Here is an 86,362-nt window from a genome sequence, read left to right as displayed (position 1 = left end):
TAACAAGGGGAAGATTACAAACTATAATAAGTCCAGAAATTAAAAAATAATTGAAAGAGCTATATCCTATTAATATAAAAAAGAAATAGGCAACTACTGAAATTAATGTGACAATTTTCCTTAGAGCACCATCTTCCATTGAAGGAATAAAATGGGTATTAAATATTATCATTATAAAAACTCGTCTTCATCATCAAAATCATCTTCCATTTCGTCGTCGTCAGGAGGATAATCTTCGATAAAAACTTTGAATAATCTTGGACAAATGATTTGCAAATTGGTTAAATTTTCGTCATCCCAATCAAACTCAGGTTTTGGAGATTTTTCGGTATAAAATTTAAAACATTCTTTGTCTACAAAGTCAATAATTTTGTGTTCGAATTTTTCATAGAAAACATTATCAGCGATTAAATGAAAATCTTCAAACTCATATAAATCATCTTCGTTGAAGCCTTCGTTAAAATAATCAGCTAAATTATCAGGATTCAAAATTGCCTTTTCAAACAATTCTTGTCCTTGCGAAATAATCCAATTTTTGAAATAATAGAAATGTGTTGGATCTGTATCATCATTCATAATACAAGCTGCACACCATATTTCAGGCGAATGTAATGAATAGGAGTAGAACTCTAATCGAAGTTGAAAACCAATAATATCCTCGGCAGTTAGATCTTCTAATTCTTGTTCCAAAGCCTTTTCTTGATCTTGCAAATTATTGGCATTGAGCAAAGAATTTTCTATAATTTGCCAAAACAAATCTTCTTCGAGCATACGCGAAATGCGCTCTGAGGGAAGGGTTGAAGAGTTAAACAAATCATCTAAAAAATCCATATTTCTACTTTTTAGTTTGTATTTAGTTGGTTTTGATTCGTAAAAAATTATCTAACGTTTTATTTCTTAAACCTTTAATTGATAAAACATTTTAATAAAATCTTTTTATAATTTATAAATAAAATATGATGAAACCTATTAATTTTTAAACTATTTACAATTTTTAAGGTAATTGTTTGATTTTGTTTAAACTAAAAAATGTCTAATTCGAAGTGGAATTAGACTTTTTGGTTTTAAATATTTTACTCAATAATATGCGGAACAAAACGACTTTTATCGGTTGTAATAAATTGGTCACTTTCGCGGAACGTAATTCCACACGATTCTTGCCCAATAATCCAACTTCCGATAATGGTATAACCTGTTTCTTCGTGATGTAAATTAGCCAAAGCTTGATAAATAAAACCTTCTTCGCCATATTCGCCAGAAGTTTGCTCCGAAATAGCTCCACTTTTTACAACTTCTACATTTGCGCCTTCACGAGATAACAATGGTTTTTTGACATAATTCTTCATCTCTTTTGGTGAATCTGTATAAGCTTCTAATAATAATGGATGATCTGGATACAATTCCCATAAAATTGGTAAAATAGCTTTGTTCGAAAGAATCATTTTCCAAGCTGGTTCTATCCAATTTGCGTTGATTTCATCATTTTTGATGTTGTATGCAAACAACTCGTTCATCATCCATTCCCACGGATAAAGTTTGAAAATATCTGTAATTGGTTCTTCTTCTAAATCAACAAAATTGACATTATTCCAACCGATTTCGTCTACATAAATTAATTTGGTATTAATTCCGGCTTGTATCGCACAATCTCTGATATATTCGATATTCGTCAAATCTTCTAACGATTCTCTCACGCAAGAAAAATGCAAGGTTTCACCTTTCAAATAAGGTTTTAACATTTTCCATGTTTCAATTAATTTATCGTGAACAGAATTGAATTGATCTTTTGTTTCTCCAAAATAATTTTCCATCCAAAACCATTGTACAACACCACATTCAAACAACGAAGTAGGTGTATCAGCATTGAATTCTAACATTTTCAATTGATCATTATCGTAAGCAAAATCAAAACGTCCATAAATACTTGGCGCATCATTTTCCCATGTATCAATCAAATAAGGTTGAATAAATTTTGGAATTTTAAATTCGTCCAAACGATTATTTTGAATCACATGTTCGACAGCATTCAAGCACATTTCCCACAATTCGTTTGTCGCTTCAAAGATTTTATCCGCTTCTTTTTCCGAAATAGAATAGTAATAATCTTCTACCCAATAGGTTTGTTTATTTTCGTCTGTATGATAGCCAAAGCCAATATTTTCTAACCTTTCTTGCCAGTTTTCGTCAGCTTTTATTCTTTTTAATTGCATAAAATTTGTTTAAGATGAAACTGAACGAGAAGAAGCAGATTTTCCGAATCCACCGCGAACAGTTTGACTTTTATACGCTTGCGCTTTTGCTGCGTTTGTTCCGACGTTAGACTGTTGATGCAAACCTTGACTTGCATAGCCCATTCCGCTGCCAGTTAAGCTACGAAAAGCCATAAACCAAAGCAACGAACTTCCCATTCCACCGTGATGCGAACCACCAGAATGAGATGCATAATTTGACGTAACATCTGTGTAAGGAGCAGTAGAATCTGCACGCATATATACCTTTTGTGCATTGTTCGTAACAGGCGCTTCTTCACGATTCATACACGAACTAAGAACCGAAGAAATTAACACTAAAGTCACGACTTTACTTGCTCTTTTTTCTCTTTTATTCATGATAGATTATTGAATGGTTACGTAAATAGGAATTTTGGTAGAATCGGTAGGTGTATATTGTTTGTGCGTAATCAAAGTATCTACTTTTTCTGCAATCATCAAATCGTTTGACCAAATTTTTTGTTTGGTAATATGTAAAACAGAGTCGCCTTTAGTTTCGGTTGTCAATACAACTTCGCGAGCCGATTTTTTATCAATTTGTTCTAAATTTTGATTTTCGTTTTGATTAGATTGACACGCAAAAAAAGTTGTCAATGGTAGTGTTACTAAAAGTATTTTTTTCATGTTTCTTAGACTTCTAACAAAGTTACATTATTTCACAAAAAAAGCATAATTCAGAATTTCTGAATTATGCTTTTTGAAAAAGTATAGTCTTATTATTTATTATTCTAATGATTCAAAACTAATAATTCTTCTTTTTTCATAGAACCTGTTTGTTTCAATCTTGTATGCCAAGAGAACGCTTCTTCTAAGATATGTGGCGTTTGACCACCTCTTTCTGCACAAGCTCTTTCGAAATAAGATAATAATTCACCTTTATAATCTGGATGAACACAGTTGTTGATGATTTCGATTGCTCTTTCGCGTGGTGCTAAACCTCTCAAATCAGCTAAACCTTGCTCTGTTACAATAATATCTACATCATGTTCTGTGTGGTCTGTGTGAGAAACCATAGGAACGATAGACGAAATATTTCCACCTTTTGCGATAGAAGCTGTAACGAAGATTGAGATAAATGCATTACGAGCAAAATCTCCAGAACCTCCAATACCGTTCATCATGTGAGTACCAGAAACGTGAGTAGAGTTTACGTTACCATAAATATCACACTCTAAAGACGTATTGATTCCGATAATTCCTAAACGACGAATAACTTCGGCAGAGTTAGAAATAGATTGTGGACGTAAAACAATTTTATCTTTATAATTGTCGATGTTTCCAATTACACGATCGTAACATTCTTGTGAAACTGTCATAGAAGATGCTGAAGCAAATTTCATTTTTCCAGAATCGATTAAATCAAATGTAGAATCTTGTAAAACTTCTGAATACATGACTAAATCTTCGAAATCTGAATGCTCTAAACCACCTAATACAGCATTCGCAACTTTACCAATACCACATTGTAATGGCATTAATGATTTTGTAAGACGACCTTCTTCAACTTCATTTTCGAAGAATTTCACAATGTTTTGAGCAATTGCAGCAGTCGCTTCATCAGCTGGTTGAATGTCTCCTGGAGCATCTTGAATGTCGTGAAAAACAATTCCAACAATTTTAGAAGGATCTACTTTTATTGTTTCTGTTCCAATTTTTGTATCACAAGCAGTGATGTTAATTGGTGTACGTTTTCCATATTCTTCTACACTATAAATATCGTGAATACCTTTTATATTTGTAGGGATAGACGTGTTAATCTCAATGATTAATTTGTCTGCATTTGCAGCAATTTCAGCATTATTACCGATAGAAGTTGTAGGTACTAAAGAACCATCTTCTAAAATTTCAGCAACTTCTAAAACACCTAAATTAATTTTAAATTGTCCATCTAAAATATGTTCAGCAGTTTCTCCTAAATGCTGATCGATAAATAAAACATTACCTGCATTTATATTTTTACGCATTACAGTGTCTACTTGGAATGGTAAACGTTTTTTTAATGCTCCACTTTCTACTAAAGCTGCGTCTGTACCATGTCCTAATGAAGCTCCTGTTACTAAAGTGATTTTTAAATTTTCAGATTTGGCACGCTCCGCAACAGCTTTTAATACAACTTTTGTATCGCCTCCTCTTGTAAAACCACTAGAACCAACAGTCATTCCATCTTCAAAAAATTTGGCAGACTCCTCTGCTGTCATTACTTTTGACTGTAAGTTAGTTAATTTTATTCTTTCCAACATAATGCAACTTTTTCTTTCTAATACTATTCAATAATTGTTCCCTTCTGAACGAAGGGAATTACAAATATTGGATTAATTAATAAAAAGTTAATATTAAAAATAGTCAAATAATTATCTATTTCGGACATTTTTATTTGTGTACATTATACATCATATCAAATAAATTATTATATTAGTTCGCAGATTAAAGAAACTATGAATATACATTTGGATAATAAGTTCGAAACACGATATTACCTAACCGAAATTGACAAATTACCAACCTCAATTTTCTGTTACCATAAGGAAATTTCGGAAGCATACGTGGTAGAACATAAACATAACAAAGCGCAATTTCTTTATTGTGAGGGAGGAATAGTTTATGTAAAAATAGGAAAAGATACTTTTTATTTACCTGCAAGACACTATATGTGGATACCGCCTCATGTGGAACATAGTATACACCCAAATACACCAGAGGTGATTATGAGAAATTTATATTTCCCTATTAATGAAAGTGATAATTCGTTTTATAAAAAAGTAGGAATCTATCCTGCTGATGGATTGTTGTTAGAGCTTTTATTATTTTCTAACCAATGGAAAGGAGATATTGTTCCAGAAAACAGAAGCGAATATGTAATTGCACAAGCTTTTAAAGAAATATTACCTAAAGTAAGCAAAAGTAGTTTACGATTAGCTCTTCCATTACCACACGACGAACGTCTGAAAAAAATCGTTCAATTCTTAGATGATAATATGGATTCTTCGATTACAATGAAGAAAATTACAGCCGAATTCGGTTTCTCTGAACGATCATTATCACGATTATTCCAAAAAGATTTGAATATGACATTTGTTCAATATTTCACTATTTTAAGAATGTTACGCGCTTTACAATTGTTAATTGATAATACGTATTCAATCAGTGAAATTTCGACAATGGTTGGTTACAATAGTTTACCAACATTTAGTAATACATTCCAAAAAGTAATTGGAGTTCGTCCAACAGATTACTCAAAGAAAAAAGATATATTATAAATTAAGGTATGAAAATTTATCAAGTAAGTGGATTAGGCGCAAACGCAAATGCTTTTCGAAATCTACGCTTGGAACAAGATTTTGAGCAAGTTTATATTCCTTGGTTAGATCCAGAGAAAGATGAAACTTTGGCTCATTATACCGAAAGATTATTAGATAAAATAAATCCCACAGAAGATTTTCTTTTGATGGGATTATCTTTTGGTGGAATAATTGTGCAGGAAATGAATCGTTTTATTAATCCAAAACATACATTTCTGATTTCGACAGTGAAGAATAGGGCAGAGCTTCCGAAGTTATTTCGATTCTCGGCTTCTATTAATGCACATAAAATAATTCCGATGAGTTTCTTAACTTCGGATCGGACATTTTCGTACATGATGATGCGAAAATTATATTATACTGATCGAGAAAAAGATAATATTGACGATATTTTTGAGTTTCGAAACAAAGAATATTTAAGTTGGTCGATTCATAAGATTGTAAACTGGGAACATTCTACAGCTTATCATGAAGAAAATATTACACATATTCATGGTACAAAAGATATTGTTTTTCCGATTGAATATATCAAAGATGCAATACAAATAGAAGGCGGAACACATATTATGGTGATGCAAAAGCCAAAATTAGTGAGCGATGAAATAAATAAAGTATTAATCACTTTATAACTAAAAAAAGCTTGAACATTTGTTCAAGCTTTTCTGATTTTATACTTCTTCTGTTGTATTTTCTTCTTCAAAATAGCTTTTTTCTAAAGCGAAATTTTCAGCATTGATGACATCAAATTCGCCAATTTTTGTACGACGAAGTGCTGTTAAATATCCACCAGAATTGACTGCTTTTCCAAAATCAAAAGCCAAAGAACGAATGTAGGTTCCTTTGCTACAATTCACTTCAAAATCGACAAAAGGTAAATCTATTTTTGTAATTTTAAAATCGTGAATCGTTATTTTACGTGCTTTACGTTCTATTTCTTGACCTTCGCGAGCTAATTCATATAAACGTTTTCCATCTACTTTTACCGCTGAATGCATTGGCGGAAATTGTTCAATTTCTCCAACAAATTGTTTTGTTGCTTCGCGAATAATTTCTTCTGTGATATGATTTGTCGGAAAAGTTTCATTTTCTTCCGATTCTAAATCATAGGTAGGCGTTGTAACACCTAATTTAATTGTACCAGTATAAGTCTTTTCTTGCGCCTGAAATTCATCAATGCGTTTTGTCCATTTCCCTGTACAAACCAATAAAAGTCCAGTAGCTTTTGGATCTAAAGTCCCAGCATGTCCAACTTTTATTTTCTTTAAGTTATATGCTTTTCTAATGTTCCAACGAATCTTATTTACAACATCAAAAGATGTCCAATCAAGTGGTTTATCAATCAAAAAAACGTGACCTTCTTGTATTTTTTCTACATTCATCTTATTTGTGCTGAATCATTGTAGTTTCTACTGAAGCGGCATTGTCTTTTTCTGCTTGTGTTGGAGAATTATATGAGAAATAAATCAATAAAATAATTCCGATGATTATTCTGTACCACCCCCAAAATTTGAAACCATATTTTGTTAAAACTGCGATAAATGTTTTCACTGCGATTAATGCTACAATAAATGCTACAACATTTCCAATTAAGAATAATATAATATGGTTTTGATCTTGTAAAATCATTTCATAACCTTTCATTGGTGTTGCAGTATCTTCTCCCCAAGTTTTAACAAAAATAGAATAAACTGTAACCGCTAACATTGTCGGAACCGCTAAAAAGAATGAAAATTCTGCAGCTGCTTTACGCGATAAACCTTGTGTCATACCACCAATAATAGAAGCGGCAGAACGAGAAGTTCCAGGCATCATCGCCAAACATTGCCAAAAACCAATGATAATTGCTTGTTTTAATGTGATGTCTTTTTCATCATTAATTTTAGGATTTTTGAACCATTTATCTACAAATAATAAAATGATTCCTCCGAAAACTAACATTCCAGAAATAGCAACTTGATTTCCTAAAACAGCCTCGATTTTATCATCGAATAGTTTTCCTAAAATAAGTGCAGGAACAACCGCACAAGCTAATTTGATATAAAAATTGAAATTGAAATTTTTGAAGTCAAAGAATTTTTTCCAATATAAAACTACGATTGATAAAATTGCTCCAAATTGTATCGAAACTTGAAACATTTTTAAGAATTCGCTTTCTGGCATTCCCATCAAAGCTGCTGTGAATCCCATGTGTGCTGTAGAAGAAATTGGTAAATATTCGGTAAGACCTTCTATTATAGCAATTATAATTGCTTGTAAAGTATTCATTATTTTTCTTTATTCGGATTGATTAAAATGGCATAAATCTCGACGATGAAACCAACGACAACTAAAAATGGCGCTAATCTAATTCTACGAAAAGAATAGATTTCGTCGTTCCAATAATTTGCATCCCACGTTCCATCTGGTCTTGTGTTGGCATCGTGTCCTGTCATTAATAAAAATCCAAGACCAATTAGTGCAACACCAATTGCCATGAAAATGTAATTTCTTTTTCCGAATAAAAAAGTAAAACCAGCATCATTTGTAGATGCTGATTTTTTTGTTGTATCGATAGAATTTGATTTCATTAATAAAGTTGATCAGTTTTTAATCTTAAATAACGCCATGCAGCAAACAATGTACTAAATACGGCAATGACAACTCCAATTCCAATTAAAATAATAATAAGTGGAGTGAAGCTTGGGTTCCAAAGTACTAAACCAACTTTTGTTGCTAAAATGTACCATAAGAAACCTAATCCTACAGCTGCAATAAATGCTGCTAAGAAACCTAAAACTGCGGCTTCTATCAAGAAAGGTTTTACAATGAAACGTCTACGCGCTCCAACTAATTGCATTGTTTTGATGCTGAAACGTTTTGCGTATATTTTCAGACGAATAGAGTTGTTGATTAATACAACAACGATTACCAAGAAGATAACAGCAAAAATCATAATCCAGAATGTAATTTTATTGATGCTGTGGTAAATCGTTACCATCGCTTCTTTGTCACTTTTTACTTCGTCTACAATCGGATTTTTAGCCAATACCTTATTAATAGAATCAATTTGTTCAACAGATTGTATTAATGCAGGATTCAATGTAATTTGAACTGATGCAGGGAAAATACTTTCTTCGAAGAAATCGCTACCATCCGTACCCAAATCTTTTTTCGCAATTTTAGCTGCATCCTCTTTGCTGATATACTGTGTAGCTTCAACAAAAGGATACTTCACTTTCAACGAATCGATATAAGATTTTTGTAAATCAAGCTCCTTATCTTTTAATTTTGGATCTTCGACATCTTTAAAATATGCCTCGATTTTTAACTCTCTTTTTAGATGTTCTGCGTAACTTTGTGCATTAATGACAATTAAGCCGAAAATACCTAATAGAAATAAAACAAGCGAAATACTAATCACAACAGTGATGTTAGAAGATCGCAGTCTTTTTTTCTCAAATTTATCGTTCGTTTTTGACATTTGGGTTAATTTTGGGGCTAAGATAAAAAAAACTTATTTCGCAAGAAAGATATTCCGTATATATTCTACGGTAAGTTGGTTAAAGAAAACTTAAAATTTAGAATTTTTGAAAGTAAAAGCTAAAAAACATTTAGGTCAGCATTTTTTGAATGATGAAAATATTGCACGAGACATCGCCGAAGGGTTAACTTGGGAAGGTTATGATCGTGTCTTAGAAATTGGTCCAGGAATGGGCGTGTTGACAAAATATATTTTACAAGCAAAGAAAAATATAGAGGTTGTGGAGATTGATACAGAATCAGTCGAATATTTAAAAGAATATTATCAACCATTTTACCCAGGATTTAAAATTCATTCCGAAGATTTCTTGAAAATGGACTTTTCATCAAAGTTTGATGAACAAATTGCTATTTTAGGAAATTTTCCGTATAATATATCTTCGCAAATTATTTTTAAAGCTTTAGAAGAGCGTTACACTGTTCCCGAAGTTTGTGGAATGTTTCAGAAAGAAGTTGCCGAACGTATTGCATCAAAAAAAGGTACAAAAGATTATGGTATACTTTCTGTTTTAGCTCAAGCGTATTATCATTGTGAATATTTGTTCACTGTTCCAGAACACGTTTTTACACCACCACCAAAGGTGAAATCGGGCGTTATTATTATGAAACGCTACCGAACAGAAATTGAAGGAGTTGAACAGAAACGATTTTTTCAAGTGGTAAAAGCTGGTTTTGGACAAAGAAGAAAAACGCTTCGTAATTCGTTGAAGGCTTTGGGTATTCCTGAGGATTTAAACGATCACGAGTTTTTGAATATGCGCGCAGAACAATTATCTGTCGAAGATTTTATTGAGTTAACGAAAAGAATGAAATAGATTATGGAGGTAAAAATTACAAAAGATTTTATTGAACATTTAAACGAAAGTATTAATCAGCAAAATGCAAAAGCAGTTAAGGAGATGTTGCAAGATTTGCACCCTGCTGATATTGCTGAATTGTTTGATGAGCTTTCGACCAAAGAACAGTCTTTTGTAATTGATTTACTCGATAATGAAATTTCTGCTGATATCCTTCTTGAATTAGAAGAAGATGATCGACGTAAATTCCTGAAAACGCTTACTGCAAAAGAAATTGCCGAAGATGTCATCAATGAGATGGATACCGATGATGCAGTTGACGTTATCAATGAACTTTCTGATGAAAAGAAAGATGAGGTAATTGCACAATTAGAAGACCAAGAACATGCCCGTGAAATTGTAGATCTTTTGCGCTATGACGAAGATACGGCTGGAGGTTTGATGGGAAAAGAGTTGATAAAAGTTAACAAAGATTGGTCGGTAATCACAGCGGTAAAACAAATGCGAAAACAAGCTGAGGATTTAGAAGAAGTTTTCTCGATTTATGTAGTTGATGAAGATGAAAAATTACTTGGAACATTGAGTTTAAAGCGTTTGTTGACAACTTCTGCGAACACTAAAGTGGCAGATGTTTACAATGAAAAGATCCAATATGTAAAGACCTATACAAAAGATATGGAGGTTGCGAAAGTAATCGAAAAATATGATTTGTACGAAGTGCCTGTAGTGGACGAGTTAACGCGTTTGGTAGGTGTAATTACGGTGGATGATGTGATTGATGTGATTCGTGAAGAAGCTGAAGAAAATTATCAATTAGCAGCCGGGATTACTCAAAATGTCGACTCTGATGATAATATATTGAAATTAACTCGCGCTCGTTTACCTTGGCTTTTATTGGCTTTGGTAGGTAGTTTTGTAGCAGTTAATGTGTCGCAAAGTTTTAGCGATGCGATGAATTTGTATCCGCAATTATTCTTTTTTACGCCGCTTGTTGCTGCCATGGCAGGAAATGTTGGTGTGCAATCTTCTGCGATTATTGTGCAAGGTTTGGCGAATAGTAATATTTCGGGTTCTATTTGGAAAAGATTAGGAAAAGAAATGTTATTAGCTTTATTGAATAGTACATTATTAGCTTTTGTACTTTTATTGGCGACACATTTCTTGATGAGCACAAGCTACGAAATTTCTTCAACCATTGTTTTAGCTTTAGTTATTGTGATGATTTTAGCAAGTTTGATTGGGACATTTATTCCAATTATGTTGCATAAATATGGTGTTGATCCTGCTATTGCAACGGGACCATTTATCACAACAAGTAATGATATCTTTGGTTTGTTGATTTACTTTTCGATTGCGAAAATGATTTTAGGATTTTAAAAACCTTAAAAATGAATAAGTTGAAAATTATAGGAATAACGACTCAAACGTCTAATAATGATAGTCAAGCGATTGATGATTTAGGAAAATTGTGGCATCAATTTTTCGATGAGAATATAATTGCTAAAATTCCAAATGCAATTAGTTCTAATATTTATTCTGTTTACACAGATTATGAAAGTGATTTTACAGGAAAGTATATGACAATTATTGGTTTAGAAGTTTCTTCATTAGATGAAATTCCAGAAGGTATGGTTGGTCGTGAATTTGAGCCACAAACATTCAAAAAATATATTGCCAAAGGAGAATTGCACGAAGCAGTTGGGAAAACTTGGACAGAAATTTGGAATGATGATGCAAATCTAAATCGCACGTATAAATATGATTACGAATTGTACACCGAAAAAGCTCAAAATCCTGCTGATGCAGAAATTGAGATTTATATTGGTGTAAAAGAATAGTAATTAATACTGATATATTAGAAAATAATATTAAAAAAATGAGCTGAAAGTAAAACTTTTCAGCTCATTTTTTATTTTGGATATTTTGTAGGATTTCTATGCGCATTAAAAACTGCATAAATAAAAAAGTTTTTTCTTCTTCATTAGTTTCAAAAAAAAACAAATAAGGAAAAGATCTAAAAGGTTTTGAACGCAAATTTCTATAGTTCACTTGATAGAAAGGATTATTTCCAAAGTTTCCAAAACTTAAGATTTTGCCGCAGATGTAGAAAAGTTTGAATAATAAGAAAGAGCTTGTTCAATATCTTGGGCAGCTTCAGAAGAAATTCTAGTCTTATAAATCATATTTTTCGTGTAATTCTTTCAATACATCTTTTGCGTTCATAATTATTAATTTTACAAAACAGTTGTCGTTCTAACAAAGTCACAAAAAGTATACCTCATTATATAATCAAGATTTTGTGTAATATTTCTGATTATTTTTTCAATAAAATCTTAAACTCAGTTCCCGTTTCTTTAGATGATTTAGCTACAAATATTTTTCCTTTGTGATAATCTTCGATAATTCGTTTTGCTAATGATAATCCCAATCCCCAACCGCGTTTTTTGGTAGTAAAGCCAGGTTGAAAAATCTTTTTCTGCAATTTGGTCGGAATTCCAGAACCTGTATCAGCAATAGAAATTTCGACAAATTTACCTTTCGTTTTTATATCGATATCCAAAACGCCTTTATTTTGCATTGCATCAGCGGCATTTTTCATCAAATTTTCGATAACCCAACTATATAAAGAAGAATTAAGATTGATGTTAAATTCATCGACATCGGTAGTAAAGTTTAATTCAATTCCTTTCGAAATGCGTTGCGAAATATAATCCACTGTTTGTTTGGAAGTTGAAATAATATCAGTTTGTTTGAGTTCAGAAGTTGAACCAATTTTCGAGAAACGTTCGGCAATATGTTTCAATCTATCCACATCTTTTTCAATTTCTATGACTGAAGTTTGATCGATTTCTTCCAATTTCAATAATTCGACCCAACCCATCAACGAAGAAAGTGGTGTACCAATTTGATGTGCCGTTTCTTTTGCCATTCCAGCCCATAAATAACTTTTTTCGGTGTCACGAACTGTTTTGAAATACCAGTACGAAAATCCAAAAAACAGTAAAATCAATAAAATAATGATGAGTGGATAATATTGTAATTGATTGAGAAGTTTTGAATTTTTGAAATAAACATAATTTTTAGTTCCGATTAATTCAACATCAATTGTTTGTTCCGACGATTTCATTTTGTTGACATATTTTTTTAATTGAACCGAATCTTTTACGATGGATTCATCAATATTTTTGGTGTCTACAATAATGCCTTTTTCGTCTACAAGTGCAACAGGGATCGATTTGTTGTCTTCAATTAATTTGAATAGAAAATCTTGCGTTTTCGGATCTAAAAATTCTGATGAGCTTATCAACTCTAACGATCGCGCATAATTCTCTACACGTTTGTGTTCTTCACGTTTTAGCTCTTGTACAATTTTATTACTCGACCATATTGTAATAGCGAAAATCACAAATATTATAAAGAAGCCAATCCAACGTTTGTTTATTTTTTTTGTTAGAAAATTTCTCATCTAAATGTAAAATCTTTCTTAAATTTATATCAAATGTAATGATTATTTGATTATAATATATTTTTATGGCGAGATAAGATAAATATGATGAAAGTAATTTTTTTTAAAGCCTTAAATAGTTTATTTTTGTAGCTAAATCTCATAGAGAGTAAAATTTATGGATCGTTTTTCGTTTTTAAATGCCGCTCATTTAGAGTTTATAGGCGACTTATATGATCAATACGTCCAATATCCGGATAGTATTGAACCAAGTTGGAAAGCTTTTTTCCAAGGGTATGACTTTGCGAATGCAACATATGATGGAGAGCCATTATTTGCACCAGCAACACAAACAGCTCCTAACAAAGCTAGTCAAACAACGCAAGCAGTAGTTAATCCTGCAGTAGTATCTCAAGTTCCAGACAACGTACAGAAAGAATTTAAAGTAATCAATTTGATTGATGCTTACCGTTCTCGTGGACATTTGTTTACTAAGACTAACCCAGTTAGAGCGCGTAGAACTTTTGAACCTTCATTAGACATCAAGAACTTCGGTTTGACAGATGCCGATTTAGGATTGACATTCAATGCTGGTGAAATTTTAGGTATTGGTGGACCAATCACTTTACGTGAAATCATTGGACACTTAGAAAACATGTACTGCGAATCTATCGGAATCGAGTATATGTATGTAAGAGAACCTCAAAGAATTAATTGGATTCAGAATTGGTTAAACCAAAACTTGAATCAACCAAAATTATCTAAGGAGGAGAAAGAACGTGTTTTAGAAAAGTTGAATGAAGCAACTGCTTTTGAAAACTTTATGCACACGAAATATGTTGGACAAAAACGTTTCTCAGTAGAAGGAAATGAATCTTTAATTCCTGCTTTGGATACATTGATTAACCGTTCTGCAGATCACGGCGTACAAGAGGTTATCGTAGGGATGGCTCACCGTGGTCGTTTGAATGTTTTGGCTAACATTTTTGGAAAATCATATTCTCAAATCTTTTCAGAATTCGAAGGAAAAGCTTTTGATACAGATTTAATGGCTGGTGATGTTAAATATCACATGGGATCATCAAATCAAATCAAAGCATTGAATGGAAAAGATATCCGAATCAATTTAGCACCAAATCCATCTCACTTAGAGACTGTAGATGCAGTTGTAGAAGGGATTACACGTGCAAAAGTTGAGGAAGATTACAAAGATGATTATTCTAAAATTATTCCAATCTTAATTCATGGTGATGCTGCTGTAGCTGGACAAGGAATCGTTTACGAGGTTGTTCAAATGGCAGGATTAGACGGATATAAAACAGGTGGTACAGTACACGTTGTGGTAAATAACCAAGTTGGGTTTACAACAAACTATTTAGATGCGCGTACATCTACATATTGTACAGATGTTGCTAAAGTAACATTGTCTCCTGTAATGCATGTAAATTCTGATGATGTAGAAGCGGTAGTTCACGCTTTCCGTTTTGCAGCAGATTATCGTGCAGAATTCGGTTCTGATGTATTCATCGATTTATTAGGATACCGTAAATATGGACATAACGAAGGTGATGAACCAAAATTCACTCAACCTAAATTATATAACTTAATCGCTAAACACCCAAATCCTCGTGAAATTTACAAGGATAAATTATTAAAAGAAGGTGTAATAGGAGAAGAAATCGTTAAACAAAAAGAAGCAGAATTTAAAGCTCTATTAGAAACGAATTTCGAAGCTTCTAAAGAAATTGAGCGTAATCACATTTTCCCTTTCATGCCAGAAGAGTGGGAAGGATTTGAAATTGCTGATGATGCAAAAGTTTTTGAACAAGCAAATACTTCTTACGACGAAGCAAAATTAAAAGAAATTGCAAAAGCTGTTTCTACAGTTCCTGAAGGTAAAAAATTAATCAAAAAAGTTTCTCGTTTAATTGAAGGACGTGGAAAAATGATTGAGGAAGATAAAATTGACTGGGGATTAGGAGAAGCTTTAGCTTTCGGTTCTATCTTAACAGACGGACGTAACGTGCGTGTTTCTGGGGAAGATGTAGAACGTGGAACTTTCTCTCACCGTCATGCGGTTGTAAAAACTGAAGACACAGAAGAAGAAATTATCTTATTAAACCATATCAATAATGAACAAGGTCAATTAAGAATCTATAATTCATTATTATCTGAGTATGCAGTTTTAGGTTTTGATTATGGATATGCAATGGCTAATCCTAAAGCGTTAACTATTTGGGAAGCTCAATTTGGAGATTTCGTGAATGGAGCGCAAATCGTAATCGACCAATATATTTCTGCAGCAGAAGATAAATGGAAATTACAAAATGGTTTAGTAATGTTATTGCCTCATGGATATGAAGGGCAAGGAGCAGAGCACTCTTCAGCACGTTTAGAGCGTTTCTTACAAATGTGTGCTGGTAACAATATGTTTGTTGCAAATATCACAACTCCAGCTAACTTCTTCCACGCATTAAGAAGACAGGTTGTAACAGATTACCGCAAACCATTGGTTGTAATGTCACCAAAATCATTATTACGTCATCCATCAGCAGTATCATCATTAGCAGATTTCGCAAATGGAGGTTTCCAAGAAATCATCGAAGATGTAACAGTAGATGCGAAAAAAGTGAAAAAAGTAGTTTTCTGTTCAGGAAAAATCTACTACGATTTAGACAAAAAACGCCAAGAATTAGGTGATAAAGAAACTGCAATTATTCGTTTAGAGCAATTATATCCTTTAAATGAAGAAAAAGTAGATGCTATCATCTCTAAATTTGGTAATGCTAAATTGGTTTGGGCACAAGAAGAACCAGAAAATATGGGAGCTTGGATGTATATCTTACGTAAGTTAAGAAAATATCCATTCGACGTAGTTTCTCCAGCAGAAAGTGCTGCAACAGCACCAGGTTCAAGTAAACGTTGGGCTGCAATTTACGAAGAGGTAATTAATAAAGTATTCAATTAAAAAATAAAGCTAATAGATATGTTAGAAATGAAAGTCCCATCACCAGGGGAATCAATCACAGAAGTAGAGATCGCTACGTGGTTAGTAAAAGACGGTGATTACGTAGAAAAAGACCAAGCAATTGCTGAGGTTGACTCAGATAAAGCAACATTAGAATTACCAGCAGAAGAAAGTGGAATTATCACTTTGAAAGCGGAAGAAGGTGATGTTGTAGAAGTAGGACAAGTTGTTTGTCTTATTGATACATCAGCTGCTAAACCAGAAGGAGGAAGCGCTCCAGCTGCAGAAGCACCAAAAGCTGAGGTTAAAGAAGAAGTAAAAGCTGCTCCAGCTCCAGTTGCTACGCCAGCACCTGCTGCTCCAGCTGCAACTTACGCTACGGGAACTCCATCTCCAGCGGCTAAAAAAGTTTTAGACGAAAAAGGTATCGATGCTTCTCAAGTAAAAGGTTCAGGACGTGACGGACGTATCACTCAAGATGATGCAGCTCGTTTTACACCAGCAATGGGAACTTCTACTCAAGGAACTCGTGCTCAATCAGAGAAAAAATTATCATCATTACGTCGTAAAATTGCACAACGTTTAGTTTCTGTTAAAAATGAAACTGCAATGTTAACTACATTCAACGAAGTTGATATGTCTGCAATTTTTGCTTTACGTAACCAATATAAAGACGAATTCAAAGCTAAACACGGTGTTGGTTTAGGATTCATGTCTTTCTTTACAAAAGCAGTTACACGCGCATTAGAGTTATACCCAGACGTAAACTCTATGATTGACGGTGACTACCAAGTAAAATTTGACTTTGCTGACGTTTCTGTTGCAGTATCAGGACCAAAAGGTTTAATGGTGCCAGTTGTACGTAATGCAGAAAACTTAACTTTCCGTGGTGTTGAGCAATCTATCAAAGATTTAGCAATCAAAGTACGTGACGGAAAAATTTCTGTTGATGAAATGACAGGAGGTACATTTACAATCACTAATGGTGGTGTATTTGGATCTATGATGTCTACACCAATCATCAACCCACCTCAATCAGGTATCTTAGGAATGCACAATATCGTTGAGCGTCCAGTTGTTAAAAACGGACAAATTGTTATCGCTCCAATGATGTATGTTGCTTTATCTTATGACCACCGTATCATCGACGGACGCGAATCTGTAGGATTCTTAGTTGCTGTTAAAGAAGCGGTAGAAGATCCATTAAACGTATTAATGGGAGGTGACGCTAAAAGAGCTTTAGAATTGTAATACATAAAACATTCTAACAATCCATAAATTGAAAGCCATTCGAAAGAATGGCTTTTTTGGTTTATAAGTTGAGATTACCTAATTCTCCCTTCCTCTTCATTTACTTTATTCTCTTTCGAGATGGTTTTATTCAATCGGCCAAAATTATATTTAACACTAACTGATAGTTCTTGATAATCGACTAAAAATAGATTTTTAGAACTTATTTTATCATAATTCAGTGTTTCGCTAAATTTCATTTGTTTGAATAAATCATTGAAACGAATAGAAAAATCAAAGTTTTTGTATGATTTTGTCAATCCAAGATTAACGATAACTTGAGAATTTCGATCATAAATTCCTTCAGTTCGTTTGCTTAACCAATATCCATCAACCATAAAGTTGAAATCTTTTCCCAATTTGAAATTGTGATTAGAGTATAAATAGATATACGGAATCGATTTTTTTAACACAGCTTTTTCATCAATTATTTTACTATAAATTATAGCTAAACTAATTTGTGTTGACCAAAATTTATATTCGAATGGAACATCCAAAGCAACAGAAATGTTTTTTTCTTTTTCGAAATTAATCGTTGTAAATGTTGAAATATTTCTCACATCATTATAAATTAATGTATAATTCATCGGATTTTTACTTTGATAATACGTCACATTCATGTTCCATTTTTTTAATGAATAATTCGCTGAAAATGTGTCGGTGTAAGTAGGTAAAATATTAAAATTTCCACTGTATTCGATATAAGGACTTCCGTACAAATTCCCAGAAGAAAGATTGCTGTAATTCGGTCTGTCAATCGTACGTTTATAGTAAATTGTTAACGCATTTTTATTATCAAAAGTGTAATTAATTTCTGCATTCGGAAACCAATCGATGTATTTTTTATCAATATCCGAAAGTTGTTTTATTTCATCAAGACCTTTAGAATTAGTCGTTTCTGTTCTTAATCCAGCTTTATAATTCCATTTTTCATAATTTTTAGTGTATTGCAAATAGGCGGAAAGATTCAGTTCTTTGAAATTATAAAGAAATTCTTCTGATGATTGTTGAGGAAAAAATGTTTCATTATTCGTCTCAGATTTAGCGTGTGTAAAACGTCCTCCAAATTCAATTTTTTGATCAGATTCAAACTTTTTCTCTACATCAAATTTTCCTGCAAAAACCTTAAGACGATATTTTTGATAGCGCGATTGATTGTATTCGACATCATTCTCATTAATCTTATTATAAAAATCATATGTTGTTCCTGTATTATAAATCGTGTATTGTAATCCTGTTAAAATACTTGCGTCAATTGATTGAATATTTTTATTGTAATTCACCAAAGTATTCACAAAATTTCGATGATTTTCATTATCATTTAACGTTAAAATAGATTGATTTTCATTGTTTTCGGTATATTCTGTTTTGGTATCAAGCAAACCTTTATCTTTTCTAAAATTTGAATTAATAGCAAACGAAAAATAATCTCCAGATTCATTTAATTCCTGAAAAAAGCTTGTGTTTACAATAAAATGTGGACGTTTAGTTTGCGATTTTATGAAATAATTGGACTGAATATTTTTGTCTTTTATGCGATAATCGAATCCATTTCCTTCCCACGGATTTAGTTGATTATAAGATGCGTTCAGTTTAAATTCGCTTTTATTTTTACGAATTTGAAAAGTCGAATTGAAATAATTATTAAACTTTCTTTTGAAAGATAATGTTTCTTGCAAAGTCAATTTTAAACCTTCTTTTTTACTTTTCTTTAGATTAATTTTTACGATAGATTTTCCATTTGCTTCATATTTAGCAGAAGGGTTTTTGATAATTTCAATCGATTTTATGTCCTCAATTGCTAAACTCGAAATGGTAGAAAAATCAACTTGTTGATCGTCCAAATACAACAAAGGATTTCCTTTTCCAATAATCGTCAATGTTTCTTGATCTGCGCCTAACATGACGCTTGGTAATTTTGAAAATAATTCTTTAGTTGTAGCAAGTTTATTAAAATTTGAATTGGCGACATCAATATTATAATTGCCATTTTCTATTTTGAAAGTTTCTTTTTTTCCATTGATTATAACTTCATCAATTTGTACAGTTTCATCAATATTTAAGTGAAATGTTTTATTTTCGTTTAAATAAAAAGGTTCTTCATCTTGAATATTATTGTCATAAATAACAGAAATTAAATAGATTTTAGGTTCTAAATTTTCAAAGTTAAATTTAGAATTTTCAGTTTCAATTGTTTGAATAACATTTTGAAATTCATCGTATAAAATAACTTTTGCGTGAATTGTTTTTGACTCTTTTTCTGATGAAATATAGCCTGTAATCGAATATTTTTCTTGTGCAAAAGCAAAAGAGCTAATCAAAATGAGAATTAATTGTAGAAACTTCATAATAAAATTGTGTTGATTATTGTTTTACTTACATTTAGAGGAAGTAAAATTTTTGTTTGAACAATTTTAATTTATATTTTTAAATGTTTTTTATCAACTTGGTGTCAAATGATAATTGTTTACAATATTATTTAAATTAAAGAAATACAATATGTTACGTTTTATGATTTCGGGAAATAGGTTTCTTAAATTTATTATAGTTATTCTATTCATATTCAGTTCAGTAAATATGTTTGGAAAAACACAAAAAGATAAAGCTGAATTTTTGCGTCAAAAAAATAATGATTTGGTTGAAGAAAATCTTCGAATTATTGATTCAACGATTTCAACAGCTTATCGATTGAATGATAAAGTTGTGTTGAGTGAAGCTTATATCGAAAAAGGAAATTATTTTTTGGAGCAACGTAATTACAATAATGCATTGAAAAATTTCACCATTTCGAAACAACTATCAACTGAAATAAAAGATGATTTTACATTTTATTCTTCGCTTGTTGGAATTGCGAAAACAAAAGAAAACTTACATGAAATCAAGGAATCTATAGTGTTATACGAAACTTCTTTATCATATTTCGAAAAGCATAAACAGCAACCAAAATCGTTCAGCATTTATCTTTCCATTCTTGGGAAATTGTCTTATTTATATAGCAAAACAAATCATCTGAACAAAAGTGATTATTACAACAAAATTGAATTATCTGAAACGGTTGATACGGTAAATTATCAATATGCTTTGAAGAATAAAGGAATTATTGATTTCTACAAAAAAGATTATAATTCGGCATTTAATACATTGAAAAAAGCACAACAAGCTTTCTGGAAGCAAAATGATATCAAATGGTATGTGATTTCGGAGCAATTTTTAGGTGAAATTTTATATCAACAAAAGCGAAATAGAGAAGCAATCCAATATTTTGAAAATGTTGTGGAATTCTCAAAACAATATAAAATTCTTGATGAAGAACTGCGACTTTCTTATGAACGAGTAGTTGAATACAACGAGAAATATGGAAATAGTCGAGATAAATTATTATCTGTAAATAATTTATTGTCTTTTGATAGTTTATTTTATGTGGCTGATCATACTGTTTTGAAACCAAATCTCGAGAAATATGAAAATACATTCCTGAAAACTGAACGAAATTTATTGAAAGAAAAGAATCAAAACTTCAAAAGATCTTCATTTTTTGGTTTAGTAGTAATTCTATTTTTTGGTGGAATTGTTTTTTATAAAATGAATCAAAAACATCAAAAAAAGAAGAATTATTTACAAAAATGTCTTGATGAAATAACAATACTTGAGTTAGATATTAAGGAAGAAAATCAATTAGAAAAAACAAAATTCGAAGTTGAAATTGATGAAGATTTCGAACAAAGTTTGCAATTATTTGAAGAACAAAAGTTATTTCTAAATCCAAAATTTTCGTTGAATGATTTGGTTCTAGAATTGAACGCCAATCGAACAATTGTGTCAAATTATATTAATCGTTCGAGATCGAAAAATTTTAACCAATATATCAATGAATTGAGAATTAATCATCTTTTGAAACGAATTGAAAATGAGCCAAATCTCAAAAAATACACAATTGATGCGTTGGCAGAAGAAACAGGTTTTAATTCGAGAAAGACTTTTTCAGATGCTTTTTTGGAACATACAGGTTTTCGTCCGTCTCAATATTTACGGAATATTCTTGAATAAAAAAAGCAATCCAATTGGATTGCTTTTTTACTATTATATGAAATTGATTAATTGACTTTACTTAATGTACGAATTCTAATTTCTTGTAAAACATCTTCTACAGACATTCCTACATATGCACCTTCTTCTACAATTGGGTATAATTGATCGTAAGACATAATACGTGTATTGTCGATACGTAAATTTACGTGATAACGATTGAAATCTCTGTGAGATTTAACACCTGTTGCAGAAATTAACTCAGATAAAATATGCATTGTTTTCTTGTGGAAATTATACATACGAGTTGCTTTATCTTCTACGTCTAAACCTTTCATTAATTCACGATCTTGCGTCGCAACACCAACAGGACATGTATTTGTATTACATTGTAATGCTTGGATACATCCTACAGCCATCATCATTGCACGAGCCGAATAAACTAAATCCGCACCAATAGCCATTGCACGAGCAATGTGGAAAGAAGAAATAATTTTTCCAGAAGCTACAACACGAATATCTTTTTTAAGACCATAACCACGTAAAGTATCAACTGCAAAAGCTAAACCATCTAACAAAGGCATACCTAAAGAGTTTGAAAACTCTACAGGAGCAGCTCCAGTTCCTCCTTCACCACCGTCAATTGCAATATAATCTGGTTTGATACCCGTTTTAATCATTGCTTCACAAATCTCGATAAACTCACGTTTAATCCCAATACACAATTTAAATCCAACTGGTTTTCCACCTGATAATTCTCTTAATTGTTTGATGAAATGTAACATTCCTTCTGCATCAGAGAAAGCTGAGTGAGATGGAGGAGAATCAACAGTTGTATATGGTTCTACAGCACGAATCTTAGCGATTTCTGGAGTATTTTTATTTGCTGGTAAAATTCCTCCGTGACCTGGTTTTGCACCTTGAGAAATTTTCAACTCAATCATTTTTACATTTGGTAAAGTAGCACGCTCTACATACTTATCTGGATCGAAACCACCATCAGCTGCACGACATCCAAAATATCCTGTACCAATTTGCCAAATCAAATCTCCACCTGGCTGTAAGTGATATGGAGAAATTCCCCCTTCACCTGTATTGTGCGCAAAGTTTCCTAATTTGGCTCCTTTGTTCATTGCTAATACAGCATTTTCACTTAACGAACCGAAAGACATTGCAGAAATGTTTAATAAACTTGCTAAATAAGGTTGTTTACATTCGCTTCCACCAACTTTTACACGTGGATCATCAGCATGTTTGATTTTTCCTGCATACATCGAGTGATTTAACCACTCATATCCTGGTTCATAAACATCTAATTGCGTCCCAAAAGGAACTGTGTCAATTACATTTTTTGCACGACGATACACCATACTACGCATCAAACGGTCAATAGGTTTCCCTTCAGTATCCGTTTCAACAAAGTATTGCATAATTTCTGGACGAATACTTTCTAACAAATAACGTCCATGTCCAATAATTGGAAAGTTTCTTCTGATAGCGTGTTTTGTTTGCGAGATATCTGCAAATCCTAAAGCAATCAAAGGAAGAATAATTATTAAAGACCATAAGATACCTGGCCAAAAATAAGAGATTACTCCAATTGCAACAAGAGTAACGATAGATCCTACTACGAAAAGTTGTCTTACTTTCATAAGTAAAAATTTAAATGATTTTGATTAAAAATTTGGTGTCAAATATATCTAAAAAAACTCGGTTTAACGCCTATATTTCTGAAATAATTTCTTTTAAATTGTTGATTTCAAACGTTAGAGAAAACCCATTATTTCAAATAAGTTAACAATTATCTAATGTCGTGAAATAAAATGAAATATTATTTAGATTTTTTTAAAAGATGTTCAAACTTTTTGAGAAATGTCAAAAGAATTATTCTTTGTAAACTCTCGTTAAATCCAATAATTTGATTGGTCCCATCGAAAAATTCTTAACTTTTTTATTCAAAAATAACGTTGTTTGATCATAAAATAATGGCAAAATTGGAGCGTTTTGCATCATCAATGCATCCATTTTTTGATAAATTTTGGCACGTTCGTCTAGATTATTGGTCAAAAATGCTTGTTCGTACATTTTATCAAATTCACCATTTTTGTAATGTGAATAATTTGGACCTTCTGGCGCAAAGTTTTTCGAATAATATAAAGACAAAAAGTTTTCGGCATCTGGATAATCTGCTCCCCAATTTGCGCGGAACAACGTAAATTTTCCCGTTGCTTTTCCATCGCGCATCGTTGGTCCAGGTACAACATTCACTTTTATTGGTAAGCCTAATTTTGCCATTTCTGCCGCAATATATTCACAAACATCTACATATTCTTGCACAGTTGTCAGCTCGATTGGTACAATTTTTTCGTTCGTTTTTTTATAGCTATTGATTAGTTCACGTGCTTTTTCGGGAGAATATTTGTAACCACTTTCTGGCGAATAACCTGGTAAACCTTTCGGAATGAAACCTCCATCTGCTTCAAAAGCTTGACCTTTCATCATATATTTGATGATTTTGTTTTTATCAACTCCATAATTTAATGCTTGACGCAATTTCAAATCAACTGCATTGGGCGCATCAAGATAAAAACATAAATAAACGGTACTTAAATAAGGAACTTTTTGAATCGTTAAAATATTTGAATATTTTGGATTCAAATCTCCGATTGGATTTAAAATTTCATCTTTATAAGAAGGATCCAAATCTGCCATCATATCCAAATTACCTTTGATTAATTCTAAAAATTCTGAATTTTTCTCTGGTAAAAATGATAAATTAACCGCTTCTAAATATGGTAAACGTTGTCCTTTTTCATCAAACTCGAAATACTTTGGATTTTTTCTAAAAACCATTTTCACATTATCTTCCCAAATCTTAAATTGAAAAGGGCCTGTACCAATTGGATGTTTCAAGAATTCATCGTTTCCATTTTTGAATAATTCTTTCGGAACAACCGAAGCATATTTCATCGAAATTAATCCCAAAAATGCAGGATAAGCCTCTTTTAATTTAATTTCAAAAAGTGTATCATTTATCGCTTTATATGAATCAATATTATTCATAATCCAACCTCCAGAACCTCCAGCTTTCGGATCTTTTAAACGATTAAAACTATACTCGAAATCTGAAGCCGTTACAATTCGAGTCGAATCTTTTCCGAAAGCTTCATGTTTATGAAAAAAAACATCATTTCTCAAAGTAAAAGAATACGTTTTTCCATCTTCAGAAATTGTCCAAGATTTTGCAATATCTGGCTGAATTTCTAGTTCGTTATCAATCTTCACTAAACTATTGTACATTAAATTGCATGCCCAATTATTGGCTTGTGTACGTGCATTGATAGGATCTAAAGAAGAAATATTATCGTAACGATTTAATTTAAATACTTTGTTTTCATCGATTTCAATTTTCTTAGAACACGAAAATATTGAAACGAATAACATAATGTAGATAAAGTATTTAGTCATTTTGAATAGCTGATTTATTTATGTTTCAAAACTATGGATAATTTCTTAAATTTGCAGCTATGAATAATCAAACTAAAACAGTTGCATTTCATACATTGGGATGTAAACTTAATTTTTCTGAAACTTCGACGATCGCAAGAAACTTGAAAGATAATGGATATCAGAAGGTTGAGTTTACAGATTCTGCGAATGTGTACGTGATAAATACATGTTCGGTAACCGCAAATGCAGACAAAGAGTGCAGAACGATTGTGAAAAATGCAATGAAAACAAATCCAGAAGGTTTTGTTGTCGTTGTAGGTTGTTATGCGCAGTTGAAACCGCAAGAAATTGCGGAAATGGAAGGTGTTGATTTGGTTTTAGGAGCTGCAGAAAAATTTAATATTGCTGAATATTTAGACGATATCAATAAAAAAGAAGAAACAATTGTACATTCTTGTGAGATTGAAGAAGCCGATTTTTACGTTGGTTCATACTCAATCGGTGATCGTACGCGTGCTTTTTTGAAAGTGCAAGATGGTTGCGACTACAAATGTACGTATTGTACAATTCCTTTGGCTCGTGGAATTTCGCGTTCAGATACAGTAGAAAATGTTATCAAAAATGCGAATGAAATTGCACAAAAAGGAATCAAAGAAATTGTATTAACGGGTGTAAATATTGGTGATTACGGTAAAGGTGAATTCGGGAATAAAAAACACGAACATACTTTCTTGGAATTGGTACAAGAATTAGATCAAGTTGATGCGATAGAACGAATCAGAATTTCTTCGATTGAACCAAATTTATTAAAAAATGAAACAATTGATTTTGTTTCAAAAAGTAATCGATTTGTTCCGCATTTCCATATTCCATTACAATCTGGTAGCGATGAGATTTTGAAGAAAATGAAACGTCGTTATTTATCTAATCTTTATTTAGATCGTGTAACAAAAATTCGCGAAGTGATGCCAAATGCGTGTATTGGTGTAGATGTAATTGTTGGTTTTCCAGGAGAAACAGAAGAATTGTTTATGGAAACATATAATTTCTTAAACGAATTACCAATTAGCTATTTACATGTATTTACTTATTCGGAGCGTGATAATACAGAAGCGATCGAATTTGAAGGAGTTGTAGATCAAGGAGAACGTAAACGTCGTAATAAAATGTTACGAATTTTATCAGAGAAAAAACGTCAAGCTTTTTATCAGTCTCAATTAAATTCTACTCAAAAAGTGCTTTGGGAACATGATAATAAAGACGGGAAAATGTTTGGTTTTACAGAAAATTATGTAAAAGTTCAGACAGATTTTAATCCTGAATTAGTCAACGAAACGCAAATTGTAGATTTGGTTAGAATCAATCACAATGGAATTGTTGAAGTGAAAATTCAAGAGTTAGAATTAGCAAAATAAAATTGTAAATATTAGTTAAAAAGAAGTTCATGTATTTTGAGCTTCTTTTTTTTTTGATTTACCTTTACATTTAGGAATAATAATTGTAGTTTTAAATAAAAAATCAAGGTCATGAAAATTATACACTTTACTTTTATAATTTTGTTGTCATTATTTGTAACAAGCTGTGGAACAGTTCAAGTAAGTACAGATTACGACAGATCAACAAATTTTGCTTCATATAAAACTTATACTTTTCACCAAAAAGGATTAGATAAGTTAAAGGTTAACGATTTGGATAAGAATCGACTAATTAAAGCAATTGATGCACAAATGGCTACAAAAGGATTTACAAAAGTAAGTTCTGATGCAGACTTAGTTATTAATTTATTGACAAGTTCTAAAGAACAAGTTTCTGTAAATAATAACAATTGGGGCTACGGTCCTTATGGTTACTATGGCGGATATTACGGCGGAAATAGCGTTTCTTCTTATCAAGCAGGAACAATTGTAATAGACATTATTGATGATAAACGTAATATATTGGTTTGGCAAGGTGTTGGTTCTGATCTTAATTTGAGTAATATCAGTGCTAAAGCGGAAAGAATCCCGAAAGCAATTGAAGAAATTCTTGCTAAATTTCCTCCTCAACCAAAAAAATAAATTTTCGAAAATAATATAGAAAGTTCTTCATTTGGAGAGCTTTTTTTATGAAATGAAGTTTGTATTAAAAAAAGCTTTAATTTTGTTAAAATTATACAATAACTTATGAAAAATTTAAAAACCAATCTATTAAGTTTATTTCTTTTAAGTTTATCTACTTTTTCTTTTGCTCAAATCGAATTTGGAGTTAAAGGAGGTGTTGGACTTAGTAACACAACTATTGTTCATGGAGTTTCTAAAGAGAGAGTTGGATTTTTAGTTGGAGGAGTTGCAAAATATCAATTAACTACTCGAAACGAAAATCATTATTTACAAGCTGAAGTTTTATATACTACTCAAGGTGAATATTCGTTATATAAAGAAGGTGGAGAGAAATACAAAGCTTTCTTAAATTATATCAATATTCCAATTATGTATAAATACTATTTTGATGATCAAGGAAAAGATTTCTTCGTTGAAGGTGGTCCTCAATTAGGTTTCAAAGTATCAGAAAAATTTGATGAAAATGAACCTGAAAGAGAAAATAATGTTCCAAAATCGTTTGATTTAGCTTTTAATATCGGTGGAGGTTATTCTATTGATAGAAAATACGAAATTAATTTACGCTATCAATATGGTTTAATAGATAATTACGACTATAAACGTTGGGATAATGGAACAAATCGTTCATCATTTTTAACTTTAGGAATTACATATTTCTTCAAATAAATTCAAAACCGCTTTATAGCGGTTTTTTTATTATCTTGTTTTAAAATTTAGTCAATGAATTTTAAACAAATTATTATTTTAGGTTTTTTCTTAATTAGTAGTAATCTATTTGCACAAAATACAATTAAAGGAAAAGTGATTGATGAAAAATCGCTTCCAATTATTAATGCTGAAATCTATGTCGATAATTCTACGATTAAATCAAAAACGAACGAAAAAGGTGAATTTGAACTAAGTCTTCCTAATGGACAATATAACTTAATTGTTCGTGCAAGTTTGTTTGAAAATTATATTTTGAATGTTAATACAAATCAAATTACATTTTATAAAGTAGTTTTAGAACCTGAAGTGGTAGCGTTGCAAGAAACAGTTGTTCAAGCAATATCTAAAGAAGATTGGTTGTATTATTATCAGACTTTTTTGAAATTGTTTTTGGGAAGTAATGAAGCTGCAAAAAAATGCAAAATAGAAAATTCGAAAGACTTAAGGTTTAAATATGATAAAAATACACGACAATTATCTGCTACTTCTAGAAATCCTTTAATCATTACAAACAATTACTTAGGTTATAAAATCGAGTATGACTTGGTTGATTTTAATGTTGATTTTAAGTCAAATTATGTCTTAACTCTTGGAACAGCACTTTTTACTGAGTTAAAATCATCAGCTTCTAAAGAAAAAAAATGGCAAGAAAATCGTCGTAAATCTTATTTAGGAAGTATTACTCATTTTATGAAAGCAGTTTATGAGAATAAAATTGAGGAAGAAGGATATGATATAAAACGATTGATTCGCAAGGATAATCCTGAATACATAAAATTTAAAGAAGAAACTTTGTTAGGAGGTAGAATTGAAGGTAAAGTTCCTCCAAAAATAATTACTTACTTAGTTAATCAAAAAGTTCCATATGATAGTTTGAAAATCGTTGATAATAATGATCAGTATCTTAATTTTAAAGGATTATATTCAGTTGAATATAAAAATGAAAAAGAGGATTTGGACTATGCAAAACAGAATGGTGCAAAATATATTTCGAACCAACTTTCTATTTTCGCTATAAAAAGCGATTTATTAAAAATTGAAGAAAATGGTACATATTACCATCCTGCTAATTTGGTTGTTGAAGGATATTGGAGCTGGGAAAAAATAGCAAACATGGTTCCTATGGATTATAAAATTGAGTAATATTTAAAACCTATTTCTTAATTCCATAATAACGATGGCTTTTCTTTATTGCCCATTTTTCTTTAAAATGAATCCATTTTAGTTGAAAAATCTTGCGCATCAATTTATCGGTATAGCGCATAATAAATACATGATAAATGGTATTCATCACTTGAAAAAACTCATTAGGAAAGGCGCGTAAAGACATTGAAAATCCTGCTTCTAAATAACGATTATAATGCCAATAACCGCGTGGGATAAATAAAGCATCGCCATGATTCATGACAAAATCAAAACCTTTTGCGTATTTCAAAGCTGGGAATTTTTCGTAATCAGGATGATCATAATCAATTTCGTAAATTGTATGTACAGAAAGTGGAACTTTATATAAAGCTTTGGATTGTTTTGGATCAAACAACAAAATTCGTTTATCACCTTGGAACTGAAAATGAATGAAATCCGTCATATCGACATCATAATGCATCAAAACTTTGGCTTCACTTCCTCCAAAAAACAATGTTGGTAAACGTTCAAAATATTTTAAACCTAGATCAGGATAAGTGAAATTTTTGAGTAATTCGGGAATTTTATCTTTGATGATAAAGAAAAAAATTCTCAAATCAGAGGGCTCTTTTTTGATCAAATCTACATATTCATTAAACTTCATATGTGTAGCAGGAGTGTCCGAACTTTTGTTAGCATCAGCAGGTTTGCTATCGTATAAAGGTACAATTTGTTCTCCAGCTTTTTCTTTGATATAATCGAGATTCCATTTGTCAAAATCTTTCCAATTCTTCGCATAACCTTTCAATAACAAAGGTTTCCTTTTTTTGAGATAATTTTTGATGAAATCTTCTTTCGAAATTGATTCAACTGTATCAATAGTCTGAAATTGCATGCGTTTTAAAGTATTGGATTACTCAAAAATAGAGAATCTATCTGAATTAAAAACAAAAAAGCCAACATATTGTTGACTTTTCATTTATTCTGTTTCTTTAACCATTCGAATCAGATACGCCATATTCCGAATTACACTATTGTGTTTTTTTACAAATGGATTTTCTTTGTTCCAAACGTATCCCGCTAAAACAGCACAAATTTTTTCTTTGACATCAGGATTTTCAGGTTGATGGAAAAATAATTCTTGCAAATTTCCTGTGTACCATTCTTGCACATAAGTGGTGAAAACATCGATACCTTCTTTCATATAATCTTCGTAATCTGTCTGCCAGTCTACTTTTTCGCCATTCATTTCTTTAATAGCAAGCTTAGCAGCTTTCAAACCACTTTCTGTTGCGAAACAAACACCAGAAGAGAAGACAGGGTCTAAAAACTCGGTACTATTTCCTGTCAAAACATAACCATCTCCAAACATTTTAGTCACCGCAGCGGAATAATTTTTTAACCAAATTGGGTTAAATTCAAATGGTAAATTACCAAAACGATTGACGTAAAAATCGGATTTTTGAATTGCATTTTGCAAAGCTTCTGTTGTATCTTGATTGGTTGATAATTGATTGATATAATCTGTTGGGCCAACGATCCCTACACTTGTTTTTCCATTCGAAAAAGGAATTACCCACAACCAAACTTTCGTTTCAATAATATCAAAAGAAATCTGCGTTCTTTCTTGACCTTCAGGGCGACGAACATCATTAATATGTGTGAAAATTGCTGAATGTGGATTTAGTTTTGATGGACTATCAATATTTAATAATCGTGGTAAAACGCGTCCATATCCACTCGCATCAATCAAAAATTTTGCATTGATTTGATACGTTTCTCCATTTTGTTTTTTTACAGTTGTAATCGATTTTTTTCCTTCAAATTGAACATCAATTACTTCTTCATTAAAACGCAAATCTGCACCTTTGTCTATAATTGCATCAGCTAAAGTCATGTCGAAATCAGCACGCGGAACTTGCCAAGTCCAATCTTGTCCTTTCCCAAACTTTTTACTGAAATCGAAAATACAAATTTGTTCGCCTCGAATAAATCTCGCACCAGGTTTTACTTCGAAATTTTGTTTCTCTAAATAAGGTAACAATCCAGCTTCTTCAAAATGATCCATAGAGCGAGGGATCAAACTTTCACCAACAACAATTCTGGGAAATTGAGTTTTTTCTAAAACAATAACTTTAATGTTTTTTTCTCTTAAATAGGCTGCTGCAACCGATCCCGAAGGTCCTGCACCAATGATTAAAACATCTGTATTTTCAATCATGACTTTTTGTATAGTTTTTTAATTATTTTTGCAACTGATTGAGGGAGTAAATAACCAAAATCGATAAATCTTTTACCTAATCAATAACATGACAAAATTAACAATTGACACTATAGAAAACATACTTTTTGAGAATAAAAAATTATTGCTTGATAAATCAACATTTGATCGTGTGGAGAATAGTTTTAAATTTTTAAAAGAATTTTCAAAAAATAAAATAATTTACGGCGTAAATACAGGTTTTGGACCAATGGCACAATATCGTATTGAAGATGAAAATACAATTCAGCTTCAATATAATCTAATCAGAAGTCATTGTACAGGAATTGGAGAACCGTTGACGTTAGACCAAACAAAAGCTGCGGTTATTGCACGTTTTAATACGCTTTCGTTGGGATATTCTGGGATTCATCCTTCAGTTTTAGTATTGATGCAAGAATTAGTAAACCGTGATATTTTACCTGTCATTTATCAACATGGAAGCGTTGGTGCTAGTGGAGATCTGGTTCAATTGGCGCATTTGGCTTTGACATTAATTGGAGAAGGAGAAGTTTTTTATAAAGGAGAAATCAAATCGACGAAAGAAGTGTTTGAACTTGAAAATCTTCAACCAATAGAAGTTCATATTCGCGAAGGTTTATCAATTATGAACGGAACTTCGGTAATGACGGGAATTGGAATGGTAAATTTGATTAAAGTTAATCAATTAATTAATCTTTCGATTACGTTAAGCTCGATGATGAATGAAATTGTACAATCTTTTGATGATCATTATTCAAAACCGTTGAACGAGGCTAAACAACATGTTGGTCAACGTTATGTGGCGAATAAAATGACCGATTTTTTGAATGATAGCAAATTAGTCAAAAAACGTGCAGACGAATTATATCAAGAACGTACTGAGAAAATTTTTGAAGAAAAAGTACAAGAATATTATTCGTTGCGTTGTGTTCCTCAGATTTTAGGACCAATTTATGATACTTGGAATGCCGCGAAAGAAGTACTAGAAAATGAAATAAATTCGGCGAGTGATAATCCAATTATCGATGTTGAAAATCAAACTGTTCATCATGGAGGAAATTTTCATGGCGATTATGTTTCATTAGAATTGGATAAATTAAAATTGGCTGTTACGCGTCTATCAATGCTAAGTGAACGTCAATTAAACTATTTAGTCAATCCAAAAATCAATAATATTTTACCACCTTTTGTCAATTTAGGAACGCTTGGTTTTAATTTCGGTTTGCAAGCTGCTCAATTTACGGCGACTTCTACAACAGCTGAAAATCAAACACTTTCTACGTCAATGTATGTGCATAGTATTCCAAACAACAATGATAATCAAGATATTGTGAGTATGGGAACAAATGCGGCTACGATTTGTGCAAAAGTGATTGATAATACGTTCGAAGTGTTGACGGTTCAGAGTATGGCTGTAACGCAAGCGATAGAATTTCTACAAATACAAGATAAATTATCTTCGAAAGGGAAAGCATTTTATGATTCGATTCGTAAAATTGTTCCTGTATTTAAAGAAGATGAGGTGATTTATCCTTATCTTAAGGAAGTTAAAAAATATTTACTAAATAATAAAGTAAACTAAAGCATGAAATGTGCAATTGTAACAGGTGGTTCTCGTGGAATTGGAAAAGCAATTTGTTTGAAAATTGCCGAAGAACATGATTATCATCTTTTGATAAATTATAATTCGAATGAAGCTGCTGCGTTAGAGACTTTGAAAGAAGTTGAAGCATTAGGAGGAACAGGAGAAATTTTAAAATTTGATGTGGCTGATGCAAATCAAACGCAACAAGTTTTAACCGAATGGACAGAGAAAAATACAGATGCAATTGTAGAAGTTATTGTAAACAATGCAGGTATTACGAAAGACAATTTGTTTATGTGGATTTCTCAAGAAGATTGGTCAAATGTGATTAATACAAGCTTGAATGGTTTTTACAACGTAACTCATTTCTTTATTAATCCATTATTGAGAAATAGATTCGGAAGAATTGTTAATATAGTTTCTGTTTCTGGTTTGAAAGGAACGCCAGGACAAACAAACTATTCTGCTGCAAAAGCTGCTGTGATAGGTGCTACGAAAGCATTGGCACAAGAAATAGCAAAACGTAATGTAACTGTGAATGCTGTTGCACCAGGTTTTATCGAAACGGATATGACAGATGAATTGGATCAACAAGAATTAAAGAAGTTGATTCCAGCAAATCGTTTTGGAAAAGCCGAAGAAGTTGCTGATTTGGTAAGCTTTTTGGTTTCTAAAAAATCGAGTTATATCACAGGAGAGGTTATTAATATAAATGGAGGAATTTATTCTTAGATAAAATGAGTCAAAGAGTAGTAATAACAGGAATGGGCATCTATTCTTGCTTAGGAACATCATTAGAAGAGGTAACAGAATCTTTGCGTCAAGGAAAATCAGGAATTATTTTTGATGAAGTACGCAAAGAATTTGGCTTTAAATCAGCTTTGACGGGAACTGTTCCAGTACCAGATTTGAAACCTTTTTTGAATCGTCGACAACGAATTACAATTGGTCAAGAAACAGAGTTCGCTTATATGGCAACTTTAGAAGCGTTGAAAAATGCTAATTTGACGGAAGAGTATATCAAGACTAACGAGGTCGGAATTATATATGGAAACGATAGTGTTTCAAAAGCAATTATTGATGCAATAGATATTGTTCGTGAGAAAAAAGATACTGAATTAATTGGTTCTGGAGCGATTTTCAAGTCAATGAATTCTACTGTAACCATGAATCTTGCAACAATTTTTGAGTTGACTGGAATTAGTTTTACGATTAGTGCAGCTTGTGCAAGTGGTTCGCATTCGATTGGATTAGGTTATATGATGATCAAAGATGGTCTGCAAGATATGATTATTTGTGGAGGAGCACAGGAGATTAATAAGTATGCAATGGCAAGTTTTGATGGTTTGGGTGTTTTTTCCGAAAATGAAGCAAATCCTACACAAGCTTGTCGTCCTTTCGATAAAAATCGTGATGGATTGGTGCCGAGTGGAGGTGGAGCAACATTGATTTTAGAAAGCTATGAATCCGCAGTAAAACGTGGTGCGCCAATTATTGCTGAGGTTTTGGGTTATGGTTTTTCGTCGAATGGTGGACATATTTCTACGCCAAATGTAGATGGGCCAGCAATTGCAATGAATAGAGCGTTGAAACAAGCAAAAATTTCTGCTGATGAAATTCAATATATCAATGCACATGCGACTTCTACGCCAGTTGGTGATGCGAACGAAGCAAAAGCGATTGACCAAGTTTTTGGAAAAACGAAACCTTTTGTAAGTTCTACAAAATCGATGACGGGACACGAATGTTGGATGGCAGGAGCAAGTGAGATTATTTATTCTAACTTAATGATGATGAATAACTTTATTGCACCAAATATTAATTTCGAAGAAGCAGACGAAGATTCAGTTAAATTAAACATTGTTAAAGAAACCTTAAATAAAGAATTTGATGTATATTTGTCGAATTCTTTTGGATTTGGTGGAACGAATTCTGCCTTAGTAATTAAAAAATTTAACTCCTAATATGGTGAAAAGTAAAATCGCTGAAAAATTAAATGCTATCTTAATTGATGAATTTGAAGTTGATCCTTCTGTGATTTCAGAGGAAAAAAATATTAAAGAATCTTTAGATTTAGATAGTTTGGACTATGTTGATTTAGTGGTAATCATTGAATCTAATTTCGGTGTGAAATTAATTAAAGAAGATTTTCAAAATATGATAACTTTTGAAGATTTCTATGCAATTGTAGAACAAAAGTTAGAGAATAAATAACAGATATGAAACAATGGGATGGTCGTTCTAAAGGAACGGTCCTGGGATACAAAATATTTGTCAACGTTATGAAAAAGCTCGGAATTAAGGCTGCTTACTCAGTCTTAATTTTTGTAGCTTTTTATTATTTTATAACGGCTTATAGCAGTAACAAATCTATTTACGAATACTTTCGTTATCGATTAAATTTTTCGGTTTTCAAATCAATTTTAAGTGTTTACAAAAGTTACTATACTTTTGGACAAGCCTTGATTGATAAAACAGCGATTAATGCAGGTTTACGTAACAAATATTCGTACGAATTTGATGGAATAGAATTATTAAGAAATCTATTGAATCAAAAACAAGGCGGAATCTTAATAAGTGCACATGTTGGTAATTTCGAAGTTGCTGAACATTTTTTTGCAGATATTGACTTTGATTGTCAAATTAATTTGGTTACAACAGATTTAGAACGAAATGTTATCAAAGAATATTTAGAAAGTATTTCGAAGAAACCTTCGGTAAAGTTTATCTTGATTCAAGAAGATTTATCTCATATTTTCGAAATAAATAATGCGCTTAGTCGAAACGAATTAATTTGTTTTACAGGAGATCGTTATTTCGAGGGAAATAAAACGATGTCTGAAGTGCTCCTTGGAAAACAAGCTAATTTTCCTGCAGGACCATTTTCTATTGCTTCTCGCTTGAAAGTGCCCGTTGCTTTTGTGTATGTAATGAAGGAAAAAAATCTACACTATCACTTATATGCGCGTCAAGCAAATTTCAAACATCGTGATGCAAATGCACTTTTGAAAGAGTTTTGCGTCAATCTAGAAACCATTGTAAAAAAATATCCTTATCAATGGTTTAATTATTTCGATTTTTGGATGTAAATTAGCCCACAATATGAATTTTCAAACCACTAAAAAACCTAAACTTTTACATGAAATGCAACGTATTAGTTGTTTATTACTCTCAGTCAGGACAGTTAAATGAGATTGTCGATCAAACAACATATGATTTAGTTCAAAATCAAGATATTAATTTAACGAAATACAAGATAGAAATGGAAGAGGAATTTCCTTTTCCGTGGGATTTTTATTCTTTTTTCAATGCTTTTCCAGATAGTTTTCTTCAAAAAGAAAAGAAGATTAAACCAATTCCGACTGAAATCTTGAATCAGAAATATGATTTAATTTTATTGTATTATCAAGTTTGGTTTTTATCACCATCTATTCAAATAAATTCTTTTTTAAAGGATAAACAAGTACAGCAAATTTTAGAAAATTCTAAAATAATTACAATTAGTGGTTCGCGAAATATGTGGTTTTTGGCACAAGAAAAAATCAAAACCATATTAAAAGAACGACAGTCTAAATTAGTCGGAAACATCGCATTGGTCGATCATACACCAAATTTAGTAAGTGCAATGACAATTGTAAATTGGATGTTTTCGGGCGTTAAAAAACGAATGTTCAATTTGTTGCCTTTGCCAGGAATTAGTGAAAAAACTATTCAAGAAAGTAGAAGATTTGGTAAAATTATTCTAAATTCAATCCAAAATAATAATTACTCTAATCTACAAGAAAACTTAATTGAATCTGGAGCCGTTGAGGTAAAACCTTTTTTAGTTTCTGTTGATACAAAAGGGAATCGAATGTTTAAAGTTTGGTCTAAAATTATTGATTCTAAACAAGGTAAACAGCGAGAAAAGTATTTGAAATTCTTTTATTATTATTTAATTTTAGCTATTTGGATAATATCTCCACTAGTAAATTTGTTATATATTATATTTTATCCGTTCAACTATTTTAAATATAAAAAACAGGTAAAATATTTTCAAGGAATAGAATAATATGCAAAATGTATATATAACGAAAACGTCGAAGTTTTTGCCAAATCAACCAATTTCTAACGAAGAAATGGAAGATTTTTTAGGAAAAATTAATCAAATTCCTTCAAAAGCTCGAAGAATCGTTTTAAGAAATAATGGAATCAAAACGCGTTATTACGCTCTCGATAAAACTGGAAATGTCACACATTCTAATGCCGAATTGACGAGTAATGCAATTACAAATTTATTTGATACACAGTTCACAAAAAATGAGGTAGAAGTGTTGTCTTGTGGGACTTCAACGCCAGATTTGTTGTTGCCTTCTCATGCCGCGATGGTACACGGTTTATTGCAAAATAGTGTTTCGGTAGAGTTAAATTCTTCTTCGGGAGTTTGTAATTCGGGGATGAATGCGCTGAAATTTGGTTATCTTTCGGTAAAGTCAGGTAATTCTAAAAATGCAGTTTGTTCAGGTTCTGAGCGAGTTTCGACATGGATGAAAGCAGAAAAATTTGAGCATGAAGTTGAGAATTTAAAAGAATTAGAAGAGCAACCAATTATAGCATTCAAAAAAGATTTTTTACGTTGGATGTTATCAGATGGGGCCGCAGCTTTTTTATTGCAAAATCAACCAAACGAAGATTCGATTTCGCTTAAAATAGAGTGGATGGAATCTTATTCTTACGCACACGAATTGGAAACATGTATGTATGCCGGAGGTGATAAATTACCGAATGGAGAAATGAAATCTTGGAGCGATTTTTCTTCGGAAGAATGGTTAAAAGAATCCGTTTTTTCTTTGAAACAAGATGTCAAAGTTCTGAATGATAATATTTTGATAAAAGGCGTAGAAAGCATGAAAGCTGCAATGGATAAACATCAATTATCTTCAAATGAAATTGATTATTTATTACCGCATGTCTCGTCAAATTATTTTGTTCAAGGTTTATATGACGAATTTTGTAAGAGAGATATTTATATTCCGTTAGAGAAATGGTTTATGAATTTAAGCAAAGTTGGAAATGTGGGTTCAGCGTCTGTTTTTTTGATGCTTGACGAACTATTTCAAGACGGAAATCTTAAAAAAGGAGATCGTATTATGCTTTGTGTACCAGAAAGTGGGCGTTTTTCGTATTCGTACGTCTATTTAACAGTCGTTTAAAAAATGAATAAAATACAATTACCCAATCATACAATAGGATTTATCAAACAATTGATTCCACAGCGTGAACCAATTATTATGGTAGATGCTATTTTTGAATATGAAGAGGAAAAAGTTGTTGGAGGCTTAACGGTCAAAAACGATTCGATTTTTGTCGAAAATAATCAATTGAAAGAATCTGGAATATTAGAACACATGGCACAAACAGTTGCTTTGTATACAGGTTATCAATTTTACATTCGAGATGAATCGGTTCCAACAGGATATATTGGCTCGATGAAATCAATAGAGATTAATCGTTTGCCAAAAGTGAATGAGAATTTAACAACAACAGCAACTATTTTGCACGAAGTAATGGGAGTGACTTTGGTTTCGATTGAAACAAAGATAGAAGGAGAAGTAATTGCAAAAGGAGAGATGAAAACAGTGATTGCAGAAACATAATTTTATGAAAGTAAATCAGGAAATTGATATTCAACAATTTCTTCCACATCGTGAACCAATGCTTTTTGTAGACAAGATTTCTTGGATTGAGAAAACCTATGTTGAAGCTTTATTTACGATAAAATCGAATCAATTATTTATTCAGAACGAATATTTTGCAGAAGTTGGTTTATTGGAAAATATGGCGCAAGTTTGTTCGACAATTATTGGACAAAATTATTTTATCAATTTTTCTGATGTACATAAAGGTGATGTAATAGGTTTTATTAGTTCGATTAAACAAGCTGAAATTATGCAATTGCCAAAAGTTAATCAAACCATTATAACAAAAGCAACGTTGTTAGAAGTTTTTGATTACGATGAATTTACAATTAGTTTGATGCAAGCAAAAGTTATATTGAATGACGAAATAATTGCGACAGCTACAATGAATTTAATGCTTCAAAACCATAAAAAATGAAACAATCTGAAGTACCACAAGATAAAGGACATCTCAAGAATTTCAACGAAGTTTATTACGCAATTGATGAACAGGGAGAATTCTCCCAAACATTGAGTGCGGGTTGGGAAGCGAAGAATATTGTTCAGTCCGAAACCTTAAAAATTTTGGAGGAACGTATAGAGGAAGCAAGACAAAAAGTAATTGATGGAAAAGCAAGTCCAATTTTATATTTCATGGAATTGAAACGTATGGATTGGGAAATTTTGTCTAATTATGTCGAAATTTGGAAGATTTTTGTCAAAAGACATGCGAAACCAACTGTTTTCTCAAAATTAAAAGAATCAACACTAAAAAAATATGCCGAAGCTTTTGAAATTTCGGTTGATGAATTAAAAAACTTTGATGGAAACCATAACTGATTTTAAACATTTTCAATCAGCACATTGCGAAAATGGAGTAGCATCTAATTTATTAAAAAATAAAGGAATTGAGATTTCAGAACCAATGATTTTTGGAATTGGCTCAGGACTTTTTTTTGTGTTTTTACCTTTTCTAAAAGTCAATCACGCACCTGCAATTAGTTATCGTCCGATGCCAGGAATGATTTTTAATCGTGCAGCAAAAAATCTTGGTATAAAGGTTAAACGTCATAAATTTCGCTCTACAAAATCTGCCCAAACATTCTTAGATGAACAGCTTTTGGCCAATCGACCTTGCGGCTTACAGGTTGGTGTGTATAATTTAACTTATTTTCCAGAAGAATATAAATTTCATTTTAACGGACATAATTTAGTTGTTTTCGGTAAGCAAGATCAAACGTATTTAATCAGTGATCCTGTGATGCAAGAAACGACAAAGTTGACTGAAAATGAGTTAGAAAAAGTGCGTTTTTCGAAAGGTGTTTTAGCACCAAAAGGACATTTATATTATCCTGAATTTATTCCAGAAAATATAGATTTTGAGAAAGCAATCAAAAAAGGAATTAAGAAAATGTGTCGTGAAATGTTAGCACCAGTTCCGATTGTTGGTGTTCGAGGAATCAGAATGGTTGCGAAACGAATTAAAAAAATGCCAAAGAAAATTGGGAATGCAAAAACGAATTATTTTTTGGCACAAATGATTCGAATGCAAGAAGAGATTGGGACAGGAGGTGGAGGTTTTCGTTATATTTATGCTGCTTTTTTACAAGAAGCTTCACAAAAATTGTATCAACCAAATCTGAATGATTTTGCCTTAGAAATTTCTGCAATTGGGGATAAATGGCGAGATTTAGCTCTAAATGCATCAAGAGTTTATAAAAAACGAAACAATGCACAAGATATTTACGATGTGATTTCGGATCAATTATTGGAATTAGCAGATTTGGAAGAATCGTTTTTTAAACGTTTAAGAAAAGCAATTTAGTCACAGATGATTGAAATTGAAAAATTATATAAAAAATATAAAAATTCTGATGTTTTTGCGCTAGAAGATTTTTCTTTGACGATAACACAGAACGAAATTCACGGTTTACTTGGTCCAAATGGAGCAGGGAAAACAACCTTGATGTCGATACTTTCTGGATTGATTAAACCAACTTCTGGTAATGTTGTGATTCAAAATTTAAATCAAAAAACAGATTTAAAAAAGATTCAAAAAATCATTGGAATTGTTCCGCAAGAATATGCGTTGTATCCAACGTTGACAGCGAGAGAAAATTTAGAATTTTTTGGAAAAATTTATAAAGTTCCTTCAAAAGAATTACACGAAAAGATTCAGCTTTTGACTGAAAAAGTAGGAATGAGTAAGTTTTTAGATAAAAAAATTGATTCTTTTTCGGGAGGAATGAAACGTCGCATTAATTTATTGGCAGGAATTCTTCATCAGCCAGAAATTCTTTTTTTAGATGAGCCAACTGTTGGCGTTGATATACAATCAAAAATTGCATTATTAGACTATTTACAAGAGCTTCATCAACAAGGAATGTCGATTGTTTATACATCTCATCATATGGCAGAAGCCGAAGATTTTTGTACGCAAGTCACGATTATGAATCAAGGAAAATCAATTGTTACAGCTGAACCGAAAGAATTAATCAAGCAAGTGAATGTATATAATTTGGAGGAAGCTTTTGTTAATTTAACTAAATTATCGTGATATGTTGAGCCAACTTTTAGCATGTATAAAGAAAGAAATTTTATTACTTATTCGTGATATTGGCGGATTGGTGATTCTTTTTATTATGCCTTTGATTTTGGTTATTACGGTGACTAAAATTCAGAAAAGTACCTATGATTCTTTTGCTGAAGCAAGTATTCCTGTTCTATTTATTGATCATGATCAAGGTAGTATTTCTGCGATTGTAAAAAAACATATTTCACATTCAGGAAATTTAAAAATTGTAACTGAATTAAATGGGAAAAAATTAACGGAAGATGAACTGAAAACTGAAGTTTTTAAAGGAAAATACCAAGTTGGAATTGTAATTCCAGCGAAATTATCAAAGGATTTGAATTATAAAATCAATCAAAATGTTGAGAAAATTCTGAACGAATTTGCTTTTGATAGCACGCAAGTTAAATATAATCAACAAGTCAATCCAAAAACGATTAAATTATACTTTGATCCTGCAACTTCATTGGCTTTCAAAGAAAATGTGTCGAATGTTTTGGATAAATTAATTACAGATACTGAGAATAAAAGTATTTACAAAGCATTTCAACAAGAGATGGGATCAAATGATTTAGGATTTCAAAATGAGAAGTTTATTCATTTTCAAGAGATTGTTCCTGAAGATTCTAAATCAGTTTTGAAACCAAATGTTACACAACATAATGTGCCTGCATGGACATTATTTGCGATATTTTTTATTGTTGTTCCGCTTTCTATCAACATTGTAAAAGAAAAAAGTTTAGGCACACATATTCGACTATTAACAAGTCCAATGCCTTATTCTGTTCAAATTATCGGAAAAACCATCACGTATTTAATCATAAGTTTATTGCAATTTACAATGATTTTATGTGTCGCTAAATTAGTCTTTCCATTGATTGATTTACCAGGTTTCAAAACGGATGGCATATTATTTTCTATTTACGGATTAACTATATTTGCTTCTTTGGCAGCAATTGGATTAGGACTTTTAATAGGTACAATTGCGAAAACCCAAGAACAATCTGCACCTTTTGGAGCGACTTTAGTCGTTATTTTAGCTGCAATTGGTGGTGTTTGGATTCCAGTTTTTGCGATGTCAGATTTTATGCAACATTTTGCGAAAATATCACCGATGAATTGGGCACTCGATGGCTATTATAGTTTAATTCTGCGAAATCAATCTTTTCTTCAGATTGTTCCGAATATTATTTTGTTAACTTTGTTCTATATTATTACCTTGTTTGCCGCTATATATTATGATAAGTTCAGAAGAGAAGATTAAAACATTAGTACATAATTCCAATTTCGCAGTACGATTCAATGAAACCGATCCGTTGGGAATCGTGTGGCATGGGAATTATATTACGTATTTTGAAGATGGAAGGGAAGCTTTTGGACGTCATTTTGGGATTAGTTATTTGGATATTCAAAAAAGCGGATTTGTAACACCAATCATTAAGTCGGTTTGTGAACATAAATTTCCATTGAAATATGGCGATAAATGTAGAGTAGAAACAACTTTTGAAGATACTTTGGCTGCTAAAATGATATACAGATTCAAGATTTTCAATCAAGATGAAAAATTGGTTTGTATTGGAGAAACGACTCAAGTTTTTTTAGACAACGAAGGAGATTTAATGTTAACATTGCCACCATTTTTTGAAGAATGGAAGAAAAAAGTAGGATTGTTGTAATGGAAAAAGTTTACATTAATCGTGCAAATATTTTAACGCCTTTCGGAAATTCAATTGAAACAAATTGGAATGAATTGTTGAAAGGAAATTCGGCTGTTTCTAAAATTGATTCATTTGGTCATTTAAAGAATTTTTATGCTGGGAAAATTGAGGATGATATTTTCTTAAATTTAAAAAATGAACTAAAAGATAATCAACATTATACACGATTAGAAATAATTGGTATTTCAGCTCTTCAATCTATTATTGAAAAATCAAAAATTTCACAACGAACTGCTTTTGTACTTTCAACTACAAAAGGAAATATTGATCAACTTTCTGATTCTTTAGAAAAAGTTTCAATTCCAAATTTTGCAAAGAAAATTGCAGATTATTTTGGATTTAAAACTGAACCAATTATCATTTCAAATGCTTGTGTTTCTGGAGTTTTAGCAGTTAATGTTGCAAAACGTTTCATTGAAATTGATGAGTTTGATGATGCATATGTTTTGGCTTTGGATGAGTTGACAGATTTTGTTTTGACAGGTTTCAATTCTTTTCAAGCAATGGATTTTGAATTATGTAAACCATTTGACAAAGATAGAAAAGGTGTTAATTTAGGCGAAGCTGCGGCTTGTGTTTATCTTTCAAAAAGTCAAGAAGAAAATAGTTTTCAGATTTTGGGTGAATCTTCAATTAACGATGCAAATCATATTTCTGGACCATCTCGAACGGGTGAAGGTTTGGTCTTGAGTATAGAAGTCGCGATGAAAGAAGCCAATATTTCATCAAATGAAATTGATTATATTTCGGCACATGGAACGGCGACATTGTATAACGATGAAATGGAAGCAATTGCTTTTAATCGTTTACAAATGGATAAAACTCCGACAAATAGTTTAAAAGCTTTTTATGGACATACATTGGGCGCTTCTGGATTGTTGGAATTAATTATTGCGATGAAGCAAGCTGAAGAAAATTTAGTTTTGAAAAGTCATAATTTTAGTGAAATAGGAACTTCAGTTCCATTAAATATTTTGAATGAAAATCTTCAAAAAGAAGTCAATATTATCTTGAAAACTTCATCTGGTTTTGGAGGAAGTAATGCTGTAATTATTCTAAAAAAAGTTCAGAATGACTAAAGTTGAGATTAAAAACGAACAAGTTTGGTTGAATGATGAACTTCATTTTGAAGATTCTTCAGGAGATTTTGGTATATTTTCGAAAAATTTCTTCAAATCTTTCGAAATTGATTATCCAAAATTTTATAAAATGGATTATCAAAGTAAATTAGCTTTTTTAGCTGCCGAAATTTTGTTGAAAGATGAGAATACTTTAAATGAAAATCAAGATATTGCATTGGTTTTTGCAAATCGAAATTCGAGTTTAGAATCAGATTTGAAACATCAACAAAGTATTCAATCTACTGATGAAATTTTTCCAAGTCCTGCTGTTTTTGTTTATACATTAGCAAATATTTGTTTAGGTGAAGTAAGTATTCGTCATGGATTGAAGACAGAAAATGCTTTTTTTATTTCGAAAAATTTTAATGAAGAACAATTAAAAAAATATGCGAATTATTTAATTCGAAAAAACAAAGCAAAGAAAGTTGTTTTGGCTTGGGTAGATTATTTACAAGGTGATTACGAAGCGAAAATGTACTTAATAGATTAAAAACAATATTAGTTTACAATAAAAAATACTATGGAAAATTTAATTAACGACTTAAAAGTAAAAATTATCGAAATTTTAAACCTTGAAGATGTATCAGTAGAGGATATCAAAAATGATGATCCTTTATTTGGTGACGGTTTGGGATTAGATTCAATCGATGCTTTGGAGTTGATTGTTTTATTGGATAAAGAATATGGAATCAAAATTACTGATCCAAAAGAAGGAAAAACAATCTTTCAATCGGTAGAAGTAATGGCAGATTATATTGAAAAAAATAGAACAAAATAATGCATAAAAAAGTTGGAATAACAGGAATGGGAATTATTTCGGCAATTGGTAAGAATGTCGAAGAGAATTTCGATTCATTAATTCATCAAAAGCATGGTTTATCATGCCTTGAAAATTTTGATTCTATTCATAAAAATGAAATTTTTGTAGGTGAAATTAAATTATCGAATGATGAATTAGCAACTTTTTTAAACTTATCTTCAGAGAATAATTTCTCTCGAACAGCGATGTTAGGACTAATAGCTGTGAAAGAAGCTCTGAAAAATGCAGGAATCGAAAACGTAAATGAAGTCAGAACAGGACTGATTTCTTCGACAAGTGTGGGAGGAATGGATATGACGGAAAATTATTTTTTGGATTATGAAAACCTGCCCGAGAAACAAAAGTATATTTCGAGTCACGATGCGGGCGCTTCTTCCAATCAAATTGCAAATGAAATTGGTTTGAAAGGCTTTGTTTCTACAATTAGTACGGCTTGTTCTTCGGCTGCGAATGCGATTATGTATGGAGCGCGCTTGATTAATTCAGGAAAATTAGATAGAGTGATTGTTGGCGGAACGGATGCTTTGTCAAAATTTACCATTAATGGATTCAAAAGTTTGATGATTTTGAGTGATGAGTTTAATCAACCATTTGATGAAAATCGAAAAGGTCTAAATCTTGGTGAAGCAGCAGCTTATTTAGTTTTAGAATCAGAAGAATCAGTTCAAAAGTCAAATAAAAAAGTTCTTGGTTATTTAGTTGGTGCTGGAAATGCTAATGATGCATTTCATCAAACAGCTTCGTCTGAAAATGGAGAAGGAGCGTATTTGGCGATGAAAAAAGCGTTCGAAACTTCTATTATTCAGCCTTCAGAAATCGATTATATTAATGTTCATGGAACTGCAACAAACAATAATGATATAACAGAAGGTCGAGCTTTGAAGAGAATTTTCCGAGAAAATGTCCCTAATTTTAGTTCTACAAAACCATTTACAGGTCATACGTTGGCTGCTGCAGCGAGTGTAGAAGCGGTATTCAGTTTGTTGAGTATTCAACATAATCTTGTTTATCCAAATCTTAATTTTCAATCTCCGATTGAAGAGTTGAATATCTTTCCGACCACAAAATTGGAAAAGAAAGATATTGAATATGTGTTATCAAATTCGTTTGGTTTTGGAGGAAATTGTTCAACTTTAATTTTTTCTAAATCATGAAAGAAGTATTTGTAAACGGATTAGGCTTTGTAAATGTGCGATTTATAGATATAATAACTGATGATTTTCTTCCTTTAGAAGCTTCTATTACTAAGGCAAAATCGCCTTCGTTAAAAGATATTATTTCTCCTGCGATGAGTCGTAGAATGGCTTCTGGTGTAAAAATGGGAATTTATTCTTCTCTAAAAGCATTGAATGAGGCAGGAATTAAACAACCAGAAGCAATAATTACTGGAACTGCTTTGGGTTGTTTGGTTGATTCTGAGAAGTTTTTGACAAATATTATTCAAAACAAAGAAGAGTTTTTGACGCCAACAGCTTTTATTCAATCTACGCACAATACAGTTGGTTCTCAAATTGCTTTGCATCTTGGTTGTAATGCGTATAATTTCACGTATACAAATGGTTTTAATTCGTTTGAAAATGCACTTCTAGATGGTTTTTTACAAGTTGAAAATCAAGAAGTAAATAACGTTTTGGTTGGTGGAATTGATGAAATTGGAGAAAGAACATATCAGTTGTTACAATTAATTGGTGAGATTGAATCAGAAGAAAATCAAGGAATTAAATATAGTGAAGGTGCTCATTTTTGTGTTTTATCTAATAAAAGAAATGAAAATTCTTATACAAAAGTTTTAGATGTTTCTATTTTAAATCAATTTGAAGATTTATATTCCGAAATTTTAAAATTCATTCAATTGAATCATATTGATTTAACCGATATTGATTCGATTATTTCTGGTGAAAATTTATTGAATATTAATGATTTAAATCAACTTGAGTTATTTGGATACAAAGATTTTATTGGAGAATTTGGAACTTCCTCTGCTTTCGGATTTGTGTTAGGTTGTGAATTATTGAAAAATCAAACTTTACCAAACCAATTCAAAAAGAATGACGTAAAAGCTGAAAGTTATAAAAACGTACTTTTAGTGAATGGTCATAAAGGTAAAGATTTGAGTTTAGTATTGCTTCAATCGATATGAAATTCAGAGTAGTCACAATCCTTTTTGTAGTTATACTAATTTGTTTATCAATTGGTTGTTTTACAAAAGGTTTGTCTTTTTTTTATTTGTTTATACCTTTTATTATTTGGTTGTTATTGACAATTTTTGGAGCTTTTGAAATTCGATTTAACTATTTTTTGAAAGCTTATCATCGAGGAAATAATCATTCAGAGAAAATAATTTCTCTTACTTTTGATGATGGACCGACGGAATTTACACTAAGAATTTTAACCATTTTAGAAAAAAATAGTGCAAAAGCAACTTTTTTTTGCATTGGTAGACAAATCGAAAATTATCCTGAAATTCTTGAAATAACTCATCAATCAGGACATTTGATAGGGAATCATACATTTCATCACTCTTCTAAAAATGGTTTTTATTCAACAGAAAAAATCATTGATGAAATCGTTTCTACCAATCAACTTATTGGAGAAAAAATAAACGTTACGACGAAAATTTTTAGACCACCTTTTGGTGTCACAAATCCACATATAGCAAAGGCTTTAAATAAAACACAACATAATGTAATTGGTTGGGATATTCGTTCTTTGGATACAGTTATCAATGATGAAAAAAAATTATTGAACCGAATTACTGGTCAAATAAAGCCTGGTTCTATTATTTTGATGCACGATACTTCAGACAAAACTGCGAATGTTTTAGAGCAATTATTCGTATTTTTACAAAAGGAAAATTATAAAGTAGTTCCATTAAATGAACTCTTGAAAATTGATGTATATGAAAACTAAAATCTTCATTTTATTAGCTTTTTTTCACTTGACAATTTTTGCGCAAGAAAGTAAAATGAGTAATGCTGAAATTGAGAATTTCAAAAAAGATATTATAGCTGATTCTAAGAAAATACAAACGTTGACGGCTGATTTTACACAATATAAAGTGATGAGTTTCTTGGATAAACCAATTGTTTCGAAAGGAAAATTGTACTTGCAAAATCCTAAAGCGATGCGTTGGAATTATACACAACCAATTGATTATAATGTGATTTTTAACAATGGAAAAATTTACATTAATGATGAAGGGAAAAAATCGAGTGTAGATTTGCAAGGAAATAAAAAATTTGAAAAATTAAATCAATTAATTGTCGGAAGTGTAAGTGGAAATTTGTTTGATACAAACGATTTTATCATAACTTTTGCGAAAACTGATAAATCTCGAATTGCAAAATTACAACCAAAAATAAAGGATGTAAAAAAGTACATCAAAGAAATTCAGTTGACGTTTTATTCAGGTCAATCAACGGTTACAGAAGTCAAATTAATTGAACCTTCGGATGATTACACGAAAATTTTATTTACCAACAAATCTTTAAATAAAATAATCAATGCGTCTGTTTTTAATCCTTAGTTTTTTCATTTTAACCTCTTGTGGAACGACTTACAAAATTGCTGATATACAAGAACAACAAAAGGATGAAAGGGAGTTTTTGAACCCATATTTTAGTTCAATTGATAAAGAATATAGTTATCGTTTCAAGATTACGTTCATGAAAAATGAAATGAAAGGTAATTTTGTTGTGAAAAAATTGGGTTACAACTCGCATCGTGTGGTAATGACGTCTGATTTTGGGAATACGTTATTCGATTTGTCAGTTACAGACCACGATTATACATTGAATTATGCGATGCCAGATTTGAATAAAAAAGTGGTTGTAAAAACTCTTGCAGAAGATTTACAAGCTATTTTTAAGAATGATTTTCAAGTTGATGAGCATATAAAAACGACAGATCAAACGATTTTAAAATCAAAAGAAGTGAGTTTAATTTTTGCTAAGAATGAATCAAATTATTTTAAAGAATTGGTTCATTTAAAGAAGAATAAAATAAAAACGATTAATCAATTTTCTGGAGATCAAACAGATTTTCCTGATCAGATTTTAATCAAACATAATCACTTCAATTTAAGTATCACACTTACAAAAGTAAATATACAATTAGAGGAAGAGTAAACTAACGTACAAATCATCTTTTTTTAGATTATATTTGTAACTCAAAACTATTACAAATGCTTATTCCTAATCTATATATCATTAAAAATACTGAGAAAATTGATGAAAATAATTTTAAAGTTCAAATTGAATTAAATCCAAATCATCAAGTTTTCGAAGGTCATTTTCCAAATAATCCAATTACACCTGGTGTTTGCATGATGCAGATAATAAAGGAGATAACAGAAGGTTTTGTTTCGAAAGATTTGTTTTTGTCTAAAGTTTCTAATGTGAAATTTATGGCGACAATAAATCCGTTTATTAATCCTATTTTGGATTTGAGTTTGAATGTTGTTTGTGAAAATAATGAAGTGAAAGTGAAAAATTCTTCATTTTTTGAAACGACAAATGCGTTAAAATTTAGTGCAATTTATAAAGTTTTGGATTAATGAAAACTCTATTATCTATTTTTTTATCGGTTTCATTTTTCTTTGGATTAACCTTATCCGAATTGAGAACAGATTTTGAAAACGCTTCGAAATCATCGAATAATGTATCTGTTTTGTATAATAAATTAGATAATTATTCAGGTGATAATCAAACAATTATTGCATATAAAGGAGCGTCTAAAATTCTGAAAGCAAGGTATATAAAAGATAAGGAAACGAAGAAACAATATTTTACAGATGGAGCAACTTTGATCAATAATTCGATAAAAAAGGACTCGAAAGATGTTGAAAATCGTTTAATTCGATTGATTATTCAAGAGAATATTCCAAAGTTTATCAAATACAATCAAAATATACAAGAAGATAAAACATTTATTGTCGAAAATTATAGTTCTGCACCAAAAGAAGTTAAAACTTTGGTGAAATCTTACGCCAAAAAATACAATACTTTTACAGCGCAACAGCTGAAAAAACTAAATTAATCAATGGATTTTTCGATTATTCGACATAAAATAGACGAACAAAAAGTTTGTGTACTTATTCCGACTTACAACAATCATAAAACATTGAAGCGTGTGATTGACGGAGTTTTAGATTACACGAATCAAATTATAGTTATAAATGATGGATCGACGGATTCTACTTCTGAAATTTTAAAAGATTATCAGAATCAGTTTATTGTTGTTGAACTTTCAGAGAACAAAGGAAAAGGAAATGCACTACGTATTGGTTTTAAAACTGCGCGAGAAAAAGGCTACCATTATGCATTGACAATCGATTCGGATGGTCAACATTTTCCACATGATATTCCAAATTTTATTACAGAATTAGATCAAAAAAATAAACCTGTTTTAATTATTGGAAGTCGTCAAATGGAACAAGATGGAATTCCGAAGAAAAGTAGTTTTGGAAATAAGTTTTCTAACTTTTGGTTTTGGTTCGAGACTGGAATTAAGCTGAATGATACACAATCTGGTTATCGTTTGTATCCGTTGAAATTTATTCCGAAAAAGTTTTGGACAAATAAATTCGAATTCGAAATTGAGATTATTGTACGAACAGCTTGGAAAGGAATTGAGGTGACCAATATTCCGATTGATATTTTGTACGATCCAAACGAACGCGTTTCACATTTTCGTCCATTTCAAGATTTTACGAGAATTAGTATTTTGAATACTTTTCTGGTTTTTTTGACGATTTTTTACATCAAACCACGAAATTTTTTCTTCAGTTTCAAAAAAAAAAATATACGAACATTCATTAAAGAAGATATTCTAGGGAGTAATGATAGCAATAAAGTAAAAGCGCTTTCAATTGCTTTGGGAATTTTTCTTGGAATTGCACCATTTTGGGGCTTTCAAACTTTTTTATCCATTTTTTTAGCGTCGATGTTTCGTCTTAATAAAGTGATTAGTTTCTTTTGTTCCAACATTAGTATTCCGCCAATGATTCCGATAATTATTTATCTTTCTTTGTTGACTGGGGGATTTATTTTGCAAGACAATTTTCAATTGGATTTGAGTTTGGTTTCTTTTGAAATTATCAAAAAAAATCTGCTTCGTTATATTGTCGGAAGTTTAGTTTTAGCTACTTTTTGTAGTATTGTTAGTGGAATTGTAAGTTATTTTTTATTAACTTATTTCAGTCAAAAGACAATTAAGAATGCATAAATTTTTCTACAACATATTTTTACAAATCAAGGCAAATAAATGGTTGAGTGTATTATTTTTTATTCTCTTTTTACTTGGTTGTGTTTTTTTTTCAAATCGACTAAAATTTGAAGAAGATATTACGCGAATCATTCCGAAAGATGAGAAAAATGATGCAATGGCAAAGGTTATTGCTCAATTAAAATTTACGGATAAAGTTGCGGTGATTATCGAAAAAGATAAAGCTGGAACGTTGGATGATATGACGGCGCAAGCAACAGATTTTTTAGATAGTGTTCAGCCGTTAAGTAATTATTATAATGATATTCAAGGTCAATATGATTTAGATAATTTTGCTTCGACTTTTGATTTCGTTCATCAAAATTTGCCACTTTTTTTAGAGAAAGAAGATTATAAAAAGTTAGAACAAAAACTCTTAAAAGATTCGATTGCTTCTATTGTTGAAAGTAATTACAAAAGTTTGATTACACCGACTGGAATTGTTTCGAAAGAATTTATGTTGAAAGATCCGCTTGGGTTGACTTTTGTTGCGTTAAATCGTTTAAAAGAAAAGAATTTGACGGATGATTTTGAGGTTTACAATGGATTTATTGTGACGAAAGATCATTCGAAATTATTTCTTTTTATCAATCCTAAATTTTCAGGAAGTGAAACAGAACATAATACTGAATTTGTTAATCGTTTAGAAGAAATTCAACAGCATTTAAATCCAGAATATAGCGGAAAATCAACATTGAGTTATTTTGGTTCAAGCTTTATTGCAGTTGCGAATGCAAAGCAGATTAAGCAAGATATTATAACAACCGTTTTGATTTCGATGATTACATTAATGATCATTTTAATTGTATTTTATCGAAAAATTTACATTCCGATAATTATTTTTATTCCTTCCGTTTTTGGTTTTTTCTTCGCTTTGGCACTTTTGTATTTTATTCAAGGTACAATTTCTGCAATTTCATTGAGTATTGGAGCAGTTTTATTAGGAATAACAATTGATTATTCGCTGCATATCATGACGCATTATAAGCACAATAACGATTCTAAAACATTGTTTAAGGAGATTACGAAACCTCTAATAATGAGCTGTACAACTACAACGATTGCATTTTTGTGTTTACTTTTTGTGAAATCAGATGTGTTGAAAGATTTAGGAATTTTTGCAGGAATAACAGTTATTGTTTCTGGTGTTTTTTCATTGTTGATTATTCCACATTTATATCATCCAAAAGAAGATGCGATTGAAAATAATTCTTCAATAATAGAGAAGTTAGCGTTCTTTTCATTTCATAACAACAAGATATTGATTGGTGCTTGTGTTCTTTTGATTATAGTGAGTTGTTTTACGTTTAATAATGTAAATTTTGATAAAGATTTGTCTAAGCTAAATTATGTTCCAACCGATCAAAAAATAGCGGAACAAAAGCTAGAAACTTCTTCAAATTCTATCTCAAAATCGTTGTATGTTGTCAATTATGGAAACAATGTAGAAGATGTTTTAAATCAAAATATTGCGTTAACAAATAAGCTTGAACTAGCAGAAAATAAGAATGAGATTTTAAGTTATAATTCCATTCAATCGTTGGTTTTACCAATTTCAGTTCAACAAGAAAAAATTAAAGATTGGGAAAATTTTTGGACTTCAGAGAAAGTGAATTTTGTGAAAAATGAGTTTATCAAGGATGGAAAAAAATATGGTTTTAAAGAAGAAATTTATACTCAATTTTTCTCAATTTTCGATAAAGCATATAAACCTTTAAAATTAGAAGATTACCGCGCGTTTAATACTTCGCTTTTTGAAGAATTTGTTTCTCATAAAAATGGTTTTTATACGATCTCAACTTTAGTAAAATTAAAAGAAGAAAGCCGAGAAAATTTTGTTCAACAATATCATAATAAAGAAACAATTGTAATTGATCGTAAACAGTTAAACGAAAACTTTTTAGGAAATTTAGTTACTGATTTTAATAATCTTGTCAATTACTCATTTATTGCTGTTTTATTAATATTGTGGTATTTCTTTCGACGTATCGAATTGGTTATTATTAGTGCAATTCCTATCGCATTATCAGGTTTGGTTACAGCTGGATTGATGGGACTTTTTGATATTAAATTCAATATTTTCAGTAGTATTGTATGTACATTAGTTTTTGGTCATGGAGTAGATTTTAGTATTTTTATGACGAGTGCTTTACAAAAAGAATATACGACTGGAAAAGATGAAATGCCTACTTATCGCACTTCGATTTTATTAGCAGTTATCACGACAATTTTAGCAATTGGAGCGTTAATTTTTGCCAAACATCCAGCGTTAAAATCAATTGCATCAGTTTCGTTAGTTGGAGTTGTGGCAGCGCTAGTGATTACATTTATTTTCTACCCAATTTTATTTCGATTTTTCATCTCAAATCGTCCTAAAAAAGGTAAAAGTCCAATGACGTTGTGGTTAGCAATTCAAAGTGGAATTTTCTTCATTTATTTTGGATTATTTGGTACGGTAACTTCATTAATTCTTCGATTTTTGATGCTTATTTTACCAATTTCGAAAGAAAGAAAATATGCACTTTTTGGATGGGGAATGTCAACTTTTATGAAATCTGTGTTGATGTTAAAGCCAACTGTTGTCAAGAAAATTATTAATCCAAATCAAGAAGACTTCAAGAAACAGTCAATCATAATTGCGAATCACACTTCGTTCTTGGATACGTTGGCGATTGGAATGTGTACGCCTAAAATTGTGTTCTTAGTGAACGATTGGGTTTATAAATCGCCGATTTTTGGTCGAGCTGTGAAAATGGCAGGTTTTTATCCTGTTTCAAACGGTGTTGAAAATAATATTGAAGAGATTAAAACTCGAATTGGGAATGAGTTTTCGTTGATGATTTTCCCTGAAGGAACACGTTCTCGAACGAATAATATTAATCGTTTTCATAAAGGTGCATTTTATTTGGCGGAGAAATTGAAACTTGATATTTTACCAATTTATATTCATGGAAATTCAGAGATTATTCCAAAAGGAGATTTTTTAATTTTTGATGGACATATTTATTCAATAATAGGTAAAAGAATTGCTTGGAATGATGAAAACTATGGTTTGAATTATTCAGAACGAACTAAAAGAATCAGTAAGGAATTTAAAAATAATTTTCAAGAAATTCGAGATAAATATGAAGATAAAAACTATTGGAAACAGAAATTATTTTTAAGTTTTTTGTACAAAGAATCTGAAATTATTCAAGTTGTAAAAAAGGATTTTAGTTTGAATAAATCTGTTTATCATCAATTAAATAATGCATTTACAAAAGATGAAAAAATAGTTCATTTTTCGAATGATTTTGGACAAATTGATTTTTTATTATTGATGCAACAAGCAAACCGAAAAATAATAACGTTTGTAAAAGAGGAAGAAAAGCGAGAGATTGCAGCAACAAATTACATTACAAAAATTCGTTCGTTAGAATATCGTTCTGATCTTGATGTTATAGATGATTATAAGACGCTTTTAATTTCTACTGATATTGAAAATATTTATCAAGAAACAATAAATCAATTTGAGAAAATTGTTGTTTTAAAGAATAGAAATATTGACGAATCACTTTTTACAAGTTTTGCCCAACAAACCGAAACAAATGAATACACAATTTACACAAAATAATTCTGAATCTCATTACGATGTAGTCGTTATTGGTAGTGGTTTGGGAGGACTTGTTTCTGCGCTTATTTTGGCAAAAGAAGGAAAGAAAGTTGTTGTATTAGAAAAGAACAATCAGTTTGGAGGGAATTTGCAAACTTTTGTTCGAAATAAAACAATTTTTGATACTGGTGTTCACTATGTTGGAGGTTTGGATAAAGGAGAAAATTTGTATAACTATTTCAGTTATTTGAATATATCCGACAAATTGAAATTGCGCCAGTTGAATAAAAATGGTTTTGATATGATTTCGTTTGATGATGATTCTCAGGAATATCCAATTGCGCAAACGTATCAGAATTTTGTTGATCAATTAGCTGTTTTTTTTCCTGAAGAGAGAGAAAATTTAATCAAATACAGCAAAAAATTAGAGGAAATTTGTTCTGCTTTTCCTATGTATAATTTGAATATCGGAACTTTTGCTGATGAAGAAGATTTTTTGTCGATTAATGCGAAAGAATACATCGATTCGGTTTTCACAAATAAGCGTTTGAAAGCGGTTTTAGTAGGAAATAATTTTCTTTATGTAGGACAAGCAGAGAAAACGCCTTTGTACATACACGCGCTTTCAGTTAACTCTTATATACATTCGGCTTGGAGATGTGTAAATGGAGGAAGCCAAATCGCGAAACTTTTGATCAAAGAACTGAAGAAATATGGAGGTGAAATTTATAAATACCAAGAAATAAAATCATTTGTACAAAACGAGAATGAAGAAGTAATTGGTTGTGAAACAACAAAAGGAAAACGTTTCTTTGGTAATTTATTCATTTCAAATATTGACATTAAAAAAACAATAGATATGTTAGGCGAGCGTAAGTTTGGTAAACCATTTTCTCGACGCGTCAAAAGCTTGGAAGTAACGCCTTCTGCATTTACTATTTATATTGTTTTTAAGCCAAAAAGTTTTTCCTATATCAATCATAATATTTATCATTTTAACTCGATAAATGATGTGTGGGACAGCTACGAAAAAACTACAAATGATTGGCCAAATACATACATTGCAACATTTAGTATGGATCAAAAAGATGAAGAGTATTCGGAAAGTATGACGGTTATGACGTATATGATGTTTGATGAAGTACAAAAATGGGAAGAATCGTATAATGTTGATATTAATGATAATTACGGAAATAGAGGAGAAGAATATGAAGAATTTAAACGTCAGAAAACGGAATTAATCATTCGTAAATTAGAGAAAAAATTTCCTGATATTAGAGAAAAAATTTCCTGATATTAGAGAAAAAATTTCTTCAATTCATACTTCTACGCCTTTATCTTATCGCGATTTTATAGGTTCTGAAAAAGGAAATATGTATGGATATTTGAAAGATAGTAATCATCCGATGAAAACATTTATTTCACCAAGATCAAAAGTAAAAAATGTGTTTTTTACTGGTCAAAATGTCCGTGTTCATGGAGTTTTGGGTGTAACGGTTGGTGCATTTGTAACATGTTGCGAAATCCTTGGTGCTGACTATTTAATGAATAAAGTTCATCGTGAAATAAAACTAAATGCGAATGAATAAAACTATTTACTTTTTTACGTTTATTTTTTTTACGTTTATATCTTGTGGCATTAGAAAAAGTTTAGAAAATCGTCCTGATTTGTCTACTTTTCAATCAAAACAATATAGTAGAAATGAGATCAATGACTCACTTTTTTATATTGAAAATAATTTTTTTAAGAAAAATAAAACACAAAATTGGGAACTTTTTGTTTCGGGAGATCCGTTAGAAATTGGTCAAAAAACAGGTGTTTTAACGAAAGAATTATATGCTTTTCAAGAGCAATCTTTCATGAATTTGATAACTGATTTTATTCCTTCTGAAAAGCGCAGAAAATTTCTTTTCAAAGTACTCAAATATTATAATCGAGATTTACATAAATATGTCAACAACGAATATAAAGCACAAATTTATGGACTTTCTGAGTCTGCAAATAGCCACTATGATTCGTTAATAGACAAATATAATCGTAACCTTTTTTTACATGGGGCGCACGATATAGGACATGCTATGCATGATTTGATGTTGGTTGGTTGTTCATCTTTGGCTGTTTTGGATAATAAATCTGAAGATGGAGGTTTGTTGATTGGTCGCATTTTTGACTTTTATGCAAATGATGATTTTGCGAAGAATAAAATAGTTTCGTTTGTCAAGCCAAATTCTGGTTATCCATATATGTCGGTGACTTGGTGTGGAATGATTGGTGTTTCGTCTGGAATGAATCTGGAAGGGCTTACAGTAACGATAAATGCGGGAAAATCTTCTATTCCACTTAAAGCAAAAACGCCTATTTCTCTCGTTGCTTTAGAAATTTTACAATATGCCTCAACGATTGATCAAGCAATTGAAATAGCAAAGACTAAAAAGGTTTTCGTTTCTGAGAGTATCATGATTGGTAGTTCAAAAGATCATCGTGTGGTGTTGATAGAAATTTCTCCTAAAAAGTTTGGTGTTTATGAAGTTCAAAATCAACCTTATTTAGCTTGTACTAACCATTTTCAGAGTGATGTTTATTTGGATGATAAGCGAAATAATATTCAAAAAGAGGAAAGTCATTCGGTTTATCGTTTTGAAAAAATTGAAGAACATCTTTCGAATGAAAATAAGCTAAATCCCACTAAAATGGTTGAATTATTGCGTGATACAAATGGTTTGAAAAACACTAAATTAGGTTACGGAAATGAAAAGGCTTTGAATCAACTATTGGCGCATCACGCAGTTGTTTTTCAACCAGATAAACGATTGGTTTGGGTTTCGTCAAATCCATATCAATTAGGTGAGTTTACAGCTTATGATTTGAATAAAATTTTTAATGATTCTATTTCAAATTATATGTTAAATGTAGATAGTTTGAGAATAGAAAAAGACAAGTTTGTCTTATCTGCTGATTATTCTAATTATGAAAAATATCGTGAACAAACACACCAAATAAGTAAGTTGATAAAAGAAAATAAGAAAATTGATGAAACTTTTTTAACAAGTTACATTCAAAATAATCCTGATTTTTGGTTGGTTTATGACAAAGTTGGTGATTATTATTTTCAGCAGAAAGATTATCAACAAGCGAGTTTTTATTATAAATTAGCATTGACAAAGGAGGTGACTACAGTTCCTGACCGAAATAAAATTCAGAAAAAATTATCCAAATGTTCTCGAAAAACGCGTTAACATCCTTAGAACTTCAATCTTTAGAAGAGATTAAAGAATTTCAAAATCAGAAACTTCAAGAACAGATAAAGTATCTTGCGACGCATTCCAAATTTTATCAAGATTTATTCAAAAAATATCAAATTGATTGGAAATCTATTCAAACAACGGAAGATTTAAAATTAATTCCTGTTACAACGAAGAATGATTTGCAACAATATAATTTTGATTTTTTATGTGTTCCATTAACTGAAATTATTGATTACTCAACAACTTCTGGAACTTTAGGTGATCCTGTAACATTTGGTTTGACGGATAAAGATTTAGATCGTCTGGCAGCAAATGAAATGAATTCTTTTCAACGAATTGGGGTTCAAAAAGGTGATGTTGTACAATTGATGACAACGATTGATCGTCGTTTTATGGCTGGTTTGGCGTATTTTCTTGGTTTGAGAAAAATAGGCGCGGGCGTTATTCGTGTTGGTGCTGGAGTTCCGCAATTGCAATGGGATTCTATTTTAAAATATCAACCCAAATTTTTGGTTGCTGTTCCATCTTTTTTATTGAAAATGTTAGATTATGCAGAGAAAAATAACATCGATTATCAAAATTCATCCGTAAAATCGGTTTTGTGTATTGGAGAGTCGTTGCGTGATAAAGATTTGAATTCGTCTTTGTTGGCGCAAAAAATAAATTCGAAATGGGATATTCAACTTTTTTCGACTTATGCTTCAACCGAGATGGGAACAGCGTTTACAGAATGTAATGAATCGGTTGGAGGACATCATCAGCCAGATTTGATTATCACAGAAATTTTAGACGAGAATAATGAAGTTGTACAAGATGGTGAATTAGGTGAATTGACAATTACAACATTAGGAATAGAAGGAATGCCTTTATTGCGTTTTAAAACAGGTGATTTAGTACGCAAACATTCCGATAAATGTATATGCGGGAGTAATTCGTATCGATTAGGACCAGTTGAAGGTAGAAAGCAACATATGATAAAGTACAAAGGAACAACCTTGTATCCGCCAGCTTTACATGATATTTTGAATCATTTTGATGAAATCAAATTACATTTAATCGAAATTTATTCGAACGAATTTGGAACAGATGAAATTTTAATTCGATTAGTTTCAACAGACGAAACCGATGATTTTTTAGCAAAAATAAAAGATTATTTCAGAGCAAAATTACGCGTAACGCCTTCTATAAAATTTGAAACTTTTGAAGAATTACAATCAATTGTTTTCAAGCCAGAAAGTAGAAAACCAATTACGTTTGTTGATTATAGAGAAAGTTAAATATATGAAATAAAAAGTCCACTGAAAGTGGACTTTTTATTTGAAAATATCTTATTTTAAATAAGTATCAGAATTTCTTGCCGGGCTTTTAACCTCTGGCCATTCTTGCTGTTTTCCGTCTCTACCATTAGGTAAAATACGACGCTCACGACTTACTAAATCTTTTTCTTGATCTGCCATCATCGTTAAAGTAGCACTCAAAATTGCATTCGTTTGTACTTCTTCAAAAACGATTTTATCATACGTATCTTTGTTTGTGTGCCAAGTATACGTACCGTAACCCCAATTTAATGAACTAAGTCCGAAAGCTGGCGCTCCTGCAGCGATAAAAGATGCATGATCCGATCCTCCACCACTTGGCATTCCAGGGAAATCTGTCTTGATTTCTTTCGTAATAAAATTAGGAACAGCTTGTAACCAGCGCGTCATGTATTCATATGATTTTTCAAAACCAGATCCATTGATGTTTACTACACGTCCTGTTCCATTATCTTGGTTAAATACAGCTTGAGTGTTTTTAATAATTTCTGGATGATCTTCTACAAAAGCACGAGAACCATTCAATCCTTGTTCTTCACTTCCCCATAAACAAATCAAAATTGTACGTTTGTTATTTGGGTATAATTTTTTGATTGTACGAATTGTTTCCATCATTGTGATAGTTCCAGTTCCGTTATCTGTTGCTCCTTGCGCTCCATCCCAAGAATCGAAGTGAGCAGAAAGAATAATGTACTCGTTTGGTTTTTCTTTTCCTTTAATTTCTCCAATAATATTGAATGTTTTCGCAACTCCATTGTGTTTAGATTGTGCATTAACAGTCAATTTTGGAGCAGTTCCATTTTCAGCTAAACGATATAACATTCCGTAATCTTCATTCGAAATATCTAACATTGGGATAGTTTTCGTTTTTGCACCAAAAATTCTATTTGCTCCCATAATTCCTGTCCAATAAGAAATTGCAACCGCTGCAGCTCCATTTTTCTCAAAAACTTCTGGAAGTGTATTGTTGTTGTAACCTGTCACTTTTATAGAATTTGCCCAAGCTTCGGCTTCAGCTTTTCTTGTTTCAGTAACTTTTTTATACAAATCCTCTAAACCAAAATCTTTGTATTGATAATCAGAACGTCCATATGATTGGTTTTGTGACATCAAAACAACTTTTCCTTTTACAGAAGGTAACCATGCGTCAAATTCAGCTTTTGTTTTGAAAACAGGCATTGCGATAGCATCTGCATTCACAGCTTTTTTAGTTGCTGGTGACCATGCTAATTGAGTAGCTTCGATAGATTTTGCTCTTGGATACGTCATATCAACATGCGTTATTCCGCGCTCCCATGCTTTCCATGTTCCATAATCTTCACGGCGGGCATCAATTCCCCAAGATTTCAACGTTTTAATTGCCCATTCTCCTGCTTGATCCATTTGTGGAGTTCCTACTAAACGAGGTCCGATTCCGTCTAATAATTCGTGCGAAATTTTCTTCAACTGCGAATTATTTTGAATTTCGGTTACAAAACTTTGTACAGTTGGGTCTAATTTTTCTTGTGCTTGCGCATGTACCGCAATAGACGATAATACAATTGTAGAGTAGGTTAATGTGTTAATCAATTTCATAATTAAAGTAATTTCGTGTGATAAATTTTACAAATTAGGTCTAAAATAGAATATTTTGTGAAATAAAAAAAGACATCTGTAGATGTCTTTTGTGTAATTATGTTTTTTTGAAAATATAGTATTGTTTTTTAACTATCTTTCATTTTAATGAATCGATTATTTTGTAGCACAAATATTTTGTCAGGGTTATAGGCATGATTCTTTTTCGATTCTTCATTTAATGGAAAAACCGTAATTGCTAAAACTGGAAAATCATTGAAACTAAATATCTGTAAATTAATGTTTTTATATAAATATTCGTCCTGAGAAAAATTTGCATCAAGTAAATTGTAATAATTAATCAATTCGACATCGCTCATAATACTTTCGGTTAAATTTTCTGGATGATAACCAACAAATAATAAACCTCCCTGACCATGCAGCATTGCATAAATATTTTTTTCAATTTCTTTCGGACAATTCTTTTCTAAAAACTGAACATAATTAAAATATTGATAATGAAAAAGATGATCGTAAAGACAATCTAGAATAAATTCGTTGTTCGAAATATTATTTATAAAAAATTGTCTTGTTGGGTTATTCCACAAAAAAGGTGTGTCTAAAATTTTGAAATAGTCATCTTTAATAGCAAAATTTGAGAATAGATTTTTATTTAATTTTATTGCATTTATTTGTTCTTCAAAACCTAAATTTTTCAGTAACTTATATTCGTTTATTAAATTGTTAAGTTGTTCAGAATAATTAATTTGTTTAGAATTTTTTAAAGAATAAATTTCATATTCGTTATCTTTTTTTAAAGAATCGAAATCTTCATTTAACACAAAAGACAAACTAATTCCGTAAGGAAAAATGGTTTCATTTGGAGTGATAAAAATAGCTTCTTGATTAACTAGTTTTAAGCGTTTGTAATTATTTTCGTTAGGAAAATTGATTTCAGTATTTATTCGATCAATTGCTTTTGGTTGAATAAAGTTACTTTCAATTTGTAGCAAACCTTCATTTGAAATAATTTCGATGTAATTTTTAAGAAAATTAAAAGCATCCAACCTATTTTTTAACCCGTTATCCGAATTAAATTCAGTTGTTTGAAATTCTTTTGAGCTTGTGCAAAAACGTGTTTTTACAACATAAGTTATTGTAGATAAAATGTTTTTGTGCATAGTTGAATTTTAATCTTTTGTAAATGTAAAAGATTAGTTTTTAATAATTTTTACTAAAAAACACTTTTTTATAAAAATTATTAAGTGTTTTTGTTAAGAACTTTTTGATTCCGTTTTCGATAAAATAGTCACTTTTTTTAACATTGTTTTTGAGGAAATGATAAAATTATAAATTTGATTTAAACAAAAAATCCTCAACTCCGAAGAATTGAGGATTTACTAACCAACTAAAATTAACTATATCTATGAAATTTGTATGCTACGTTTTTCTTTTGGTAAAGCTTCTTCTTTCTTAGGTAGAACTAATTGCAAAATTCCGTTTACATAAGAAGCTTCTATTTTATCTTCGTTTATGGTTTCTGGCAATGTAAATGCTCTTCTGAAGCTTGAAAAATTAAATTCTTTTCTCGAAAATTTTTCTTCTTTTACTTCTTCATTTTGTTTAAATTCTGATGAAATTTTCAAAATATTTTCATCAATTTCAATAGAGAAATCTTCTTTGTTTAAACCTGGTGCAGCTAATAAAATCTCGAAACTATCTTCATTTTCTTTGATATTTACTGCAGGAAATTGATTTTGAGAATTTACAAAAGTTTCAAATTTTGGACGCATTGCATTTTCAAATCCAAAAGGAAAATAATTTGCTCTATTATTTCTTGCTGTATTCATGTCTTGTATGTTTAAATTTTTGATTTCATTGTTCATGTTTTCACTTTATTCAAATTATGTGCAAATCGATATTTTAAGACAAAATGACTGGTTTTTACTATTTTCAAATGTCAAAATGACCGAAAATTTAAATTTTGAACATAAAAAAATCCTGAAAAGTCATTTTCAGGATTTGTAAATCTCGGTAAAGATTCTATTTATTTATAAATTTCGTCTAAAACTTTTGCTAAACGTAGACCGCCTTTTAGCATTTGATCTTCGATCGTTTTTTTGTTGTCAAAATGATAACGGTAACCTAATTTATCGTCCATTTTAACACCTGCGTAAATTCTGTTTGCAATAATATAAGAGCCGTAAATCCAATCAGCAAAAGTTCCTTCTTGCATTGTTTTTTGTTGTTCTTTCGTTGCAATATCCAGTAAATTAGAATATTCTGTGTACGAATAGTTTTCGTAATCAACCAATTTAGAATCCCAAACGGTATGAATATTTACTTTATCGCGAAACCATTCAACTTTGATTCTATTTCCACCCAAATCGTCTGGACGCCCAACATGTAAAGGTTGATGCGCATCTCCCAAAATGTGAATCAAGAAATATAAATCGTGTTGTTTTTGTTCGATTGTTAAATTCTTGTTGTTTTTTAATTCATTAATCAAAAACAAACCTTTTTTGTACATATTATCATCAGAAGTTCCATCTAGCGCAACATCAAATTGTGCACGATCCAAATCTCCTGGAATATTTACGTAATGGTAAGAATCTGCATGTTTCCAAGAATCATCAGACTTGATAAAATCTGGCCAGTTCGCCCAATACGCTAATTTTTGTGGACCAATAATTTTTGTAATTTCTTTACGAGTTTTCTTGCTAATATGTTGTTCTGCAATTTGAGAAACTACTCGGTGACCTGTTAATCCCCAAGCTAAAGCACTTTCTGAAGCTAAAAATGCTCCTAAAAGCATTGCACTTCCTATAATTTTTTTCATTGTGTGAGCTCGATTTTTGACAAAGGTAATAAAACTAATTCAAGTAGAATGAGTGATTTTTGAAGGTGATTTTTAAATGATAGTTAATATTTTTTCAAGTAAAATCAAGTACTTTTTCATAAAAAAAACATCGATTTTAAAATATTCTTAAATAACTTAAAAAACTTAAAAAACTTAAAAAACTTAAAAAAAATATTAATTCAATAAACCTCGATAAACAGGCAGATTGGTATGTCTTTTATTTATAATACTAAAAATAATTCAGTACTTTGTTTTGCATAATACTAAAACTTTTATATATATTTGTATAACAAAATAAAACAAGCCGTTCTTATGAATATAGAGAAAACAAAAGTTCAGATGCGAAAAGGTGTACTGGAATATTGTATTCTCAGCATTATCAAAAAAGGAGATGCTTATGCATCTGATATCATAGACGAATTGAAAAAAGCAGAGATGATTGTTGTTGAAGGAACATTATATCCGCTTTTGACAAGACTAAAAAATGATGACCTTTTACAGTATCGCTGGGAAGAATCAACGTCAGGACCACCTCGCAAATATTATGCACTTACAGAGTTAGGTGAAAATTTTTTAAAAGAATTAGCTGAAACTTGGGAACAGTTAATTGAAGCCGTGAATAAAGTAACCACAGAAACGCAGAAAAATGGATAAAACAGTATCAATAAGTATAGGAGGATTTTCTTTCGTGTTAGACGAAATCGCCTATAATAAATTAAAGACCTATTTACAAGATGTAAAAACTTCGTTGAGAGGTACGGAAGGTGTAGAAGATATTATTGAAGATGTAGAAATCCGTATTTCTGAATTATTTCGTGAACGATTAAAATTTAGAGAAGTCGTAAACGAAGATGACATCAATTTTGTAATTGCAACGATGGGACATCCAGATCAATATAAGGTTGAAGAAGATGAAGAGAACGAAAAAACGTCTACAAATTCATCATACAATTATTCGTCAAATAATCAATCGTATGGTGGGCAACAAACTGGTGCGAAACGTTTGTACCGCGATCCAGATGATACAATTGTAACAGGATTATCTGCTGGTTTGGCGCATTATATGGGCGTTGATCCTTGGTTTGTACGTTCTATTTGGTTAGTTCTTGGAATTTTGGGAATTTTCACAGCAGGTGTATCATTTTTCTTAGTGGTATTCTGTTATTTTATCTTGTTAATTTTTGTTCCAAAAGCAAAAACAACATCAGAGAAGTTACAGATGTACGGACAACCAGCAAACATTGATACATTAAAAAAAAACGTAGAACAAGCTAGTGAAGCTGTTGTAAGTGGAAGCAAAGAATTAAGTAATAAATTAGGCGGAGCCTTTGGTGTTTTTGGTCGAATTTTACTTTGGTTCATCGGATTTATCATTCTAAGTTCAGGAATTGGATTAATCATTGGAGGATTCTTTTTCTTCTTTACTACTTGGACAGAAATGCCAACAGAATTATTCGGTTATCTTGTTGAAGAGGAATGGATGAGCATGGCAGCCAAAATATTTGGAGGAATATTAATGGTAATTCCAGGTATTTTGTTGACAATTTTAGGTGTAAAATGTTTCTGGAATAAAGTAAAAGTAAGCAAAGCTGTCATCTTTGGATCAATCGCTCTTTGGTTTGTTGCATTATTTGCAATCATCGGAATTTCTGTAAGTACAGCAAGTAAATTTAGAAACTCAGTTGAAATGACACAAGAAAAAAGTTATGTTATTCCTTCTGATACCTTACAAGTTTATTTTAGAGAAAATAATGAAGGTAACTTAAAGTTCAAAACTTTTAACGATTTAGATCAATTAATTGATGCTGATGGAAACTTAATCATTCCAATTGATGATATTTTTGAGATTGAAGAAAGTACAGACGATAAACTTCATGTTCAAGTAACTTATTCTTCTAAAGGAGGAAGCAAAGAAGAAGCAAAACGCAATTTAGAAGCAATTAGATATAATTACGAATTAAATGGAAATAAACTTTATTTAGATGAGTTTATTAAAATTCCTAAAGATGGTAAATTTAGAAATCAAACGGTTGATATCAAATTGTATGTTCCTAAGAACAAATTAATTCACACGAATAACACTGATCGAATAACAATTATTAATAATGATAATGATCGTGATTATTTATACGATTTGAAGAATAAATTTATTGGATATAATGGAAAAAAATTCGTATGTTTGAATTGTCAAAAAGATTCAGATTCTGAGGACGATATTAATCTTGATTCAGAGGATGTAAACATAAATTTGAATGACGGAAACGATTCGGCGAGAGTTAGAATTGATAAAAATGGTATTCGTGTCGAAAGTAAAGACGGTTCAGTAGGACTAAATTTACCAAGAACTGAAAACAAAAAAGAAAAATCAAACCAAGAAATACACTATAAAGATGATACAGATTCTATTAACATTAACTACAGAAATCATTCAAATAATCGTTGATTTCTTTGCATAGACTTAGGAAGTATTTTAATTAATAATATTCAAAAAGAGACATTTCATTTCGGAATGTCTCTTTTTATTTTTGGTTACATTGACTAATATCCGTTTCGAGTTTTGTATGTTTGCAAATGCATAAAGCATCATTTTATGAAAAAAATTTTAGGCAAACTTTTGTACTCATTAGGAGGTTGGAAATTAGATAATCATCTCGATCTATCGAAAGTAGATAAATGCGTTTTGGTTTGCGCTCCGCACACTTCCAATTGGGATTTTTACTATACTATTTTGGCTTTTTGGCAAATGGGAATTCCAATGAAAATGTTTATCAAAGATGCTTGGACAAAACCTTGGTATGGATATTTTATAAAGAAAATGGGCGGAATCGGAATTGATCGTTCTCAACGACATAATATGGTCGATTTTGCTTCAGATATTTTGAAAGAATCAGATAAATTATATTTAATTAATACACCAGAAGGAACGCGTTCTCGTGCAGAAAAGTGGAAAAATGGATTTTTCTATATCGCGCAAAAAGCAGATGTTCCGATTGTTTTGGCTTATTGTGATTTCAAGAAAAAAAGAGCTGGAATTTCAAAAATTGTAGAAACAGAAAACAGAACTTTAGAAGATGTGATGGATGAAATTCAAGATTTTTACAAAAAAGTTAGGGCAAAACATCCAGCACTTTATAACCCAAAAATACATTAAATTATGAACGAACAAGATATTTTACAGAAGTTCAATGAAATTTCGAAAAATACATTACTTGAAACTTTAGATATAGAATTTACGGCAGTTGGAGAAGATTTTTTATCAGGAAAAATGCCTGTTACGCCTAAAGTTCATCAACCATTTGGGTTATTGCATGGAGGCGCTTCTATCGTTTTGGCGGAAACGTTGGGAAGTACATTGTCAAATATTATTTTACATTCGGATGATTTTGTGGCGGTTGGTCAACATGTTGACGCAAATCATCTTCGTCCAAAAAAGGAAGGAACAATTTTTGGGCATGCAACAGTCGTAAAACAAGGTCGTACTTCGCATTTGATTAAGATTGAAATCAAAGATGAAAACGATAAATTAATCTGTTATACACATTTAACAAACGCTATTATTTCTAAAAAACATGTTTAAAAAATTTCAAGATAAACTTGAAAGATTAATTCAGAATCAAGAACCTTTTCTTCTTTTTAGAAAACCAAATTCTACACAAGTGGAGTTGTGGGAAAATAAAGATTTTGAATCGGATAACAAGTTTATTTGTAATAGTTTCGATAATACAAAATTGGTTGAATTTAATGATAATGAGGTTATAGATATTGGAATAAATGAATTACCAAATTTTGAACTTTCTTTACCAGAATCAAACAAAAATGAAGCAATTTCGTATGAAAATTATATTGATTTAATTCAAAAAACAGTTGAAGAATTACAAAGTGATTCACCAACTAAAAAAATTGTAATTAGTCGAATCAATTCACTTCCAGAAACGAATATTAATTTAGTTGAAACTTTTAAAAATTTACATCAACATTATCCAAATGCCTATGTGTATTTGCGATTTGATACAGAAGAAGGTTGTTGGATTGGAGCTTCGCCAGAGCTTTTATTGAAAGAAAATAATCAATTTATACAAACTGTTTCTTTAGCTGGAACAAAAGCAAAAGAAGATGAATGGACAGAGAAAGAATATCACGAACAACAAGTAGTAACTGATTATATTTCGTCAACTTTAGAACCTTATACTTCTTACATTGATGTGGACGGACCATTTTCGGTAAATGCAGGATTTTTTGAACATTTGAAATCATTTATTTCAGCTCAATTAAAAGACAAATCTCAGCTGTATGACTTGTTGAAAGCTTTGCATCCAACGCCTGCTGTAGGAGGAATGCCAAAGGATCTGTCAAAAGATTTTATTCTCGAAAACGAAGGCTATAATCGTACTTTTTATGCAGGTTTTATGGGCTTTCAAAATAAAACAGAATCGGAGTATTTTGTTAATCTTAGATGTGCAAAAATCTATTCTAATAAAGTAAATTTGTATGTAGGAGGAGGTATTATGCCCGATTCTATTCCTGAAAATGAATGGCGAGAAACAGAACTGAAATCAAAAACAATAGGTGAATTGTTGGTGAAAACAGAGAATTAAATCAACTTAGGACGTTTAGATTTTGGTAAAGTTAAGATGACTAAATTATAAGAATCTTTTATCCATTCTTTGATTTGAATGTTTTTCACGTCTTGATGAATTTTAACAGTATTCCAATGTTTTTTGTTCATGTGATAACCAGGAATTACAGCTTCGAAAGTTGCGCGTAATTCGATTGCATTATCTGGATCACATTTGATATTTACAGAATCAAAATCGTCAATATTACAAAGGCAAAACATTTTTCCAGCGATATAAAAGACCAAAGTAGATTGATCAAAAGGAAATTTTTCTTCGACCAATGGAAGTCCTAAACTAAACTCTCTTAACTCTTCTATATGCATAAAAATATTTTTAGTGAAGATACAAATAAAACGAAAACGACCTTAATTACAAGGTCGTTTTCTATTAAATGTGGAATGTATGCAATTAATTTACATCCCACCAAACACGCGTATTGATGTTATCTGGTCCCATTTGTTGAAGTGCGTTCTGATAGCCTTCTGGGTTATAATTTCTAACACTTGTTGGATAAAGCATACGACGAGGCATTTTTTTATCATTCAACATGGTAGAAGTTGTCGGTAATTTTGGAAAACCAGTTCTTTTATATTCAAACCATTGTTGGTAATCTGTAAAGAATAAAGCAAAATATTTTTGATCGATGATACGTTCTAACGTATTGTTGTATTTAATTTTTTCTTGTGCCATAAATTCAGCAGTAGGCTCGATATTCGTCCATAATTGTACAGCAGCTTTTACAGCTTTATCATAATGAGTTTTTGCATCACCACCTAAACCTTTTTGAGCCATTTCAGCTTTTATAAACTCAACTTCAGCATAAGTCATTAATGGAATTTTCATCGGAGCGATAACAATTGCATTGTTAGGAGATGACGGATTGAATTTGTAATCAGAACTATTTCCTTCGTAAGCTGCAGGAACTCCTTTGTAACCTAATGAAGAACCATCCAAATTAGAAGCTTTATTGACTAAAATTGGTAAACGAGGATCATTAGTTTCATTCATTTTATCAATAAAAAATGTTGTGAATGTTCGGCTATCTCTATAATCTTGTGCTCTTGGCCAAGGAGATAAACTTGGTGCTAAACCAGAAATTTGTAAAATAGCAGATTCTGATTCACTTTCGAAAATAGGATAAGTTGTCGGATTATCAATTATTTTTTTAAGTTCTGTTAAGGCAGATGCATCACGATTCGAAATTCTTAATAATAATCTCATTTTAAGAGAATTTGTGAATTTTTTCCAACGTGTTATATTGATGTTTTTTTCACTACTTGGGAATAAAATATCGGTACCATATTTTAGACCTAAATTAGTTACATATAATTGATTTGCTTTCTCTAAATCATTTAATAATTGCTTATAAATATCTTGTTGTGTATCAAATTTTGGTTTTGTAATTCCTTCTTCTGCTTTGGCTGCTTGAGAAAAAGGAACATCGCCAAACATATCGGTTAAATTAGAAATAACTAAAGAACGAAGCGTTAATGCAATTGCTTGATAATTGACATCTCCAGCTTTTTGCGAAACTTTTAGCATTTCCTCCAAATTAACAAGATTTGTGTAGGCATTATTCCAAGTCGAATTTCCCGTTCCTGTTGTTACATCATAACGATGAAGTCCCATTGCATTGCTTGGATAAGGAATATGAACTTGCATCAATTGAGCTGTAATATCGTAGTTTTTTAAAACATTATTTTCAGCCAAATCATAAAGAACAGGATTTAAAACAGAACCAGAATTTATTTCAGTGATTAAGTTAGGATCTTCGTTAGCTTTCTCAAAATCATTTGTACAAGAGAAAGTAGTTGATATAATGGTTAAGGCGAAAAATAGTTTGATTGAAATCTTTTTCATTTTAATAAATTGAATGTTGTAAATTATAACGAAGCTTTTAATGTAATTCCGTACGTTGCAGTTGAAGGCATTTGTCCCATTTCAACTCCAGGAACATATGTACTTCCGTTTAATGATGCTGTTTCAGGGTCGTATAAAGGGAAATCACTAATAGTAAATAAATCGCGGCCATATACAGTTAGAGATAAAGCTTCTAAACCTGTTTTAGATAATAATCGTTTAGGGAAATCGAACGTTAAACTAACATCTCTTAATTTTAAATATGATGCATCGAAAGAATTAGATTCGACGTTTGCTCTTCGGTTATATTCTTTATAATAAGTCGCTACATCAGTTTTTGTTGTATTCTGAGAATAAGTTCCATCAGGGTTTAAAACTACTCCATCACCAATGATAAAACCATCTTCTCGACCAGGTAAAGAATCAGCTAATTTTCCTTGTTCCATCATTTTGTGATATGTTTGAGAATAAACAATTCCACCATATTGTCCGTCTAATGTAAAACTGAAACGCAATGTTTTGAATTTGATTTCATTTGTGAAACCTGCTCTCCATTTAGGTGTTGCGTCTCCAACATATTCTATTAATCCATTTTTAAGTGGAACACCTGTTTTTGCATCATAAATGATTTGTCCCGCATCGTTTCTTACAAATTTTTCACCATATAGAGCTGTAGAAGAACCGCCAACTTTAGCAATTTGATAAACTGTTCCAGATTGACCAAGAATCATTTGATCACCTTCTATTCCTTCTACTAAAGATTTTACTTTGTTTTCATTTTTAGACCAAGTTCCAATCATTTTCCATTCAAAATCTTTACTTTTAATTGGAGAATACGTAGCTGCTATTTCAATTCCTCGGTTTTCAATTTCTCCTCCATTTACCACTCTTCTTGAATAGCCAGTTGTGATATCATTTGGTAATTCGAAGATTTGATTTTTTGTACTTTGTTGATAAACTGTAAAATCTAAGCTTAATCTTTTCTTGAATAATAAAGCCTCGAAACCAGTTTCCCATGATGTTGTAGATTCAGGTTTAATATCAGGATTAAATAATCTTCCAGGTACTACTGCAGATGCTGTAAAATCGCTTTGATCGTAATATCTATTTGTCCAACCTGTTGTACCTCCGTTACCAACTTTTGCAAATGATAAACGGTATTTTAAGTAATTAATAGGTCCTTTTATTTTGAATAAATCTGACAGAATAAAACTTGAAGAGACTGAAGGATAAAAGAATGAGCTATATTTTACTGCAACAGAAGAATTCCAGTCGTTACGACCTGTAAAATCAACGAAAATCATGTCTTTCCAACCAAATGAAGCCATTCCATATAATGAATTTTCTTTTAAATTAGAATCATACGTTCTTGCAAAAGGAGAAGTTAATCCATTCGAAAGTTTATAAACTCCAGGCGAAGCTAAACCATTTACCCAAGCCGTTAAATTTCTGTATTCATAATTTTTTCTATTACCTCCAACATTTGCATTGAAACCAAAATCTCCCCATTTATCAGTATAAGTTAATAAGAAATCGATATTTGTTTCAGTTTTAGATATGTCTTGTCTTTTGTAATATCCATTCGGCGTACGATTCATATCAAATGGACGTTTTTGTTCGCGCAATTGAGTATAGGTATTAATTGCAGGACGTAACATTAAGCTTAATTTATTGCTTAATTTAAAATCTGCTCTAATATTTCCAACAATTTGATTACTACTCATTGGATTAACAGCTTCGTAAGCAATAGCATAAGGATTGTCCATGTATGAACTAAATGGGCGAATCATTTTTACTCCATTGAAATCCTTTTTCCAAATTGGTTTGTACCAATTTAAATCTACGTTTGGATTTTGGAAGATCATAAAATAAGCAATAGATCCGTTATTGTAACCAGTTCCTGGTAAATTATCACTTGTTTTGCGAGTATAGTTTAAGGCAGTCGAAACTTTGATGCGATCACTTACTTGATAGTTTCCATTAATAGCAGCAGTATAATTTTCGTAGCCTGTATTTGGCATAATCCAGCTATTTTTCTGATGTCCAATAGAAGCTCTCATACTTCCTTTGTCATTTCCACCAGAAAGTGTAACTGCATTACTGAAAGTGAAACCAGTTTGCCAAAACCCTTTTCTATTATCTTTATACGCACGCCATAAAGTTCTTTCAGCCCCTTGTTTTTCTAAAGTTGGATCATATTGAAAAAATGATTGTCCGTCAAATTTTGGTCCGAATGCAGAAGAAGTACTTCCTGTATTTGGTCCATCTGCTGAGGTTTGATATGAGTAATAAGGATTGCCGTTTTTATCGAAACTTTTTCCAGTTCCTTGACCATATTCATATTGAAAATCTGGCCAATTGTTAATAACGTCAATAGCTACAGTTGATTTATATTCTAAACCTAATTGTTTACCTTTTTTACCTGATTTTGTTGTTATAATTAAAGCTCCATTTGCAGCTTTGTTTCCATAAAGAGCCGCTGCAGAAGGACCTTTTAAAACGGTTACACTTTCGATATCTGCTTGATTGATGTCAGAAATACCGTTACCAAAATCGATAGGTGAATCATCGCCCATGTAAGCAGTATTGTTTCCAGAAGAAGTCATTTCTGTACTCATTGGAACACCATCGATGACAATTAAAGCGTAATTTTTTGATTGGTCGATTGAATTTGCTCCGCGCAAAATAATTTGCTGAGAATTGATTGGTCCATTTCCTCCAGAAATAATATTAAGACCAGCTACTTTTCCTTTCAATCCCGAAGACCAGTTATTCGCTTCTGCTGTTGCAAGTTCTTCCGAACCTATATTTTGTTGAGCAAATCCTAATTTTTTCTGCTCTCGCTTTATCCCCAAAGCAGTTACAATTACCTCATTCAGTTGGTTAGATTCTTCTTGTAAAGTAATTTTTACTTGAGAAATATCTTTCGGTGTGTATTCAATAAATTTGTGTTGAGATGAATTTACCAATAATGTAGGATGAGCAACATTTACTGAAACAAATTCGAAAAAACCATCTCCGTCTGTAAATGTTTTAAAAGATGTTCCCTTGATGATGATTTCTACATCTGCAATTCCTAATCCGTTTTGATCAACGATTTGACCTTTGATTGGATTTTGATCTTGAGAAATCGATTGATGATAATCTGTTCCGGTGTAAGTTTTAGCATTGGCGTGTAAACTTAAAAATCCACCTAGTAGAAGTAGTGGTAATTTTAATTGTTTCATAGCTGTAAATGTGAAATGTTTATGTGTTAAAAATTTTAACAAAACTAGAACTTCTTTTTATGAAGTTGTTTAACTCATGGTTAAGAGATTTTTAAGTAAACATTACTAAAATAGAGGTCTTGATATTAGTTTTACATTTGAATAAAGGTTTATTGATTTTTATTTAACATGAATAAATTGTAAAATATTTTATTTAAAAAAGCCACTTCAAAAGAAGTGGCTTATCAAGATGTGTATAAAACGGTTATTTAATAACTTCGAAAGAAGATTTTTCTGTAAAAGTGTTTCCGTACAAATCGGTTGCGCGAACTTCAATTGGATAAGTTCCAACTTTTAGTTTATTCGGTAAACGAACTGACCAAATATGTTTCGAAATTTCTGGAGCAGAAGGTCTGTTACCAATATTTGTAATTTCTGCATTATCAATTTTCATGATGGTTTCCATATAATTGTAATCAACTGTTGGATCCCAATTCATCTCTTTCCATTCACCATTATTTACACGATATTCAACTTTATTTGATTCATGTCCCATAAAGAAATTAGCATATAAAAAAGCACGATTGCGTTTACCTTCTTTTACTTTTTTTGTGTGGTACAGGTCGATTTGTTTTTCTTTTGGTGAATTTGCAACTTTATAATCAAATTTATATTGATTACCATCTACATGTAAAAAAGCATAACCTTTTGGTGTACCATCACGCATCGTAGAGGCTGGAACTCCTTTTGCATCTTTCGGTCCCGAATACCAATCACCAGAAGTTGTTCCAACATTGTACTCGTGATGAGGTTTTTGTTGTTGCCAACCATCTTGATTTGCATAAAAAATCTGTTCTTGGAAATGTGTATGAGCAGACATTGAAATTGTATTTGGGTAATCTTTTAACAATTCGAATAATTGATTTCTATCTTCTGGACGTGTGTCACGCAACGGAATATGAAATGCTAAAACAATTAAATGATCTTTTGGAACAAATTTTAAATCATTTTTAATGAATTCTAATTGATCAGGACGGAAACCTCCCCAATATCCTTTTCCATCACGAGGATCTGGATATAAAATATCATCTAAAACAATAAAATGTGCTTTACCGATATTATATGAATAATTATTTGGACCGAAATTTTTCTCGAACGTTTCATCCGAATATTGATCTTCTTTTGCATCATAATTCATATCGTGATTTCCCATAACATTGTACCAAGGTAAACCAACTTTCGAAACAGCTTTTATATAAGATGGATGCAAATTCAAATCATCACCAACCAAATCTCCTAAAGAAAGTCCGAATTCCATTCCTTTAATTCCTTTAACATCATCAATTACACCTTTAGAGAAATACTCGATTTCTTCTTCTGTATAAGCTTGAGGATCACCAAAAATTAAAGCCGAAAATTTTTCGTTTTCTTTTGTAGGAATTAAAGCAAAATCAATACTCTTTGGAGTATTTCCAGTCGGAGCAGAACCTGCATATTCTAATTTTGGAGAGCCATTAGGTTTGTTGATGTAGTAGAATTGTGGCTGATTGAATTCGTTTGTAGGAACTTTGTAATTTGTTGGTTTAATGACAAACAAAATAGTTTCGTTATCAATCTCGATTTGATATTCTCCTTTATCATTTGTCGAAACAACTTGTTTTCCGTTACTAATTTGCACGTTTGCCAAACGTTTTTCTGATTTATCGAATTTATTGTTTTGATTTTTATCTTCAAAAACAATTCCTTTAGCAAGTTGTTGAGCGTTGACAGAAGTATAAAAACTTCCAAATAATACTAGCGATAATACGATTTTTTTCATTGTGTGAATTTCTTGTTTTGTAGATGTTAAAATTCTATATTTTATGCGGTATTCGGATTAACACAACAATAAGTAAAGATTAAATTTAAGTAAATAAGAATAATATATTTTCAAATTTAATAATGGATGAATAATTGTCTTTGATTATTAAATATTCTAAATTTGCAACCGATTGCATTATGTTATGGAAGAGAAATTAAGCATGAGTTCACGACAAATTTTCATGCAAATTATAGGTTATGTAAGTTTTTCATTTATAGGTTATTTACTTATAGGTTTACCGTTGGCTATTTTACCTATTTTTATTACAAAAACATTAGGTTTTACTGAGCTTGTAGCGGGTATTGTAATTAGTTTGCAATATGTGATAACTTTTATATTGAGAGGTTATGCGGGAAAAATCGTAGATACAAAAGGTCCTAAACCAGCCGTTTTATTGAGTATGAGTTTGTTTATTTTAGCAGGAGTTTTATTATACTTTTGTTACTTCACAAGAAACAATCATTTTTTGTCAATAGCTATTCTTGTACTTGCGAGATTGGTTACTGGTGCAGCAGAAGGAATGGTAGGTGGAAGTCCAATAAACTGGGCAATTTTAAAAATTGGACAACAACATACAGCGAAAGCAATTTCTTATAATGGTGTTGCTAGTTATGGTGCATTGGCAATTGGAGCACCATTGGGAGTTATCTTAAATCAATATTTTGGACTTGGTTTTATTGGTTTGTTTAGTATTGTTTGTGCGATTATAGGTTATTTTTTAGCTAGAAATAAAGAGAATATATTAACTGCAGTTTCAAAAGTTCCGCAACCATTTATAAGTGTATTGAAAACAGTGGCTCCTTTTGGAATTTGTTTAGCACTTGCAGGTCTTGGATTTGGAGGAATTTCTAATTTTATAACACTTTACTACGACTTTTATAGTTGGTCGAATGCAGCTTTATGTTTAAGTGTTTTCAGTTTATTGTTTATTGTAGGACGATTATTTTTTAATAGTTCAATTAATACATTAGGAGGATTAAAAGTTGGAATTATTTGCATGATAGTCGAAACGATAGGTTTATTAATTCTTTTTAGTGCGCCAAATTCTTTTATCGCTCTTATTGGTGCAGGTATTACAGGAATTGGTTTTTCATTGGTTTTTCCTGCGATGGGAGTAGAGGCTGTTGCTTTGGTTTCAGATAATAGTAAAGGAGCTGCTTTAGCTGCGTATGGCTTGTTTATTGATATCTCATTGGGAATTACAGGTCCTCTAATTGGTGGTGTTATCAGTTTGTTTGGAATGTCAAACTTATTTGGTTTTTGTAGTTTGTTTGTGTTTATAGGATTATTGTATAGTTATTATTTACAAACAAAAAAAAATCGTTCAGAATTTAATAATTCCGAACGATAATATGAAAACATCTAATTTTAGATTCTTTTACGTAGTAAATTTTACCTGTTCTAACATAATTTTTTAGCACTTGTTCTAACTCTTTTTCTAGTTTAGAATCAGGTCTAATTTTATGATTAAACCTAACATAAGAAATATCAAAAGCAGCACCAAAATTATGTGAACTATCATTAGAAGAAGCATTTTTATTAATTCCTCTCAAACGATTTTGATCATGTAGCGTTCGTGTCATTGATGTAACAACGAAAAAATTTTGACCTGTTGTTTTTACAAAATCTCTTGCAATACTTGTCAAAATATCTCGACCTTTTGGAATAAGATACGAATGACTATGCGTTAAATCACCAACTCGCCAACCATAACCACGTTGTTTTATTTTAACCAATTTACCTTGATTGATATATTTGTTCAACTTTTTATCACCATCAATTAGCTCAAGTTTATGAGATTTTGCGGCATTCAAATGCTGAACATATTCTTTAGAAGGTTCTATAATAACTCGAGATTGAGCGTAACCGAATAAAGAAGAGCAAATAAAAAAAGTTGTTAAAAATTGTTTCATGATTCAATTCTCTTCTGCAAAAATAGAAAAGAACTTTTATATATTACATTGTTGTTGATTTAAATTGATCGGGATTACGAACCGTTACATGAAAACAGTGTTGTCTATATTCTTTGATATAGTAAATTTTACCGTCTTCTTGCAATTGTTTTAAAATCGCTTCTAAATTATCACGATGAGTTTTGCTATACGTATATTTATTATTGAATTTTGTATACGACAAATCAAAAGAAGCACCATAGTTATGAGAACTTTCGCCTTTTGCTGCATTGCTATTTACTCGTCTTAAACTTGCTTGACTTTCTTCAGAACGGGTAAGCGAAGTTACAGTAATTGTAGCATTGTTTTCGTCCAGAAATTTTGAAGCAATTCGTTCCAACACAGTTTTTGCTCTGTTATTTAAAAAAGCTTTACTGTGTGTTAATTTCTCAATTGTGTACCCATTTCCTTCTTCAGGAATTGCAACTAATTTTTTTGTAGCAACTAAACCTTCAATATCATCAAAACTCTTCACGATTGGAATGTTGAATGATTCTGCTGCCATTAAATGATCGTCATAAGTTACTTTTTTTGTAGAGATAGAAGTGGATGAAGAGGCAGAATTTTCTGCTAAAATGTAACTTTCTTGACTTTGAGCTGAAATAAATATTCCGCTAAAAAGACAAGAAAGGGCAATTAATTTTTTCATGTTTTAAATTATTCGCGACAAAATTAGAAGTTACAATTTAATAAAGACTTGTTAAAAATTATAATATTTAGGTAAATTTTTTTTAAAATTTTCTTAAATCTGTTCTCAAAATAGCATTGTTAGATAGATTTATAGAAATTTAAATTTCATCACATTTGAAACATAAAATATTCTTAAATATAAATTCTAATAGATTAAATCCTACTAAATTCGCTATTTTTGTAATTATTATTCATTTTTATTTTTAGACCTATTTATAAAATGGCAAAAGTTAAAGTTGGAATGGTACAAATGACTTGTACTAATAACAAACAAGAAAATTTAAACAAAGCAATAGAGCAAGTAAAAGTAGCAGCTGCAAAAGGCGCTCAAATTGTGTGTTTGCAAGAATTGTTTACCTCATTATATTTCTGTGATGTAGAAGATTACGACAACTTCGATTTAGCAGAATCAATTCCTGGACCATCAACAGATGCGTTATCAGTTGTAGCAAAAGAATTAGGAGTTGTAATTATTGCTTCTTTATTTGAGAAACGTGCGCAAGGTTTATACCACAATACAACAGCTATTTTAGATGCTGATGGACAATATTTAGGAAAATATCGTAAAATGCATATCCCAGATGATCCTGCGTTTTATGAAAAATTCTATTTTACTCCAGGGGATTTAGGTTACAAAGTTTTTGATACTAAATTTGGAAAAATTGGTGTATTAATTTGTTGGGATCAATGGTATCCAGAAGCCTCTCGTATTACAGCATTGATGGGTGCGGAAATTTTATTTTATCCTACTGCGATTGGTTGGGATACGACGCAAGACGAAGAAACAAATCAAGATCAATACAATGCTTGGCAAACAATTCAGCGTTCACATGCGGTTGCGAATGGAGTTCCGGTTATTTCTGTAAATCGTGTTGGTTTTGAGCAAGATGGAGCAATGAAGTTCTGGGGAGGCTCTTTTGCGACAAATGCGCAGGGAAAATTGTTGTACTTAGCAACGCATGATAAAGAGGAAACAGAAGTGGTTGAATTGGATTTGAACGAATCTGATTTCTTCCGTAAACACTGGCCTTTCTTAAGAGATCGCCGCATCGATTCTTATCAACCAATTACAAAACGTTTTATAGACGAGGATTAATGAAGAAATTATTTTCACTTATAGCATTGATAGGAAGTTTTGCATTTGGTCAAATAAAACCAATTCAGATTGATCCGATTAATAACAATTTATTTGTTTATCAAACATTCAATTCGTTTAATGGTGTTGAGTATAATGCAAATGGAATGTATTTGGTAACGAATAAAGGAATCGTTTTGTTTGATGTTCCTTGGCAGAAATCGCAATATCAAGAATTAAATGATATGTTACAAGAAAAGTATAATTTGCCAGTTATCGCTGTGTTTGCAACACATTCGCATGATGATAGAGCAGGAGATTTAAGTTTTTATAATGATTTGAATATTCCTACTTATGCAACTTCTTTAACCAATTCTAAATTAAAAAAAGAAGGAAAAGCGACATCAAAATTTGAGATTGAATTAGGAAAAACATACAAATTTGGTAATGAAAAATTTGTTGTTGAATATTTTGGTGAAGGACATACTTCTGATAATGTTGTGGTTTGGTTTCCAAAATATAAAGTGCTGAATGGAGGTTGTTTGATAAAAGGTGCTGACGCTGTAAATTTAGGTTACACAGGTGAAGCAAATGTTACTGAATGGCCAAAAACAGTACAGAAACTAGTTACAAAACATCCAAAAATTAAACAAGTTATTCCAGGTCATGATAATTGGAAAGTTACTGGACATATCGAAAATACGTTTAAACTTTTAGAAAAGAAATAAAATTGAACACTATAGATACATCAAAATTCCCAAAAGATTTAGGATATAGATTTCCTGCCGAATGGGAAGAACACGAAGCAACATGGTTGTCTTGGCCGCACAAAGAAGAATCTTGGCCAGATCGTATTCAGTTAATTTATCCAGCTTATGCTGAATTTATTGCTGAATTATCGAAAGGTGAAAAGGTTCGTATTAATGTGAAAGATGAAGAAATGAAAGTGTTTGCGTTGTCTTTTATCGAAAAAACGGATGCAGATTTGTCACAAGTTGAGTTTTATTTTAATGAAACAAATGATGCATGGTGTCGCGATCATGGTCCTGCATTTTTATTGAATAAAAACAATCCTGATAACCCAAAAGTTATTGTTGATTGGGGATTCAATGCGTGGGGAGGAAAATATCCACCTTTTGAAAATGACGATGTTGTGCCAACAAGAATTGGTGCAGAATTTAATCTTCCTGTTTTTCATCCTGGAATTATTATGGAAGGAGGTTCGGTCGAATTTAATGGAAAAGATACGTTGATGACATCAAAATCTTGTTTACTGAATGAAAATCGTAATCCAGATTATTCGCAAGAACAAATCGAAGAATTTTTAAGAAATTATTACGGAGTTTCGCAAATTCTATGGGTAGAAGACGGAATTGTTGGTGATGATACGGATGGACACATTGATGATACAATTCGTTTTGTAAATGAAGATACAGTTTTGACGGTTGTTGAAACAGATGAATCGGATGATAACTACGAATTGTTGCAAGTGAATCTTCGCCAATTGCAAGAAATGAAATTACGAGATGGACGTCCATTAAACATTATTGAATTGCCAATGCCGGATGCGGTTTATTGCGAAGGTGAGCGTTTACCTGCTTCTTATGCGAATTTTTATATTGCGAATAAATCTGTCATTGTACCAACTTATCGTTGTGCAAAAGATGCAATTGCTTTGGATATTATTCAGAAATGTTTCCCCGATCGTAAAGTTGTAGGAATAGATTCTACAGATATTATTTGGGGACTAGGATCTTTCCATTGTTTGAGTCAACAAGAACCTAAGATTTAGTTTTTAAAATACAAAAATACCCCTCTTCAAAATTTCTTGTTGAGGGGTATTGATTTAGAATGAAAACTAAAAACTTATTTTTTAATATATTTCTCTAAGCCGATATTTAGTATGATCAGTTCTTTAACAGCTAATTTCGAAACTTCTTCGGCTCCAAGTTTTGATAGATGAGTATCATCGTTTTTGCCTTTTGGATAATAATCAATTTCATTTGGTTGATAATGTAAATGCAATTTTTTAGAGTTTCCTGGACCATATTTTATTTCCAATTTCTCTGTCAAATATTGCATATCAACAAACGGAACATCCAAATCTTTTGCAACACTTCTCACAATCAAAGGATATAAACCGTGAGTGTCAACCAAAACGCCTTTTTCATTAAAATTTCGACGAACAATAGAAGTCATTAAAATCGGAATAGCACCTTTTGCTCGTGCTTCTGTAACATATTGTTCCAAATTTGCGCGATATTGAGTGACAGGATTTGTGTAACGAACAGAATCTTCAATTTTTTGATCGTTATGTCCAAATTGAATGATTACATAATCACCTTTTTTCAATTGATTCTGAACTTTTTTCCATCTTCCTTCTGTTCTAAAACTTTTGGAACTTCTTCCATTTGTTGCATGATTCTGAATTTCTAAATCAGAATTCATTAACTCAGGCAAAAGTTGTCCCCAGCCATGTTCGGGATTTTTAGTTGGATTTTCTTTATTCGCCATTGTCGAATCTCCAACAAGAAATAGGGTTCTTTTTTGTGCGAATATTATGCTAAAAAACAAGCATAAAATCGTTGATAAAATTATTTTTTTCATGTTAATTCTGCTTTGGATTCCATCCGTTAAAAATATTCTCGATGGTATATTTTTGTATTTCTTTTTCGGTTAATTGATGCGACCAAATTGCTCTTTTTTGAGGATTATTTCCTAAACCTTTATTTTTATATTCTGCATAATAAGCTTTTTTTTCTTTATCTGGAAACATTGCATCACCTTTCCATTCGTTCCAACCAATAGGAAGAATATGTTTTCCCATTTCGGTATGTATAAAAACTGTTTTGGCAAAAGGACGCCAAGGTCTTCCCAAATAAACTTTTGTCAAATTGTCTTCTGCAATAAGACTACAATTGAAAAAAACATAACCAAATTCTTGCTCTTGATGTGTTGCCGCAGCTGTAATATAAGAATTAGCCAAACTTTTTATGGTACAATGCTCAAAAACGGCAATTGCTTCACCAAAAATAAAATCTGTCGTTCCTTCGATATAACAATTTTGATAATATTGACGACTTCTATTTGTAGCTGTGTACAATGTATCTTGACATCCTAATAACCGAATATTTTTTGCCACAAATTTATCGCCTTCCACATGCAGAGCAACAGCTTGACCTTGGTTACAACTTTCGTTTTGTATCGTGAGATTTTCTAATTGTATATCATCTGCTTCAACCAAAAAAGTGTAGGAAGTATAGGTTGTCATTTTTTGATTGGTTAAACCATCTATTTTTCCTGAAAAATCATTATTAGTAATAATAGTTTTCTCTGAATCTTCACCTTTTATCTTTATTTTATGTTTCCAAGAAGGAATTCTAATTTTTTCGAGATAAACGCCATTTTTAACAAGAATCAAAGCTTGATCTGGTCCTAAATCTCTCAACGAATTAATCGCTTCTTGAATAGATGTAAAATCTGCTTGTTGATCTTTTGCAACAGTAATTGTTTTGTATTGAGCATTTACATTAGTATAGATGAAATGTAAACAAACTATAAAAATGAATTGAATGATTTTCATTTGTTAAATCGTTTCGTTAAAAAATCAATAATGTAGTCTTTCGTTTCATCAAACCAAGGATTCATCAACCAAAAAGAATGAGGCGAATTCTTAATTTCGTATGCTTCATTTAGAATATGATAATCGCTTAATTTTTTCATCATATCATCTCTACCAGCTCGAAATCTCGGTTGCGAACTATTGATAAATAGAGTAGGAGGCGTTTTAGAAGTAACATATTCTAAAGGCGAAGCTTCTTTCCAAAGTTCAAAATTATCTTGTTTCGTATAACCGAAAAAATAACTGGCATAAGTACCTTCTTCAGCTTCGGGATGAATAAAAGAAACAATTCCATCAATATTGATAATTGCAGCAATTTTCTTTGATTTTACGCCGTAAAGTGTTGCCAATTGAGCACCTGCAGAAGCGCCAAGAATAACGATTTTCGATTGATCGAGTTTGTGTTTTTTACGATTCTTTCTCAAATAATTAACCGCATCATCCATATCTTCTAAAGGAGCTGGATATTTTGCAGCATCACTTAATCTATAATTTATCGCCATCGTTACAAAACCAGCTGAAGCCAACGTTTGAGCCATTGGTTTTTGATTTTCTTTGCTACCCGAAATCCAACCTCCACCATGTACAAGAACAATTGCTATAGAGGATTTAGTTTGATTTTTTGGTTGATAAATATCTGCTTTTAATTGATGTTTTTCTTGATAAATTATATCTTCAAACGCATTAATGTTTTCGAAGTTTTTAGAAGAAATCGGCGTAATAAAAGGGTAATTTTTCTTTAATTTTTTGTAAGTCGTTTCGATTGTATAAGGCGAAGCCTTCGGTCTCTCAACTTGACCGAAGGCTATCACCAAATGCATCATAAAAACAAACAAAATCTTTTTAATTGATAACTGCATTCTTTTTAACTTCTTTAGAACTTGTTACATTCTTCTTATCAAATGCTTTTGGTAACTTGATTTTATCAGATTCATTACCAATAATCTTAATTTCTGGAGTTGTAGCTGACTTGAATTCAGTAGTGCTTAAATCAACATTTTTACTGTTAAAAATTGTGACCGCTTTTCCCTCTTTGTAATTGAATTTTATATTTTTCAGTTGAATTCCATCAGCGTCAATAATACTTAAAGCTTTTTTCGTGTCGAAAGTTGAATTTTCAACCACAATATTTTTAATATTCATTTCTGCAAGTCCCATGATAAACAAAGCTTCGTGAGAACTTACAACATTAATATTTTTGAAAAATATATTTCGAATTGTTGGAGTTTCCTCTGTTACAGGAACTTTTTTATCATTTCTTTTTTCGTCATCTGCATTTTGATCATCTTCTACAATCGGAGAATTTCCTTCGTAAAACATGTTAAAACCAATTGCTTGCGCAGGAATATTAATCATATCAATATTAGAGATGTAAATATTTTCGATTAATCCACCACGACCACGAGTCGTTTTGAATCTTAAACCAATATCTGTTCCGATAAAAGTTGCACCAGAAACATGAACATTACGAACACCACCAGACATTTCGCTACCAATCACAAATCCGCCGTGCGCATGATAAACTGTGTTATTTTTGATAATTACATTTTCAGTAGGAATTCCACGATCGCGACCATCTTTATCTTTTCCAGATTTGATACAAATCGCATCATCACCAACATCAAACGTATTGTTGTAAATCAACACATTTTTACAAGATTCTAAATCCAATCCATCTCCATTTTGCGAATACCAAGGATTTCTAACATTCAAATTTCGAATGATAATATTCGAACTCATTAACGGATGAATGTTCCATGCTGGTGAATTTTGAAACGTTGGACCATCTAAAAGTACACGATCCGAATTAACAATACTAACCATTACTGGACGTAAAAAATCTCTTACTTTAATTAGATCTTCTTTGCTAATTTTATCAGGAACATTAAAATTAGAACTGCTGATATAACCTAATTTAGAACCTTCGCTTGGAAACCACGTTTTTTTATCATCTGATAAAACTCCGCCAGACGCAACTAGATTTTTCCATTGAGAATCTGTCATTTTACCCTTCTTTACAAAACGCCACGCATCACCATTTCCATCGATTGTTCCATTTCCTGTAATCGCAATATTCTGCGCATTTTTTGCAGAAATAGGAGAAGCAGTACGCGTTGTATTTAATCCTTCGAAGCTTGTTTCAACTAAAGGATAATCGTTGAAATCTTTACTAAAAATCAATAAAGCACCATCTTCTAAATGTAAATTGATATTACTTTTAATTTCGATAGGACCACTCAACCAAATTCCACGTGGAATAACAACTTTTCCTCCACCTTTTGCACTTGTTTCTGAAATAGCTTTGTTGATTGCTTCTGTATTTTTGAAAATTCCGTCCGATTTTGCACCATATTGAGCAATTGAAACAACACGATTTGGAAACGAAGTTTCTTTTACTTTGGGCATATTAAACTCAATATCTTTGTAAATATTCTCATCAACTTGAGCTGATAAATGAGAAGAACAAACAACCGCTAACGCAACTGTAAGTAGTTTTATGTATTTTTTCATTATTTAATGGTTTTGTTTTGAATGATATTTTTGAATTCTTTGAAAACAATTGATGCGACAGCTTTTGCGCCTGCAATTTGAAAATGTGTATTATCTTTTTGTCCATTTGGATAAGCATCGTACAAATTCGCTTCAAAATTCATGAAATAGGTTTTTGTTACATATTCTTGTCCTTTTTGGCTAAAAAAATCCATCGATAATTGATTTAAATCTAAGAATGCAACATTTTTTTCTTTTGCAATTTCTTTTGCAACAAATGGATATTCGCCATGTACATTTTCTAACTTTCCATTTTTCCAAGGATAATTTCTTGCAACAGGACTTAGAATAATCGGAATTGCACCTTTTTCTCTCGTTTGATCCACATATAATCTCAAAAATTCTTTGTAACCTTCTAAATTTACAAATCGTTCTGGTTTATCTTCGGCGGCATCATTATGTCCGAATTGTATTAAAACATAATCACCTTTTTTTAGTTGAGAATAAACCTCTCGCCATCTACCTTCTTGAAAAAAAGTACGCGTACTTCGACCACCTTTTGCTTTATCCTTGACGATGATATGTTTATTGGCTAAATGTTTCAGATCTTGTACACTATCTTTTGCAAAAAATGGTTGAAATTCTTGTCCCCAACCAGCAATTGGATATCTGTTTTTCATATAGTTTTTGCCCGGATCATAATCGTCTGTATAATCTGCAACAGTTGAATCTCCGATTAAGAAAATGGTGATTGATTTTCCTTTTTGAGCATGACAAAAATTTGACAAAGTAACGAAGCAAATTAAAGCATATAAAAATTGTTTTGTCTTCATTATTTCTCATTTTTATCTACTCTGAACCAATCAAAATCAGCATAACCACCACGTTTCGCATCTTGAGAACTTATACTATATATACCAACTTTTGCTCCGATCCATTTTCCTGGTTTAGCTTGAAATGGTTCTCCGATTGATGTATATTTTTTTCCGTTTTCACTAAAACTAAATTGACAAACTCCGTTAGGTTCGCTCACTCTTACTTTCAAGAAAACTTCATTAGTTCCTAATTTTACTTCGGATAGAATTTTTTCTGGATTATTTTTCTCTGCTTTTTCTGCACGAATCAATTGTAAATAATAACCATCTTTTTTATTTGTGATAACCAAAGATTGATAATCTGTTCCCATGATTAATAAACCAGCAGTTTTCCCTTCTGTAGCATCTTCAGGCGTAAGTTTTATTTTTGTTGAAGCTGTGAAATTTGGTGCAGGAAATTTTTGGGTTAACAAATTAGGAACCGTCCAAAGATTATTCGAATTTTCTGGAACTTTGATAGAGAAAAGACGAAGAAAATTTTGATTTGCTAATTTACTGTACCAAACAATTGAAGGATTTGCGCTCCATTGCCATTGTAATCCAATATCATTTTTGGATATCCCCCTGAATTT

The 86,362-nt window shown here is 31.2% G+C and carries 80 protein-coding genes and 1 pseudogene; 50 read left to right on the top strand and 31 right to left on the bottom strand.

Annotated features, from left to right (window positions below):
• Positions 1-171 precede the first annotated feature (171 nt).
• The 5 genes from B4E59_RS10120 to scpC all read right to left on the bottom strand — a co-directional run bounded on the left by B4E59_RS10120 (position 172) and on the right by scpC (position 4,510).
• Positions 172-831 carry a DUF4240 domain-containing protein gene (locus B4E59_RS10120; RefSeq protein WP_286496108.1) on the bottom strand — a complete coding sequence of 220 codons (660 nt, stop codon included), beginning with the start codon at positions 829-831 and terminating at the stop codon, positions 172-174.
• A gap of 242 nt (positions 832-1,073) precedes the next feature.
• Positions 1,074-2,210 carry a glutathionylspermidine synthase family protein gene (locus tag B4E59_RS10115; protein ID WP_286496109.1) on the bottom strand — a complete coding sequence of 379 codons (1,137 nt, stop codon included), beginning with the start codon at positions 2,208-2,210 and terminating at the stop codon, positions 1,074-1,076.
• Between the two features lie 9 nt (positions 2,211-2,219).
• Positions 2,220-2,609, bottom strand: a complete 390-nt coding sequence (locus B4E59_RS10110) for a hypothetical protein (RefSeq protein ID WP_219034280.1) — start codon at positions 2,607-2,609, stop codon at positions 2,220-2,222.
• A 6-nt stretch (positions 2,610-2,615) separates the two neighbouring features.
• Complete coding sequence (locus B4E59_RS10105) at positions 2,616-2,894, bottom strand: hypothetical protein (protein ID WP_280035742.1); 279 nt, start codon at positions 2,892-2,894, stop codon at positions 2,616-2,618.
• A 104-nt stretch (positions 2,895-2,998) separates the two neighbouring features.
• Positions 2,999-4,510 (bottom strand): succinyl-CoA:acetate CoA-transferase ScpC, encoded by a 1,512-nt coding sequence (scpC, locus tag B4E59_RS10100; protein ID WP_291052757.1) that lies wholly within the window; start codon positions 4,508-4,510, stop codon positions 2,999-3,001.
• 195 nt (positions 4,511-4,705) lie between these two features.
• Between scpC and B4E59_RS10095 the strand changes: the two genes are divergently transcribed.
• Both B4E59_RS10095 and B4E59_RS10090 read left to right on the top strand, forming a co-directional pair.
• The gene (locus B4E59_RS10095) at positions 4,706-5,527 is read left to right on the top strand and encodes an AraC family transcriptional regulator (RefSeq protein ID WP_180906175.1); all 822 of its coding nucleotides are present in this window, start codon (positions 4,706-4,708) and stop codon (positions 5,525-5,527) included.
• 8 nt (positions 5,528-5,535) lie between these two features.
• Complete coding sequence (locus B4E59_RS10090; protein ID WP_114999497.1) at positions 5,536-6,198, top strand: alpha/beta fold hydrolase; 663 nt, start codon at positions 5,536-5,538, stop codon at positions 6,196-6,198.
• A gap of 39 nt (positions 6,199-6,237) precedes the next feature.
• On the opposite strand, the gene truB is transcribed toward B4E59_RS10090, so the two are convergent.
• The 4 genes from truB to B4E59_RS10070 are packed head-to-tail and all read right to left on the bottom strand — an operon-like array spanning position 6,238 to position 9,029.
• Complete coding sequence (gene truB / locus B4E59_RS10085) at positions 6,238-6,948, bottom strand: tRNA pseudouridine(55) synthase TruB (RefSeq protein ID WP_125349728.1); 711 nt, start codon at positions 6,946-6,948, stop codon at positions 6,238-6,240.
• Position 6,949: 1 nt separating this feature from the next.
• Positions 6,950-7,834, bottom strand: coding sequence for an undecaprenyl-diphosphate phosphatase (locus B4E59_RS10080; protein ID WP_125349727.1), 885 nt, complete (start codon positions 7,832-7,834; stop codon positions 6,950-6,952).
• Positions 7,834-8,136 (bottom strand): DUF3098 domain-containing protein, encoded by a 303-nt coding sequence (locus tag B4E59_RS10075; protein ID WP_052217597.1) that lies wholly within the window; start codon positions 8,134-8,136, stop codon positions 7,834-7,836. Before B4E59_RS10075 ends, B4E59_RS10080 begins: the two co-directional genes overlap by 1 nt.
• Positions 8,136-9,029 (bottom strand): cell division protein FtsX, encoded by an 894-nt coding sequence (locus B4E59_RS10070; RefSeq protein WP_221855311.1) that lies wholly within the window; start codon positions 9,027-9,029, stop codon positions 8,136-8,138. Before B4E59_RS10070 ends, B4E59_RS10075 begins: the two co-directional genes overlap by 1 nt.
• Positions 9,030-9,135: 106 nt before the next feature.
• On the opposite strand from B4E59_RS10070, the gene rsmA reads away from it, so the two are divergent.
• From rsmA to B4E59_RS10055, 3 genes are read left to right on the top strand one after another with little or no spacing between them, the layout of a single operon-like run.
• Positions 9,136-9,903 carry a 16S rRNA (adenine(1518)-N(6)/adenine(1519)-N(6))-dimethyltransferase RsmA gene (gene rsmA / locus B4E59_RS10065; protein WP_038332430.1) on the top strand — a complete coding sequence of 256 codons (768 nt, stop codon included), beginning with the start codon at positions 9,136-9,138 and terminating at the stop codon, positions 9,901-9,903.
• Positions 9,904-9,906: 3 nt separating this feature from the next.
• A complete protein-coding gene (mgtE, locus tag B4E59_RS10060; protein WP_280046030.1) occupies positions 9,907-11,262 on the top strand; it encodes a magnesium transporter in 1,356 nt (451 codons plus the stop codon).
• An 11-nt stretch (positions 11,263-11,273) separates the two neighbouring features.
• Positions 11,274-11,723 carry a GyrI-like domain-containing protein gene (locus B4E59_RS10055; RefSeq protein WP_219034286.1) on the top strand — a complete coding sequence of 150 codons (450 nt, stop codon included), beginning with the start codon at positions 11,274-11,276 and terminating at the stop codon, positions 11,721-11,723.
• A 476-nt stretch (positions 11,724-12,199) separates the two neighbouring features.
• Here B4E59_RS10055 and B4E59_RS10050 read toward each other — a convergent pair whose 3' ends face one another.
• Positions 12,200-13,351: a sensor histidine kinase gene (locus tag B4E59_RS10050; protein ID WP_219034287.1), complete on the bottom strand. Its 1,152-nt coding sequence runs from the start codon at positions 13,349-13,351 to the stop codon at positions 12,200-12,202.
• 157 nt (positions 13,352-13,508) lie between these two features.
• On the opposite strand from B4E59_RS10050, the gene B4E59_RS10045 reads away from it, so the two are divergent.
• Positions 13,509-16,298 carry a 2-oxoglutarate dehydrogenase E1 component gene (locus tag B4E59_RS10045; protein ID WP_219034288.1) on the top strand — a complete coding sequence of 930 codons (2,790 nt, stop codon included), beginning with the start codon at positions 13,509-13,511 and terminating at the stop codon, positions 16,296-16,298.
• 18 nt (positions 16,299-16,316) lie between these two features.
• Positions 16,317-17,549, top strand: a complete 1,233-nt coding sequence (gene odhB / locus B4E59_RS10040) for a 2-oxoglutarate dehydrogenase complex dihydrolipoyllysine-residue succinyltransferase (protein ID WP_185096030.1) — start codon at positions 16,317-16,319, stop codon at positions 17,547-17,549.
• A 74-nt stretch (positions 17,550-17,623) separates the two neighbouring features.
• On the opposite strand, the gene B4E59_RS10035 is transcribed toward odhB, so the two are convergent.
• Positions 17,624-19,936 (bottom strand): outer membrane beta-barrel family protein, encoded by a 2,313-nt coding sequence (locus B4E59_RS10035; protein WP_286496114.1) that lies wholly within the window; start codon positions 19,934-19,936, stop codon positions 17,624-17,626.
• A 229-nt stretch (positions 19,937-20,165) separates the two neighbouring features.
• Between B4E59_RS10035 and B4E59_RS10030 the strand changes: the two genes are divergently transcribed.
• Positions 20,166-21,635: a helix-turn-helix domain-containing protein gene (locus B4E59_RS10030; protein WP_286496115.1), complete on the top strand. Its 1,470-nt coding sequence runs from the start codon at positions 20,166-20,168 to the stop codon at positions 21,633-21,635.
• A gap of 47 nt (positions 21,636-21,682) precedes the next feature.
• On the opposite strand, the gene B4E59_RS10025 is transcribed toward B4E59_RS10030, so the two are convergent.
• Together B4E59_RS10025 and B4E59_RS10020 are read right to left on the bottom strand one after the other, a co-directional pair.
• Positions 21,683-23,266 (bottom strand): FMN-binding glutamate synthase family protein, encoded by a 1,584-nt coding sequence (locus tag B4E59_RS10025; protein WP_280035759.1) that lies wholly within the window; start codon positions 23,264-23,266, stop codon positions 21,683-21,685.
• A 232-nt stretch (positions 23,267-23,498) separates the two neighbouring features.
• Positions 23,499-25,082: an ABC transporter substrate-binding protein gene (locus tag B4E59_RS10020; RefSeq protein WP_286496118.1), complete on the bottom strand. Its 1,584-nt coding sequence runs from the start codon at positions 25,080-25,082 to the stop codon at positions 23,499-23,501.
• Between the two features lie 59 nt (positions 25,083-25,141).
• On the opposite strand from B4E59_RS10020, the gene mtaB reads away from it, so the two are divergent.
• The 4 genes from mtaB to B4E59_RS10000 all read left to right on the top strand — a co-directional run bounded on the left by mtaB (position 25,142) and on the right by B4E59_RS10000 (position 29,014).
• Positions 25,142-26,479: a tRNA (N(6)-L-threonylcarbamoyladenosine(37)-C(2))-methylthiotransferase MtaB gene (mtaB, locus tag B4E59_RS10015; protein WP_291052753.1), complete on the top strand. Its 1,338-nt coding sequence runs from the start codon at positions 25,142-25,144 to the stop codon at positions 26,477-26,479.
• Between the two features lie 111 nt (positions 26,480-26,590).
• Positions 26,591-27,121, top strand: a complete 531-nt coding sequence (locus B4E59_RS10010) for a DUF4136 domain-containing protein (protein ID WP_114999525.1) — start codon at positions 26,591-26,593, stop codon at positions 27,119-27,121.
• A gap of 105 nt (positions 27,122-27,226) precedes the next feature.
• Positions 27,227-27,829: a porin family protein gene (locus B4E59_RS10005; protein ID WP_291052750.1), complete on the top strand. Its 603-nt coding sequence runs from the start codon at positions 27,227-27,229 to the stop codon at positions 27,827-27,829.
• 54 nt (positions 27,830-27,883) lie between these two features.
• On the top strand, positions 27,884-29,014 hold the full coding sequence (locus tag B4E59_RS10000; RefSeq protein WP_291046930.1) for a carboxypeptidase-like regulatory domain-containing protein: 1,131 nt from the start codon (positions 27,884-27,886) through the stop codon (positions 29,012-29,014).
• Between the two features lie 10 nt (positions 29,015-29,024).
• Here B4E59_RS10000 and B4E59_RS09995 read toward each other — a convergent pair whose 3' ends face one another.
• Together B4E59_RS09995 and B4E59_RS09990 are read right to left on the bottom strand one after the other, a co-directional pair.
• Positions 29,025-29,891, bottom strand: a complete 867-nt coding sequence (locus tag B4E59_RS09995; RefSeq protein WP_291046928.1) for a cupin-like domain-containing protein — start codon at positions 29,889-29,891, stop codon at positions 29,025-29,027.
• Between the two features lie 84 nt (positions 29,892-29,975).
• A complete protein-coding gene (locus B4E59_RS09990) occupies positions 29,976-31,217 on the bottom strand; it encodes an NAD(P)/FAD-dependent oxidoreductase (protein ID WP_291046926.1) in 1,242 nt (413 codons plus the stop codon).
• 88 nt (positions 31,218-31,305) lie between these two features.
• Here B4E59_RS09990 and flxA point away from each other — a divergent pair, with 88 nt between their 5' ends.
• The 29 genes and pseudogenes from flxA to flxY all read left to right on the top strand — a co-directional run bounded on the left by flxA (position 31,306) and on the right by flxY (position 59,090).
• On the top strand, positions 31,306-32,820 hold the full coding sequence (flxA, locus tag B4E59_RS09985) for a flexirubin biosynthesis tyrosine ammonia-lyase FlxA (RefSeq protein WP_038332296.1): 1,515 nt from the start codon (positions 31,306-31,308) through the stop codon (positions 32,818-32,820).
• A 3-nt stretch (positions 32,821-32,823) separates the two neighbouring features.
• Positions 32,824-33,555, top strand: coding sequence for a flexirubin biosynthesis SDR family reductase FlxB (gene flxB / locus B4E59_RS09980; protein ID WP_291046923.1), 732 nt, complete (start codon positions 32,824-32,826; stop codon positions 33,553-33,555).
• 5 nt (positions 33,556-33,560) lie between these two features.
• The gene (locus tag B4E59_RS09975; RefSeq protein ID WP_291046922.1) at positions 33,561-34,787 is read left to right on the top strand and encodes a beta-ketoacyl-[acyl-carrier-protein] synthase family protein; all 1,227 of its coding nucleotides are present in this window, start codon (positions 33,561-33,563) and stop codon (positions 34,785-34,787) included.
• A gap of 1 nt (position 34,788) precedes the next feature.
• On the top strand, positions 34,789-35,037 hold the full coding sequence (locus B4E59_RS09970; protein WP_038332291.1) for an acyl carrier protein: 249 nt from the start codon (positions 34,789-34,791) through the stop codon (positions 35,035-35,037).
• Positions 35,038-35,042: 5 nt separating this feature from the next.
• Positions 35,043-35,912, top strand: coding sequence for a lysophospholipid acyltransferase family protein (locus tag B4E59_RS09965; RefSeq protein ID WP_291046920.1), 870 nt, complete (start codon positions 35,043-35,045; stop codon positions 35,910-35,912).
• 50 nt (positions 35,913-35,962) lie between these two features.
• The gene (locus B4E59_RS09960; RefSeq protein ID WP_291052746.1) at positions 35,963-36,874 is read left to right on the top strand and encodes a dialkylrecorsinol condensing enzyme DarA; all 912 of its coding nucleotides are present in this window, start codon (positions 35,963-35,965) and stop codon (positions 36,872-36,874) included.
• A gap of 1 nt (position 36,875) precedes the next feature.
• Positions 36,876-38,015: a dialkylresorcinol biosynthesis protein DarB gene (gene darB / locus B4E59_RS09955; protein WP_280049818.1), complete on the top strand. Its 1,140-nt coding sequence runs from the start codon at positions 36,876-36,878 to the stop codon at positions 38,013-38,015.
• Between the two features lie 3 nt (positions 38,016-38,018).
• Positions 38,019-38,459, top strand: a complete 441-nt coding sequence (locus tag B4E59_RS09950; RefSeq protein WP_114999650.1) for a hotdog family protein — start codon at positions 38,019-38,021, stop codon at positions 38,457-38,459.
• Between the two features lie 4 nt (positions 38,460-38,463).
• Positions 38,464-38,919 (top strand): hotdog family protein, encoded by a 456-nt coding sequence (locus B4E59_RS09945; protein ID WP_114999652.1) that lies wholly within the window; start codon positions 38,464-38,466, stop codon positions 38,917-38,919.
• On the top strand, positions 38,916-39,320 hold the full coding sequence (darG, locus tag B4E59_RS09940; RefSeq protein ID WP_125350383.1) for a flexirubin biosynthesis protein DarG: 405 nt from the start codon (positions 38,916-38,918) through the stop codon (positions 39,318-39,320). The genes B4E59_RS09945 and darG overlap by 4 nt, the downstream gene beginning before the upstream one ends.
• Complete coding sequence (darH, locus tag B4E59_RS09935) at positions 39,304-40,305, top strand: BtrH-related acyltransferase DarH (RefSeq protein ID WP_291052738.1); 1,002 nt, start codon at positions 39,304-39,306, stop codon at positions 40,303-40,305. The genes darG and darH overlap by 17 nt, the downstream gene beginning before the upstream one ends.
• A gap of 6 nt (positions 40,306-40,311) precedes the next feature.
• The gene (locus B4E59_RS09930; protein WP_291052734.1) at positions 40,312-41,037 is read left to right on the top strand and encodes an ABC transporter ATP-binding protein; all 726 of its coding nucleotides are present in this window, start codon (positions 40,312-40,314) and stop codon (positions 41,035-41,037) included.
• A 1-nt stretch (position 41,038) separates the two neighbouring features.
• On the top strand, positions 41,039-42,316 hold the full coding sequence (locus B4E59_RS09925; protein ID WP_221854826.1) for an ABC transporter permease: 1,278 nt from the start codon (positions 41,039-41,041) through the stop codon (positions 42,314-42,316).
• Complete coding sequence (locus B4E59_RS09920) at positions 42,291-42,728, top strand: acyl-CoA thioesterase (RefSeq protein WP_221854827.1); 438 nt, start codon at positions 42,291-42,293, stop codon at positions 42,726-42,728. The genes B4E59_RS09925 and B4E59_RS09920 overlap by 26 nt, the downstream gene beginning before the upstream one ends.
• Positions 42,701-43,849, top strand: coding sequence for a beta-ketoacyl-[acyl-carrier-protein] synthase family protein (locus B4E59_RS09915; protein ID WP_291046904.1), 1,149 nt, complete (start codon positions 42,701-42,703; stop codon positions 43,847-43,849). Before B4E59_RS09920 ends, B4E59_RS09915 begins: the two co-directional genes overlap by 28 nt.
• Positions 43,842-44,381, top strand: a complete 540-nt coding sequence (locus tag B4E59_RS09910) for a 3-oxoacyl-ACP synthase (protein ID WP_286495637.1) — start codon at positions 43,842-43,844, stop codon at positions 44,379-44,381. Before B4E59_RS09915 ends, B4E59_RS09910 begins: the two co-directional genes overlap by 8 nt.
• 30 nt (positions 44,382-44,411) lie before the next feature.
• Positions 44,412-44,669, top strand: coding sequence for an ApeE family acyl carrier protein (gene apeE / locus B4E59_RS09905; protein WP_019975316.1), 258 nt, complete (start codon positions 44,412-44,414; stop codon positions 44,667-44,669).
• Positions 44,669-45,865, top strand: coding sequence for a beta-ketoacyl-[acyl-carrier-protein] synthase family protein (locus B4E59_RS09900; RefSeq protein WP_280051371.1), 1,197 nt, complete (start codon positions 44,669-44,671; stop codon positions 45,863-45,865). Before apeE ends, B4E59_RS09900 begins: the two co-directional genes overlap by 1 nt.
• Positions 45,862-46,851 carry a beta-ketoacyl synthase chain length factor gene (locus B4E59_RS09895; RefSeq protein ID WP_286495636.1) on the top strand — a complete coding sequence of 330 codons (990 nt, stop codon included), beginning with the start codon at positions 45,862-45,864 and terminating at the stop codon, positions 46,849-46,851. The genes B4E59_RS09900 and B4E59_RS09895 overlap by 4 nt, the downstream gene beginning before the upstream one ends.
• Complete coding sequence (locus B4E59_RS09890) at positions 46,848-47,621, top strand: polysaccharide deacetylase family protein (RefSeq protein WP_291052731.1); 774 nt, start codon at positions 46,848-46,850, stop codon at positions 47,619-47,621. The genes B4E59_RS09895 and B4E59_RS09890 overlap by 4 nt, the downstream gene beginning before the upstream one ends.
• Entirely contained in the window at positions 47,611-48,237 is a 627-nt protein-coding gene (gene lolA2, locus B4E59_RS09885) for a flexirubin biosynthesis/transport protein LolA2 (RefSeq protein ID WP_376741533.1), read from the top strand. The genes B4E59_RS09890 and lolA2 overlap by 11 nt, the downstream gene beginning before the upstream one ends.
• Positions 48,215-48,838: a flexirubin biosynthesis protein LolB2 gene (gene lolB2 / locus B4E59_RS09880; protein ID WP_221854833.1), complete on the top strand. Its 624-nt coding sequence runs from the start codon at positions 48,215-48,217 to the stop codon at positions 48,836-48,838. The genes lolA2 and lolB2 overlap by 23 nt, the downstream gene beginning before the upstream one ends.
• 56 nt (positions 48,839-48,894) lie before the next feature.
• Positions 48,895-49,266, top strand: coding sequence for an ApeI family dehydratase (locus B4E59_RS09875; RefSeq protein WP_125350372.1), 372 nt, complete (start codon positions 48,895-48,897; stop codon positions 49,264-49,266).
• Positions 49,266-49,748, top strand: a complete 483-nt coding sequence (locus tag B4E59_RS09870) for a hypothetical protein (protein ID WP_221854835.1) — start codon at positions 49,266-49,268, stop codon at positions 49,746-49,748. The genes B4E59_RS09875 and B4E59_RS09870 overlap by 1 nt, the downstream gene beginning before the upstream one ends.
• A gap of 3 nt (positions 49,749-49,751) precedes the next feature.
• Positions 49,752-50,936, top strand: a complete 1,185-nt coding sequence (locus B4E59_RS09865; protein WP_221854837.1) for a DUF2062 domain-containing protein — start codon at positions 49,752-49,754, stop codon at positions 50,934-50,936.
• Entirely contained in the window at positions 50,929-54,588 is a 3,660-nt protein-coding gene (locus tag B4E59_RS09860; protein WP_291052723.1) for an MMPL family transporter, read from the top strand. Before B4E59_RS09865 ends, B4E59_RS09860 begins: the two co-directional genes overlap by 8 nt.
• Positions 54,563-56,156, top strand: a pseudogene (locus B4E59_RS09855) (phytoene desaturase family protein). The gene B4E59_RS09860 and the pseudogene B4E59_RS09855 overlap by 26 nt, the downstream one beginning before the upstream one ends.
• Positions 56,143-57,804 (top strand): C45 family autoproteolytic acyltransferase/hydrolase, encoded by a 1,662-nt coding sequence (locus tag B4E59_RS09850; protein WP_291052720.1) that lies wholly within the window; start codon positions 56,143-56,145, stop codon positions 57,802-57,804. Before B4E59_RS09855 ends, B4E59_RS09850 begins: the two are co-directional and overlap by 14 nt.
• The gene (gene flxY, locus B4E59_RS09845) at positions 57,783-59,090 is read left to right on the top strand and encodes a flexirubin biosynthesis putative acyl-CoA ligase FlxY (protein WP_219034299.1); all 1,308 of its coding nucleotides are present in this window, start codon (positions 57,783-57,785) and stop codon (positions 59,088-59,090) included. Before B4E59_RS09850 ends, flxY begins: the two co-directional genes overlap by 22 nt.
• A gap of 51 nt (positions 59,091-59,141) precedes the next feature.
• Here flxY and B4E59_RS09840 read toward each other — a convergent pair whose 3' ends face one another.
• The 4 genes from B4E59_RS09840 to B4E59_RS09825 all read right to left on the bottom strand — a co-directional run bounded on the left by B4E59_RS09840 (position 59,142) and on the right by B4E59_RS09825 (position 63,522).
• Positions 59,142-60,704, bottom strand: a complete 1,563-nt coding sequence (locus B4E59_RS09840; protein ID WP_125350368.1) for a M20/M25/M40 family metallo-hydrolase — start codon at positions 60,702-60,704, stop codon at positions 59,142-59,144.
• 128 nt (positions 60,705-60,832) lie between these two features.
• Entirely contained in the window at positions 60,833-61,864 is a 1,032-nt protein-coding gene (locus B4E59_RS09835) for a hypothetical protein (RefSeq protein ID WP_219034300.1), read from the bottom strand.
• Positions 61,865-62,107: 243 nt separating this feature from the next.
• The gene (locus B4E59_RS09830; protein WP_291046890.1) at positions 62,108-62,533 is read right to left on the bottom strand and encodes an Hsp20/alpha crystallin family protein; all 426 of its coding nucleotides are present in this window, start codon (positions 62,531-62,533) and stop codon (positions 62,108-62,110) included.
• A gap of 197 nt (positions 62,534-62,730) precedes the next feature.
• Complete coding sequence (locus B4E59_RS09825) at positions 62,731-63,522, bottom strand: S1/P1 nuclease (protein WP_219034301.1); 792 nt, start codon at positions 63,520-63,522, stop codon at positions 62,731-62,733.
• Between the two features lie 333 nt (positions 63,523-63,855).
• Here B4E59_RS09825 and B4E59_RS09820 point away from each other — a divergent pair, with 333 nt between their 5' ends.
• The 5 genes from B4E59_RS09820 (at position 63,856) to B4E59_RS09800 (ending at position 68,138) form a co-directional block, all read left to right on the top strand.
• A complete protein-coding gene (locus tag B4E59_RS09820; protein ID WP_125350363.1) occupies positions 63,856-64,197 on the top strand; it encodes a PadR family transcriptional regulator in 342 nt (113 codons plus the stop codon).
• Entirely contained in the window at positions 64,190-65,986 is a 1,797-nt protein-coding gene (locus tag B4E59_RS09815) for a PspC domain-containing protein (RefSeq protein ID WP_219034302.1), read from the top strand. The genes B4E59_RS09820 and B4E59_RS09815 overlap by 8 nt, the downstream gene beginning before the upstream one ends.
• A gap of 147 nt (positions 65,987-66,133) precedes the next feature.
• Positions 66,134-66,694 carry a 1-acyl-sn-glycerol-3-phosphate acyltransferase gene (locus B4E59_RS09810; protein WP_286495621.1) on the top strand — a complete coding sequence of 187 codons (561 nt, stop codon included), beginning with the start codon at positions 66,134-66,136 and terminating at the stop codon, positions 66,692-66,694.
• 3 nt (positions 66,695-66,697) lie between these two features.
• A complete protein-coding gene (locus tag B4E59_RS09805; protein ID WP_219034304.1) occupies positions 66,698-67,120 on the top strand; it encodes a PaaI family thioesterase in 423 nt (140 codons plus the stop codon).
• Entirely contained in the window at positions 67,113-68,138 is a 1,026-nt protein-coding gene (locus tag B4E59_RS09800) for an isochorismate synthase (RefSeq protein WP_286495620.1), read from the top strand. The genes B4E59_RS09805 and B4E59_RS09800 overlap by 8 nt, the downstream gene beginning before the upstream one ends.
• Here B4E59_RS09800 and B4E59_RS09795 read toward each other — a convergent pair.
• From B4E59_RS09795 to B4E59_RS09780, 4 genes are all read right to left on the bottom strand, one after another.
• Positions 68,135-68,482, bottom strand: a complete 348-nt coding sequence (locus B4E59_RS09795; protein WP_286495619.1) for an MmcQ/YjbR family DNA-binding protein — start codon at positions 68,480-68,482, stop codon at positions 68,135-68,137. The two genes, B4E59_RS09800 and B4E59_RS09795, sit on opposite strands and share 4 nt — an antisense overlap.
• A gap of 85 nt (positions 68,483-68,567) precedes the next feature.
• Positions 68,568-70,019 (bottom strand): SusD/RagB family nutrient-binding outer membrane lipoprotein, encoded by a 1,452-nt coding sequence (locus B4E59_RS09790; RefSeq protein WP_291052716.1) that lies wholly within the window; start codon positions 70,017-70,019, stop codon positions 68,568-68,570.
• A 23-nt stretch (positions 70,020-70,042) separates the two neighbouring features.
• Positions 70,043-73,246, bottom strand: a complete 3,204-nt coding sequence (locus B4E59_RS09785; RefSeq protein WP_291052713.1) for a SusC/RagA family TonB-linked outer membrane protein — start codon at positions 73,244-73,246, stop codon at positions 70,043-70,045.
• A 244-nt stretch (positions 73,247-73,490) separates the two neighbouring features.
• Complete coding sequence (locus tag B4E59_RS09780; RefSeq protein WP_221854778.1) at positions 73,491-75,044, bottom strand: calcineurin-like phosphoesterase C-terminal domain-containing protein; 1,554 nt, start codon at positions 75,042-75,044, stop codon at positions 73,491-73,493.
• Positions 75,045-75,246: 202 nt separating this feature from the next.
• Between B4E59_RS09780 and B4E59_RS09775 the strand changes: the two genes are divergently transcribed.
• Complete coding sequence (locus B4E59_RS09775) at positions 75,247-76,437, top strand: MFS transporter (RefSeq protein ID WP_291052708.1); 1,191 nt, start codon at positions 75,247-75,249, stop codon at positions 76,435-76,437.
• Here the strand turns inward: B4E59_RS09775 and B4E59_RS09770 are convergent.
• Both B4E59_RS09770 and B4E59_RS09765 read right to left on the bottom strand, forming a co-directional pair.
• Positions 76,418-76,999, bottom strand: coding sequence for a DUF5715 family protein (locus tag B4E59_RS09770; protein WP_219034309.1), 582 nt, complete (start codon positions 76,997-76,999; stop codon positions 76,418-76,420). The two genes, B4E59_RS09775 and B4E59_RS09770, sit on opposite strands and share 20 nt — an antisense overlap.
• Before the next feature lie 43 nt (positions 77,000-77,042).
• The gene (locus B4E59_RS09765; protein ID WP_114999918.1) at positions 77,043-77,687 is read right to left on the bottom strand and encodes a DUF5715 family protein; all 645 of its coding nucleotides are present in this window, start codon (positions 77,685-77,687) and stop codon (positions 77,043-77,045) included.
• A 261-nt stretch (positions 77,688-77,948) separates the two neighbouring features.
• On the opposite strand from B4E59_RS09765, the gene B4E59_RS09760 reads away from it, so the two are divergent.
• From B4E59_RS09760 to B4E59_RS09750, 3 genes are read left to right on the top strand one after another with little or no spacing between them, the layout of a single operon-like run.
• Complete coding sequence (locus tag B4E59_RS09760) at positions 77,949-78,824, top strand: carbon-nitrogen hydrolase (protein WP_038333641.1); 876 nt, start codon at positions 77,949-77,951, stop codon at positions 78,822-78,824.
• Positions 78,824-79,531, top strand: coding sequence for a subclass B1 metallo-beta-lactamase EBR-4 (locus B4E59_RS09755; RefSeq protein ID WP_114999921.1), 708 nt, complete (start codon positions 78,824-78,826; stop codon positions 79,529-79,531). Before B4E59_RS09760 ends, B4E59_RS09755 begins: the two co-directional genes overlap by 1 nt.
• Positions 79,532-79,533: 2 nt before the next feature.
• On the top strand, positions 79,534-80,595 hold the full coding sequence (locus B4E59_RS09750) for an agmatine deiminase family protein (protein WP_219034310.1): 1,062 nt from the start codon (positions 79,534-79,536) through the stop codon (positions 80,593-80,595).
• Between the two features lie 74 nt (positions 80,596-80,669).
• Here B4E59_RS09750 and B4E59_RS09745 read toward each other — a convergent pair whose 3' ends face one another.
• The 6 genes from B4E59_RS09745 to B4E59_RS09720 all read right to left on the bottom strand — a co-directional run.
• Positions 80,670-81,410 (bottom strand): rhamnogalacturonan acetylesterase, encoded by a 741-nt coding sequence (locus tag B4E59_RS09745; protein ID WP_286495612.1) that lies wholly within the window; start codon positions 81,408-81,410, stop codon positions 80,670-80,672.
• A 1-nt stretch (position 81,411) separates the two neighbouring features.
• Entirely contained in the window at positions 81,412-82,386 is a 975-nt protein-coding gene (locus tag B4E59_RS09740) for a pectinesterase family protein (RefSeq protein WP_286495611.1), read from the bottom strand.
• A complete protein-coding gene (locus B4E59_RS09735) occupies positions 82,383-83,285 on the bottom strand; it encodes an alpha/beta hydrolase (RefSeq protein WP_219034313.1) in 903 nt (300 codons plus the stop codon). Before B4E59_RS09735 ends, B4E59_RS09740 begins: the two co-directional genes overlap by 4 nt.
• On the bottom strand, positions 83,269-84,936 hold the full coding sequence (locus B4E59_RS09730) for a glycoside hydrolase family 28 protein (protein ID WP_221855156.1): 1,668 nt from the start codon (positions 84,934-84,936) through the stop codon (positions 83,269-83,271). Before B4E59_RS09730 ends, B4E59_RS09735 begins: the two co-directional genes overlap by 17 nt.
• Entirely contained in the window at positions 84,936-85,748 is an 813-nt protein-coding gene (locus B4E59_RS09725; RefSeq protein ID WP_286495610.1) for a rhamnogalacturonan acetylesterase, read from the bottom strand. The genes B4E59_RS09730 and B4E59_RS09725 overlap by 1 nt, the downstream gene beginning before the upstream one ends.
• The coding region (locus B4E59_RS09720; protein ID WP_524535946.1) for a beta-xylosidase family glycoside hydrolase at positions 85,748-86,362 on the bottom strand (615 nt) is incomplete at its 5' end. The genes B4E59_RS09725 and B4E59_RS09720, both read right to left, overlap by 1 nt.

Source organism: Empedobacter sp. UBA2044, assembly GCF_002333005.1.
GTDB classification, from domain to species: Bacteria; Bacteroidota; Bacteroidia; order Flavobacteriales; family Weeksellaceae; genus Empedobacter; species Empedobacter falsenii_B.
Note: the sequence above shows the minus strand (reverse complement) of the source record. Positions and strands in the feature narration are given on the sequence as shown.

What these genes read in the sequence shown, in the direction of transcription:
- B4E59_RS10120 (WP_286496108.1), bottom strand. Translation starts at nt 831, where the DNA reads ATGGATTTTTTAGATGATTTGTTTAACTCTTCAACCCTTCCCTCAGAG.
- B4E59_RS10115 (WP_286496109.1), bottom strand. Translation starts at nt 2,210, where the DNA reads ATGCAATTAAAAAGAATAAAAGCTGACGAAAACTGGCAAGAAAGGTTA.
- B4E59_RS10110 (WP_219034280.1), bottom strand. Translation starts at nt 2,609, where the DNA reads ATGAATAAAAGAGAAAAAAGAGCAAGTAAAGTCGTGACTTTAGTGTTA.
- B4E59_RS10105 (WP_280035742.1), bottom strand. Translation starts at nt 2,894, where the DNA reads ATGAAAAAAATACTTTTAGTAACACTACCATTGACAACTTTTTTTGCG.
- scpC (WP_291052757.1), bottom strand. Translation starts at nt 4,510, where the DNA reads ATGTTGGAAAGAATAAAATTAACTAACTTACAGTCAAAAGTAATGACA.
- B4E59_RS10095 (WP_180906175.1), top strand. Translation starts at nt 4,706, where the DNA reads ATGAATATACATTTGGATAATAAGTTCGAAACACGATATTACCTAACC.
- B4E59_RS10090 (WP_114999497.1), top strand. Translation starts at nt 5,536, where the DNA reads ATGAAAATTTATCAAGTAAGTGGATTAGGCGCAAACGCAAATGCTTTT.
- truB (WP_125349728.1), bottom strand. Translation starts at nt 6,948, where the DNA reads ATGAATGTAGAAAAAATACAAGAAGGTCACGTTTTTTTGATTGATAAA.
- B4E59_RS10080 (WP_125349727.1), bottom strand. Translation starts at nt 7,834, where the DNA reads ATGAATACTTTACAAGCAATTATAATTGCTATAATAGAAGGTCTTACC.
- B4E59_RS10075 (WP_052217597.1), bottom strand. Translation starts at nt 8,136, where the DNA reads ATGAAATCAAATTCTATCGATACAACAAAAAAATCAGCATCTACAAAT.
- B4E59_RS10070 (WP_221855311.1), bottom strand. Translation starts at nt 9,029, where the DNA reads ATGTCAAAAACGAACGATAAATTTGAGAAAAAAAGACTGCGATCTTCT.
- mgtE (WP_280046030.1), top strand. Translation starts at nt 9,907, where the DNA reads ATGGAGGTAAAAATTACAAAAGATTTTATTGAACATTTAAACGAAAGT.
- B4E59_RS10055 (WP_219034286.1), top strand. Translation starts at nt 11,274, where the DNA reads ATGAATAAGTTGAAAATTATAGGAATAACGACTCAAACGTCTAATAAT.
- B4E59_RS10050 (WP_219034287.1), bottom strand. Translation starts at nt 13,351, where the DNA reads ATGAGAAATTTTCTAACAAAAAAAATAAACAAACGTTGGATTGGCTTC.
- B4E59_RS10045 (WP_219034288.1), top strand. Translation starts at nt 13,509, where the DNA reads ATGGATCGTTTTTCGTTTTTAAATGCCGCTCATTTAGAGTTTATAGGC.
- odhB (WP_185096030.1), top strand. Translation starts at nt 16,317, where the DNA reads ATGTTAGAAATGAAAGTCCCATCACCAGGGGAATCAATCACAGAAGTA.
- B4E59_RS10035 (WP_286496114.1), bottom strand. Translation starts at nt 19,936, where the DNA reads ATGAAGTTTCTACAATTAATTCTCATTTTGATTAGCTCTTTTGCTTTT.
- B4E59_RS10030 (WP_286496115.1), top strand. Translation starts at nt 20,166, where the DNA reads ATGTTTGGAAAAACACAAAAAGATAAAGCTGAATTTTTGCGTCAAAAA.
- B4E59_RS10025 (WP_280035759.1), bottom strand. Translation starts at nt 23,266, where the DNA reads ATGAAAGTAAGACAACTTTTCGTAGTAGGATCTATCGTTACTCTTGTT.
- B4E59_RS10020 (WP_286496118.1), bottom strand. Translation starts at nt 25,082, where the DNA reads ATGACTAAATACTTTATCTACATTATGTTATTCGTTTCAATATTTTCG.
- mtaB (WP_291052753.1), top strand. Translation starts at nt 25,142, where the DNA reads ATGAATAATCAAACTAAAACAGTTGCATTTCATACATTGGGATGTAAA.
- B4E59_RS10010 (WP_114999525.1), top strand. Translation starts at nt 26,591, where the DNA reads ATGAAAATTATACACTTTACTTTTATAATTTTGTTGTCATTATTTGTA.
- B4E59_RS10005 (WP_291052750.1), top strand. Translation starts at nt 27,227, where the DNA reads ATGAAAAATTTAAAAACCAATCTATTAAGTTTATTTCTTTTAAGTTTA.
- B4E59_RS10000 (WP_291046930.1), top strand. Translation starts at nt 27,884, where the DNA reads ATGAATTTTAAACAAATTATTATTTTAGGTTTTTTCTTAATTAGTAGT.
- B4E59_RS09995 (WP_291046928.1), bottom strand. Translation starts at nt 29,891, where the DNA reads ATGCAATTTCAGACTATTGATACAGTTGAATCAATTTCGAAAGAAGAT.
- B4E59_RS09990 (WP_291046926.1), bottom strand. Translation starts at nt 31,217, where the DNA reads ATGATTGAAAATACAGATGTTTTAATCATTGGTGCAGGACCTTCGGGA.
- flxA (WP_038332296.1), top strand. Translation starts at nt 31,306, where the DNA reads ATGACAAAATTAACAATTGACACTATAGAAAACATACTTTTTGAGAAT.
- flxB (WP_291046923.1), top strand. Translation starts at nt 32,824, where the DNA reads ATGAAATGTGCAATTGTAACAGGTGGTTCTCGTGGAATTGGAAAAGCA.
- B4E59_RS09975 (WP_291046922.1), top strand. Translation starts at nt 33,561, where the DNA reads ATGAGTCAAAGAGTAGTAATAACAGGAATGGGCATCTATTCTTGCTTA.
- B4E59_RS09970 (WP_038332291.1), top strand. Translation starts at nt 34,789, where the DNA reads ATGGTGAAAAGTAAAATCGCTGAAAAATTAAATGCTATCTTAATTGAT.
- B4E59_RS09965 (WP_291046920.1), top strand. Translation starts at nt 35,043, where the DNA reads ATGAAACAATGGGATGGTCGTTCTAAAGGAACGGTCCTGGGATACAAA.
- B4E59_RS09960 (WP_291052746.1), top strand. Translation starts at nt 35,963, where the DNA reads ATGAAATGCAACGTATTAGTTGTTTATTACTCTCAGTCAGGACAGTTA.
- darB (WP_280049818.1), top strand. Translation starts at nt 36,876, where the DNA reads ATGCAAAATGTATATATAACGAAAACGTCGAAGTTTTTGCCAAATCAA.
- B4E59_RS09950 (WP_114999650.1), top strand. Translation starts at nt 38,019, where the DNA reads ATGAATAAAATACAATTACCCAATCATACAATAGGATTTATCAAACAA.
- B4E59_RS09945 (WP_114999652.1), top strand. Translation starts at nt 38,464, where the DNA reads ATGAAAGTAAATCAGGAAATTGATATTCAACAATTTCTTCCACATCGT.
- darG (WP_125350383.1), top strand. Translation starts at nt 38,916, where the DNA reads ATGAAACAATCTGAAGTACCACAAGATAAAGGACATCTCAAGAATTTC.
- darH (WP_291052738.1), top strand. Translation starts at nt 39,304, where the DNA reads ATGGAAACCATAACTGATTTTAAACATTTTCAATCAGCACATTGCGAA.
- B4E59_RS09930 (WP_291052734.1), top strand. Translation starts at nt 40,312, where the DNA reads ATGATTGAAATTGAAAAATTATATAAAAAATATAAAAATTCTGATGTT.
- B4E59_RS09925 (WP_221854826.1), top strand. Translation starts at nt 41,039, where the DNA reads ATGTTGAGCCAACTTTTAGCATGTATAAAGAAAGAAATTTTATTACTT.
- B4E59_RS09920 (WP_221854827.1), top strand. Translation starts at nt 42,291, where the DNA reads ATGATAAGTTCAGAAGAGAAGATTAAAACATTAGTACATAATTCCAAT.
- B4E59_RS09915 (WP_291046904.1), top strand. Translation starts at nt 42,701, where the DNA reads ATGGAAGAAAAAAGTAGGATTGTTGTAATGGAAAAAGTTTACATTAAT.
- B4E59_RS09910 (WP_286495637.1), top strand. Translation starts at nt 43,842, where the DNA reads ATGACTAAAGTTGAGATTAAAAACGAACAAGTTTGGTTGAATGATGAA.
- apeE (WP_019975316.1), top strand. Translation starts at nt 44,412, where the DNA reads ATGGAAAATTTAATTAACGACTTAAAAGTAAAAATTATCGAAATTTTA.
- B4E59_RS09900 (WP_280051371.1), top strand. Translation starts at nt 44,669, where the DNA reads ATGCATAAAAAAGTTGGAATAACAGGAATGGGAATTATTTCGGCAATT.
- B4E59_RS09895 (WP_286495636.1), top strand. Translation starts at nt 45,862, where the DNA reads ATGAAAGAAGTATTTGTAAACGGATTAGGCTTTGTAAATGTGCGATTT.
- B4E59_RS09890 (WP_291052731.1), top strand. Translation starts at nt 46,848, where the DNA reads ATGAAATTCAGAGTAGTCACAATCCTTTTTGTAGTTATACTAATTTGT.
- lolA2 (WP_376741533.1), top strand. Translation starts at nt 47,611, where the DNA reads ATGAAAACTAAAATCTTCATTTTATTAGCTTTTTTTCACTTGACAATT.
- lolB2 (WP_221854833.1), top strand. Translation starts at nt 48,215, where the DNA reads ATGCGTCTGTTTTTAATCCTTAGTTTTTTCATTTTAACCTCTTGTGGA.
- B4E59_RS09875 (WP_125350372.1), top strand. Translation starts at nt 48,895, where the DNA reads ATGCTTATTCCTAATCTATATATCATTAAAAATACTGAGAAAATTGAT.
- B4E59_RS09870 (WP_221854835.1), top strand. Translation starts at nt 49,266, where the DNA reads ATGAAAACTCTATTATCTATTTTTTTATCGGTTTCATTTTTCTTTGGA.
- B4E59_RS09865 (WP_221854837.1), top strand. Translation starts at nt 49,752, where the DNA reads ATGGATTTTTCGATTATTCGACATAAAATAGACGAACAAAAAGTTTGT.
- B4E59_RS09860 (WP_291052723.1), top strand. Translation starts at nt 50,929, where the DNA reads ATGCATAAATTTTTCTACAACATATTTTTACAAATCAAGGCAAATAAA.
- B4E59_RS09850 (WP_291052720.1), top strand. Translation starts at nt 56,143, where the DNA reads ATGCGAATGAATAAAACTATTTACTTTTTTACGTTTATTTTTTTTACG.
- flxY (WP_219034299.1), top strand. Translation starts at nt 57,783, where the DNA reads ATGTTCTCGAAAAACGCGTTAACATCCTTAGAACTTCAATCTTTAGAA.
- B4E59_RS09840 (WP_125350368.1), bottom strand. Translation starts at nt 60,704, where the DNA reads ATGAAATTGATTAACACATTAACCTACTCTACAATTGTATTATCGTCT.
- B4E59_RS09835 (WP_219034300.1), bottom strand. Translation starts at nt 61,864, where the DNA reads ATGCACAAAAACATTTTATCTACAATAACTTATGTTGTAAAAACACGT.
- B4E59_RS09830 (WP_291046890.1), bottom strand. Translation starts at nt 62,533, where the DNA reads ATGAATACAGCAAGAAATAATAGAGCAAATTATTTTCCTTTTGGATTT.
- B4E59_RS09825 (WP_219034301.1), bottom strand. Translation starts at nt 63,522, where the DNA reads ATGAAAAAAATTATAGGAAGTGCAATGCTTTTAGGAGCATTTTTAGCT.
- B4E59_RS09820 (WP_125350363.1), top strand. Translation starts at nt 63,856, where the DNA reads ATGAATATAGAGAAAACAAAAGTTCAGATGCGAAAAGGTGTACTGGAA.
- B4E59_RS09815 (WP_219034302.1), top strand. Translation starts at nt 64,190, where the DNA reads ATGGATAAAACAGTATCAATAAGTATAGGAGGATTTTCTTTCGTGTTA.
- B4E59_RS09810 (WP_286495621.1), top strand. Translation starts at nt 66,134, where the DNA reads ATGAAAAAAATTTTAGGCAAACTTTTGTACTCATTAGGAGGTTGGAAA.
- B4E59_RS09805 (WP_219034304.1), top strand. Translation starts at nt 66,698, where the DNA reads ATGAACGAACAAGATATTTTACAGAAGTTCAATGAAATTTCGAAAAAT.
- B4E59_RS09800 (WP_286495620.1), top strand. Translation starts at nt 67,113, where the DNA reads ATGTTTAAAAAATTTCAAGATAAACTTGAAAGATTAATTCAGAATCAA.
- B4E59_RS09795 (WP_286495619.1), bottom strand. Translation starts at nt 68,482, where the DNA reads ATGCATATAGAAGAGTTAAGAGAGTTTAGTTTAGGACTTCCATTGGTC.
- B4E59_RS09790 (WP_291052716.1), bottom strand. Translation starts at nt 70,019, where the DNA reads ATGAAAAAGATTTCAATCAAACTATTTTTCGCCTTAACCATTATATCA.
- B4E59_RS09785 (WP_291052713.1), bottom strand. Translation starts at nt 73,246, where the DNA reads ATGAAACAATTAAAATTACCACTACTTCTACTAGGTGGATTTTTAAGT.
- B4E59_RS09780 (WP_221854778.1), bottom strand. Translation starts at nt 75,044, where the DNA reads ATGAAAAAAATCGTATTATCGCTAGTATTATTTGGAAGTTTTTATACT.
- B4E59_RS09775 (WP_291052708.1), top strand. Translation starts at nt 75,247, where the DNA reads ATGAGTTCACGACAAATTTTCATGCAAATTATAGGTTATGTAAGTTTT.
- B4E59_RS09770 (WP_219034309.1), bottom strand. Translation starts at nt 76,999, where the DNA reads ATGAAACAATTTTTAACAACTTTTTTTATTTGCTCTTCTTTATTCGGT.
- B4E59_RS09765 (WP_114999918.1), bottom strand. Translation starts at nt 77,687, where the DNA reads ATGAAAAAATTAATTGCCCTTTCTTGTCTTTTTAGCGGAATATTTATT.
- B4E59_RS09760 (WP_038333641.1), top strand. Translation starts at nt 77,949, where the DNA reads ATGGCAAAAGTTAAAGTTGGAATGGTACAAATGACTTGTACTAATAAC.
- B4E59_RS09755 (WP_114999921.1), top strand. Translation starts at nt 78,824, where the DNA reads ATGAAGAAATTATTTTCACTTATAGCATTGATAGGAAGTTTTGCATTT.
- B4E59_RS09745 (WP_286495612.1), bottom strand. Translation starts at nt 81,410, where the DNA reads ATGAAAAAAATAATTTTATCAACGATTTTATGCTTGTTTTTTAGCATA.
- B4E59_RS09740 (WP_286495611.1), bottom strand. Translation starts at nt 82,386, where the DNA reads ATGAAAATCATTCAATTCATTTTTATAGTTTGTTTACATTTCATCTAT.
- B4E59_RS09735 (WP_219034313.1), bottom strand. Translation starts at nt 83,285, where the DNA reads ATGCAGTTATCAATTAAAAAGATTTTGTTTGTTTTTATGATGCATTTG.
- B4E59_RS09730 (WP_221855156.1), bottom strand. Translation starts at nt 84,936, where the DNA reads ATGAAAAAATACATAAAACTACTTACAGTTGCGTTAGCGGTTGTTTGT.
- B4E59_RS09725 (WP_286495610.1), bottom strand. Translation starts at nt 85,748, where the DNA reads ATGAAGACAAAACAATTTTTATATGCTTTAATTTGCTTCGTTACTTTG.